Source organism: Arthrobacter sp. NPDC057013 (assembly GCF_042674585.1).
In the GTDB taxonomy this organism is placed as follows: domain Bacteria; phylum Actinomycetota; class Actinomycetes; order Actinomycetales; family Micrococcaceae; genus Arthrobacter.
Genome location: NZ_JBHUSE010000005.1, coordinates 1 through 97,046 on the forward strand (window position 1 = coordinate 1; position 97,046 = coordinate 97,046).

At 66.9% G+C, this 97,046-nt stretch carries 76 protein-coding genes; 49 read left to right on the forward strand and 27 right to left on the reverse strand.

Annotated features, from left to right (window positions below; genetic code table 11):
- Both ACFTSA_RS08785 and hrpB read left to right on the forward strand, forming a co-directional pair.
- A partial coding sequence (locus ACFTSA_RS08785) for an HNH endonuclease signature motif containing protein (protein WP_377950899.1) occupies nt 1-445 on the forward strand: 445 nt, incomplete at its 5' end.
- Between the two features lie 52 nt (nt 446-497).
- Nucleotides 498-3,215 carry an ATP-dependent helicase HrpB gene (gene hrpB / locus ACFTSA_RS08790; RefSeq protein WP_377950900.1) on the forward strand — a complete coding sequence of 906 codons (2,718 nt, stop codon included), beginning with the start codon at nt 498-500 and terminating at the stop codon, nt 3,213-3,215.
- A gap of 41 nt (nt 3,216-3,256) precedes the next feature.
- Here the strand turns inward: hrpB and ACFTSA_RS08795 are convergent, their stop codons facing one another.
- Together ACFTSA_RS08795 and ACFTSA_RS08800 are read right to left on the reverse strand one after the other, a co-directional pair.
- Complete coding sequence (locus ACFTSA_RS08795; protein WP_377950901.1) at nt 3,257-4,288, reverse strand: glycosyltransferase family 4 protein; 1,032 nt, start codon at nt 4,286-4,288, stop codon at nt 3,257-3,259.
- A gap of 100 nt (nt 4,289-4,388) precedes the next feature.
- Nucleotides 4,389-6,518, reverse strand: coding sequence for a glycogen debranching N-terminal domain-containing protein (locus ACFTSA_RS08800; protein ID WP_377950902.1), 2,130 nt, complete (start codon nt 6,516-6,518; stop codon nt 4,389-4,391).
- Between the two features lie 249 nt (nt 6,519-6,767).
- Here ACFTSA_RS08800 and ACFTSA_RS08805 point away from each other — a divergent pair, with 249 nt between their 5' ends.
- Nucleotides 6,768-8,948, forward strand: a complete 2,181-nt coding sequence (locus tag ACFTSA_RS08805) for an elongation factor G-like protein EF-G2 (protein ID WP_377950903.1) — start codon at nt 6,768-6,770, stop codon at nt 8,946-8,948.
- A 46-nt stretch (nt 8,949-8,994) separates the two neighbouring features.
- Here ACFTSA_RS08805 and ACFTSA_RS08810 read toward each other — a convergent pair whose 3' ends face one another.
- Entirely contained in the window at nt 8,995-9,678 is a 684-nt protein-coding gene (locus ACFTSA_RS08810) for an alpha/beta fold hydrolase (protein WP_377950904.1), read from the reverse strand.
- Nucleotides 9,679-9,862: 184 nt separating this feature from the next.
- Nucleotides 9,863-11,803, reverse strand: coding sequence for an alpha-amylase family protein (locus tag ACFTSA_RS08815; protein ID WP_377950905.1), 1,941 nt, complete (start codon nt 11,801-11,803; stop codon nt 9,863-9,865).
- Between the two features lie 211 nt (nt 11,804-12,014).
- On the opposite strand from ACFTSA_RS08815, the gene ligD reads away from it, so the two are divergent.
- Nucleotides 12,015-13,037: a non-homologous end-joining DNA ligase gene (gene ligD / locus ACFTSA_RS08820; RefSeq protein WP_377950906.1), complete on the forward strand. Its 1,023-nt coding sequence runs from the start codon at nt 12,015-12,017 to the stop codon at nt 13,035-13,037.
- Between the two features lie 50 nt (nt 13,038-13,087).
- On the opposite strand, the gene ACFTSA_RS08825 is transcribed toward ligD, so the two are convergent.
- Together ACFTSA_RS08825 and ACFTSA_RS08830 are read right to left on the reverse strand one after the other, a co-directional pair.
- Nucleotides 13,088-13,708, reverse strand: coding sequence for an L-threonylcarbamoyladenylate synthase (locus ACFTSA_RS08825; protein ID WP_377950907.1), 621 nt, complete (start codon nt 13,706-13,708; stop codon nt 13,088-13,090).
- 70 nt (nt 13,709-13,778) lie between these two features.
- On the reverse strand, nt 13,779-15,755 hold the full coding sequence (locus ACFTSA_RS08830) for an amino acid transporter (RefSeq protein ID WP_377950908.1): 1,977 nt from the start codon (nt 15,753-15,755) through the stop codon (nt 13,779-13,781).
- 211 nt (nt 15,756-15,966) lie between these two features.
- Here ACFTSA_RS08830 and ACFTSA_RS08835 point away from each other — a divergent pair, with 211 nt between their 5' ends.
- The 3 genes from ACFTSA_RS08835 to ACFTSA_RS08845 all read left to right on the forward strand — a co-directional run bounded on the left by ACFTSA_RS08835 (nt 15,967) and on the right by ACFTSA_RS08845 (nt 19,244).
- Nucleotides 15,967-18,015: a DUF4118 domain-containing protein gene (locus ACFTSA_RS08835; RefSeq protein ID WP_377950909.1), complete on the forward strand. Its 2,049-nt coding sequence runs from the start codon at nt 15,967-15,969 to the stop codon at nt 18,013-18,015.
- Nucleotides 18,012-18,686, forward strand: a complete 675-nt coding sequence (locus tag ACFTSA_RS08840; RefSeq protein WP_377950910.1) for a response regulator — start codon at nt 18,012-18,014, stop codon at nt 18,684-18,686. The genes ACFTSA_RS08835 and ACFTSA_RS08840 overlap by 4 nt, the downstream gene beginning before the upstream one ends.
- A 126-nt stretch (nt 18,687-18,812) precedes the next feature.
- On the forward strand, nt 18,813-19,244 hold the full coding sequence (locus ACFTSA_RS08845; RefSeq protein ID WP_377950911.1) for a VOC family protein: 432 nt from the start codon (nt 18,813-18,815) through the stop codon (nt 19,242-19,244).
- Between the two features lie 9 nt (nt 19,245-19,253).
- Here the strand turns inward: ACFTSA_RS08845 and ACFTSA_RS08850 are convergent, their stop codons facing one another.
- From ACFTSA_RS08850 to ACFTSA_RS08870, 5 genes are all read right to left on the reverse strand, one after another.
- Nucleotides 19,254-21,659: a phosphoketolase gene (locus ACFTSA_RS08850; RefSeq protein ID WP_377950912.1), complete on the reverse strand. Its 2,406-nt coding sequence runs from the start codon at nt 21,657-21,659 to the stop codon at nt 19,254-19,256.
- 69 nt (nt 21,660-21,728) lie between these two features.
- Nucleotides 21,729-22,481, reverse strand: coding sequence for a maleylpyruvate isomerase family mycothiol-dependent enzyme (locus ACFTSA_RS08855; protein ID WP_377950913.1), 753 nt, complete (start codon nt 22,479-22,481; stop codon nt 21,729-21,731).
- Entirely contained in the window at nt 22,481-23,305 is an 825-nt protein-coding gene (locus ACFTSA_RS08860) for a fumarylacetoacetate hydrolase family protein (RefSeq protein WP_377950914.1), read from the reverse strand. The genes ACFTSA_RS08855 and ACFTSA_RS08860 overlap by 1 nt, the downstream gene beginning before the upstream one ends.
- Nucleotides 23,302-24,435, reverse strand: a complete 1,134-nt coding sequence (locus tag ACFTSA_RS08865; protein WP_377950915.1) for a cupin domain-containing protein — start codon at nt 24,433-24,435, stop codon at nt 23,302-23,304. The genes ACFTSA_RS08860 and ACFTSA_RS08865 overlap by 4 nt, the downstream gene beginning before the upstream one ends.
- 123 nt (nt 24,436-24,558) lie before the next feature.
- The gene (locus tag ACFTSA_RS08870) at nt 24,559-25,356 is read right to left on the reverse strand and encodes an IclR family transcriptional regulator (RefSeq protein WP_377950916.1); all 798 of its coding nucleotides are present in this window, start codon (nt 25,354-25,356) and stop codon (nt 24,559-24,561) included.
- 49 nt (nt 25,357-25,405) lie between these two features.
- Between ACFTSA_RS08870 and ACFTSA_RS08875 the strand changes: the two genes are divergently transcribed.
- From ACFTSA_RS08875 to ACFTSA_RS08900, 6 genes are all read left to right on the forward strand, one after another.
- Nucleotides 25,406-26,734, forward strand: a complete 1,329-nt coding sequence (locus ACFTSA_RS08875) for an MFS transporter (protein ID WP_377950917.1) — start codon at nt 25,406-25,408, stop codon at nt 26,732-26,734.
- Nucleotides 26,727-27,977 carry an FAD-dependent oxidoreductase gene (locus ACFTSA_RS08880; protein ID WP_377950918.1) on the forward strand — a complete coding sequence of 417 codons (1,251 nt, stop codon included), beginning with the start codon at nt 26,727-26,729 and terminating at the stop codon, nt 27,975-27,977. Before ACFTSA_RS08875 ends, ACFTSA_RS08880 begins: the two co-directional genes overlap by 8 nt.
- A gap of 72 nt (nt 27,978-28,049) precedes the next feature.
- Nucleotides 28,050-28,568: an HAD domain-containing protein gene (locus ACFTSA_RS08885; protein WP_377950919.1), complete on the forward strand. Its 519-nt coding sequence runs from the start codon at nt 28,050-28,052 to the stop codon at nt 28,566-28,568.
- Between the two features lie 188 nt (nt 28,569-28,756).
- Complete coding sequence (locus ACFTSA_RS08890; protein ID WP_377950920.1) at nt 28,757-29,986, forward strand: anion permease; 1,230 nt, start codon at nt 28,757-28,759, stop codon at nt 29,984-29,986.
- Nucleotides 29,983-30,204, forward strand: coding sequence for a hypothetical protein (locus ACFTSA_RS08895; RefSeq protein ID WP_331571387.1), 222 nt, complete (start codon nt 29,983-29,985; stop codon nt 30,202-30,204). The genes ACFTSA_RS08890 and ACFTSA_RS08895 overlap by 4 nt, the downstream gene beginning before the upstream one ends.
- Before the next feature lie 79 nt (nt 30,205-30,283).
- Complete coding sequence (locus ACFTSA_RS08900; RefSeq protein ID WP_377950921.1) at nt 30,284-30,838, forward strand: dihydrofolate reductase family protein; 555 nt, start codon at nt 30,284-30,286, stop codon at nt 30,836-30,838.
- A 22-nt stretch (nt 30,839-30,860) separates the two neighbouring features.
- On the opposite strand, the gene ACFTSA_RS08905 is transcribed toward ACFTSA_RS08900, so the two are convergent.
- On the reverse strand, nt 30,861-31,373 hold the full coding sequence (locus ACFTSA_RS08905) for a hotdog fold thioesterase (protein WP_377950922.1): 513 nt from the start codon (nt 31,371-31,373) through the stop codon (nt 30,861-30,863).
- Nucleotides 31,374-31,551: 178 nt separating this feature from the next.
- On the opposite strand from ACFTSA_RS08905, the gene polA reads away from it, so the two are divergent.
- The 3 genes from polA to rpsA all read left to right on the forward strand — a co-directional run bounded on the left by polA (nt 31,552) and on the right by rpsA (nt 37,264).
- A complete protein-coding gene (gene polA, locus ACFTSA_RS08910; RefSeq protein ID WP_377951128.1) occupies nt 31,552-34,188 on the forward strand; it encodes a DNA polymerase I in 2,637 nt (878 codons plus the stop codon).
- A 105-nt stretch (nt 34,189-34,293) separates the two neighbouring features.
- The gene (locus ACFTSA_RS08915; protein ID WP_377951129.1) at nt 34,294-35,595 is read left to right on the forward strand and encodes a GNAT family N-acetyltransferase; all 1,302 of its coding nucleotides are present in this window, start codon (nt 34,294-34,296) and stop codon (nt 35,593-35,595) included.
- A gap of 193 nt (nt 35,596-35,788) precedes the next feature.
- The gene (gene rpsA, locus ACFTSA_RS08920) at nt 35,789-37,264 is read left to right on the forward strand and encodes a 30S ribosomal protein S1 (RefSeq protein WP_377950923.1); all 1,476 of its coding nucleotides are present in this window, start codon (nt 35,789-35,791) and stop codon (nt 37,262-37,264) included.
- Between the two features lie 120 nt (nt 37,265-37,384).
- On the opposite strand, the gene ACFTSA_RS08925 is transcribed toward rpsA, so the two are convergent.
- Together ACFTSA_RS08925 and ACFTSA_RS08930 are read right to left on the reverse strand one after the other, a co-directional pair.
- Nucleotides 37,385-37,951 (reverse strand): type 1 glutamine amidotransferase domain-containing protein, encoded by a 567-nt coding sequence (locus tag ACFTSA_RS08925; RefSeq protein ID WP_377950924.1) that lies wholly within the window; start codon nt 37,949-37,951, stop codon nt 37,385-37,387.
- Nucleotides 37,952-38,037: 86 nt separating this feature from the next.
- The gene (locus ACFTSA_RS08930; RefSeq protein ID WP_377950925.1) at nt 38,038-38,724 is read right to left on the reverse strand and encodes an IMPACT family protein; all 687 of its coding nucleotides are present in this window, start codon (nt 38,722-38,724) and stop codon (nt 38,038-38,040) included.
- A gap of 89 nt (nt 38,725-38,813) precedes the next feature.
- Between ACFTSA_RS08930 and coaE the strand changes: the two genes are divergently transcribed.
- From coaE to ACFTSA_RS08945, 3 genes are all read left to right on the forward strand, one after another.
- Nucleotides 38,814-40,049, forward strand: a complete 1,236-nt coding sequence (coaE, locus tag ACFTSA_RS08935) for a dephospho-CoA kinase (RefSeq protein WP_377950926.1) — start codon at nt 38,814-38,816, stop codon at nt 40,047-40,049.
- Nucleotides 40,050-40,108: 59 nt separating this feature from the next.
- On the forward strand, nt 40,109-42,229 hold the full coding sequence (gene uvrB / locus ACFTSA_RS08940; protein ID WP_377950927.1) for an excinuclease ABC subunit UvrB: 2,121 nt from the start codon (nt 40,109-40,111) through the stop codon (nt 42,227-42,229).
- Nucleotides 42,230-42,470: 241 nt separating this feature from the next.
- Nucleotides 42,471-43,496, forward strand: a complete 1,026-nt coding sequence (locus tag ACFTSA_RS08945) for a TerC family protein (RefSeq protein ID WP_377950928.1) — start codon at nt 42,471-42,473, stop codon at nt 43,494-43,496.
- Between the two features lie 183 nt (nt 43,497-43,679).
- Here the strand turns inward: ACFTSA_RS08945 and ACFTSA_RS08950 are convergent, their stop codons facing one another.
- Entirely contained in the window at nt 43,680-45,035 is a 1,356-nt protein-coding gene (locus ACFTSA_RS08950; RefSeq protein ID WP_377950929.1) for an alpha/beta fold hydrolase, read from the reverse strand.
- The gene (locus ACFTSA_RS08955) at nt 45,028-45,528 is read right to left on the reverse strand and encodes a GNAT family N-acetyltransferase (protein ID WP_377950930.1); all 501 of its coding nucleotides are present in this window, start codon (nt 45,526-45,528) and stop codon (nt 45,028-45,030) included. Before ACFTSA_RS08955 ends, ACFTSA_RS08950 begins: the two co-directional genes overlap by 8 nt.
- 99 nt (nt 45,529-45,627) lie before the next feature.
- Between ACFTSA_RS08955 and ACFTSA_RS08960 the strand changes: the two genes are divergently transcribed.
- On the forward strand, nt 45,628-46,440 hold the full coding sequence (locus ACFTSA_RS08960; protein WP_377950931.1) for a 4'-phosphopantetheinyl transferase family protein: 813 nt from the start codon (nt 45,628-45,630) through the stop codon (nt 46,438-46,440).
- A 53-nt stretch (nt 46,441-46,493) separates the two neighbouring features.
- On the opposite strand, the gene ACFTSA_RS08965 is transcribed toward ACFTSA_RS08960, so the two are convergent.
- A complete protein-coding gene (locus ACFTSA_RS08965; RefSeq protein WP_377950932.1) occupies nt 46,494-47,441 on the reverse strand; it encodes a M20/M25/M40 family metallo-hydrolase in 948 nt (315 codons plus the stop codon).
- A gap of 532 nt (nt 47,442-47,973) precedes the next feature.
- On the opposite strand from ACFTSA_RS08965, the gene ectB reads away from it, so the two are divergent.
- From ectB to ACFTSA_RS08990, 5 genes are all read left to right on the forward strand, one after another.
- Nucleotides 47,974-49,251, forward strand: a complete 1,278-nt coding sequence (ectB, locus tag ACFTSA_RS08970) for a diaminobutyrate--2-oxoglutarate transaminase (protein ID WP_377951130.1) — start codon at nt 47,974-47,976, stop codon at nt 49,249-49,251.
- Between the two features lie 76 nt (nt 49,252-49,327).
- Nucleotides 49,328-50,839, forward strand: coding sequence for an aspartate kinase (locus ACFTSA_RS08975; RefSeq protein ID WP_377950933.1), 1,512 nt, complete (start codon nt 49,328-49,330; stop codon nt 50,837-50,839).
- A gap of 43 nt (nt 50,840-50,882) precedes the next feature.
- Entirely contained in the window at nt 50,883-55,232 is a 4,350-nt protein-coding gene (locus ACFTSA_RS08980) for a Pls/PosA family non-ribosomal peptide synthetase (protein WP_377950934.1), read from the forward strand.
- Between the two features lie 109 nt (nt 55,233-55,341).
- Nucleotides 55,342-55,896: a hypothetical protein gene (locus ACFTSA_RS08985; RefSeq protein WP_377950936.1), complete on the forward strand. Its 555-nt coding sequence runs from the start codon at nt 55,342-55,344 to the stop codon at nt 55,894-55,896.
- An 80-nt stretch (nt 55,897-55,976) separates the two neighbouring features.
- Nucleotides 55,977-56,216, forward strand: coding sequence for a hypothetical protein (locus ACFTSA_RS08990; protein ID WP_377950937.1), 240 nt, complete (start codon nt 55,977-55,979; stop codon nt 56,214-56,216).
- A 43-nt stretch (nt 56,217-56,259) separates the two neighbouring features.
- Here ACFTSA_RS08990 and ACFTSA_RS08995 read toward each other — a convergent pair whose 3' ends face one another.
- Nucleotides 56,260-58,806: a DEAD/DEAH box helicase gene (locus ACFTSA_RS08995; RefSeq protein WP_377950938.1), complete on the reverse strand. Its 2,547-nt coding sequence runs from the start codon at nt 58,804-58,806 to the stop codon at nt 56,260-56,262.
- Between the two features lie 103 nt (nt 58,807-58,909).
- Here ACFTSA_RS08995 and ACFTSA_RS09000 point away from each other — a divergent pair, with 103 nt between their 5' ends.
- From ACFTSA_RS09000 to ACFTSA_RS09080, 17 genes are all read left to right on the forward strand, one after another.
- Nucleotides 58,910-59,683, forward strand: a complete 774-nt coding sequence (locus ACFTSA_RS09000; protein ID WP_377950939.1) for a trans-aconitate 2-methyltransferase — start codon at nt 58,910-58,912, stop codon at nt 59,681-59,683.
- 122 nt (nt 59,684-59,805) lie between these two features.
- On the forward strand, nt 59,806-61,599 hold the full coding sequence (locus ACFTSA_RS09005) for an ABC transporter ATP-binding protein (protein WP_377950940.1): 1,794 nt from the start codon (nt 59,806-59,808) through the stop codon (nt 61,597-61,599).
- Nucleotides 61,600-61,612: 13 nt separating this feature from the next.
- Complete coding sequence (locus tag ACFTSA_RS09010; protein ID WP_377950941.1) at nt 61,613-63,472, forward strand: ABC transporter ATP-binding protein; 1,860 nt, start codon at nt 61,613-61,615, stop codon at nt 63,470-63,472.
- Nucleotides 63,469-63,849, forward strand: a complete 381-nt coding sequence (locus ACFTSA_RS09015) for a GntR family transcriptional regulator (RefSeq protein ID WP_377950942.1) — start codon at nt 63,469-63,471, stop codon at nt 63,847-63,849. The genes ACFTSA_RS09010 and ACFTSA_RS09015 overlap by 4 nt, the downstream gene beginning before the upstream one ends.
- Nucleotides 63,850-63,909: 60 nt before the next feature.
- Complete coding sequence (uvrA, locus tag ACFTSA_RS09020; protein WP_377950943.1) at nt 63,910-66,834, forward strand: excinuclease ABC subunit UvrA; 2,925 nt, start codon at nt 63,910-63,912, stop codon at nt 66,832-66,834.
- Nucleotides 66,835-67,071: 237 nt separating this feature from the next.
- A complete protein-coding gene (locus tag ACFTSA_RS09025) occupies nt 67,072-67,788 on the forward strand; it encodes an HAD hydrolase-like protein (RefSeq protein WP_377950944.1) in 717 nt (238 codons plus the stop codon).
- Nucleotides 67,775-68,443, forward strand: a complete 669-nt coding sequence (locus tag ACFTSA_RS09030) for a lysophospholipid acyltransferase family protein (protein ID WP_331571340.1) — start codon at nt 67,775-67,777, stop codon at nt 68,441-68,443. The genes ACFTSA_RS09025 and ACFTSA_RS09030 overlap by 14 nt, the downstream gene beginning before the upstream one ends.
- A gap of 105 nt (nt 68,444-68,548) precedes the next feature.
- A complete protein-coding gene (gene uvrC / locus ACFTSA_RS09035; protein ID WP_377950945.1) occupies nt 68,549-70,654 on the forward strand; it encodes an excinuclease ABC subunit UvrC in 2,106 nt (701 codons plus the stop codon).
- 122 nt (nt 70,655-70,776) lie between these two features.
- Nucleotides 70,777-71,700, forward strand: coding sequence for an RNase adapter RapZ (gene rapZ, locus ACFTSA_RS09040; RefSeq protein WP_377950946.1), 924 nt, complete (start codon nt 70,777-70,779; stop codon nt 71,698-71,700).
- On the forward strand, nt 71,700-72,713 hold the full coding sequence (gene yvcK, locus ACFTSA_RS09045; RefSeq protein WP_377950947.1) for a uridine diphosphate-N-acetylglucosamine-binding protein YvcK: 1,014 nt from the start codon (nt 71,700-71,702) through the stop codon (nt 72,711-72,713). Before rapZ ends, yvcK begins: the two co-directional genes overlap by 1 nt.
- 10 nt (nt 72,714-72,723) lie before the next feature.
- The gene (whiA, locus tag ACFTSA_RS09050; RefSeq protein ID WP_003805560.1) at nt 72,724-73,704 is read left to right on the forward strand and encodes a DNA-binding protein WhiA; all 981 of its coding nucleotides are present in this window, start codon (nt 72,724-72,726) and stop codon (nt 73,702-73,704) included.
- A 133-nt stretch (nt 73,705-73,837) separates the two neighbouring features.
- A complete protein-coding gene (locus tag ACFTSA_RS09055; RefSeq protein WP_003805561.1) occupies nt 73,838-74,461 on the forward strand; it encodes a superoxide dismutase in 624 nt (207 codons plus the stop codon).
- Nucleotides 74,462-74,722: 261 nt separating this feature from the next.
- Nucleotides 74,723-75,733 carry a type I glyceraldehyde-3-phosphate dehydrogenase gene (gene gap / locus ACFTSA_RS09060; protein ID WP_003805562.1) on the forward strand — a complete coding sequence of 337 codons (1,011 nt, stop codon included), beginning with the start codon at nt 74,723-74,725 and terminating at the stop codon, nt 75,731-75,733.
- A gap of 10 nt (nt 75,734-75,743) precedes the next feature.
- The gene (locus tag ACFTSA_RS09065; protein ID WP_377950948.1) at nt 75,744-76,970 is read left to right on the forward strand and encodes a phosphoglycerate kinase; all 1,227 of its coding nucleotides are present in this window, start codon (nt 75,744-75,746) and stop codon (nt 76,968-76,970) included.
- Between the two features lie 113 nt (nt 76,971-77,083).
- Nucleotides 77,084-77,899 (forward strand): triose-phosphate isomerase, encoded by an 816-nt coding sequence (gene tpiA, locus ACFTSA_RS09070; RefSeq protein WP_377950950.1) that lies wholly within the window; start codon nt 77,084-77,086, stop codon nt 77,897-77,899.
- A gap of 46 nt (nt 77,900-77,945) precedes the next feature.
- The gene (gene secG / locus ACFTSA_RS09075) at nt 77,946-78,203 is read left to right on the forward strand and encodes a preprotein translocase subunit SecG (RefSeq protein ID WP_306923517.1); all 258 of its coding nucleotides are present in this window, start codon (nt 77,946-77,948) and stop codon (nt 78,201-78,203) included.
- 152 nt (nt 78,204-78,355) lie between these two features.
- Entirely contained in the window at nt 78,356-78,733 is a 378-nt protein-coding gene (locus tag ACFTSA_RS09080) for an RNA polymerase-binding protein RbpA (RefSeq protein WP_377950951.1), read from the forward strand.
- Here the strand turns inward: ACFTSA_RS09080 and pgl are convergent.
- Genes pgl through tkt form a run of 6 tightly spaced genes read right to left on the reverse strand, consistent with a single transcriptional unit; the run spans nt 78,704 to nt 86,932 of the window.
- A complete protein-coding gene (gene pgl, locus ACFTSA_RS09085) occupies nt 78,704-79,522 on the reverse strand; it encodes a 6-phosphogluconolactonase (protein WP_377950952.1) in 819 nt (272 codons plus the stop codon). The genes ACFTSA_RS09080 and pgl overlap by 30 nt on opposite strands.
- Nucleotides 79,512-80,453 (reverse strand): glucose-6-phosphate dehydrogenase assembly protein OpcA, encoded by a 942-nt coding sequence (locus ACFTSA_RS09090; protein WP_307102693.1) that lies wholly within the window; start codon nt 80,451-80,453, stop codon nt 79,512-79,514. The genes pgl and ACFTSA_RS09090 overlap by 11 nt, the downstream gene beginning before the upstream one ends.
- Nucleotides 80,450-82,009: a glucose-6-phosphate dehydrogenase gene (zwf, locus tag ACFTSA_RS09095; RefSeq protein ID WP_377950953.1), complete on the reverse strand. Its 1,560-nt coding sequence runs from the start codon at nt 82,007-82,009 to the stop codon at nt 80,450-80,452. Before zwf ends, ACFTSA_RS09090 begins: the two co-directional genes overlap by 4 nt.
- A 15-nt stretch (nt 82,010-82,024) precedes the next feature.
- Complete coding sequence (locus ACFTSA_RS09100; RefSeq protein ID WP_377950954.1) at nt 82,025-83,659, reverse strand: glucose-6-phosphate isomerase; 1,635 nt, start codon at nt 83,657-83,659, stop codon at nt 82,025-82,027.
- 6 nt (nt 83,660-83,665) lie between these two features.
- Complete coding sequence (gene tal, locus ACFTSA_RS09105; protein ID WP_377950955.1) at nt 83,666-84,784, reverse strand: transaldolase; 1,119 nt, start codon at nt 84,782-84,784, stop codon at nt 83,666-83,668.
- Nucleotides 84,785-84,814: 30 nt separating this feature from the next.
- Nucleotides 84,815-86,932: a transketolase gene (gene tkt / locus ACFTSA_RS09110; RefSeq protein ID WP_377951131.1), complete on the reverse strand. Its 2,118-nt coding sequence runs from the start codon at nt 86,930-86,932 to the stop codon at nt 84,815-84,817.
- Nucleotides 86,933-87,449: 517 nt separating this feature from the next.
- Here tkt and ACFTSA_RS09115 point away from each other — a divergent pair.
- On the forward strand, nt 87,450-88,397 hold the full coding sequence (locus ACFTSA_RS09115; RefSeq protein ID WP_377950956.1) for a heme o synthase: 948 nt from the start codon (nt 87,450-87,452) through the stop codon (nt 88,395-88,397).
- A 504-nt stretch (nt 88,398-88,901) separates the two neighbouring features.
- Here ACFTSA_RS09115 and ACFTSA_RS09120 read toward each other — a convergent pair.
- The 3 genes from ACFTSA_RS09120 to ACFTSA_RS09130 are packed head-to-tail and all read right to left on the reverse strand — an operon-like array spanning nt 88,902 to nt 91,577.
- Nucleotides 88,902-89,846 (reverse strand): heme A synthase, encoded by a 945-nt coding sequence (locus tag ACFTSA_RS09120; RefSeq protein WP_377950957.1) that lies wholly within the window; start codon nt 89,844-89,846, stop codon nt 88,902-88,904.
- A 7-nt stretch (nt 89,847-89,853) separates the two neighbouring features.
- Complete coding sequence (locus ACFTSA_RS09125; RefSeq protein WP_377950958.1) at nt 89,854-90,612, reverse strand: ABC transporter permease; 759 nt, start codon at nt 90,610-90,612, stop codon at nt 89,854-89,856.
- Nucleotides 90,609-91,577, reverse strand: coding sequence for an ABC transporter ATP-binding protein (locus tag ACFTSA_RS09130; protein WP_377950959.1), 969 nt, complete (start codon nt 91,575-91,577; stop codon nt 90,609-90,611). The genes ACFTSA_RS09125 and ACFTSA_RS09130 overlap by 4 nt, the downstream gene beginning before the upstream one ends.
- Before the next feature lie 119 nt (nt 91,578-91,696).
- Between ACFTSA_RS09130 and ACFTSA_RS09135 the strand changes: the two genes are divergently transcribed.
- The 6 genes from ACFTSA_RS09135 (at nt 91,697) to ACFTSA_RS09160 (ending at nt 96,902) form a co-directional block, all read left to right on the forward strand.
- Nucleotides 91,697-92,548 (forward strand): helix-turn-helix transcriptional regulator, encoded by an 852-nt coding sequence (locus ACFTSA_RS09135; RefSeq protein ID WP_377950960.1) that lies wholly within the window; start codon nt 91,697-91,699, stop codon nt 92,546-92,548.
- Nucleotides 92,548-94,011 carry a Fe-S cluster assembly protein SufB gene (sufB, locus tag ACFTSA_RS09140; RefSeq protein ID WP_377950961.1) on the forward strand — a complete coding sequence of 488 codons (1,464 nt, stop codon included), beginning with the start codon at nt 92,548-92,550 and terminating at the stop codon, nt 94,009-94,011. Before ACFTSA_RS09135 ends, sufB begins: the two co-directional genes overlap by 1 nt.
- On the forward strand, nt 94,011-95,252 hold the full coding sequence (sufD, locus tag ACFTSA_RS09145; protein ID WP_377950962.1) for a Fe-S cluster assembly protein SufD: 1,242 nt from the start codon (nt 94,011-94,013) through the stop codon (nt 95,250-95,252). The genes sufB and sufD overlap by 1 nt, the downstream gene beginning before the upstream one ends.
- Nucleotides 95,253-95,307: 55 nt before the next feature.
- On the forward strand, nt 95,308-95,667 hold the full coding sequence (locus ACFTSA_RS09150; RefSeq protein WP_377950963.1) for a non-heme iron oxygenase ferredoxin subunit: 360 nt from the start codon (nt 95,308-95,310) through the stop codon (nt 95,665-95,667).
- A 97-nt stretch (nt 95,668-95,764) separates the two neighbouring features.
- Nucleotides 95,765-96,553, forward strand: coding sequence for a Fe-S cluster assembly ATPase SufC (gene sufC / locus ACFTSA_RS09155; RefSeq protein ID WP_377950964.1), 789 nt, complete (start codon nt 95,765-95,767; stop codon nt 96,551-96,553).
- Nucleotides 96,554-96,569: 16 nt separating this feature from the next.
- Nucleotides 96,570-96,902, forward strand: a complete 333-nt coding sequence (locus ACFTSA_RS09160; protein ID WP_003798940.1) for a metal-sulfur cluster assembly factor — start codon at nt 96,570-96,572, stop codon at nt 96,900-96,902.
- Nucleotides 96,903-97,046 lie beyond the last annotated feature (144 nt).

Genomic DNA, 97,046 nt, shown 5'->3' on the forward strand with positions numbered 1-97,046 from the left:
CTCCCTGGACAACGACGCCGACCACATCCTCGCCTGGGCCGACGGCGGCGGCACCGGCGTCGCCAACCTCGGCCAACCCTGCCCCAAACACCACAGACTCAAACACTGTACGGCTTGGCAACCAGTCGGCGCCACCCGCGCCACCCCACCGGGCTGGACCTCACCCATGGGACGGATCTACAAGGCCGAGTACCAGGACTGGGAACCACCCACCTGGCCAGAACTGCTGAACGGCCAAGACCGGCGGGAACCGCCACCCGGTCAGGGTTGGCAGGATTTGCCCGGACCTCCACTCAACGACGACTGCCCCATGCCACCGAACCGGCCCGACGCATCGGAACCTCCGGACGACCTTGACGATGTTGAGAGCCCGATGGATATCGCCGGCGTTGACCCACCGCTACCTGCGGATCCATGGCCTTATTGGTCATCCATAGCCGCCTAGGAAGACGTGCACGCGTGCGAGGTCCTGCCGCCGCCACCGGCACAATGGGAGAGTGACTTCCGCACCCCTACCGCAAGACGCCCCACTAGGCGCCCTGGCCCAGCCCGCGCCGTTCAACCTCAAAGCTATCGGCTCCGGGCTGGTCTTTGCGGACTCGCTGGCGGAGCTGGCCAGTGTGCTGGCAAGGCAGGGCGACGGCGGAACTGCGGTGGTCCAGGCCCCGCCGGGCACCGGAAAAACAACCTTGGTCCCGCCATTGGTCGCCAACCTTGCACAGGCTGCCGCAAACGGCGGCGGGCCGCGCATCGTGGTGACGCAGCCGCGCCGGGTCGCCGCCCGCTCCGCCGCGCGGCGCCTCGCAGCCTTGGACGGGACGAAGCTGGGGGAAAGGGTGGGCTACACCGTCCGCGGCGAACGGCAGGCCGGCCCGGCCACCCTGATTGAGTTCGTGACTCCGGGCATCCTGCTGCGCCGCCTGCTGGCCGATCCCGGCCTCGAAGGCACCGACGCCGTCATTCTCGATGAGGTGCACGAACGCGGCCTGGAAACCGATCTCCTGCTGGGCCTGCTTGCGGAGGTGCGCCAGCTGCGCGGCGACCTTATGCTCGTCGCCATGTCCGCAACCCTGGACGCGCCGCGGTTCGCGGCGCTGCTTGGTTCGGACCCTGGCCCCCACCCGGACCCCGACGGGGCGCAAAGCGAGGACGACGGAGGCGGCCCGGCTCCCGTCGTCGACTGCCCTTCCGCTCTTCACCCGCTGGAAACAGCCTGGGCGCCTGCGCCCGTTGCGCGGATCGACGCTCGCGGCGTGACCCGCGCTTTCCTCGACCATGTGGCGGACACTGCCGCGGCGTCCTACGCGGCAGCCCTTGCCGCAGATCCCGGCACCGACGCCCTGGTGTTCCTGCCGGGCGCCTGGGAGGTGTCCCACGTGGCGGGACGGCTGCGCACCCGGGTGGCTCCCGGCGTCGAAATCCTTGAACTGCACGGCCAGGTCAGTCCGGCAGCCCAGGACCGGGCCGTGTCCGGTCGGAAGCCAGGGGAACCCGCCCGGATCATCGTGTCCACCGGCCTCGCCGAATCCTCCCTGACGGTGCCTGGCGTCCGGCTGGTGGTCGACGCGGGGCTGTCCCGCGAGCCGCGCCGCGACGCCGGCCGCGGCATGACCGGCCTGGTCACCGTCTCCTGCTCGCGGGCCTCAGCGGAACAGCGCGCCGGACGGGCTGCGCGGCTGGGGCCGGGGAAGGTGGTCCGCTGCTACGACCAGAAGACCCTCGGTGCAGCGCCTGCACACCAGACGCCCGAGATCGCCGTGTCCGAACTGGCGGCTGCCGCCTTGATCCTCGCGTGCTGGGGTTCACCGGGCGGCCGCGGGCTGGCCCTGCCCGACGCCCCGCCGCAGGCAGCGATGGGCGACGCCGAAGAGGTGCTGCGGGAGCTCGGTGCGGTGGGGGAGGACGGCCTGGCCACGGACTTGGGAAAAGCCCTGGCGCGCATCCCCGCCGACCCCCGGCTGGGACGTGCCCTGCTCGTCGGGTCTGCGCTGCTGGGGCACAGGTTGGCAGCAGAGGTTGTCGCCGCCGTCGCAGGGGACCAGCGCGCTACTGGTGCCGACCTGCCGCGGCTGGTGTCCGCACTCCGCTCCGGCAAGGATCCCGCCTCCAGGCGCTGGGCCGAGGAGGCACGGCGCTTGGACACCCTGGCACGCCAGGCGCCGCCCGGCGTCGGACTTCCCTCTGTGGAGGTCCCAGTGCTCGACGTGCCGGCGGGAACAGCCGAACAGATCGGCCTGGTGGTGGCGCTGGCGTTCCCGGACCGGGTGGCCCGCCGGGTCCCCGGCGACGGGCCCGAGCGCTACCTGCTGACCTCCGGCACGCGGGCCGGCCTTCCCATCGGCAGCCCGCTCGCCGGACACGAATGGCTGGCCGTAGCCGAGGTGGCGCGCGCAGAAGGCCGGGACGCCGCCGGGACCGGCGCCGTGATCCGCTCCGCCGCACCGCTGACGGCGGAGACAGCCGAGGCCGCCGCGGCGCACCTGCTGCTCGACTCAGTGGAAGCAACATTTGGCGAGGGTCGGGTGACAGCCCGCCGGGAGCGGCGATTGGGTGCCATCCAGCTCTCCTCCACGCCGGTCCGGGCGTCGGCAGGTGATGGCCGCGCCGCCGTCGCCCGGGCTTTGGCGGACCAGGGGCTGGGAGCCATCGGATGGTCGACGGCGGCAGATGCGCTGCGCCGCCGGCTCGCCCTGCTCCACCGGGAACTTGGCCTGCCCTGGCCGGACATGTCCGAACAGGCGCTGCTGGACCGGCTCGACGACTGGCTGGGGCCGGAGCTGGAGGCGCTGGCCGGTGGCGCCGCAACCTCCGGCATTGACCTCACCGACCCGCTGCGGCGGCTCCTGCCGTGGCCCGACGCCGCGCGGCTCGGCGAGCTCGCGCCCGAATTCCTTGAGGTGCCCAGCGGCTCCCGCGTGCGGATCGACTATCCGGACGCGGGGGACGACGGCGGCAGGCCGGTAGTCGCCGTCAAGCTCCAGGAATGCTTTGGTTGGGACCGGACGCCTATGCTGGCCGGCGGAAGGGTGGCGGTGCAGTTCCATCTGCTGTCGCCGGCCCGGCGGCCGCTGGCCGTCACGGACGACCTCGCCTCGTTCTGGTCCGGGCCTTACGCGCAGGTACGCGCCGAGATGCGGGGCCGCTACCCGAAGCACCCCTGGCCCGAGGACCCCTGGACCGCGACGGCGACCGCCCGGACCAAAGCGCGGAAATGACGCGGAAGTGATCGACCTGCTGCACTACGGCGCCAAAATGACTAGCGCGCCGACGTCACGCCGGTCAGCCGCGCGTACAGTGCCAGATGGGCATCCACCATGCGCTCGGTGCTGAAACGGTCTTCGGCCTGGACCCGGACGGCCCCGCGGTCCAGGTCCGCCGCGCGCTGCAGAAGGCCGGCCAGGTCTTCCGGCGAGGAAGCCAGGTAGCCGCTCACGCCGTTGTCAACGATCTCGGGGGCTGAACCCATCGGGGTGGCGACGACGGGTGTGCCGGTGGCCATCGCCTCGATCATCACCAGCCCGAACGGCTCCATCCACTGGATGGGATTGAGCAGGGCGATGGCTTCTCCTAGCAGTTCATACTTCTCTGCGCCGCCCACCTCGCCCAGGAACTCCACGCCGGGACCCTGCAGCGGCTTCACGACATCGTGGTAGTACTGCACCTCGGCGGGTTCCCGCATCTTCGCCGCTATCCGCAGCGGAATCCCCGCCAGCTGGGCCACCCTGATGGCCTCCATCACGCCTTTGTCGGGGCACATCCGGCCAAGGAAACACGCGTAGCCGCCCCGCCCGTGCCCCATCGGAACAGCGGCCACCTCCATGCCATGCGGGATGATGGCCGCGACGCGGTCCGCCAGCACGCTGCTGACCTGGCTTTTGGAGATGGCGATCAGCGTTGTGTCCCGGGCGGCTGCGCCATACACGGCGGCGAATGAGGGGGACAGGTCGCTGTGAATGGTTGTCACGACCGGCAGTCCCTCCGGGCGCCCCCGGTAGAGCGGGCCGGCCAGGGTGTGGTCATGGACCAGGTCCACCATGCCGTCCATGCCGGCATACGCGTTGATGACGTGGCTGAGCTCCGAGGAAGTGAAGCCAACGAAGTCGGGTTCGGAGGAACGCATTCCGGGAAGCCGTTCCACCGGGCAGGTGCTGTCCGAGGCGGCGGCGAGCAGCACCTCGTGGCCCGCCCTGGAAAATCCCCTCGCCAAGGCGTCGACCACCAGTTCGATGCCTCCGTAACCGGCCGGGGGAATCGGGTACCAAGGCCCCGCAATTAAACCGATACGCATCCGCAACTCCCTTGTCGTCCGGATCTACTGAGACCGATTAACTACTGAGACCATTCAGTTGTGGTTGGGACCGTCAGCCGGCGCTACTGCGCCATGATTGTCACGGCGCCATCAGCCGCTCCAGCGGCGGCCGGGGCTGGTTGAGCACGGTCAGGCCCGGCGGCAGGCCCTCAATGGAACCCTCCCTACCGGTGGCGGTCAGGGTAATCCGGGAATGATCCATCTGCACGTTATCGGCGCGGAAGCTGCCGAACCCGGAGGGCAGAACCGGGGCCAGGCAGACCTCCTCGCGGGGAAGCAGGGGATCGAAGCGCAGAAGCGTCCGCATCAGGTGCACCGGTGCCGCCGAGGCCCAGGCCTGCGGAGAGCAGGACGTGGGGAAGGGCACGGGATCGGGGAAATCGTCCCGGGAGAATCCGCAGAAGAGTTCCGGCAGCCGTCCGTCGAACTGTTCCGCCGCGTCAAACAGGCCCGTGGCAATGCGCGTCGCCTCCTCGACGAACCCATAGCGCATGAGCCCGGCTGCCACCAGGGCTGTGTCGTGCGGCCACACCGAACCGTTGTGGTAGCTGACCGGGTTGTAGGCGCCCATGTCCGAGGCGAGCGTCCGGATTCCCCATCCCGTGAACATCTCCGGCGACATCAGCCGCTTGGCCACCTGGGGCGCCTTGTCCGCGTCGACGATGCCCACCCAGAGGCAGTGGCCCATGTTGGACGCACAGGCATCCACCGGGCGTTTGTCCTTGTCCAGGGCAACGGCAAAGTAGCCCCGCTCCGGGAGCCAGAACTTCTCGTTGAACTCGGCCTTGATATCAGCGGCGCGGCGGTTCCACCTGGCCGCGGTCTCCTCGTCGCCCAGCTGCTGGGCAAGCAGCGCGCGTCCCAAGTAGGCGCTGTAGACATAGCCCTGCACCTCACACAGTGCGATCGGAGGCTCCGCCATCCGGCCGTCTGCGAAGTTGATGCCGTCCCAGGAGTCCTTCCAGCCCTGGTTCAGCAGCCCGTGCTCGTTGGCGCGCTGGTACTCCACGAAGCCGTCGCCGTCGCGGTCGCCGTAGTGCTCCACCCAATCCAGCGCCCGGTCGGCGTGTGGCAGGAGCGAGTCCAGCAGGTCGGCCGCCAGCCCCCAGCGTCCCAGCTCCCCCAGCAGCAACACGAACAGGGGCGTCGCATCCGCGGTTCCGTAGTACGCCTGGCTGCCGCCGAGTGCGAGTCCGGCGGTGACGCCCAGCCGCACCTCGTGCAGGATCCTCCCTGGCTCCTCCTCGGTGTCCGGGTCGACCTTCTCGCCCTGCAGTGATGCCAGCGTCTGGAGGGTGCCCGTGGCCAGCTTCGGATCCACGGGCAGCGCCATGTAGGAGGACAGGATGGAGTCCCTGCCGAAGAGTGCCATGAACCACGGGGCGCCGGCGGCCACTGCTGCCCGCTCCGGGTGGTCGGGATCGAAGATCCGGAGGGCACCCAGATCCTCCTGGCTGCGGGTAAGGACCTTCTCCACGTTCTTGTCCGTCACGGTCAGCCGGGGAACATGTTCCTCCCATGCGGCGTAGCGCTGGGCGCCCACGTGCGGAGCCGACTCATGCGTGAACGGCTGCTCCGGTCCCGTGCCGTCAATCAGGGGTGTGGTGAGCACGGTGGCGGTCCACAAGCCGCGGGGGGCCAGTTCGGCGTCGAACGTCAGGGCATCCTCGGAGACCGCGGCGCCCGCGGCGCTGATGACCACGCCGCGGTGGACTCCGTTGCGTATGGCGTCAATCTGCAGGGCGTCGGTCCGAACCTTGCGGCTGTGCTCGGCGGACGGCACCACCTTTCCGCCTTTGACGTCGAACAGGTCGCTCAGGTCTGCATCCACCCTGATCTGGATCCGGCAGGTCCGCGGCTGTTCCGAGTAATTGTGGATCTTGATGTCGTCACGCAGGCCGGGCCCGACCTGCCGGCTGTGTTCCACCACCAGCGGGCTCTCCACCGCACCGTTGGCCCCGCGGGGCCTGCCGACGAAGACCGCCCGGTAGGGCTCACGGGTCTGGCCGGACAGCGGCTCGAGAGGAACGCCGTCGACCGTTAACTGCCAGCGGGACAGAATCCGGGTGTCCTGGTAAAAGGCGCCCTGCGGCTGGCCGGGAAGCACGTCCCCGCTCTCGGCCGAGATGCAGAAGGAGGAGCCTTCCACCACTGTTACTGCTGTCAGACCGGATGATCCTGCACCGATATTTTCATTCCACGCACTCATCGACTGCTCCCTGGCGACTAGTCGGATGGCATGGGCCGGCCCGTGCGGCCACGTTATCCATCGTCCCCCTACCGTGAGGACGCCGCAACGGTTATTCCCTGCCGGACCGGCCGGGGGCCGGGAGCGGCCCCGGCGCACCGTCGGACTCCGGTAAGGCGTCCTGACCCCTTGCTGAACAGCAGCTTTAGGTGTCGAATCTTCTTACTAAGGCCGCTTGGCGGCTTACGACTAGCACGCCGGGAGATGGTCATGTCGGCAAGAGGTACTAATGGCCGGGGCAAGGGCCCCGGCCGCGGCAGTTCCGATCTCCGGCGGACGGACGCGTCCGCCGGAGCACCGGTAGACAGGCCGGAGGGCATCCGCAACGTCGCGCTGGTGGGGCACTCCGGGGCCGGCAAGACGATGCTCCTCGAGGCGCTGCTCGCCGCCACCGGAACCATACCGCGGATGGGTTCCATTGTTGACGGCAACACGGTCAGCGACGCGGAACCGTCCGAGATCCACCAGCAGCGCTCCGTGGTCCTTTCCGTGGCGCCGCTGATTTACGACGGCGTGAAGGTGAACCTGCTGGACACGCCGGGCTACGGGGACTTCACCGGCGAGCTGCGGGCCGGGTTGCGTGCCGCAGACGCGGCACTGTTCGTGGTGTCGGCCGTGGACGGCATCGATGCCGCCACCACCGCGCTGTGGGCAGAGTGCGCACAGCTGGATACGCCGCGGGCCGTGGTGGTCAGCCGGCTTGACCACCCGCGGGCGAATTTCGACGCCGCCCTGGCCGCCTGCCAGAGCGCGTTCGGCCCGTCGGTGGTGCCCGCCTACCTGCCGGTGAGCCGGAACGGTGGCGTGACGGGACTGCTGGGGCTACTTTCAGGTCAGGTCTCGGAGTACGGCGGCGAATCCCCGGAACCAGCGGTCCGGGAAGCCAGCGCCGATGAGCTCGCCGCCGCCGAGTCCGAGCGCGGCACGCTGATCGAGGGCATCATTTCCGAGAGCGAGGATGAGTCCCTGATGGACCGTTACCTTGGCGGGGAGGACATCGACGTCGATGTCCTGGTGGGTGACCTCGAGACGGCTGTGGCGCGCGGATCGTTCTTCCCCGTCCTGCCTACCTCGGCGGAAACGGGCCTTGGGATCACCGAGCTGCTGGACATGCTGACCCGGGCTTTCCCGACCCCCTTGGAGCGTGCCGTCCCGGACGTAACGGACCTCTCCGGGGAACCGGCCGGGCCGTTGTCCTGCGATCCCGACGGGCCGCTGGCCGGTGAGGTGGTTCGCACCACCATGGACCCGTTCCTGGGACGGGTCTGCCTGGTGCGCGTCTTCTCCGGCACGCTGCGCGAGGATTCGGCCGTGCACGTCAGCGGCCGCGGCCTGGCCGAACGCGGCCATGAGGACCACGACAGCGACGAGCGCCTTACCCACCTCTACTCCCCAATGGGAGCAAGCCTGAAGCCCGTTCCGTTCAGCGTGGCCGGCGACATCTGCGCCATCACCAAGCTGGGCAGCGCCGAGACGGGCGATACCGTGTCAGCGAAGGACGCCCCGCTGCTGATTACCGCGTGGGACATGCCAGAGCCGCTCATGCCGGTCGCCGTCGAGGCCGCCACCCGCAGCGACGAGGACGCCCTGGCCAAGAGCCTGGGCAAGGTGGCCGCCGGCGACCCGACCCTCCGGGTGGAACGGAACTCGGAAACCCACCAGCTGATCCTGTGGTGCATGGGTGAAGCCCACGGCGAAGTGGTGCTGGACCGGCTGCGGGACCAGGGCGTGAAGCTGCAGACCGTGCCCGTGGTGACGCCGCTGCGCGAGACCTTCGCCGCGCCGGCCGCCGGGCACGGGCGCTACGTCAAGCAGTCAGGCGGCCACGGCCAGTACGCGATCTGCGACATCGAGGTGGAGGCGCTCGACCGGGGCGCGGGCTTCGAGTTTGTGGACAAGACCGTGGGCGGTGTGGTGCCGAACCAGTTCATTGGCTCGGTGGAGAAGGGCGTGCGGGCGCAGATGCAGAAGGGCGTTTCCGCCGGCTTCCCGGTCGTGGACATCCGGGTGACCCTGGTGGGCGGCAAGGCCCACAGCGTTGACTCCTCGGACGCCGCGTTCCAGTCCGCCGGCGCGCTTGCCCTGCGCGAGGCCGCAGCCGCCGGCCGCATCCAGCTGCTGGAGCCGGTCTCTTCCGTCACCATCAGCATCCCGGACGAATACGTGGGGGCCGTCATGAGCGACCTGTCGTCCCGCCGTGGCCGCCTCACGGGCACGACGTCGTCCGGCGGGGATTTCACGGAGGTCACCGCCGAGGTCCCGGACGGAGAGCTTCTCCGGTATGCGGTCCAATTGCGGGCGCTGACCGCCGGCACTGGGCGGTTCCGCCGCAGCTACCTGCGGCACGAACCCGTCCCGGGCAACGTGGCACCGGCAGCGGCGAACGCCTGACGTGCCTGGCCGGCGGGGCCGGCCGGGAAGCAACGGGCGCCGGGCGTCAGGCGGGCCCGTTGGTCCGCATGAACGCAGCGACCGGCGCCGCCAGCGAGGCACCGATGTCCTCGGCCGTGCGCTTGTTTCCGGCAACGGCGAACGAGTGGTCGCCGCCCTCGCACCACTGCAGCGCAGCGGTCGGTCCGATCCGGGACACCACGCCCTCCAGCAGCTCGCGGGTGGCGAACGTGTCGCGCGTCCCCTGCAGGAAAAGCATCGGATTTTTTAGTCCGTAGAGGTGCTCGTCGCGCAGCTTCTCCGGCTTGCCTGGCGGGTGCAGCGGATAGCCGAGATAGATCAGGCCGGCGGCCTGCATTCCCTCGGCCACCGCCATGGACGCCATCCGGCCGCCGAACGACTTCCCGGCCGCCCACACCGGCTCAGTGCCCCCGGCGGATTCTGCCCGGGCGGCTGACTCGGCCATCGCAGCCCGCCAAGCGGCGATCGCGGCCGGCGGACGGTCTGGGAATTTCCGCCCCGCCTCGCGGTAGGGGAAGTTGAAGCGCAGGGTGGCGACGCCGTCGTCGTTCAGTGCACCGGTGAACCCGCGCATGAACGGATGGTCCATGCCGGCGCCGGCGCCGTGGGCCAGAACGAGCGTTGCGAACGGACTGGCCGGCCGCGCATAGGCGCCGGAGACGTGGCCGTCGCCGACGGCAATGGTGATGGGCGAGTCAGCGGTGGGCATGACTCCATCATGCCCGATCCGACATGGCAGGTCAGGACGGTCAGGTCTGGACGGTCGGGACCGGACGCACAGCGGGACACCAGCGTCGTGCACAGCGGTCGGGATGTACAGCTGTTCAGGACGCACAGCCCGGGCGCAGACAGGCGAAAGTCTCCAGCGGATGCCCTGGGCGCAAGTAGGTCGGTTAGCGGGCCGGGACCACCCGGAGCCAGGTGTAGTCCTGTGGCAGCAGCACCAGCCCCTCGTCGATCCGCACCGGCTCTTCCGAAAACAGGTCCATGGCTTCGGCCGCGAACCCGGACAGCGTTTCTGCGGCCACCACCTGCGGCCCGTCACTGAAGTTGGCCAGGGCCAGGACCACCGTGCCCTCGCCGGGCCGCTGGTATCCCAGCACGGCGGGGTTGTTCGTGGTGAACGGAACGAGGCGGGTGCCGGCCAGTTCGGGGGTGGCCGCGCGGACCTCTGTCAGCCGCCGGAGCCCCGCATACACCGCGCCCTCCGGTGTGGCCGGGTCGAGGCGCCTCGCGTATTTTTCGGCCGGGAATTGCGGGCGGTGCACCCATCGGCTGTCCGTCTCGTGGCCTTCCTCCTGCGCATAGCCATAATCGTTGAGCTGCCCCACCTCGTCGCCCAGGTACAGCAGCGGGATGCCGCCGGTGCTGAAGGCCACCGAATGGGTGAGCAAGACGCGGCGGATGGCCTCGGCCGACCCGTCCTCCAGGCCGCACAGCGACGCCGTGGTGCCGGAGATGCGGCAGTCGCCGGTCCGCGGGTTGTCCTGGAACGGGACACCGTGGGCGAAGCTGCCGGGGAAACGGTTGACGTAGAAAGAGTTCAGGAACCTGCGGTGGTCGAAGCCGTTGATGCCGACCTCGGCCGCGTCCTCATCGGCGAACGTCCAGCCGATGTCATCGTGGCTCCGCACGTAGTTCACCCAGGAAGTGCCTGCTGCAATGTTGTGACGCCGCTCCAGGGCTTGGGCCAGCAGCGACACGTTGCGCGTGGCCAGGGCTTCCCAGGTCAGCGCCATTTGCAGCGGGTTGTAGGAGAGCTGGCATTCTGCCGGATCGATGTACAGTGCCACTTCGTCCGGGTGCACGATCGCCTCCGACTTGAACAGCAGTGACGGCGCGGCCAGCCGGCACACGGCGTTGAATGCCTGCAACAGGGTGTGCGCCTCGGGACGGCTTTCGCATGACGTGCCCAGCTGCTTCCAGATGAAGGCCACCGCGTCCATCCGCAGGATGTCCACGCCCAGGTTGGCCAAGAACAGCATTTCCCCCGCCATGGCACGGAACACCTCGGGGTTGGAATAGTTCAGGTCCCACTGGAAGGTGTGGAACGTGGCCCAGACCCACCGGCCGTCCGGCAGCTGCACAAAGGAGCCGGGATGGTCCTCCGGGAAGATCTCACGCACGTTCTGTTCGAACGCGTCGGGCATGGCCCGGTCCGGGAAGATCCAGTAGTAGTCGCTGTAGCGCGGGTCCCCCTCCGCGGCCCGCTGCGCCCACTCGTGTTCGTTGGAGGTGTGGTTGAAGATGAAGTCCACCACCAGGCTGATGCCATTGGCCCGCAGCTCGGCGGCGAGCGCCCGCAGCTGGTCCATGCTGCCGAGCTTTGGGTTGACTTCGCGGTAGCTGGACACGGCATAGCCGCCGTCAGACAGCGGCTCCGGGGCCAGGAACAGCGGCATCAGGTGCAGGTAGGTGAGGCCAAGTTCCTTGAAATAGGGGATGCGGGCGCGTACGCCGTCCAGGTCGGCAGCGTACCGGTCCACGTAGCAGACGCCGCCGAGCATCCGGTTGGACTGGAACCATTCGGTATTGCCCTCACGGCCGGCGTCGAGCTCCTTCAGCTCTGCGGGACGCTCCTGCCAGGAACGCGCGATCTCCAGCGCCAGGGCGGCCAGTTGCTCCTCAACGTCCGGCCGCGATCCGTACAGCGAACGGAACAGCCGGGACAGGTCGGGGAAATGGCGGTCGAAGCGCTGCTCCAGTTCTTCCCAGTCCCGGCCGCCGGGCGCCAGGCCCGCCTGCCCGGCAACCGTGCTGAACGACTGGGATTCACCGGATCCCTGAGCGGAGGATGGTCCTTGGGCTGCGTCCAGACTCGGGGATTCAACCATGGAACGGGTCTCCTTCTAGGTTGTTCTGCGCCTGCCGGCGCCCGGTGTTTTCATCCTTACAGATGGCCCCGCCCGCTGCCCAGAGCGCAGGCAGAAGTTTCTTACGGCCCGACGGCGGGACCACCTGAGCGGTCCGCCGGCCATGGGCGGCGGCACGAATCGCGGCGCGGGTACTGCTGACGGCGCGGGCCTCGCGGGGTAGGTTGTCCCCATGGCCAGTGAACAGACCACCATCAGTGTCGACGGGCCCGACGGCCCCCGGGAAATGCGCGTCTCCAGTCCGAGCCGGGTGCTGTGGCCCGAACTGGGACTGACCAAGCTGGACCTGGCGCGCTACTTCGTGGATGTGGGGGAGGCCTTCATCCGGGCCAACGGCGACCGGCCGGTGGCGCTGCAGCGGTTTTCAGACACTGTGGACGGCGATCAGTTCTTCTCCAAGAACCCGCCGAAAGGAACGCCGGACTTCATCCGCACAGTCAAGGTCACCTTCCCGAGCGCGCGCTCGCATCCCATGCTGGTCCTGGACGAGCCCGCTGCGGCGGTCTGGGCAGCGCAGATGAACACGGTGGTTTTTCATCCGTGGCCGTCCCACGCGGACAACTCGGACAACCCGGACCAGCTGCGGATCGACCTGGACCCCCAGCCCGGCACCGACTACGACGATGCCATCCCCGCCGCGCTCGAGCTGCGGAAGGTGCTCGCCGAGGCAGGGCTGGACGCCTTCCTCAAAACCTCAGGAAACCGCGGCCTGCACGTCTATGCCCCCATTGAGCCGACGCGCGAGTTCCTCGACGTCCGCCACGCCGTGATCGCCGCCGCAAGGGAGCTCGAGCGGCGCATGCCGGACAAGGTCACCACCAACTGGTGGAAGGAGGAACGCGGGGAGCGCATCTTCGTCGACTTCAACCAGGCCAACCGTGACCGCACCATCGCCGGCGCCTACAGCCCGCGTGCCCTGCCCCATGCGTCCGTGTCCTGCCCCATCACCTGGGACGAACTGGCGGATGTCAGGCCCAAGGACTTCACCATCCTCACCGTTCCGGACCGGCTGAAAACGGTGGGGGACCCGTGGGCGGATATGCATGCAAGCGCTGGCACCATCGACACGCTGCTGGAATGGTGGGAGCGCGATATCGAGAACGGGCTGGGGGAGCTGCCGTTCCCGCCCGATTATCCGAAGATGCCCGGTGAGCCGCCCCGCGTCCAGCCCAGCCGGGCGAAGAAGCCGGAGTAACCGGCGGGGCAACGCCTGTCCGGGGTCGAGCGGGCCGCTGAACCGAATCCCTACTCGAACCGGGACGGGTCGCCGGTGCCGCGGCGCACCACTTCTGCGGTGCCGCCGGAGAAGTCGACGACGGTAGTTGGCTCGGCGCCCGTGTCGCCGGACTCTATGACGGCGTCCACCACGTGGTCCAGGCGCTCCTTGATCTCCCAGCCCTGGGTCAGCGGTTCCTCCTCGTCCGGCAGCAGCAGCGTGCTGGACAGCAGCGGTTCGCCAAGTTCGGCCAGCAGCGCCTGCACGAAGTTGTGCCGAGGGATGCGCACACCCACGGTCTTCTTCTTGGGGTGCAGCAGCCGGCGCGGAACCTCCTTGGTGGCAGGCAGGATGAACGTGTAGCTGCCCGGCGTGACGGACTTGATGCTGCGGAACACGTCGTTGCCGATGTTCACGAACTGCCCCAGCTGGGCGAAGTCCCGGCAGACCAGCGTGAAGTGGTGCTTGTCGTCCAGGTGGCGGATGGTCCGGATTCTGTCCAGCGCCTCCTTGTTGCCCAGCTGCGCTCCGAGGGCGTAGCAGGAGTCCGTGGGGTAGGCGATCAGCCCGCCCGATCGAAGGAGCTGCACGATCTGCGAGATCGCGCGGGGCTGGGGGTCCTCGGGGTGGACATCAAAGAATTTCGCCATGCGTTGAGCCTACGGCCCGGCGGCCCTCGGCGCACGCACGCCAACGCCCGCACGGGATCCACTCCAGCACTCACCCGACGTGCACCCACGGACGCTTGGTGACATCCGGCTCGGCTTCCCGCAGCACCTCCCGGGTGACGGGCGCAATCTCGCCCTCCCCAAGGAACAGGAAACGCAGCAGGTTCACCACCGGATTGCCCTCGGTCCAGCGGAAATAGATGTGCGGCATGAGCCCGGTAACGTCCCGGATATGCAGGAGCACAGACGCGATGGTGTTCGGCACCACCGGCCCGTGAACCTCGAGTACCCGGTAGCCGTGCCGCACCACGCCGTGCACCTGCAGTTCGGTTTCGAAGTCCGAGGAGTCATCGACGATCACCTCCAGGAACAGCGCCTGGTAGTGGACCGGCAGGTGGCTGACCTCGATGGCTGACGTCAGCTTGTCCCGGTACGCCTCCGCGGTCAGCCGGCGCGGCTCGTGCGCAATGATGCCGATGGGGCCGCTCTCGTCCGCGGCGACGAACTCCAGGGCCGTCCGGTCGAGGCGGACGTGTGTGGCGTGCAGTTCGAAAGACCTCCCGATCCTGGACAGCAGCGAAATGACGATGATGCCCGCGATGAAGAATGCGGCGATGCGGATGCCCTCGGGCCGCTCAACAATGTTCGCAACGGTCGTGTAGATGAACACCACGGCGACCAGCCCGAAGCCGGCGGTGCGCGCCCGTTGCCGGCGGCGCCGGGCGGACAGCGCCACGGCGACAGCCGCCGAGGTCATTAGCACCAGCACGCCAGTGGCGTAAGCGCCGCCCTGGGCATCGACGTCGGCCTCGAAAAGAATGGTGACCAGGAACGCAATGGAGCCAAACACCAGAACCAGCGGCCGGACTGCCTTGGCCCACTCCGGCGCCATCCCGTACCGCGGCAGGTACCTCGGCACGAGGTTCAGGAGCCCGGCCATGGCGGACGCCCCGGCGAACCAGAGGATGGCGATGGTGCTGAGGTCGTAGACCGTGCCGAACCCGTTCCCCAGGTATTCATGGGCCAGGTAGGCGAGGGCGCGTCCGTTGGCCTGGCCGCCGGGCTGGAATTCGGCGGGCGGAATGAGGATTACGGTGGTGAAGCTGCTGGCGATGAGGAACGCGCTCATGATCAGCGCGGCCGTGGTCAGCATGCGGCGGGTCCCCTCGATGCGGCCGGCCGGGTGCTCCTCCGTGTCCGAATCCCGGCCGCGGACCTGCGGCATGACTGCCACGCCGGTTTCGAAGCCGGACAGGCCCAGCGCCAGCTTCGGGAACACCAGCAGCGCTATGGCGACGGCGAGTACCGGATTGCCGTGGGATGTCCCCAAGGCCTGCCACCAGTCTCCGACGGCGGCCGGGTGGCCCAGGGTTTCGACGGCGGCTCTCGCCACCACCACGACGTTCAGTCCCAGATAAATCGCCACCAGGACGACGGCGATCCCGATCGCCTCCTTGAACCCCCGCAGGAACACGGCGGCCAGCAGTGCGAGGAGGACGAGGGTGACTGTCACCTCCTGCCCCTGCAGCCAGGCCGGGGCAAAGGGGTTCTGGACGAGGTGTTCGGTGGCGTCGGCGGCGGAGAGCGTCATGGTGATCATGAAGTCTGTCGCCGCAAAGCCAAGCAGCACCAGGACAAACAGCTTGCCGCCCCAGCGGGGGAGCAGCCGCTCCAGCATGGCGATGGATCCCTCACCGTGGGAACTCTCCCCTGCCACGCGGCGGTACACCGGCAGTGCGCCGAACAGCGTGACGGCGACCAGAACCAGCGTGGCCAGCGGGGAAATGACGCCTGCCGCGAGCGCGGCGATGGCGGGCTGGTAGCCGAGGGTGGAGAAGTAATCCACGCCGGTCAGGCACATGACCTGCCACCACGCATGCTTCCGCTCATGCGCCGTGGTGCGGCCGCCAGGCCCCTGATGGGATCCCTTGCTGTCCTGAAGGCCCAGCAGCAGCCAGCTGGAAAGCCGCTGCCTGCGGGTATGGTGCAGCTCCGAGGGTTCCGCCGGCGGGCGGCTCATGGTGGTCATGGTGCCTTTCATCTGCGTGGTGCCCCCTCTGCCTATCGGAGCGGGCAAAGCCGAACGTAGCACCGGGCAGGAACGCCGGAACCGCCGGGAGCGGAATCTTGACGGATCCTTAACGCCGGCGTGAGGCACCCCACCACGCGTGCTGCCCGGGCCGGTGGACAGGAAAGAGGCCGTCTGACCGATAGGAGACAGACAGTGAAAGAATGGCTTCATGACAGGGGAACGGATCGTCATTGGCCTGTCGGGAGGCCCTGAAGGGGAGGTCCTGATCCGCCGTGCCGTCAAGGTCCTGGAAGGCGCCGGCGGCGGGGACCTGATCGCCGTGCACATCCGCTCGGCGGAGGGCGCGTCGCGCGAATCAACCAGCGCCCTCGAATCCCAGCGCAGGCTGGTGGTGGACCTGGGCGGCAGCTACCACACCGTCGCCGCGCACGACCCTGTCGAAGCACTCCTCGGGTTCGCGTCGCATGTCGGCGCCACCCGGTTGGTCATCGGCCAGGCACGGGCACACCCGGTGTCGAGGATCCTGACCGGCGCGACGGAGACCCGGATCATCCGCCGCGCCGGTGACCTCGACGTGCAGGTGGTGCCGCATCCGCTGGCCGGGCGCGGCACGGGCCGCAGGCGGCAGCGGGACCTTGGCCGCGCGCGCGTCGCCGTCGGGTTCGTGCTGGCGGTTGCCATTCCCATCCTGATGCAGCTGGCGCTCGCCGTCATCGAGCACAGTGTGGCCACCGCCACCCTGGTCCAGCTCGCCGGGGCCGTGGCCGTGGCGCTCGTGGGCGGCCTTTGGCCGGGTGTGGCGGGTGCGCTCTGGAGCAGCCTGCTGGTCAACTACTTCTCGACGCCGCCGGTGGGTGAGCTGGCCATCAAGGACCCACAGGACCTGCTGGCACTGGGCGTGTTCGTGGGCGTTTCGGTGGCGGTGGCCGGCGTGGTGGACAGGTCTGCCCGGCGTTCCAAGGAAGCCGCCAGGGCGCGCGCCGAGGCGGCAACGCTCGGCGAGCTGGCCCGCGGTGCCACCCGCGCTGAGGACACCGTGGGCAGCCTGCTGGAGCAGGCTTTGGACGTCTTCGGTGTCCGCGGCGCGGCGCTGTACAGCGGCCCCGCTTTTCGGAACGGGTCAGGTTCCCCTGACACGCAGGCTTTCCGCGATGCCCCTGTTTTCCGCGACCGGGCGGCAGGACGCGACGGGGAGACCAGCCCGGAGCGGAAGCTGCTCGCGAGCGCGGGCGAGCTGACCGATTCTGAACGGGAAGGCGCCGACTTCGCAGGGCACCCCGTGGAACCCGAGCACACCGTGGAACCGGTCGACGACGACACCTGGCTGGTACTGTTCGGCAGGACGGTGCCCGCCGCGGACAGCAGCCTGCTGGGCGCCTTCGCCGCCCACGTGCTGGCCCAGCTGGAGCGCCAGCAGCTGGCCGCCAGCCGCCTGGAAGTTCTGCGGCTGGCCGAGGGAAACACCATGCGCACTGCCATTCTGCGGGCCGTCTCGCACGACCTGCGCACACCGCTCGCCGGCATCAAGCTCGCCGTCGGCGGTCTCCTGCAGACCGCCGTCACATACACACCCGAGGAGCAACAGGAGCTGTTGAAAACCATCGACGAATGCTCGGACCGGCTGGATGCCTTGGTGGGGAACCTCCTCGACATGTCCAGGATCACGGCCGACTCGGTACGCCCCCTGCTGAAGCCCGTCCGCTGGCTCGACGTTGTTCCGGCAGCGCTGCGCGGCCTGCCGCAGGGCAGCGTGCGGGTAGTGCTGCCGCCGAACCTGCCCGCCGTCGATGCCGACGCCGTCCTGCTGGAGCGCGTCATCGCCAACATCGCGGAAAACGCCGTGAAATACGCACCGGCATCCGACGTCACCGTGACGTCGGCGTCAGGCGGGCTCAGCGGCGCCGTCCTCAACGGCCACCCGGCCGGTGAACTGCGGATCATCGACCACGGACACGGCGTGCCGGACCGCAACGTGCCGGCGATGTTCCGCCCCTTCCAGCGACTGGACGATCTTTCCCAGTCAACCGGCGTCGGCCTGGGACTCGCCGTGGCCAGGGGATTCGTCTCGGCCATGGGCGGCAGCCTGGCGGCAGAGGAGACGCCCGGCGGGGGACTCACCATGGTCATCCGGCTTCCACTATCGACGGGGCATAGGTCAACAGAGGTTGGCGCAGCGGGCCCTGACGGGCTCAACGGCCGGTCAGCCGCCGTTGCTGCAGCCCAACCTGGCGTTTCGCCGCAGGAGACTGCCCAGTGACCGGCGTCCTGGTGGTCGATGATGACCAGCATCTGCTGAAGGCCCTGCGGATCACGCTGCAGGCGCACGGCTACACGGTGGAAACGGCCGCGGACGGTGAGGCCGCCCTGATTGCTGCCTCACGCAACCCGCCGGGGATTGTTGTCCTGGACCTCGGACTGCCGGACATGGACGGCGCGGCGGTACTCCGGGAGCTCCGCCGCTGGAGCACCGCCCCGGTGCTGGTGCTCTCGGCCCGTCACGGCTCATCGGACAAGGTGGACGCTCTCGACGCCGGTGCCGATGACTACATCACCAAGCCCTTCGGGCTCGAGGAACTTCTCGCCCGGCTTCGCGCACTCCTGCGCCGGGCCCCGGAAGCCACCGAGCCGTCCACGGTGGACACGCCGGAGTTCAGCGTAGACCTGGGCCGGCGGATGGTCACCCGGAACGGCGAGCCTGTAAGGCTCACTCCCACGGAGTGGAGCATTCTCGAGCTGCTGGTGCGGAACCCCGGGAAGCTCATCACCCAGCAGCAGATCCTGGCCAGCGTGTGGGGCCCCGCCTACGAGAAGGAGGCCAACTACCTGCGGGTCTACATGGCCCAGCTGCGGCGCAAGCTGGAGGCGGACACAGGTAATCCGCGCCATCTGTTGACCGAGGCCGGCGTCGGCTACCGTTTCCGTCCCTGACCTGCACTTATGAACGGCCGGTGAACTTCCGTGAACCCCTATGAAGGGGCGCCGGATTCGGGCAACATGTGTAGTGCCGGGCGCCGCACACCGGGCGCCGTACGTACAGCCGAAGGAGAACCGACCGTGTCCACCCTGCTCAACCCGTACCTCAGCTTCCGTGACAACGCCCGCGACGCCATGACCTTCTACCAGTCGGTGTTCGGCGGCGAGCTGGCGCTCAGCACCTTCGGGGAGTTCCAGGCCAGTGAGGATCCAGCGGAGGCGGACAAGATCATGCACGGAATGCTGACCTCGGAGAAGGGGCTCGTGCTCATGGGGGCCGACACCCCCAACTCCATGGACTATTCGCCGGGGAGCAGCATCTCCGTGTCACTCAGCGGCGACGATGAGGCCGAATTGCGCGGCTACTTCGACAAATTGTCCGGCGACGGTGGTTCCGTCACCGTCCCGATGGAGAAGGCTCCCTGGGGCGACATCTTTGGCATGTGCACCGACAAGTTCGGCATCGCGTGGCTGGTGAACGTCAGCGGAGCTGCAGCGGCTCCTGCTTCGTAGCGACGAAATCTACGGGCGCGGCGGCGACCAGACCCAGTCGCGGATGTCGGGCAGGTCCTCGAAATGCTCCCGGATGTATTCGGCGTGGGCGTCCAGCTGCCGGTTGCAGTGATCGGCCAGCCCCTCGGCGCCGTCAAACTGCCGAGGCAGCCGGCGGAGTGCCTCCAGCGCCAGGTGGTAGCGGCTCATCCGGTTGAGTACCACCATGTCGAACGGCGTAGTCGTGGTGCCCTGCTGGCTGTAACCGCGGACGTGGAACCTTTCCGGGTTGGGCCGTCCGTGCAGGAGCTGGTGGAAGGAGCGGGCGTAGCCGTGCCATGCCACCACCACCTCGCAGGTGTCCGTAAATAGTGCCGTGAACGTTGCATCGTCGAGCCCGTGCGGGTGCACGTCCCGCGGCGGAAGAACCATGGCGTCCATGACGTTCACCACGCGCACGGTGGCATCCGCAACGTGGCGCTGCAGCAGCCAGGCCGCCGCCAGTGCCTCCTCGGTGGGGATGTCGCCGGCGGAGGCGATAATAACGTCGGGTTCAGTGCCGCCGTCCTCGTTGCCGGCCCACTCCCACCGGGACGCTCCCGCCTCGGCGTGCGCGCGGGCTTCCGCCAGCGTCAGGTACTGGGGATGGGACTGCTTGTCCACGACCACCAGGTTCACGTAGTCCTTGCTGCGCAGGGCGTGCTCTGCCGCTGCCAGCAGTGTGTTCGTGTCCGGCGGCAGGTAGATCCGCGTCACCTCGCCGGACAGGGACAGCACCGTGTCGATCAGGCCCGGTCCCTGGTGGCTGAACCCGTTGTGGTCGTTGCGCCAGCACGTGGAGGTCAGCAGGATGTTCAGGCTCGGCACGGGTGAGCGCCATTCCAGCTCGCGGGCGTGCTGCAGCCATTTGGCGTGCTGGACGGTCATGGAGGCGCTGACCATGGCGAACGCCTCGTAGCTGGCGAAGAACCCGTGCCGGCCGGTCAGCAGGTAGCCTTCCAGCCAGCCCTGGCACAGGTGCTCGGAGAGCACCTCCATCACGCGGCCGTCCGCCGAAACGTGGTCATCGCCGCCCCCGTCCTGCCCGGGCAGCAGGAGGCAGCGGTCGGTGGCCTCGAAGACGGCGCCCAGCCTGTTGCTGTTGGTTTCGTCAGGGCAGAACAGCCGGAACCTGGGGTTGTCCGCCGTCCCGGTGTAGAGGTCGCGGAACAGCTCGCCCAGCGGCTTGGTGGTTTCGATACTGGTGGAACCCGGCTGGCCGGGGTCGACGGCATACTGAGCGAGGTCCGGAATCTCCAGAGGCACGGACGGCTGGCCGTTGGCCCAGGGCGCCGCCCCCATCCGGAGCCTGCCTTCGGGAGCAAGTGCTGCCAGCTCGGGAGCAAGCCGACCGTCGTCGTCGAACAGCGATTCCGGCTGGTAGGAGCGCATCCACTGCTCCAACAGCGCCAGATGCTCCGGGTCGGCCTTGACGCCTGACAGGGGAACCTGGTGGGCGCGGAACGTGCCCTCCACCGGGCTGCCGTCCACGGTTTCGGGACCCGTCCAGCCCTTGGGCGTGCGCAGGATGATCGCCGGCCAGCGGGCCGCCGTCGTGCTCTCACTAGTGCCGGGGCCGCCGTCCCGTGCTTCCTGCTGGATATCCCGGATGCTGGCATAAGCGTCATCCACGGCGGCGGCCAGGGCCCGATGGACCTTCTCGGGCTGGTCGCCGGACACGGTCACCGGCTCCCAGCCGTTGGCGTGCAGCAGCGCCTCAACATCGCCGTCCGAGCGGCGTCCCAGGACGGTAGGTCCGGAAATCTTGGCCCCGTTGAGGTGCAGGATGGGCAGGACCGCGCCGTCCCGCGAGGGGTTGAGAAAGAACGGCGCCGTCCAGGAAGCGGCGAGCGGGCCGGTCTCGGCTTCACCGTCACCCACCACGCAGGCGGCGATGAGATCCGGATTGTCCAGCACCGCGCCGGTGGCGTGCATCAGTGAATAGCCCAGCTCGCCGCCCTCGTGGATCGATCCAGGGGTGGCCGGGCCCACGTGGCTGCCCACACCGCCCGGCGTCGAGAACTGCCGGGCGAGCCGCCGCAGGCCGGCGGCGTCGCGGCTGATGTCCGGGTAGATCTCGGAGTAGGTGCCTTCGAGGTAGACGTTCGCCACCACGGACGGTCCGCCGTGGCCCGGTCCGGCGATGAACAGGACCTCGGCCGAGGTGTTCCTGATCAGCCGGTTCAGGTGCGCGTAAATCAGCGACAGCCCTGGTCCCGTGCCCCAGTGGCCCAGCAGCCGCGGCTTGATGTGCTCCGGCCGCAGCGGCTCCCGCAGCAGTGCATTGTCCTGAAGGTAGATCTGGGCCACCGTCAGGTAGTTCGCTGCACTCCAGTAGCGGTGCAGGAGGCCCAGTTCTTCGTCCGAAATCGTTCCGCTTGCCCCGGCCATGCCCATGGATTGCCTTCCGTCGGATCCGCTCCAGCGCTGACCGGCACAGTCTACCGCGGTGTTTTTGGCTTGCCCTCAGATCCACTTGGGGGCGGCGGGCACCTCAGGCAGCACGTCCGCGCCGCGGGCCGCGGTGACGCCGCCGGTGCCCCGGCCCGTTGCCCATTCGACGACGGCGGGCAGCGGTCCGGTGATGACCGTCGGGTCAGCGGCGCCGGTGTCGCCGAACACCAGGTCAGCGCCCGTCACGCTGATGAGCAGCCCCGCATCGGTGCCACGCGCAGCCCAGGCACCGGTGATGTCGCGCAGGAGCCGTTCGAGGACGGGTTCCGGGATGTCGGCGAAGGAGGCGCCGTTGCCGAGGTCGACGGCGTGGATCCAGACTTCGCGGGTGCGCATCCACACGGTTTCGGTCGCCGGGACAGTGCGGCCCTGGATGGTCTTGACTTCGTTGGCCCAGTCCCGGTCCGGCAGGTCGCGCCATTCGACGGACAGGTGCACGGCGGAGTGGTCGAACAGGTTCCGCAAGGCGATCGGCGACAGGGTGGCCCCGAAGTCGATCTCATGGTCGCGCACCTCCAGCGAGGGGTACATGGGTGTCTCCACCCCGGTCGCGGCCCATTCCACCAGCCGGGCGATGGCCCGTGCGTTGTAGCCGACGTGTGCCACGACGTGCCGGCGCGTCCAGCCGGGCAGGAGGGAGCCGCCGTCGAGCTCTGCGTCGGTGAGCTCGTTGAGCTTGCGGGCGAAGAATGCGGTGCCCCGCCGGGCCTGCAGGAGTCCTTCCTGCAGGCCCGGGTCGGTGGCGAGATCGTACCGGGCGGCCATCAGGCCTCCTTGACCACGCGGTTGGTCAGCTGGCCCAGGCCCTCGATGGTGGTGACCAGGACCTGGCCTTCCTGCAGGTACCGCTTGGGGTCCTGCGCGTGGCCCACGCCGCCGGGAGTCCCGGTGGCGATCACATCACCGGGGTTCAGCGTGATGATCGTGGAGATGTACGAGACCAGGAATTCCGGGGTGAAGACCAGGTCCCCGGTGGGGGTGCTCTGCTGGATCTCGCCGTCCACGGCAGACGTCATCAGCGGCCCCGCGCTGAACTCATCCTTGGTGACCAGGGCGGGTCCGAACGGGGTGGAGTTTTCCCAGGTCTTGCCCTGCAGCCACTGGACGGTGCGGAACTGGTAGTCGCGCATGCTGATGTCGTTCAGCACGGAGTAGCCGGCGATGTGGTCAGCGGCGCCGGCCTCGCTGATCCGGCGGCCCTTCTTGCCAATCACGACGGCGAGCTCGGCCTCCCAGTCCACGGCGTCGGATTCCTGCGGGAGGGCCAGGTCATCGTTCGGGCCGATAAGCGATTCCTGGTACTTGGCGAACAGGGTGGGGTGCTCCGGGATCTCCCGGCCCATCTCCTTGATGTGGTTCCGGTAGTTGTGGCCCACGCAGATGATCTTGCCCGGGAAAGGCACGACGGCGGCCAGGTCGGCGCCGTCGAGCGCGTGCGTTGCACCGTTGGCCGCCGCAGCGGTGGCCTCCCAGGCGGGATCCTGAAGCAGGGCTCCGACGTCGGCGAAGCCGTCGATCTCGGTGAGCGTGCTGCCGTCCTGGCGGACGGCTGTGGTTCCTTCAGAAGTACGGAGGGTGAGGAGTCTCATGCGTTCTTGCGTCCTTCGGTGTAGGTGCGGTTGAAGTTCAGGCGTTCAAAGATGGGGGCGTCACTGAAACGGAACAGATCAAAGTCAGATTCCGCGTCAAGGGACCATTCGGCCCAAGACGGCACCACGAAGAGGTCACCCTTGGCGAGGTCCCTGCGTTCGCCGTTGAGCAGGACACTGCCGGTGCCTTCAAAGACCTGCCAGACGCTCGAGCCGACCTCGCGCAGAGGCTCGGTGGCAGCGCCGGCGCGGAGCCGGTGGAATTCGGCCCGGATGGTGGGCATGACGTCCCCGCCGGTGGTGGGGTTGGTGTAGCGGACTGCCGCGTGGCCCTGGGAGACGGTGGCCGGGTGGCCCTCGTCCTCGAGCAGCAGCTGCTCGCGCAGGGCGGCGTCGGTGTGTTCCCACCGGTACGCGGCGATCGGGGAGTTGGTGGTGTTCTCCAGGCCGGAGAGCGGGCGCAGCCCAGGGTGGGCCCAGAGCCGCTCGGACCGGGAGATGGCCGGGGTCGCCTCGTCGGTGACGCGCTCGGTCCCGAACTCGAAGAAACCGGCATCGGCGTAGTGCACGAACGGGATGTCCAGGCCGTCGATCCACGCCATCGGCTCGTCGGTGTCGTTGTGATGGCCGTGGAAGTTCCAGCCCGGCGTCAGCAGGAAGTCGCCGCGGCGCATCGCCACCGGATCCCCGTTCACCACTGTCCACACGCCTTCGCCCTCAACGACAAACCGGAAGGCATTCTGGGAGTGGCGGTGTTCGGGCGCGGTCTCACGGGCACCCAGATACTGGATGGCCGCCCACAGCGTCGGCGTCGCATACGGCGTGCCACCCAGCCCCGGGTTGGCCAGGGCAATAGCCCGGCGTTCCCCGCCCCGACCCACCGGAACCAGGTCACCGGCGCGGGCAGCGAGCGGGTACAGGTCGTTCCAGCGCCAGACATGCGGCACGGCCTTGGGCGAGGGGACCATCGGCATCAGGTCACCGATCTCGGTCCACAGCGGGATCAGGTTCTCCTGCTCGAAGTCGCGGTACAGCTGCTTCAGCTGCACCGCCTCCTCCGGCGTGGGCTCCGGGGCCACCTGGGCGGCGGCAACAGATTCATGGGTCGTGGTCTCGGCGCTGGTGGACACGGCGGCCTCCTCGGTGGGTACGGATGATGATGTCTTCGCGTACTACCGAGATTAGGGAGACGGCAGCTGTGAACCACAGCATATTCTGGCAGGCAGAATTTTCCGGCTCGCACCTGCCTGCCCTCAACCGGGTTCGGCCGGATTCGCCGCGATGTCGATTTCCAGCTGCCGGCGGGTTTCGAGCATGACCGGCACCAGCCCTGCGTCGAACACCGTGCGGAACCTGGTCACCGGGGTGGCGACGCTGAAGGCGCCCACCACCTCGCCCTTTCCGTTGTGCAGGGCCATGCCCAGCGCGCTGATGCCCTCCTCGGTGCCCTCGAAATTCGCCGCGAAGCCGTTGCTGCGGACCGTTTCCAGCTCCCGCAGGAACGCCGCGTACTGGGCGTCGGGAATGCTGTCGCCGCCGATTTCCGCATTGGCGCTCCGGAACAGCTGCTCAATCAGCGCCGGATCCAGCTCTGCCAACATCGCCTTACCGCCCGAAGCCCTGTTGGCCGGCAGGACTGTGCCCTGCCTGTCACCCACGCGCAGGGCGCTGGTGCCCTCCACCGTTTCCAGGAACCGGACCTTGGTGCCCACCCGGATCATGAGGTTCACGGTCTCGTTGAGCCGCGCGCTCAGCAGCTCCATGTGCGGCCGGGCAATGTTCCGCAGCAGCCGGGTCCAAGTGACGCCGGCCGGACCGGCCCCCATCGCGGGCCCGGGGACGTAGCGCCGGGTTTCGTCCTGCACGGCAAAACCCCGATAAACCAGCATCGCCAGCAGACGGTGCGCGGTGGAGGGGGCCACCCCCAGTTCAGTGGCCGCGTCCTTGAGCCGCAGGCTGCCCCCGTCCCGGAGAAGCTGCAGGAGCTGCAGCGCGTTGTCCACCGCCTCGATCGAATACGTGGGCTTCTTCCGGTACGGCAAGTTCTGCATAACAGAATTCTATTGGAGGGCCAGTGCCTCAGCCATGAGAGTGGGTGGCATGAATCACACACCTTCCGCCGCCGCGATGGAGCGGCCCGCGCCCGGACCAGCCCTTCCGCCGGCAGCGCCCCGGTTTTCCAAACAGTCCGCCCTGGCCGTGCTCGTCTGCTGGCTGCTGGTGGTCTTCGACGGCTACGACCTCATCGTCTACGGGACCGTCCAGTCGGCCCTCATCAATGACACCGGCTGGGGACTGACGAAGGCCACGGCCGGGACGGTAGGGTCCATGGCGTTCGTGGGCATGATGACCGGCGCCGTCCTCGCGGGCCGGATGGCCGACACCTGGGGCCGCCGCCGCACCATCCTCGGCTGCGCCGTGCTGTTCTCCGTCTTCACCATCCTCTGCGCCTTCGCCCCTAACGCCTATATTTTCGGCGCGCTGCGGCTGCTGGCCGGCATCGGACTCGGTGGACTGGTGCCCTCGGCCAACGCCCTCGTGGCGGAACTCGTGCCGGCGAAATGGCGATCCACCATCGCCACCCTGATGATGTCCGGCGTGCCGATCGGCGGATCACTGGCCGCGCTGGCCGGAATCCCGCTGATCCCGGCCTTCGGCTGGCCCGTGATGTTCCTCGTGGCGGTGGTTGCCCTGGCGGTCGTCATCCCCCTGGGTGTGCGCTACCTGCCGGAGACCCTGCCGCCGGCAGGCGTCAAAGGGACCGGCCCCTCACAGTCGCCGGCCGGACCCGCAGCCGCGGAAAACCGGCGCGCAGGCTTCGGTTCCCTGCTGCGGGCACCCTACCTGGGCGTGAGCGTCCTATATGCCGTGGCCACCCTGGTGACCCTCTTTGCCTGGTACGGCCTCGGCACCTGGCTGCCCAACCTGATGCAGCTGGCCGGCTACAACCTCGGTTCCGCACTCACCTTCGCGCTGGCCCTGAACCTCGGCGCCGTCGTCGGTTCCGCGGCCACGGCCTGGGCCGGCACCCGCTTCGGTCCCGTTCCGACGGCGGTCGCGGCGGCGGCGGTAGCCGCGGCCGCCCTCCTGGTTCTCGTCACCGGTCCGCCCGTCACCGTTGTGTACCTGATGCTGGTCCTCGCCGGCGTCGGTACACACGGGACACAATGCCTGGTGATCGCCGCCGTCGCCAGCCATTACCCCGCCCACCTGCGGGGGACGGCCCTGGGCTGGGCCCTTGGCGTGGGCAGGATCGGCGCGGTGGCCGCCCCGCAGGCCGGAGGCCTGCTGCTGGCTGCCGGGCTGGGCGTCAACTCCAACTTCCTGGCATTCGCCGGGGCAGCCGCCGTCGCAGCAGTCCTGCTGATCGCCGTCGGCGCCAAAACTACCCGCACAAACTCAACCCCCGTAGGAGTCAATAATGTCTAACCCGAATCCGTCCACCGACGTCCTGGTGATCGGCGGCGGAATGGCCGGCCTTGCCGGCGCCCTCGCCCTGCGCGAGAACGGCGCCGAGGTCACCCTGCTGGAACGGGCGCCGGAGTTCGGCGAGGTCGGGGCGGGCCTGCAGATGGCACCCAACGCCTCCCGCGTGCTCAAGCGCTGGGGTTTGCTGGAGAAGGCGCTCGAGATCGGTGTCCGGCCCAGGCACCTGGTCTTCAGGGACGCCCTGACGGGCGAGGAACTCACCCGGCAGTCGCTCGGTGACAGCTTCGAGGAGCGCTACGGCGCCCCCTACGTCGTCATCCACCGCAGCGACCTGCACCGCATCCTCCTCGACGCCTGCCGGGACGCCGGTGTCCGACTGGTCAACGACGTCCTGATCGAAACCGTCCGGACCGCGAACGGCCGCGCCACCGCACAGGCGGCGGACGGGACCACCTACGAGGCGGACGTCGTCCTCGGGGCGGACGGACTCAAGTCCACGCTCCGCCGTGAGGTGGCGCAGGACGGCCCGGTGTCGTCGTCGTACGTTGCCTACCGCGGAACAGTTCCCATCACGGCGGACACGCCCCGGGGTGACCTCGAGGACGTGATCGTCTATCTCGGCCCGGACTGCCACCTGGTCCAGTACCCGCTGCGGAAGGGCGAGCTGCTCAACACGGTGGCCGTCTTCAAATCGGCATCCTTCGAACGCGGCGAGGAACAGTACGGGGGAGTGGACGAGCTCGAGGCCGCCTACCGGAACTGTGTGCCGGCGGTCCGTGACGCATTGAAGAACCTGGCCACCGGCATCCGCTGGCCCATGTACGACCGCGATCCCATCGAAAACTGGGTGGCCGGCAGGATGGTCCTGATGGGCGACGCCGCGCACCCCATGCTGCAGTACCTCGCCCAGGGCGCCTGCCAGGCACTGGAGGACGCCGCCGTGCTGCAGGAGGCCAGCCTCGGGACCGTCTTCACGGCGGACGGCGCCGACGCCGGCGGCTGGGACGCCGCGATCCGGAACTTCAACGCGACCCGTGCCACACGCACGGCCCGGGTGCAGCGCACCGCCCGCGTGTGGGGCGAGTCCTGGCACGTCTCCGGGTTGGCCCGCACACTGCGGAACCTGCTCTTCAAGAGCCGCAAGGACGGCGACTACCAGTACAACGACTGGCTGTACGGCCAGGACGGCGACGGCGTTCCCTCCGCAGCGGCGCCGGCTGCCCGGGAGAAGGTTTCCGGCTAGCGGGACCCCTTGCCCGTCCCGTCCCGCTGTTTGTAGCGTTGGCCGCAGAGCCGCGGGCAGTGAGGGAACCGGGTGGAGAATACAGTCACGCTGTACCTGGACGTCGACGGCGTCGTGTGCCCGTTCGGCCCCACGGGCACCACGCCGTGGGGCTCGGCCTGGCACTACGCCTACGCCGGGATGCTGGAAGTGGCCTACGCGGCGGAGCTGGTGGCTGACCTGAACAGGCTGGCGCTGCGGCCCGGGGTCCGGTTCGTCTGGCTGACGAGCTGGGAGGAACTTGCGCCCGCCGTGCTCTGCCCGGTCACCGGGCTGGACGGAACCTCATGGCCGGTGCTGACCTCAGACGGGGCCGGTAGCGGCGCACAGTGGTGGAAGCTCGAGGCCATCCAGGCTGATGTGGGCAGGAACACGCCGGAGCGGATCATCTGGGTGGACGACCAGCTCGCCTTCGAGGGCCGCGCGCAGGCGTGGGCACGGATCCTTGGCCGCCGCGCCCTGCTGGTCTCACCGGATCCCCGGACCGGCCTGTCCCCGGGCGACCTGGAAGCCATCCGTGCCTTCGCCGGCCGCCAGGACCGGCAGGTGTGACAGTGCCGACGCGTTGCAGGTTGGACCTCGCCTGCAGGGCGCGTACCATCGATAAGGTTTCAAGCCCGCCCTGCAGCTCCGCTACCCCCACCTCCAGACGTTTTCTTAAACATCGGGTGAACTATGCTGTGCAGTGCAGGCAGGGGAAGTGGAACTGCTGTACGTAGACTCTGCAGATTGGGCAACAGGTGGACATCACCTTCATGGTGGCGCTGGTCATTGCGCTGGCGTTATTTTTCGACTTCACTAACGGTTTCCATGACACCGCGAACGCTATGGCGACCCCCATTGCCACCGGTGCCATCAAGCCGAAGACTGCCGTTGCCCTCGCGGCGGCGCTCAACCTCGTCGGGGCGTTCCTGTCCACGGAAGTCGCCAAAACCGTTTCAGGCGGCATCATCCGGGAGGGGTCCGGCGGGGTCCAGATCACCCCGGACATCATTTTCGCCGGTCTGATGGGCGCCATTCTGTGGAACATGATCACCTGGCTCAAGGGGCTGCCCTCCAGTTCGTCCCACGCGCTGTTCGGGGGGCTCATCGGCGCCGCGATCGTTGGCATCGGTTTCCACTCCGTCAACCTTGAGACGTTGCTCCAGAAGGTCATCCTGCCCGCCGTTTTCGCCCCGGTCATCGCCGGGCTTGTGGCCTACGTCTGCACCCGCATCGCTTACGCGCTCACGTCCCGGCACGATCCGGAGACGGGCAGCAAGCTCACGCAGAAGCGCGGCGGCTTCCGGACCGGCCAGATCTTCACCTCCAGCCTGGTGGCACTGGCCCACGGTACCAACGACGCCCAGAAGACGATGGGCATCATCACCCTGGTGCTCATCTCGGCTGGAACGCAACAGCCCGGCTCGGGCCCGCAGCTGTGGGTCATCACCGCATGCGCCCTCGCCATCGCCGTCGGAACGTACGCCGGCGGCTGGCGGATCATCAGGACCATGGGCGCCGGCCTCACCGAAGTGAAACCCGCCCAGGGCTTCGCGGCCGAGTCGAGCACCGCGTCAGCAATCCTGGCCTCCTCACACCTTGGCTTTGCCCTGTCCACCACGCAGGTGGCCTCCGGATCCGTGATCGGTTCCGGCATGGGCCGACGGGGCACCACGGTGCGTTGGGGGATGGTGGGCCGGATCGCCCTCGGCTGGCTCTTCACGCTGCCGGCGGCAGGCATCGTCGGTGCCCTGACTGCGCTGCTGGTCAAGACCGGGGTTGTCGGTATTGTGATTGCGGCCGTGGCCGGCATCGGCGCCGTCATGTATATGTTCCTGGTGTCGCGCAAGTCCCAGGTGGGCCACCACAACGCCGTTGAGGTCGAAGAAGCCGGCCAGGCCGTCCGCTTCGCGAAGAAAAAGGCCCTCGCCAGGGCACGCGCCGCCGAGCGCGCGAAGAACAACAACCCGAAGGGCCCGCAGCGATGAAGTGGCTGGAACTCCTCACCGTGGCCGGCGCCACCCTGATCGCCGCCGTGACCGTAGTGGTCCTCTATTCCCTCGGCGTCCGGCTGACCGCCATCGCCGGTGACCGCCAGGTCGTCGCCCCGGCGTGGGTCAGGTACCTCTCGTACGCCTGCTTCGGGCTTTGCGGCATCGCCGTGCTGTTCGGTCTCTACCTGATCATCCCGTACTTCAGCAGCTAGCCGGCCGGGTCCGGCGCTGACGCCCCCGGGAACTTCGCCGCCTCTGGGAAGAGGGAACCTGAGTGGCTAGGCTGGGCCCATGCCCAGAGTCCAGTATTACGTTGCGTCCTCCCTCGACGGCTTCATCGCCACCGCGGACGACGATCTCGCCTGGCTGCTGCAGTTCGACGGCTTCGAAGGCGGCAAGGAAAGCTACGAAACCTTCATGGCCGGCGTCGGCTGCATGGTCATGGGCGGGACCACCTACGAGTGGCTGATGGAGCATGAACCTGGCAACTGGCCCTACCCCGGCACGCCCACCTGGATCTTCACCCACCACGAGTTCAGCACCCCGCCCGGAGCCGACATCACGTTCGTGAGCGGCGAGGTGACCGAATTCATCGACGACGTCCGGCGTGACGCCGGCGGCAAAAACATCTGGATGGTGGGCGGCGGCGAGCTCGCCGCCCAGTTCGCCGGCGCCGGCCTGCTGGACGAACTGATCGTCTCGGTCATCCCGGTGGTGCTCGGCGGGGGAAAACGGCTGCTTCCCCTCGCCCAGGGCCCGACGGCGCCACTTGAGCTGCAGGAGGCGCGTCCCCAGGGGCGGGGGATCGTAGAGCTCCGGTACCGCTGGCCCGAACGCCAGGCTTAGCGGCGCTGCCCCCGGACGGCCGTTACCGGCCGATGTCCCGGATGAGGTTGGTGATGCGAGCCGTGGACAGCCGGCGTCCCTGCTCGTCGGTCATCACGATTTCGTGGGTAGCCAGCGTGCGGCCCAGGTGGATGGCCGTGCAGGTTCCGGTCACCGTGCCGGCGGACACGGCCCGGTGGTGCGTGGCGCCAACCTCGATGCCCAGCGCCTGGCGGCCGGGACCGGCATGCATCCCGGCGGCAAACGACCCCAGCGTTTCGGCCAGCACAACGTGCGCACCGCCGTGCAGGATGCCCGCCACCTGCGTGTTCCCCTCCACCGGCATCGTGGCCACGCACCGTTCCGGACTCATCTCCAGGAACCGGATCCCCATCTTCACCACGAGGGCGCCGATGCCATACCCGGCAAGCCAGTCGTGGAGGTGCTCCGGAACGCCAGCGGCAAACAGCTCTTCCCTGAAGTCGGCTTTGGCTGCAGCCTCCATGCCTGTGGGGCTGGCCTCACCGGCAGGGCCGGGCGTGAAATTGTCCATCATGGCAACTAGGCTGGCACCTGTGAGTGAAACAACCAAACCGGCCCCAATTCCGTCCACAACCCAGACCCTCGAGGACATCGCCGTGTCCCCGACCGACGCCCCGTCGGTGTCGGCCACCGAGGCGCCCGTCGTCCCCCTGACGGAGCAGCCCCGGCTTCTGGTGCTGGACGGCCACTCCATGGCCTTCCGGGCCTTCTTTGCCCTTCCGGCCGACAAATTCTCCACCGCCCGGGGCCAGCACACCAACGCGATCCACGGCTTCACATCCATGCTCATCAACCTGATCAAGGAACAAAAGCCCACCCACATCGCGGTCGCGTTCGACGTCTCCGATGACACCACTCACCGCAAGGCCGAGTACAGCGAGTACAAGGGCGGCCGCAACGAGACGCCCCGGGAGATGAGCGGCCAGATCGACCTCATCGACCAGGTCATGGGCGCGTGGGGCATCAAGACCATCAAGATGCCCGGCTACGAGGCGGATGACATCCTGGCGACGCTCGCGGCCATGGGCGAAAAGGCCGGTTACGAGGTCCTGCTTGTCTCCGGCGACCGTGACGCCTTCCAGCTCATCACCGACAACGTCTTCGTGCTGTATCCGAAGAAGGGCGTCAGCGACATCCCGCGCATGGACGCCACCGCCGTCGAGGAAAAGTACTTCGTCAGCCCCTCCCGGTACTCCGACCTCGCCGCCCTGGTGGGCGAGACCGCTGACAACCTGCCCGGCGTTCCCGGCGTCGGGCCCAAGACGGCGGCCAAGTGGATCAACCTCTACGGCGGCCTGGAGGGCGTGCTGGAACACCTTGATGCCATCGGCGGAAAGGTGGGGGACGCGCTGCGCGCCAACGTGGACGCCGTCAAGCGCAACCGCAAGCTGAACCAGCTCCACACCGACCTTGACCTCCCGGTGACGCTGGATGAACTGGCTGATCCGCGGCCGGACCAGCAGGCGCTCGAGGAGCTCTTCGACGAGCTTGAATTCAAGACCATCCGAACCCGGCTCTTCGACCTGTACGCCAGCGAGGCGCCTGTCCCCGAGCGTGAGCCCCTGGAATCCCGGGACTTCGCCGCGCTGACCGACGCGGACGGGCTCCGGGCGTTCCTTGAAGCCGGTGCCGGGCAGCGTTCTGCCCTGGCCGTGGACGTGCTGCCCGGCCGGATCGGCGAGGACGCGGACGCCGTCGCGATCGTGCGGGACGATGCCGCTGCGTACGTGGACCTCACAACGCTTGACGCCGAGGCGGAAAACATCCTGGCGCAGTGGCTCCGGGACGCGGAATCCCCGAAGGTGATGCACGGGTACAAGGCGGCGCTGAAAGCGCTGGGCAACCGCGGCTTCGGCCTGGGAGGCGTGGTGGACGACACCTCCATCTCCGGCTACCTCATCCAGCCCGACCGCCGCACCTACGAACTGGGCGAACTGGCCCAGTTCCACCTGAACATCCACATCACGCCCGAGGCCGCCAAGGCGGGCCAGCTGGAGCTGTCGTTCGACGACGACGCCGCGGCGTCCGGCGCCCTGGTCCAGGTGGCCGCCGTCGTCCATAAACTGAGCCGCTACTTCGAATCGGAACTGAAGGAGCGCAAAGCCGAGGACCTGCTGGCCACGCTGGAACTGCCGGTGAGCCGGGTGCTCGCGGACATGGAGTCCACCGGCATTGCCGTCTCCATGGAGCTGATGGACGAACAGCTGGCGGATCTGGCCAGGGTGATCGACGACGCCCAGGAACGGGCGTTCGCCGCGATCGGCCACGAGGTGAACCTCGGTTCGCCGAAGCAGCTGCAGACCGTCCTCTTCGAGGAGCTGCAGCTGCCCAAGACCAAGAAGATCAAGTCCGGCTACACCACGGACGCCGCATCCCTGAAGAACCTGCTGGAGAAGACCGGGCACGAATTCCTGGTCCAGCTCATGGCCCACCGTGAGTCGGCCAAGCTGCGGCAGATGGTGGAGACGCTGAAGAAGTCGGTGGCGGAGGACGGGCGTATCCACACCACCTACGCCCAGAACGTGGCCGCCACCGGGCGCATCTCCTCAAACAACCCCAACCTGCAGAACATCCCGATCCGCAGTGAGGAAGGCCGCCGTGTCCGCGGCATCTTCGTGGTCAGCGACGGCTACGAGTGCCTGCTGTCCGCGGATTACTCCCAGATCGAAATGCGCATCATGGCGCACCTGTCCGGCGACGCCGGCCTGATCGAGGCCTACCGCCAGGGGGAGGACCTGCACCGCTTCGTCGGCTCGTCCATCTTCCACGTGCCGCCGGCCGAGGTCACCAGCGCGATGCGTTCCAAGGTCAAGGCCATGTCCTACGGCCTGGCCTACGGGCTGACGTCCTTCGGCCTGTCCAAGCAGCTTGAGATCTCCGTGGACGAGGCCAGGAACCTCATGAAGGACTACTTCGACCGTTTCGGCGCCGTGCGCGACTACCTGCGCGGCGTGGTGGACCAGGCCAGGGTGGACGGCTTCACTGCCACGATCGAAGGACGGCGGCGCTACCTGCCGGACCTCACCAGCACGGACCGGCAGCTGCGGGAGAACGCCGAACGCATCGCACTCAACTCGCCGATACAGGGATCGGCCGCGGACATCATCAAGCGCGCCATGCTGGGCGTGCATTCGGAACTGGCCGCGCAGGGACTCAAGTCGCGCATGCTCCTTCAGGTCCACGACGAACTCGTCCTGGAAGTTGCCAGGGGCGAACGTGAGGCCGTTGAAAAGCTCGTCACGGAGCAGATGGCTGCCGCGGCGGAACTCACCGTTCCGCTGGAGGTGCAGATCGGCGTGGGCACCAGCTGGTACGACGCAGGCCACTAGCCTCACCGGGTTGAGCCGCCCGGGGTTCGGCCGCCGCCACAGTCACTTCAGCGTGCCTGTGGCGGGCCGGCGGGTCCATTGGCTAGGCTCGGGGTTGTGTCGAATCTGAGCGTGGACTATGAAATCCGCCGGTTCCAAGCGGCGGCCAAGGACGATCCTGCCTACGCGGACTCGGTTGCGTGGATGCGAGCGGTAGCCTTCGGCTTCCACGAAGCCCGGCGCAGCGACGAGCGCGTGGACAAGAGCATCGAGCTGCAGCGCACCGACGGGCGCATCATGACCGGTGTTTACCAGACTGGGACTGTTGCCGAGCATTCACTCGGCGCCGGTGTTCCCGTGGCCACCTTCGGGACCATGACCAAGACTTTGAACATCGGATTTGGCCGGCTGCTGGATACCCGGCTGGTGACCGCCGTGACCGTCCGGACCTCGCACCGGCGCCGCGGGCTCCTGCGCCGCATGATGGGGGAGGACCTCGCTCTGGCCAAGGCGGAGGGCCTCGCCATGGCAGCCCTCACCGCCTCCGAGGCCTCGATCTACGGCCGGTTCGGGTTCGGCGTGGCAACGTCCGAGCAGGCCGTGAAGGTGGACACCACCGGACGTTTTCTGCTCAACCACGCCCGCGAGGGCAGCGTGGAGGTTGCCGACCCCAAGGTGCTGCTGGAACTGGCTCCGGAAATCTTCGACCGGGTGCACCGCAGCACGCCCGGATCGGTCGGCCGGCATGAGTTCTACCGGCAGTTCGCCTCCGGTTCCGTCAGCCGCGACGGCGGCGAGGACCCGAAGGTCAAGGTGGCGCTGCATTACGGGCCCGGCGGCGACGTGGACGGTTACGTCTCGTACAGGTTCGCCGGCTGGTCCAGCGCCCCGTACACCATGGAGGTCGTGGACCTGGTGGCGGCCAGCGGGGCGGCGTACCTCGAGCTGTGGCAGTACCTGGCCGCCATCGACCTCGTGGAACGCGTCACCTGGGAGGAAGCACCGGTGGATGATCCGCTGCGGTGGGCCCTCGAGGACGCGCGCTGCGTGGAGTCCTCGGCCGCCCGGGACATGCTCTGGCTGCGGATCCTTGACGTGAAGCAGGCACTCGAGGCCCGGCACTACCCGGCCGACGGGCGGCTCGTGCTGAAAGTCGCCGACCCCCTTGGCCTGACCGGCGGCACCTTCACCTTGGACGTCGACGGTGGCACCGCCGTCGTCACAGCCGCGGCGGGCGGCACGCCGGATTCCGCGACTCCCGACCTCGAACTCGGTGTTGCGGCGCTGTCCGCCATCTACCTCGGCGGCGTCAACCCCGTGACGCTGGCAGGGTCCGGGCGTATCGCTGAGTGCACGCCGGGCGCCGCGTTCCGGGCCGCCCGGATGTTCGCCGTCGAACGGGCACCACACTGCCTGACGCATTTCTAGCGCTTTGACCCCGGTTGGCGCTTGCCACTAGAATAAACGGGCGTGTACTACGTGCATGTTTTTTTCTTCAATCCACAAAATCAGGATGACCAGGCACTTCGTTGCGGAGTGCCCACACCTGCGCCTGCGTTCCATAACGCAGGCGCGGCGGTTTGCCTGACCGACTAACTATCCACAACGGAGCCCCTACTACATGACCATCACCTCCACCGAGAAGCCCGGTACCCCCGTAGTCGCGATCAACGACATCGGTACCGCTGAGGACTTCCTCGCAGCTGTCGACGCGACCATCAAGTACTTCAACGACGGAGACCTCGTCGAAGGTACCGTCGTCAAGGTCGACCGCGACGAAGTTCTGCTCGACATCGGTTACAAGACCGAAGGTGTCATTCCCTCCCGCGAGCTTTCCATCAAGCACGATGTTGACCCCGGAGACGTCGTCTCCGTTGGCGATCAGGTCGAAGCCCTGGTGCTCACCAAGGAAGACAAAGAAGGCCGTCTGATCCTCTCCAAGAAGCGCGCTCAGTACGAGCGTGCCTGGGGCGACATCGAGAAGGTCAAGGAAGAAGACGGTGTTGTCACCGGTACCGTCATCGAGGTTGTCAAGGGTGGTCTTATCCTCGACATCGGTCTGCGCGGCTTCCTGCCCGCATCCCTCGTCGAGATGCGCCGTGTGCGCGACCTGGCTCCGTACATCGGTCAGCAGATCGAAGCCAAGATCATCGAGCTGGACAAGAACCGCAACAACGTTGTGCTGTCCCGCCGTGCATGGCTCGAGCAGACCCAGTCCGAGGTCCGCTCCACCTTCCTCAACAAGCTGGAAAAGGGCCAGGTCCGTCCCGGCGTCGTTTCCTCCATCGTCAACTTCGGTGCCTTCGTGGACCTGGGCGGCGTAGACGGCCTGGTTCACGTTTCCGAGCTGTCCTGGAAGCACATCGACCACCCGTCCGAGGTTGTCGAGGTTGGCCAGGAAGTCACCGTCGAGGTCCTCGAAGTGGATCTGGACCGCGAGCGTGTCTCCCTGTCGCTCAAGGCTACCCAGGAAGACCCGTGGCAGACCTTCGCCCGCACCCACGCCCTCGGCCAGGTTGTTCCGGGTAAGGTCACCAAGCTCGTTCCGTTCGGTGCGTTCGTTCGCGTCGAAGACGGCATCGAAGGCCTCGTGCACATCTCCGAGCTGGCTGTCCGCCACGTTGAGCTGGCCGAGCAGGTTGTCTCCGTTGGCGACGAACTGTTCGTCAAGGTCATCGACATCGACCTCGAGCGCCGCCGCATCTCCCTCTCCCTCAAGCAGGCGAACGAGGGCGTTGACGCCGACAGCACCGAGTTCGATCCCGCTCTGTACGGCATGGCCGCAGAGTACGACGAAGAGGGCAACTACAAGTACCCGGAGGGCTTCGACCCCGAGTCCAACGAGTGGCTTGAAGGCTACGAGGCACAGCGCGCAGCCTGGGAGCAGCAGTACGCTGACGCCCAGACCCGCTGGGAAGCACACAAGAAGCAGGTTGCCCAGCACGCTGCCGACGACGCCGCTGCTGCGACGTCCGGCGAGAGCGACTCCGGCACCACCAGCTACTCGTCCGAGCCGGCTGCCACCGATTCCGGCGCAGGCACGCTTGCTTCGGACGAGGCTCTTGCCGCTCTGCGCGAGAAGCTGACCGGCAACTAATTGCCCGGAACTGGCTGAGAGCCAGTAGAGCTGTACAGCAGTAAAAAGGTGGCCGTCCCCGGAAGGGGGCGGCCACCTTTTCAGTCCCCGGCACTTTGCTGTGCCGGTTGAGTAGAGGTGTCAGGCGGTCTGCCCGGCGTGCTCGCCCTCGGCAATCTCCTCCAGCACCTTGTCGTTGAATGCGGGGAGGTCGTCCGGCTTCCTGCTGGTCACGAACCCCTGGTCCACCACGACTTCCTGGTCGCTCCAGTTGGCGCCGGCATTCCGAAGGTCGGTGGCCAGCGTGTGGTAGCTGGTGAGGTTCCGGCCCTTGACGACGCCCGCATCGATCAGTAGCCACGGGCCGTGGCAGATGGCCGCCACCGGCTTGTGCTGTTCGAAGAAGCTGCGGGCAAACGCCTGCGCGTCCTTGTCCACCCTGAGGTGGTCGGCGTTCACCACGCCGCCCGGAATCACCAGGGCGTGGAAGTCCGAGGCGTTGGCGTCCTTCAGGACCAGGTCGACGTCGAAGGTGTCACCCTTCTCCACGCCCTTGAAACCCTGGAGCTTGCCGCTCTTGGGTGCCACCAGGACCGGTTCGCCGCCGGCGTTCTTGACCGCGTCCCACGGGCTGGTCAGTTCAACCTGCTCCACGCCGTCCGTCAGCAGGAAGGCGACCCTCTTACCGGTGATGTCGTGCTCTGACATGCGTCCTCCTTTTCCGTGTGATGCCTTACAGGTCCAACCCTAGGAAAGCCGAAAGTCATAAGCAAGCTGATTATTGTTGCCGGAGGTCAGCGCGGGATGTCGATCCATTCCGTGCCCTCGCGCTGGAGGGCCGCGCTCCCGGCGGTCATTGCAGCCAGCCGGTCCGCGGCCGCCGCCAGGTCATCAGCCGCATCCGGCAGGGCCAGGCGCAGCACCGTGGACTGGGCCTCGTAGCCAGTCCCGGCCATCGCATAGCCTGCGCTCCGAAGGTCGTTCTCCAGGCGCCCGGCCGCGGCGTGCGGTACCCGCACCGCACAGATGCGCAGCCGCCGGCGCTGCACCATCCGAGCCAGCTCCAGCGCCGTCGAGATTGAATCAGAGTAGGCGCGCACCAGTCCGCCGGCGCCCAGCAGGATCCCGCCAAAGTAGCGCACGACGACGGCACTCACGTCGCTGAGGTCCGTCACCCCGGGCGCGGTTTCCCGTCGGAGAAGGGCTTCCAGCATGGGGATCCCGGCGGTGCCGGACGGTTCACCGTCGTCGCTGGAACGCTGGATGTCCCGGTCCGGCCCCAGCACAAAGGCGGAGCAGTGGTGCCGGGCGTCATGGAACTCGCGGCGCAGTTCGGACACCAGGGCGCGGGCCTCCTCTTCGGTGGCCGCGCGGCGCAGCACGGTGATGAACCGGGAGCGCTTGATCTCGATCTCGTGGCGGAAGCCGCCCCCGGGGGCAAGCGTGGTGTACGCGGATGCCCTGCTGTCTTGCTCTTGCACCGCCCAAGTCTAGGACATGGGCCCACGCTGCCGAGGGGCCCCAAGCGAGCTTGCGAGATTGGGGAGGCAGCGGGGATTAGTCTTGGGGAGTGCTGAAGATTGGGTTGACGGGCGGCATCGCCTCGGGGAAGTCGCTGGTGGCAACACGCCTGGCGGAGCTGGGGGCGGTGCTCGTCGACGCCGACGCGATCGCCCGGGAAGTGGTGGAACCGGGCACTCCGGGCTTGGCCGCGGTCGTGGACGCTTTCGGCCCGGAGATCCTCGACGGCGAGGGGCGGCTCGACCGGCCACGGCTCGGGGCCATCGTGTTCCAGCATCCCGAACGGCGGGCGGAGCTCAATGGCATCATCCATCCGCTGGTCCGCGAACGCGCCGCGGCGGTGATCGCGGCCGCACCGGCGGAGGCCGTGGTGGTGCAGGACATCCCGCTCCTGGTGGAAACCGGACAGCAGACGAATTTCCACCTTGTGCTGGTGGTGGATGCGCCCGAGGACGTCCGGCTGCAGCGCATGACCGGGGACCGTGGCATGACGGAAGCGGACGCCCGCTCACGGATGGCCGCGCAGGCATCCAGGCAGGACCGGCTCGCCGCAGCGGACGTGGTCCTCACCAACACCGGCACGCGCGAAGAGCTGCTGGCCGCGGTGGACCGGCTGTGGGACGAACGGCTCGTACCCTTCGCGCGGAATATCAGCCAGGGCGCCGTGGCCGCCCGCAGCGGCGCGCCCGTCCTCGCCGCCCCGGATTCCGACTGGCCGCGCCAGGCTGCCGGCCTGGCCGAACGGCTGAAGGCCGCCGCTCCGGAGGATGTGCTGGCCGTGGATCACATCGGGTCGACGGCGGTTCCCGGCCTGGAGGCGAAGGACGTCATTGACCTGCAGCTCGCGGTTGCCGACCTCGCGACAGCTGACCGGATTGCGCCCCTGCTGGGTGCCGCGGGGTTCCCGCTCTGGCCCGGGATACTGTTGGACAGCCCGCATGGGCGCCCCGGCCCCGCTGCCTGGTCCAAGCGCCTGCACGGCAACGCCGATCCCGCACGCCCGGTGAATCTGCATGTCCGGGTGGCTGGCTCGCCGGGTTGGCGTTTTGCGCTCTGCTTCCGCGACTGGCTCCGCGCCGATCCGGCCGCCCGGTCGGAGTACGCCGCCGAGAAGCGGCGTGTGGCCGCCCTGCATGCTGCGGACGACTCCACCGCAGGCTACGCCGAGGGTAAGGAAGCCTGGTTCAGCGAGGTGGCGGTTCCCCGCATGGAACGGTGGGCCGAAAGCAGCGGCTGGCAGCCGCCGTCGTACGTTTCCACCTCCGCCGACGCCTGCCAACGGTGACGGTACAGCCCAAAGCTGAATCAGAGGTTCCTGTCAGTGGCCAGCGGTAGATTAGACGCATGAGTCTTGCGCAGGAGATCAACCGCGTCGTAGCGCCCTTTGAGGTCATCAGCGAATTCAAGCCGGCAGGTGACCAGCCGGCGGCCATCGCCGAACTCACCGAACGCATCAAGAACGGTGAAAAGGACGTGGTCCTGCTCGGCGCCACGGGTACCGGCAAGAGCGCCACCACCGCCTGGCTGATCGAGCAGGTCCAGCGGCCCACGCTGGTGATGGTGCAGAACAAGACCCTCGCGGCGCAACTGGCCAACGAGTTCCGTGAATTGCTGCCGAACAATGCGGTGGAGTACTTCGTCTCGTACTACGACTACTACCAGCCTGAAGCGTACGTCGCGCAGACGGACACGTTCATCGAGAAGGACTCCTCCATCAATGAGGAAGTGGAGCGGCTCCGGCACTCCGCCACCAACGCGCTCCTCACGCGCCGCGACGTCATCGTGGTGGCCACCGTGTCCTGCATCTACGGCCTGGGCACGCCGGAAGAGTACATCGCCGGCATGGTCACCCTCCGCAAGGGTGATGAGATGAACCGCGATGACCTGCTGCGCAAATTCGTGTCCATGCAGTACGTCCGCAACGACATGGATTTCCACCGCGGCACGTTCCGGGTCCGCGGCGACACCGTGGAAATCATTCCCATGTATGAGGAACTGGCCATCCGGATCGAGTTTTTCGGGGATGAGATTGAGAACATCCATACCCTGCATCCGCTGACCGGCGAAGTGATCCGGGACGAAGAGGAAATGTATGTGTTCCCAGCTTCGCACTATGTGGCCGGACCCGAGAGGATGGCGCGTGCCATTAAGCGGATCGAAGACGAACTTGCCGACCGGCTGAAGGTCCTGGAAAGCCAGAACAAGCTCGTGGAAGCCCAGCGGCTGCGGATGCGCACCACCTACGACCTCGAGATGATGCAGCAGATGGGCTTCTGCAACGGCATCGAGAATTACTCAGTACACATTGATGGCCGTGACCCCGGAACGGCTCCGCACTGCCTCCTTGACTATTTCCCTGACGACTTCCTGCTGGTGATCGATGAATCCCACGTCACCGTCCCGCAGATCGGGGCTATGTACGAGGGTGACATGTCCCGCAAGCGGAACCTTGTGGACTTCGGCTTCCGGCTGCCGTCCGCCATGGATAACCGTCCGTTGAAATGGGACGAGTTCCTGGAGCGCACCGGCCAGACCGTCTACTTGTCCGCCACGCCCGGCAAATACGAGCTCGGCAAGGCGGATGGCTTCGTCCAGCAGATAATCCGGCCCACCGGACTGATCGACCCCGAGGTGGTGGTCAAGCCCACTAAGGGGCAGATCGACGATCTTCTGGGTGAGATCAAGACCCGCACTGACAAGAATGAACGCGTCCTGGTCACCACGCTCACCAAGCGGATGGCGGAGGACCTCACCGACTACCTGCTCGGCCATGGCGTCAAGGTGGAGTACCTGCACTCCGACGTCGACACGCTGCGGCGTGTTGAGCTGCTTCGCGAACTCCGGATGGGCACGTTTGACGTCCTGGTAGGCATCAACCTGCTCCGGGAAGGCCTTGACCTCCCGGAGGTCTCCCTGGTGAGCATCCTCGACGCGGACAAGGAAGGCTTCCTGCGTTCCTCCACGTCGCTGATCCAGACCATCGGCCGTGCCGCGCGCAACGTCTCGGGCCAAGTCCACATGTACGCGGACCGGATCACCGACTCCATGGCGCACGCAATCGATGAAACCAACCGGCGCCGCGCCATCCAGGTGGCCTACAACACCGAAAACGGAATCGACCCGCAACCGCTGCGGAAGAAGATCGCCGACATCACGGACCAGCTGGCCAAGGAAGACGCCGATACCGATGCACTGTTGGGCAGCTTCGACTACGGCAAGGGCAAGCGCGGTATTTCCTCGGCGGCCAAGACCGGCAAGGGGGCCAAGAAGGGCGCGGCCATGGTCCGCGCCGACGGGCTGGCCGCGGCGCCTGCCGAGGACCTGGTGGGGCTGATCGAGCAGCTGACCGAGCAGATGCACGGAGCGGCCGCCGAGCTGCAGTTCGAAGTCGCGGCCCGGATCCGCGACGAGGTTGCCGAGTTGAAGAAGGAACTGCGCCAGATGCAGTCGGCGGGGCACGCCTAGCGCGGGTGCGCCGCCTAAAACCGGGGGAGTCATGTGGCGCAGCGGGCGTCACTTGGCGCGATTACCTGCGCCTCTAGGGTAAAGTTGAGCTCACGTAGGGGAGTATCCCAAGCGCTACGAACGTCAACACGCAGGGCACAGATGCCCTGCCGGGCGTAGCGGGCAGCCACATCAGCACAAAGTGCACAGGTTCGCCGGAGAGACTTACACCGGTTTTCTGTACCCTGCGAAAGGCATTTTTGTGGAACTTCCCGTCTGGTTCGAGGTCGGCTCGTTCGTCGTCCTCGGCATCATCCTCCTCATGGACCTGCTTCTGGTATTGCGCCGTCCGCACGAACCGTCCATGAAGGAAGCCGGCCTCTGGGTGGCCTTCTATGTGGCACTGGCCCTCGTGTTCGCCGGGGCCATGTTCGCGTTCACGGGACCCGAGTACGGCAGCCAGTTCGTGGCCGGCTGGGTGACTGAGTACAGCCTCAGCATCGACAACCTGTTCGTCTTCATCATCATCATGGCCCGCTTCTCCGTGCCCCGTAAGTACCAGCAGGAAGTGCTGATGGTGGGCATCATCATCGCGCTGATCCTGCGCGGCATCTTCATCATGCTCGGCGCCATCGTGATCGAGCAGTTCAGCTGGGTCTTCTACATCTTCGGCGCCTTCCTCCTCTGGACGGCCTGGAAGCAGGCCCAGGACGAGGGCGAGGATGAAGAGGACAAGGAAAACGCCCTCATCGGCAAGCTCCGCAAGGTGATCCCGATGTCCGAGAAGTTCGACGGCGGCAAGCTGCGGACCACCGTGGACGGCCGGAAGGTCTTCACCCCGATGGTGATCGTCTTCATCACGATCGGCATGACGGACCTGTTGTTCGCCGTCGATTCCATCCCCGCCATCTTCGGCCTCACGCAGAGCGCCTTCATCGTCTTCACGGCCAACATCTTCGCCTTGATGGGCCTGCGGCAGCTGTACTTCCTGCTCGGCGGCCTGATGAACCGCCTCATCTACCTGAAGCATGCACTGTCCATCATCCTCGCCTTCATCGGCGTGAAGCTGGTCCTGCACGCCATGCACGTCAACGAACTGCCGTTTATCAACGGCGGCCACCACATCGAGTGGGCACCGGAAATCCCGACGTACGTCTCGCTGGCCGTCATCATCGGCACCATCATCATCGCCGTCATCGCCAGCCTGGTGAGCTCCGGTGCACAGAAGGCCAAGCTGGACGCCCGCCTCGAGGAGGATGCCCGGAAGAGCCTGAGCGACGTCGACTAGGTTCCACCGGCCTGTCTCAGCAGAAAGCAACCCTGGCCACCTGGTGTGGCCGGGGTTGCTTTGTCTGTTTTCGGATCTGTCTGGCGCGTACGAAGCGCGAACTGGCAGGTAATGCCCACAACTCCCCGTTTTGCGGGCATTACCTGCCGGTTCGCGCGGCATAAGTGCCCGTTCGCGCGGGCTTCAGCGGGCGGAGCGGACCATGCCCAGCAGCCGCCCGAAGATGGCTTCGCCGTCGTCGGCAATGCCGTCGTGGTGGAACTCCCCGGTCTCCCAGGTCTTAAGCTTGCGGACGGCGGCGGCGGTCTCCAGGGAGAGCCCGTGATCCACATAGATATCATCGCGGTAGACGGCAGCGGCGGCCGGAACGGTGTTGGCTGCCAGCTGGTGCGTGTCGTACAGCGGCTTCCAGTCGCCCTTGGCCGCCAGCAGTTCCGCCACGTCCTTCAGCGGACTGAGGGCGGGATCCTGCTCGAAGTACCACGGGTAGACCATCTCGCCGGTGAGAAGGATCTCGGCGGCGTCCGGGCTGAACTCGGGGAACTCCTCAAGGACCCGCCAGGCCGCCCAGCCCGTCGCCGGACCCTGGCCGTAGATGGATTCATGCATCAGCGCATACAGCGGGTTGGCTGCGCGCGAAACCAGGCTGCGGACCTGCTCCAGGAACGGGTCGGAGAGCCGGGGACCGCCCGGCGTCTCCACGAAGGCGTCCTCCAGCAGGTTGTGCAGGTTGTCCACCCGCGTGTTCCCGCCGAGGTAGGATCCCACCATTTGGAACCGCTCCACCGTGAGCGGGGAGCCGTCCGGAAGGTACTCCGCGGTGCTGCGGAGGTGACCGGCGATCCGGTTGACGGCGTCCCGGTCCTCGGGGTACCAGCCGAAGTACTCGGCGTTGCGGGCTGCGACCCGCTTGAACGTCTCCCGGTAGACCCGCTCGGGGGAACCGGTCAGGGGGGCGAGCCCGCCGGTGATCAGCACCTCGCGCAGCCCGGCGGGCGCGAACGACAGGTACGTGAGCGCACAGAAGCCGCCATAGCTCTGCCCGTAGACAGTCCACGGACCGGAACCGAGCACTTGGCGGATCAGCTCGGCGTCGGCAACGATCGAGTCCGCCCGGAAATGCTCAAGGTACTTCGCTTGCGCCGCGGCGTCACCGCGCAGCGGCAGGGTGTTGCGGTCAATGGGGGAGGAGAGGCCGGTGCCCCGCTGGTCCAGCATCAGGATGCGGAAGTCCTTTGCGGCCGCCTTGCTCCAGCCGCCCAGCGACGCGAAGCGGTTGCCGCGGCCGCCGGGGCCGCCCTGCAGGTAGAGGAGCCACGGCAGTTCGGCCGCCTCTGCCTCGCTGTGGTCGGTGGACACGTATTCCCGGGCGAAGACCGTGATGGTCTCGTCCGCGTCCTCGTCGCCAGCCCCGGCAAAATGGTCCAGCGGCACCGTGAAGTAGTGTTCTGCCGTGCGCATGCCGCGGAACTTGTGGCGGGCACGGACTGTATGGACAGGGTCCTTCCGAGCAGTGGTGTCCAGCGCGGCCTCAGCCATGGACACCAACCTCGCTGCGGCTGCCGAATTCGGCCAGCGCCGTTCCGGTCAGCCGGAACGTGGACCATTCCTCCATCGGGAACGCGCCGAGCTTCCGGTAGAAGTTGATGGACGGTTCGTTCCAGTCCAGGACGCTCCATTCGACGCGCGCGTAACCGCGTTCGACGGCGGTCGCTGCCAGATGCTGCAACAGCGCCTTTCCGTGGCCCTCGCCGCGTGCCTCCGGGGTGACGTAGAGGTCCTCCAGGTAGATCCCGTGCACGCCCTCCCACGTGGAGTAGTTCAGGAACCAGAGTGCGAAGCCACGCACCTCGCCGTCCTCGTTCTCGGCCATGTTGGCGTACACGCGGGGGTTGCTGCCGAAGAGCGCCTCGGTGAGCATCTCGGGGGTGTTGCGGACAGCGTCCGGCTCCTTTTCGTAGACAGCCAGTTCGTGGATCAGCCGCAGGATGACGGGAACGTCGGCGGGTGTTGCCGGGCGTATTACACTCATGGGTTCGAGCTTACTGGGTCCGGGCTTGCCGGATCAGGCCGGCAGCGCGCGGGAAGGCTGCGCGGCGGCGTGCCACAGAAGTATAGGCTATTGATTCCAATGACTTATCAACCCGGCAGACCCCCTCCCGGCGGGGGCATCGAAAGGCATGCCGAGCCAGATACTGGCCGGATCCTCCTGGCCGCCGTGCAGCTATCCGGCGTGGACCTTCGGCAGGCCGCTACCTTGGACGACGCCGAACGCCAGCGGGCGGCGTCATTCCGTACCGAACTGCAGCAGGACAGGTTCCTGGCCGGACGCATTGCGTTGCGCCGCCATGCCGCAGCCGCTGCCGGAGTCGGTGCCCGGGCACTGCGGGCTGACTACATCTGCCGGGAGTGCACGCGGGACGACCACGTGCACGGGACTCCCCGCTATCAGGCCGGTCCGTCCGGGACCACCGTACTGGCAAGCCTGAGCCGGGCAGAGGACTGGTGCCTGCTGGCCGCAACAACCGATGAGCAGGTACTGGGAGTCGGTGTGGACCTGGAGAGCAGTACCGCGGCAGGCTTCGACGGGTTCGGCGCCGTTGCCCTTTCCGAGCGCGAGCGGGAACACCTTCATAGGGTGGAGCCCGGACTCCGGCCAGGTGTCCAGACAGTCCTGTGGACACGCAAGGAGGCAGTCCTCAAGGCGCTGGGCAGGGCACTGGCCGTCATCGACCCGGGTCTCGTGGACGTGGCGGGCTCAGTTCCACTGCTGCCTGACTTTCTCCAGGCGCCGGCCGGGCCAGTCGTGCGGGGTATGCCTCTGGTGGGGGGCCAGACTGGCGGCCGTGATCGTTGGCTGGTCGACGCCGTGGATCCAGGTTCTGTGGGGCTGCCTGATTCCTTCACTGCGGCAATGGCGGTTCGTCTGAAGCCCCGCACCTAGCCCGCAGCCCCTGCCCTGAAGACGGGGTCCCGCACTCAGCCGGGGTCCCGCACTCAGTCGGGGCGGGTTGTCATTGCGTAGGCAAGAGTGACGTAGCCCAGGGCACCCGCCATTTCGTTAAGCAGCTTCGGATCGATGTTCGTTAGGGTGTCGCAGCTCTTGTGATAGCAGGGATCAAGATCGTCGTCCTCAACCCCGCCGAATACCTCGACCTGGTCTGCCGTCTTCCGGTCAACATCGCCGCTGAACAGGCCGCCGGTGGGGATGCCGGCCCGCAGGAAGGGCTGGTAGTCGGAGCCGCCGTCAAACACCGTGGGCTCGGCGGTCAGTCCGTTCTGCGAGAAGTAGTCCAGGAAGGTACGCTCGATCCCGTCCGATCCGGTGGGACCGGCATGCCCGAAGGTGGACCCGTCTCCGTCGTGGACGAACCGTCCGCCGTTGGGCGAGGCCACCATGTCCAGGTTCAGGTTCAGCATGGTCTGGGAGAGTTCGCTGCTGCTCAGGGAGTCCACGTAGTGCTTGGAACCCAGCAGATCAACCTCTTCGGCGCCCCAGAAAGCGTAGCGCACCCTGTTCTTTGGCCGGACTCCGGTTTCCGCCATCCAGCGGGCCGTTTCGATGATGGCGGCCACGCCGCTTCCGTTGTCGTTGATCCCGGGTCCGCGGCGTACGGAGTCAAGATGGCCGCCCACCACGATGGTATGGGCCGGATCACCCGCAGTGTCCGCGAGGATGTTGAAGGTCTCCACCTCAACATCGTCGTCGCGGTAGGTGAAGACCTGCCGGACGGGCTTGTAACCCGCGGCGCGCAGCTGCTCCTCAACGTACCGGGCAGAGGCCTCGTAGCCAGCGGTGCCCGACGCACGGTTTCCTCCGGTGTCGTCCGCGGCCTTCTGCAGCGCCACAAGGTGCCTCGTCAGGTTCCTGCCGGTGAAAGCTGCAAGTACCTGGCTGGCTTTGGCCTTTGGCGCGGGTGTGGCGGCCTTCGGCACCGTGGGCACCGGTCGGGCTGACTGCGACGACTCTTCCGCCGGAACGGTTACAGCCGGCGGCGCCTGGGCCGGGCCCTGTCCTGCAGGCGACGAACACGCTGTCAACAACACAACGACCACAGCAAACAGGGCTCCTGCTGTGGTCTTTCGCGGTCTACGCATCGAGCGTAACGCGTCCATAACTGAAAGCTACCGCCTGCTGCGGGGCGCCCGGAAGGGCTTTGACAAGAGTCAGGTAGGGCCCGTACAAATAGCCGCGCGTGCGAGTAAGTAGGTACTAACAGTGCCCGGGATGCAGGTACTCAGAGTGGTTGCGGTGGGCCACGGAATCTGCCTACTGTCGAAGCAGCAGGTTTGAAGCCTCAACTGCATTTCGGAGTACTCGCGGTGGGGAAATCCAGGTATTCGCTGCTGGGGAAATAGCGGTGGCCGCAGTATTCACATGTGCCGCTCTGCGCGGCTTTTCTTGAAAAGTGAACTGGGTCTGGACGCCGATGTCCGCCACCCTTCACACACCAGCTGGCAGGATACCCCCCCAATGATGGATATTTTTGAATCCCTGGAATCCGAAGTCCGTTGCTATTGCCGTAACTGGAACACCGTTTTCGAGCGCGCGGCCGGCAGCATGATCTACAGCGAGGATGGCCGCGAGTACGTGGACTTCTTTGCCGGTGCGGGCGCCCTGAATTATGGGCACAACCACCCGGCGCTTCTCCGTCCGCTGGTGGAGTACTTGCTTTCCGGCGCGGTGGTCCACTCCCTTGATATGAAAACCGCAGCGAAGCGGCGGTTCCTGGAGACTTTTTACGAGTTGATCCTGAAGCCGCGGGATCTTGACTACAAGGTGATGTTTCCCGGGCCAACCGGGACAAACTGCGTTGAGGCCGCGCTGAAGCTGGCCAGAAAGGTGACGGGGCGTCCCCACGTCCTCGGCTTCACGAACGCATTTCACGGGATGACCCTCGGTTCGCTCGCCGTGACCGGCAACTCCATGAAGCGGCACGGCGCGGGTGTCCCCCTGACCAACGCATCCAGCATCCCGTACGACGGTTTCCTCGACGGCGGTGCGCCCGACTTCCAATGGCTCCGGATGGCCCTGGACGACCGTGGTTCGGGTCTGGAAAAGCCGGCCGCGATCATTGTTGAAACCGTTCAGGGCGAGGGCGGCCTGAGGGCGGCTCGGGCTGCCTGGCTCCGGGAGCTTTCAGACATCTGCCAACAGCACGGAATCCTGCTCATCGTGGACGACGTTCAGGCAGGCTGCGGGCGGACGGGGACCTTCTTCAGCTTCGAGGAATCAGGCATCGTCCCGGACATCGTGTGTATCTCCAAATCCATTTCAGGTTTCGGGCTGCCGCTTGCCCTCACCCTGTTCAAACGCGAACTGGATATCTGGAAACCGGGGGAGCACAACGGAACCTTCCGCGGGCACAACCTGGCATTTGTCACGGGCACTGCAGCGCTGGAACACTTCTGGCAGGACAGGCATTTCGAGGCCAGGATCGCGGCCCGTGCAGACCAGTTGCACGCCGGACTGGCACGGATCGCGGATGCGGCCGACGGTGCCACCGTCCGGGGACGGGGCCTGCTGGCGGGAATCCACTACACCGATGCCAAGACGGCCGGAAAGATCGCAGCCGAATCGTTTGCCCGCGGCCTCCTGGTGGAGACCTCGGGCCCGGAAGATGAGGTCCTCAAGACCATGCCGGCATTGACCATCAGCGCTGAGGACCTGGGCCGTGGACTGGCGATCCTCGCCGGCGCTGCCGAATCTGTCACCGGTACCGGCCGCAGGACGGTTCTGAAAACTGTGGCCTGACCCAGCGCCAGGGTCATCAGATTGCGCCTGAACAGGAAAACCGCCGTACGACGACGTAAGGATCGCGGGAAATCCAATGAGCATGCCATTTGAACAGCCGGCTGATGACGGGTCCATCGGATCTGCACCGCCTACAAGTGTGCTTCACCCCACAGCCAGGGGGCCGCTCTGGAACGAGTGGACCCACTCCTTTTATGAGGACACCGGTCCGACAGTTCCGAGGGGCTCACTGATCGTGCAGAAGTTCGGCGGCTCGTCTGTGGCCGACGCCGCAGGCATCTGCCGGGCCGCACGCAGGATAGCCAAAACGCGTGAGGCGGGATACCAGGTGGTCGCGGTGGTCTCCGCCATGGGCGACACCACCGACCAGCTCTGCGACCTGGCCGCAGGTGTTTCCCAGAATCCGAACCCAGGTGCGCTGGATGCCCTGCTCAGCATGGGAGAGGCTGTCTCGTCATCACTGCTGGCCATGGCCCTGGTGGACTGTGGCCAGGCGGCCAGGACCTTCACAGGCAGCCAGGCCGGGCTGATCACAGACAGTGTCCACGGCAAGGCACGCATTACCGATGTGCGGCCCGGACGGATCCGGACCTGCCTTGACCACGACACCGTTCCGATTGTGGCGGGCTTCCAGGGCAGGACGCAGAAAGGCCGGCGGGTGACGACGCTTGGCCGGGGCGGATCGGACCTGACAGCCGTGGCACTCGCCGCCGCCCTTGGGGCAGGCATCTGCGAGATCTACACAGACGTGGACGGCGTTTATACCGCGGATCCCCGCATTGTTCCGACCGCGCGGAAGATCGCGGCCCTGTCGAGCGAGGAAATGCTGGAATTTGCTGCCTGCGGCAGCAAGGTCATGCACCTGCGCAGCGTTGAGTACGCCCGCCGCTTCGGTCTTCCTATCCATGTCAGGTCGTCGTTTACCGATGAGATGGGAACCCTGATCCTGCCCGGCCTGGACCGGAGCCCGTTCCAACGGCCAGCGCCCGAGCAGGCCGTCATCACCGAGGTGACCGGCTGCGAGGCACTGGCTGAGATCACGGTTGCCGGGCTGCCCGACGACGCCGCCAGCATTTCGGCGCTCTTCCGCAGCCTTTCCCAGCGGGGGATCAGCGTCCAGTCAATCGTCGAGAAGAAGCCGGGCACGGCCCGGCGTGCGGACGTCGTATTTTCACTGCCGGCCGTCCAGGCTGCCGGTGCCCTGTCCCTGCTCCGTACCCACCAGGCCGATCTCGGCTTCGAAGGGCTGCAGCACAACGGGCTCGCGGGCAAGGTCATGCTGTCCGGGCTCGGCATGCGATCCTCGCCCGCAGTCTTCTCCACATTTTTCAGTGCGCTGTCGAAGGCACGGGTGGACTTGGACCTCATCGAAATTTCAGAGACCGGCCTCGGGGCACTGACCCGGGCCGACCAGCTGGAGCGTGCCCTCCGCGCAGTCCGGTCGGCCTTCGGCCTCAGCACGGACGCCGCCGCGGCTAAGACCTCAGGGGGCACGCGGCTCGCAGCCGCCCGCGGCCCGCGCCCCGGCCTCGCCAGCCATCAGCACCCTTCAAGGAGCACGCCGGCCAAGCTGACACGCCGAACGTAGGGCCGGGCTCCAGAGGATCAATTCCAATGAAGGAATCAGCACAATGACCAAAAACGTGAAAACGCGGGGCCGCGCCGGCCTCCGCCCTGCCGAGCTTCGCGGAATCCTGACAACAGGCAAGAACGGGGCAGGGCCGGTCCTGACGTCGGCCTTTCCCGACCACGTGGTCCGGTGGCGCAGGGGCGAACGGTTGAACCAGTTGTTCGAAGACCGCTGTGACGCGTATGCGGAGCAGGGCCACGCGGATCAGCTCGCGGTTGACGCCGAGGACTCGGTCCTGACCTACACCGAGCTGGACCGGCGGGCCAATCAGCTGGCACGCTACCTGCTCGACTCCGGTGCGCGGCCGGGGGACCGGATAGCACTGCTGTTCGATCAGCCGTCTTTCGCTTACGTCGCGATGCTTGGCGTGCTGAAGATCCACGCTGCCTATGTGCCGCTGGACCCGGGCTTCCCACCGGACCGGCTCAAGTACATTGTCGAAGACGCCGACGTGACGGCTGTCCTTTCCCTCTCCCACCTGCGGGACCTGCTGCCTGAAGTGGCCGCGCTGACGGTCTGCCTGGACGACGTCGCTGACAACGTCGATGCCCAGGATCCTGGCCGCCTCAATGAAGAAACCCTGCCGGGCGGAACGAAGGATGAGCTCGCCTACATTATTTACACGTCAGGATCGACGGGCAGGCCAAAAGGCGTGGCGATCGAACACGCGAGCATCTGCAACTTCGTACGGGTGGCCTCTGCCCTCTACGGGATCGAGCCCACCGACCGCGTGTATCAGGGGATGACCATCGCCTTCGATTTCTCCGTTGAGGAAATCTGGGTTTCGTGGCTCGCCGGAGCCACCCTGGTGCCGAAGCCCGCAGGGTCCACTCTGCTGGGAGCCGATCTTGCCGCTTACCTCGTTGCGAAGCGCATCAGCGCCCTGTGCTGCGTGCCCACCCTGCTGGCCACCATCGACGAGGACCTGCCCGAGCTGCGTTTCCTGCTGGTTTCAGGTGAGGCATGCCCGCGTGACCTGGTGACCCGCTGGCATGTCCCAGGGCGCCGCTTCCTGAATGTCTACGGCCCCACCGAAGCGACCGTCACAGCCACGTGGGCCCTGGTGGACCCGGACAGTCCTGTCTCGCTGGGAGTCCCGCTTCCCACCTACTCCGCCGTCATCCTCGATCCCGTCGAAGGCCGCTCGCTGCCGCAGGGAGAGCAAGGGGAGATCGGACTTGCCGGCGTCGGCCTGGCCCGCGGATACATCAACCGCCCGGACCTGACGGAGAAGGCCTTTGTTCCGGACTTCCTCAACATCGGCAACAACCCATCGGGCAGGATCTACCGCACCGGTGATCTGGGCAGGATCAACAAGGACGGCGAAATCGAGTACCTGGGCCGCATCGATACCCAGGTCAAGATCCGCGGGTACCGCATTGAACTCGCGGAGATCGAGTCCTTCCTTTTGCAGTTCCCTGGAATCGCACATGCCGTAGTCGACACTTTTGAACCGGAGCCCGGGCTGGTGGAACTCGCGGCCTATTTCACGCCGCGCCACGACGCCGGGAGCATCGCGGCACACGACATTTACCAGATGCTCCGCACCAGGCTCCCCGGCTACATGGTGCCCGCCTACTACGAGCAGCTCGACTCCATCCCGACGATGGCCAGCGGCAAGGCTGACCGGAAGCGGCTGCCGCAGCCCTCGGAACGCATCAGCCTCGCCGCAAGCGGAACATATACCGCCCCGGAAACGCCGGCAGAAGCCTCACTGGCCGAGCAGCTGGGCCTGATCCTGGGGCAGGACCGGGTGTCCACGGAGGCACACTTCTTCAACGACCTGGGTGCCAACTCCCTGCTGATGGCGCACTTCTGTGCCCGGGTCAGGAACAACACCGATCTGCTGCCTCCGGCCATGCAGGACGTTTACCAGAACCCCACAGTCCGGCAGCTTGCCAGCGTGCTCAACGCCACGGCACCCGCGGCGGAAAGCACCCCGGAGACCCAGGAGCCGGGGTACCCAACAGCGACAGAACCTGATCCTCCGCTCCCCGGCACGTTCGAGTATGTCCTGTGCGGCGTCATGCAGCTGGCCATCTTCCTCGTCTACATCATGTACGCCTCGTGGCTTTTGGTCATCGGGTTCGGCTGGTCCACCACGGGAACAGGCTTCCTCGACACGTGGCTGCGCTCCGTCGGCCTGGCCGGTGCCATGTTCGTGGTGCTCTCACTGACCCCGGTCATCCTCAAATGGGTCCTGATCGGCCGTTGGAAACCGCGGCAAATCCGGATCTGGAGCCTGGACTACGTCCGGTTCTGGACCGTTAAAACACTGACGCGGGCAAATCCCCTCGTGCTGTTCGCCGGCTCGCCGCTGTACGTGCTGTACCTCCGCCTGCTCGGGGCAAAGATCGGCAAGGGTGTGGTGATTTTCTCCCGGACCGTGCCGGCATGCCCGGACCTGCTCACCGTGGGCGACGACACCGTCATCCACAAGAACTCCTTCTTCCTGTGCTATCGGGCCCGCCCCGGTGTTATCGAGACCGGCCGCGTGACCTTGGGCCGGAACGTCCTGGTTTCGGAGAGCACGATGTTCGATATCTGGACCTCGATGGGGGACGACGCGCAGCTGGGCCATGCCTCATCGCTGCAGACGCCCATGGCTGTGCCCGCCGGAGAGGTCTGGCACGGTTCCCCCGCTGTCCGGGCGAAGGCCAATTACCGCCGTGTTCCCGCCGCGAACTGCACTACCCGCCGAAGGGTCATCTACAGCCTGTTCCAGCTGGCGAGCCGGTTTGTAGTGGTTCTCCCCGTCGGCGTCGCCGGGCTCGGCAATCTGCTGCCCACCTACCTGGACCCGGAAAACATCCATCTGACCGACGCGAACTTCCTGTTCCAGTTCATGGCCGCCACAATGGTGCTGTTTCTTGCCGGCGTCATCGGCGGGATGGTTTTCGTCCTCACCGTTCCGCGCCTGCTCAATCTCTGCCTCAAGCCCGACAAGGTCTACCCGCTCTACGGGGTGCACTTTTCCATCCAGCGGATGATTTCGCGCATTTCCAATGCCTCGCTGTATCTGAACCTGTTCGGCGACAGCTCCTACATCGTGCACTACCTGCGGGCCCTGGGCTACGATCTGTGCAAAGTGGAACAGACGGGATCGAACTTCGGCCCCGCCGTCGGCCACGAATCCCCGTTCCTGAGCACCGTGGGAACCGGAACCATGGTCTCGGACGGCCTCAACATCATGAACGCCGACTTTTCCAGCACGTCGTTCCGGGTTTCCCGGGTCCGGGTGGCCGGCCGCAACTTCCTGGGGAACGACATCACGTTTCCGATCGGCGCGCGCGTGGGGGAGAACTGCCTCCTGGCCACGAAGGTAATGGTGCCGATCGACGGACCGGTGCGGACCGACGTCGGGCTTTTGGGTTCGCCCGCGTTCGAGATTCCCCGGTCCGTCCGGCGCGACGCCGAGTTCGACGAGCTGAAGACCGAGGAAGCCAAGAACAGGCTCCTCCCGGCCAAAAACCGGCACAACATCATCACGATGGTGCTGCTCCTGGCCGAGAACTGGCTCTGGGTGTTTGCCGCAGCACTCAGCACCGCCGTGGCTGCCTCTGCACACGGCCTCCTGGGTGTGCTGGCCGTCGCGCTGTCCATGGTGGGCTTCCTGCTGTTCCGTGTACTGTTTTCGGCGCTGATCGAGCATGCCGTCTTGGGTTTCCGTCCTCTGACACCGCAGTACTGCTCCATCTACGACCGGTACTTCTGGCACCATGAGCGGCTGTGGAAACTGATGACCGCGGCAGGGTTCGGCGGAACCCCGTTCAAACCGCTGGTCTGGCGGCTGCTGGGCGTCAAGGTCGGCAAGCGGCTCTACGACGCCGGGGCCGGCATCCCGGAGAAAACACTGGTGACCATCGGCGACGACTGCGCCCTGAACGAGGGTGCCATCATGCAGGGGCACTCCCTGGAGGATGGAACCTTCAAGTCGGACTACATCGTGCTGGGTGACCGGTGCTTCCTGGGTGTGGGCGCGTTCGTCCACTACGGCGTGACAATGCGCAACGGATCATCAGTCGGCGCCGACGCGTTCCTGATGAAAGGCGCCGAAGTTCCGGAGGATGCCGTGTTCGTTGGTAACCCGGCCCGTGACGTGACCCGGTTGCGGAGGACCGCGGTGCCATTGACGGCCTTGGCCGGCGGGCCCCGGCACAGGGCCGGTGCGGACAGGGCCGGCGTAATCAGGGAGGGGGCAGAGGGCGGGCGTGACGCTGTGGCATCCGTGCATCCCCGCCACCGGGCAACGGCGACCGGGCGGAACGACGCCGTGGCAGCCTTGCGGGACGATGCTCACCGGAGGTCACACGCCGGCTCCCAGCGGCACCGGAGGACGGTGTCACGATGACGGACGCATCCGGCCCATGGCTGCGACGTCGCCAATCGCTGCAACCCGCCCGCGGCTGACCCCAGCCACCGCCAAGCTTCAGGAACCGGTACCGACGGTGGTTAGTCAGATGCACGAGACGACGGCGGGTGGCCGCATGCCGCCCGCGGTGCAGGCCGGCCCGGGAACAGGCCCGCTGGCGGCCCAAGCGGAAGGGCTGCAGGCGGGCGTGACCGTCTACTTCCCGGACGGCGGGCGGGACCTGCTCTACGTCGAGGTCGCCGGCCGGTGGGTTGAGTACGTAAAGTCCGCCCCGCCCGGACGCGGGATCCCATCCGGCCAGGAGATTCAGCCCGGCCCCAGCACCCATGCAGGCCCTCACACAGAGGCCGACCCTGTCCACTGGGCCGGCTACACCTGCCACAGCCCCGACGAAATTTCCCGCGATCGCAAGCGCCGGGTCTACTACGACCCCGCTACCAGGCCTGACCTGTTGATCACGGGGAACGGTACGGCGCCCGCCCTGCCCCTGCCGGTCCTGGAGCTTGCCGGGCCCTTGGAGGACCCGGAGCCATGGCTCGATCCTGACACCGGAGAACGGTTCTCGTCCGTCCAGGCCAGTACGGTCATGAAATTGCTGAGGTACGCCCCACAAAAGCCGTTTACGGACCCGGCTGTTTGGTAATACACTGCTCGTTCACACGGAGGTTTCAGATTGGCGAAATAGCCTGAACAGGTCAGCCAGCCTCAGCTTAGGAGAACGCAATGGCCGATGACACAAGCACTATGGAGTTCGTCGGGCGCGTGGCCATGAAGTGGCTCGAAGACTTTGCGGACAATCCCAAACACGGCAGCTATATGGAAGCCGTGGCCGACCTGACCGCGCTGATCCTGGGCGGCGCCATCGACGCCGCTGGACTGTTGGCCGAGGAGGGCGCCGGAGTCGTCGGCGCCGGAATCATCGGCCGCCAGGACGCCCTCGACGACGAGGCCCAGGCCGGCTAACGGCTCCCGGCTGGGCCCAGCCTGCTCCGCGCGGGCCTGTCCGCTACAGCCTGTTCGCCCCGGTCACCCGGACCACGGCCGTGCCGGTCTCGTCCGAGGCGGCCAGATCCACCTCCGCGGATATCCCCCAGTCGTGGTTGCCGGCCGGGTCGTCGAAGATCTGCCGGACTTTCCAGACGCCGGGCTCCTCGGTGATGATGAGCAGCCCGGGCCCGCGGGCGTCAGGGCCGGTGCCGATGTCGTCGTGCTCGTCGAAGTAGTCGTCCAGGACGTCTTCCCAGCGGGCCGCATCCCAGCCGGCGTCGCCGTCGAGTTCGCCCAGCGCTGTGGCGTCCTCGTCGGCAAAAAGCTCGACGCGCCGGAACATCTCGTTCCGTACCATGACCCGGAACGCCCGGATGTTGGACGTGAGCGACGGCGGCGGGGGAGGGGGCGCGTCGTGCGGCGTCGGGGCGGCCCCGGAGGTCAGTTCCTCCCACTCGTCCAGCAGGCTGGAGTCCACCTGCCGGACCAGTTCGCCGAGCCACGCGATCAGGTCCTCGAGGTCCTCCCGCAGCGCATCCTGCGGCACCGTCTGCCTGAGCGCCTTAAAGCCGTCCGCCAGGTACCGCAGCACGATGCCCTCAGAACGGGCAAGCCCGTAAAACTGCACAAACTCACCGAAGTTCATCGCGCGCTCATACATGTCCCGGATCACCGACTTGGGTGCCAGTTCAAAGTCGCCCACCCACGGCGCCGCCTTGCGGTACATCTCGAACGCCTCGCCCAGGATTTCCGCGAGCGGCTGGGGATAAGTGACCTCGTCAAGCATGGCCATCCGCTGCTCATACTCGATGCCGTCGGCCTTCATGGCGGCCACGGCCTCGCCGCGCGCCTTCTTCTGCTGCGCAGACAGGATCTGCCGTGGCTTCTCCAGCGTGGCCTCAATGACGGAGACCACGTCTGCGGCGTAGGACGGCGATTCCGGATCCATCAGGTCCAGCGCGGCCAGGGCGAACGGGGACAGCGGCTGGTTCAGGGCGAAGTTCGGCTGCAGGTGGACCGTCAGGCGCACCGTGCGGCCGTCCGCCCCCTGCTCCGCCGCCGGGATGCGTTCCACGACCTCGGCCGCGAGCAGCTCCCGGTAGATCCCCAGCGCCTTCTTCATGAGCCGCAGCTGGGAAGGGCGGCTTTCGTGGTTCTCCGTGAGGAGGCGCCGGGCCGCGGCGAACGGGTCGCCCGGACGCTCCATCAGGTTCATGAGCATCGCGTGGGTCACGGTGAAGCTGGAGCTCAGCGGCTCCGGCACGGATTCCACCAGGCGGTTGTACGTGGGCTCACCCCAGGACACGAAGCCCTCCGGCGGCTTTTTCTTCACCACCTGGCGCAGCTTCCGCTGGTCGTCGCCGAACTTGGCGGTGGCCTTGGCCATCGCCTTAACGTTCTCCACCACGTGTTCGGGCGCCTGCACCACCACGGTTCCGGCGGTGTCGTACCCGGCCCGGCCGGCCCGCCCGGCAATCTGGTGGAACTCACGGGAGTTGAGCAGCCGGGTGCGTACGCCGTCGTACTTGCTCAGTGCGGTGAGCACGACGGTGCGGATGGGCACGTTGATTCCCACGCCCAGCGTGTCCGTGCCGCAGATGACCTTGAGCAGGCCGGCTTGGGCCAGCTGTTCCACGAGCCGTCGGTATTTGGGCAGCATGCCCGCGTGGTGGACGCCGATGCCGTGCCGGACCAGCCGGTTCAGCGTCTTGCCGAAGCCCGCAGCAAAGCGGAAGTTCGCGATCAGCTCGGCGATTTTGTCCTTCTCTTCGCGCGTGCACACGTTGATGCTCATGAGCGTCTGGGCACGCTCGATCGCTTCCGCCTGGCTGAAATGCACCACGTAGACCGGCACCTCCCTGGTGCCCAGCAGCTCTTCGAGGGTCTCGTGGACCGGCGTCTCGCGGTAGTAGTAGTGCAGCGGAATCGGGCGTTCGGCCGAGCTGACGGTGGTGGTGGGCCGTCCCGTGAGTTCGGTCATTCCGGCTTCGAAGCGGCTGACGTCGCCCAGCGTGGCGGACATCAGGAGGAACTGTGCCTGCGGAAGTTCCAGCAGCGGAACCTGCCACGCCCAGCCGCGCTGCGGGTCGGAGTAGAAATGGAACTCATCCATGATGACGGACCCCAGCTCGGCAGCGGAGCCTTCGCGGAGGGCGGTGTTGGCCAGGATCTCCGCGGTGCAGCAGATGATCGGCGCGTCCTGGTTCACCCCGGAGTCACCGGTGATCATGCCGACATTTTCCGCACCGAAGATCTCGCAGAGGGCAAAGAACTTTTCGGACACCAGGGCCTTGATGGGCGCGGTGTAGTAGCTACGCTCGCCGCGGGCCATCGCCTGGAAGTGCGCCGCGATGGCAACGAGGGATTTGCCGGATCCGGTGGGCGTCGCGAGGATCACGTTGGCGCCGGAAGCCAGTTCCATGATGGCCTCGTCCTGGGCCGGGTAAAGCTGCAGGCCACGGCTTTCGGTCCACTCCACGAAGCGCTCGTACAGCGTGTCCGGGTCCGCGCCGGTTCCGGTGGCGATCCGTGCGGACGGGGCGGGGAGCTGTTCAACGAGTTTCATTGCCTTCCAGCTTAGTGCCAGCGCGTCCCGCAACGTTTTCAGGCCGGCCCGGCGCTAGGCTCGCTCTGCCAGCACAAACCGTCAACAGGCAACCGGAGGCCATGTGTGGGATCCCGCCAGATACGTCCAGTTCGGCGACTACAGGCAGCGTCCGTTTTTTGACCTGACCGGCCGCGTCCTCGCCGACGCCCCGCGGGAGGTGGTGGACCTGGGCTGCGGCCCCGGCAACCTGACCGCCACGCTCGCGGCGCGCTGGCCTGACGCGCGGGTGGTGGGCCTGGACTCCTCCGCCGAGATGCTGGCCACCGCCGAACAGCACCGGCAGTCCGCGCCGGGGCTGGAGTTCAGCCTCGGTGACATCGCCTCCTGGCAGCCGTCTCCGGACACCGATGTGGTGGTGACCAACGCGGCGCTGCAGTGGGTCCCGGGGCACCCCGAACTGCTGGCCGGCTGGCTGGCGGCGCTGAAGCCGGGCGCGTGGTTCGCGCTCCAGGTGCCGGGCAACTTCACTTCCGCGTCCCACACGCTGATGCGCGACGTCGCCGAGTCGCCCAGGTGGGCCGGCAAGCTCGCCGGCGTGCTGCGGCACGACGAGGCGGTTGCCGCGCCTGCACGGTACCTGGAGATCATGCTCGACGCCGGGTGCGCGGCGGATGCGTGGGAAACCACCTACCAGCAGGTGCTTTCCGGAGACAACCCGGTGCTGGACTGGGTGCGCGGCACCGGCCTGCGGCCGGTGCTGGCGGCGCTGGCGTCGGAGGACGCCGCCGAATTCGAGGCCGAATACGGCGCCCGGCTGACCGAGGCCTATCCGGCTACGGCGCACGGGACGGTCTACCCGTTCCGCAGGATCTTCGCGGTGGCACGCAAGCTTTAGGGCCGCTGCACCCGCCGCGAGGGCAATGTCCCGCGCGTCCCGTGTGATCTGGCTTACAATGGCCAAGCGGCTATTGGGGGCCTGCACGGGCTCCCGTACGCCTTGGCAATGGAGGAGGCGCCGTGCTGATTCGCTTAATGCTCCGCCTCCTCGGCGAGCACCGGGCCGAGGTCTGGGCGATCATCGTGCTGCAGGTTCTGCAGACGGCGGGAAACCTGCTGCTGCCCACCCTGAATGCCAGCATCATCGACGACGGCATCCTGGCCAATCAGCCCGGAGTGATCCTGGGGCTTGGCGGTTGGATGCTGATCATCACGGCAGTGCAGGCCGCAGCCGCCCTGGGCGCCGGGTACCTCGGCGCCGGTGTCGCCATGAAGATCGGCCACCGGCTGCGGCGCGAGCTGTTCGACCAGGTGCAGGCGATGTCGTCGCAGGAAATCGGCAGCTTCGGCACCCCCAGCCTCGTCACCCGGGCCACAAACGACGTCCAGCAAATCCAGACCTTTGCCGTCCTGGTCTTCACCATGCTTGCGGCGGCGCCCGTCATGGGCATCGGCGGAATCATCCTGGCCGTCCAGCAGAATGCGGTCCTGTCCTCCGTCGTGATCGTCATCGTCCCGGTGCTGGTCCTCATCATGTACCTGATCGTGCGGCGCCTCATTCCGCTCTACCGGCAGGGGCAGGCGCTCATCGACGGCATCACCCGGATCCTCCGCGAGCAGATCATCGGCGCCAACGTTATCCGCGGCTTCGTCCGGCAGAAGCACGAGGTTGCCCGTTTCGCGGAAGCCAACCGGCTGCTCACCCGAAACAACCTCCAGTCTGCGCTCCTGGTGGCCGGCATGCTGCCGATGATCATGATCGTGGTGAACCTCTCCTCCGTGGCTGTGGTCTGGTTCGGCGGGCACCTGATCAGCAGCGGTGCCATGGAGGTGGGCGCCCTGACCGCCTTCATCGCCTATATCCTGCAGATCCTGCTGGCCATCATGATGGCCATGTACGTATTCAGCACCGCACCTCGCGCGGCCGTCTGCGCGGAACGGATCCAGGACGTGCTGGATGTGACCCCGGCGGTGGCTGGACCTGCTGCAGCAGGGCCTGCCGGAGCGCGCCAGGCCGGGACGGCGCCGGTGAGGATACGGCCTGCAACCGCTGCTTCTGAGACCCGCGACGGCGGGGGAGTGGAGTTCAGCCATGTTTGGTTCGCCTACCCGGGGGCGGAGTCCCCGGTCCTGGCGGACATCTCGTTTTCTGCCCGTCCCGGCACCACCACGGCCATCATCGGGGCCACCGGCAGCGGCAAGACCACGCTGCTGAATCTCCTGCCGCGGTTTCTGAACGCCACCTCCGGTGAGGTCCGGCTCGGCGGAGCCGACGTCCGCGGCCTGCCCGCCGAGCGGCTGAGGCGGCGGATTTCCGTGGTGCCGCAGCACTCCTACCTGTTCTCCGGAACGGTTGCGGGCAATCTGCGGATGGGAGCGCCGGAAGCTACCGAGGACGAACTGTGGCGGGCCCTGCAGCTGGCGCAGGCCGAGGACTTCGTCCGCAAGCTCCCGGACGGGCTGCAGGCGGCCGTCGCCCAGGGCGGCGCCGGGCTTTCCGGCGGGCAGCGGCAGCGCCTCTGCATCGCCCGCGCCATGCTCCGTGCCGCGGACCTGTACCTCTTCGACGACAGTTTTTCTGCCCTGGACTACGCCACCGAGGCTGCAGTCCGGCAGGCGCTGACGCCAGCGCTGGAGGCAGCCACCGTGCTGATGGTGGCCGAACGCATTCCCACCATCATGGATGCGGACCGGATCCTGGTGCTGGAGGAAGGCACGCTGGTGGCGCAGGGAACCCATGCCGAACTGCTGCGGTCGTCTCCCACCTACCGGGAGATCGCCGAATCCCAGCTGGCCCTGGACGAGCAGCCGTGAGCGGCGAACCGTGATGAAGGGCACGCACGCAGCCAAACGCACCACCGGCAGCTTCCTGCCGGCGGCCAGACGCCTGCTGGGCCTGCTGCGTCCGTCCAAGGGCAGGATGGCCCTGGCCGTCGCAGCAACCTGCGGGTTCGCCGCCCTCAACGTGGCCGCTCCCAAGCTCCTCGGTGACGCCACCGACGTCGTCGTCGACGGTTTCATGCACGGCAGGTTCGACGCCGGCAAACTAGCCATGCTGCTCGGTGTGGTCTCGCTGATGTACGTCGGCACTTCCGTCTTCAACTGGGTCCAGGGAGCCCTGACCGCCCAGGCGGTGCAGCGTCTGGTCTTCGGCCTCCGCGCCGCCGTCGAGAACAAACTGCACCGTTTGCCGTCGTCGCACTTCCACGAGCGGGCCCGGGGCGAAGTCCTCAGCCGGGCCACCAACGACGTCGACAACATCTCCCAGGCGCTCAACCAGCTGCTTACGCAGCTGATCATGTCCGTCCTGATGCTGTGCGGCTCACTGGCGATGATGCTGTGGATCTCGCCGCTGCTGGCGGCCATCGCCCTGGTGTCCGTTCCCATCTCCACGCTGATAACCGTCTACATGGCGCGGCAGGCCCAGACCTACTTCGCCGCCCAGTGGGCCTCCACCGGGGAGCTGAACGCCCACATCGAGGAATTCATCACCGGACACGAAGTCATCAAGGCGTTCGGGCAGCAGGACACGGCGTCGGGCATCTTCGGCCGCGGCAACGACCGGCTGGCCCGCACCAGCGCACGCGCCCAGTTCGTTTCCGGAGCGGTGCAGCCGCTGATGGTCTTCGTGGCCAATATCAACTACGTGGCGGTGGCCGTCGTGGGCGCCCTGCAGGTGGCCGCAGGGGCCATGACGATCGGCGGGATCCAGGCGTTCATCCAGTTCAGCCGCCTGTTCACCCAGCCGATGGGGCAGATCGGCGGCATGCTCACCCTGATGCAGTCTTGTGCGGCCTCGGCGGAGCGGGTCTTCGAGCTGCTTGACGAGCCGGAGATCCCCCGCGAGGAGGCGGCCCCTGCCGGCCAGGAAAACCTGCGCGGCCGGATTGACTTCGAGGACGTCACCTTCGCCTACACGCCGGGCTCGCCGGCCGTCAGCGGGCTGTCCTTCTCCGTGCTGCCGGGCCAGACCGTGGCCATCGTCGGCCACACGGGTGCCGGCAAGACCACCGTGGTGAACCTCCTCATGCGCTTCTACGAACTTGATTCGGGCCGCATCACGATTGACGGCACGGACATTGCCACCGTGCCTGTGGACTCGCTGCGGTCCAATTTCGCAGTGGTCATGCAGGACGTCTGGCTGTTCAGCGGAACGGTCCGCGACAACATCGAATACGGCTGGCCGGGCGCCGATGATGACCGGGTCCTGGCAGCCGCCGAGGCCAGCCATGTGGACCACTTTGTGCGGTCGCTGCCCGCCGGCTACGCCACGGTCCTGGGGGACGACGGCGATTCGCTGAGCCAGGGCCAAAGGCAACTGATCACCATCGCCCGCGCCCGGCTCGCCGACCGCAGCGTCCTGATCCTGGACGAGGCAACAAGCTCGGTGGATACCCGGACCGAGGTGCAGATCAAGCTTGCGATGAACCGCCTGAGGCAGGGCAGGACGAGCTTCATCATTGCCCACAGGTTGTCCACCGTGCGAGACGCTGATCTAATTCTCGTCATGGATCACGGACGCATCGTTGAACAGGGGACGCACAGCAGCCTGCTGTCCGTGGACGGGCATTACCGGCACCTCTATGAGGCCCAGTTCCGCGGGGTGGACCGCGAACTCGGCGCCATCCGCCGGCACCACGGCAGGCACGCCGCCGGCCAGCAGCGCTACCGGGAGTCCGGCCTGTGACCGCCGGCGATGCCTTCCCGGGACAGTGGAAGCCAAACACCGGCAGCTCGGTGGCCCTCTTCGAGCAGCTGCGTCTCCACGTGATCGAGCAGGCCGACAAGGGAAAGCTTGCCCCGGGCACGCGGCTGCCTGCGGTGCGGGCCCTCGCCGGAACCCTGGGCGTCGCACCCCACACCGTCGCGAGGGCATACAAGGAGCTCGAGGCCGCGGGCGTCGTCGCCACCAAGGGCCGCAACGGCACGGTGGTCTGCGCCCGGGACGAGCGCTGGGGCGCTTTGTCCGAGGCCGCAGCAGAGTATGCCGCCGCCGCCAAATCGCAGGGCGCAACCTTCGCCCAGGCCGTCCACCTGCTGGCGGCCGCCTACGACGCCGAGTAAGGGCAGTGTCGTAGCACACCCGCGTGGATATTCGAAGAAGTTTTCGACTAGCATTAGTGGGTGCCTAAAGCCGTAGCTGAAGAAACCGCTGTTGCCCACTCCGCCGTCGTCCCCCTGAGCCCCGCCAAACCGGCGCGCCCGGACCTGTCCCGGCTGGTGGTTAAGGGCGCCCGCGAGCACAACCTCCGCAACGTCGACCTCGACCTGCCGCGCGACGCCATGATCGTCTTCACGGGCCTGTCCGGCTCCGGAAAGTCGTCCCTTGCCTTCGACACCATCTTCGCCGAAGGCCAGCGCCGCTACGTCGAATCGCTCTCCGCCTACGCCCGGCAGTTCCTGGGACAGGTGGACAAGCCCGACGTCGACTTCATCGAGGGCCTGTCGCCCGCGGTCTCGATCGACCAGAAGTCCACCAGCAAGAACCCGCGCTCCACCGTGGGCACCATCACCGAAATCTACGACTACATGCGGCTCCTGTGGGCGCGCGTGGGCCGTCCGCACTGTCCCGTCTGCGGCGAACCCGTCATCAAGCAGACGCCGCAGCAGATCGTGGACCAGCTGCTCGAGCTGGAGGACGGCACCCGTTTCCAGATCCTCGCGCCGGTGGTGCGCGGGCGCAAGGGTGAATTCGTGGACCTCTTCAAAGAGCTGACGGCGAAGGGCTATTCCCGCGCCCGGGTGGACGGCGACCTGATCCAGCTGAGCGATCCGCCCAAGCTGGGCAAGCAGTTCAAGCACACCATCGAGGTGGTGGTGGACCGGCTCGTGGTTAAGGAAGGCATCCGGCAGCGGTTGACGGACTCCATCGAGACGGCGCTCGGTCTCGCGGAGGGGCGCGTCCTGGCCGACTTCGTCGACCTTGAGTCCGACGACCCCCACCGCACGCGTGCCTTCTCGGAAAACCTGGCCTGCCCCAACGAGCACCCGCTGGCCATCGACGAGATCGAGCCCCGTTCCTTCTCGTTCAACAACCCGTTCGGTGCCTGCTCGGCCTGCAGCGGCATCGGCACGCGGTTGGAAGTTGATGAGGAACTGATCATTCCCAACCCGGAGCTGGCGCTGGAGGACGGCGCCATCGCGCCGTGGTCCCTCGGCACCGCCACCACGGAGTACTGGAACCGGCTGCTCGGCGGGCTCGCCAAGGAGCTCGGGTTCTCCATGACCACGCCGTGGCAGGACCTTCCGTCAGACGTCCGGCAGACTGTCCTGCACGGCAAGGACCACAAGGTCGTGGTGCAGTACCGCAACCGGTTCGGCCGGGAGCGCAAGTACAGCACCGGCTTCGAAGGTGTGGTGCAGTACGTGCACCGGAAGCACACCGAAACCGAGTCGGACTACGCCCGGGACCGCTATGAGGAATACATGCGGCAGATTCCCTGCCCCGCCTGCAACGGCGCACGGCTGAACCCGGCGTCGCTCTCGGTCCTCATCAACGGCAAGTCCATTGCCGACGTCGCGCGTCTGCCCATGCGGGAATGCGCAGCATTCTTGGACAACCTCGTGCTGACCGGCCGTGAGGCGCAGATCGCCCACCAGGTCCTCAAGGAGATTCAGGCCCGCCTGACCTTCCTGTTGGATGTCGGCCTGGAGTACCTGAACCTGGAACGGCCCTCCGGCACCCTTTCCGGCGGCGAAGCCCAGCGCATCAGGCTGGCCACCCAGATCGGCTCCGGGCTCGTGGGTGTTCTCTATGTCCTGGACGAGCCCTCCATCGGCCTGCACCAGCGGGACAACCGGCGCCTGATCGAGACCCTGACCCGGCTGCGGGACCTGGGCAACACGCTCATCGTGGTCGAACACGACGAGGACACCATCCACGAGGCCGACTGGATCGTGGACATCGGCCCGGGAGCCGGCGAGCACGGCGGGCAGGTGGTCCACTCCGGGTCCTACAAGGAACTCCTGGCGAACACGGAGTCCCTCACCGGCGACTACCTCTCCGGCAGGAGGAGCATCGACGTCCCCAAGAAGCGTCGCAAGTACGACAAGAAGCGCGAGCTGAAGGTGGTCGGCGCCCGCGAGAACAACCTTGTCAACGTTGATGCCGCCTTCCCCCTGGGCCTGTTCACCGCGGTGACCGGCGTCAGCGGCTCGGGCAAGTCCACCCTGGTCAACGAGATCCTCTACAAGGTGCTGGCCAACAAGCTCAACGGAGCCAAACAGGTGGCCGGCCGCCACCGCACCGTCCAGGGCCTCGAACACCTGGACAAGGTGGTGCACGTGGACCAGAGCCCGATCGGCCGAACGCCGCGCTCCAACCCGGCCACATATACGGGCGTTTTCGACCACATCCGGAAGCTCTTCGCCGAGACCACCGAGGCCAAGGTCCGCGGTTACCTCCCCGGACGGTTCTCCTTCAACGTCAAGGGCGGCCGCTGCGAAGCCTGCTCGGGTGACGGCACGCTGAAGATCGAGATGAACTTCCTGCCGGACGTCTACGTGCCGTGCGAGGTCTGCCACGGTGCGCGGTACAACCGCGAGACTCTCGAGGTGCACTACAAGGGCAAGACGATCGCCGACGTGCTGAACATGCCCATCGAGGAGGGTGCCGAGTTCTTCGCCGCTTTCTCCCCGATTGCGCGCCACCTCAAGACACTCGTGGACGTCGGCCTCGGCTACGTCCGGCTCGGGCAGCCCGCCACCACGCTGTCCGGCGGCGAGGCGCAGCGCGTCAAGCTCGCGGCCGAACTCCAGAAGCGGTCCAACGGGCGCAGCGTCTACGTCCTGGACGAGCCCACCACCGGGCTTCACTTTGAGGACATCCGGAAGCTGCTCATGGTGCTGCAGGGACTCGTGGAGAAGGGCAACACCGTCATCACCATCGAGCACAACCTCGACGTCATCAAGAGCGCCGACTGGATCGTGGACCTCGGCCCGGACGGCGGCTCCGGCGGCGGACGCATCGTCGCCACCGGTACCCCCGAGCAGGTCTCCAAGTCCTCGGAAAGCCACACGGCGAAGTTCCTGGCCGAGATCCTCGGTTAGGAACGCCAGCCAGTACGCAACGTCGAACGAACGCCAGGACCACCGACGCAACGGCGGCCCGCCAGACCAACTGGCGGGCCGCCGTCGTCCTCCGCCCCTGGAGTTTTTGTCCAGATAATGGCGGCTAAGCGCCTCTGAAGTCACGATACGTGGATAAAAACTCCACATAAGGGGCGGAAGTATTCCTTGGACGGCATACGAGTTTGAGCAGGCGTGCCATCGTGAGAAACTAAGCCGGTGACTTCAACAACAGTGCCCGTGATCTTCGACCTGGACGGCACTCTTGTCGATCCGGCCGGCGGAATAACGGACGGCATAGCCACCGCCCTTCGGGAACATGGCCTCCCCGTCCCCAGCCAGGACCTCCTCGATGCGATGGTGGGACCCAAGCTGAGTGATTCCCTGCTGAAGGTGGCGGCTGTGCCCCCGGCCATGCTGAAGGCGGTCATCCGCACCTACCGGATGCATTACCTCGACGTCGGCATCGCCCAGAGCCGCCTGTACCCCGGCATTGTCGAACTGCTGGACGAGTACGTGGAGGCGGGGCGGCCCGTGGCGGTTGCGACGCAAAAGCCGGAAGCCCTTGCCCACATCGTTCTTGAGCACCACAAGATCGCCCGCCAGTTCCTCGCCATCAGGGGGTCGGCCGCAGACGAGACCGCGGCTGCCGCCGGTCCGGTGGGCAAGGCCGGCATCATTGCCGCGGCCATGACGGCCCTCGGCACACAGCACGCCATGATGGTGGGCGACCGTGCCCAGGATGTGGCGGGTGCGCTGGCCAACGGTCTCGACTGCATCGGCGTCAGCTGGGGTTTCGCGCCCGACGGCGAGCTGGAAGCGGCCGGAGCCGTGGCCGTGGTGGATGACGCCGACGGCCTGCGCAACAAGGTGGACGAGCTGGAAACCGTCCGTTCCGCAGCCCTGAGCGAGGTGCGCAACGATGGAGCTGTTTGACGGCGTCCGCTGGACCACGCGGACCCTCATCTCCGGCAGCTGCCGGCCGACCGTCATCGGGCTGGAGAATGTGCCCAAGAGCGGGCCGTTCATTGTGGCGCCCAACCACCTCTCCTTTCTGGACAGCGTGATTGTCCAGGCCCTCATGCCCCGGCCCGTCGCCTTCTTCGCCAAGGCTGAATACTTCACGACCAAGGGCTTCAAGGGCCGTGTGATGAAGTCCTTCTTCACCGCCGTGGGCTCCATTCCGGTCGAGCGCGGCGAGCAGGCCGCCAGCGTGCAGGCCCTCAAGACGCTCCTGGACATCCTGGAGGACGGCAGGGGCATCGGCATCTACCCGGAGGGCACCCGCTCCCGCGACGGAATCCTGTACCGCGGCCGGACCGGCGTCGGCTGGCTGGCCCTCACCACCGGCGCTCCGGTGATTCCGGTGGGACTGATCGGCACGGAGAAGCTGCAGCCCGCTGGCCGCAACGCCGTCAAGCCCCAGCATTTCACCATGAAGGTGGGGGAGCCGATCTACTTCGACAAGACCGGCCCGGACCATTCGCTTCCCGCCCGGCGCCAGGTGACCGACAAGATTATGGACGCCATTGCCGAGCTCAGCGGCCAGCAGCGCTCCACCAGCTACAACCAGAGCAAGGTCATCGAGTAGACGGGCTGCCTTCGCCGGGGGCCGGTTGGCCCTCAGTGCAGCTGGGCAGGTCCCTCAGTGCAGCCGGCGGCAATCCACAGCCCCTTAGCTCAGTAGACTGGAAACGTGGCAGATCCATCGAGTTATCGACCCCAGACGGGCGAAATTCCAACCAATCCGGGTGTTTACAGGTTCAGGGATCCCCATGGACGGGTCATCTACGTCGGCAAGGCCAAGAACCTCCGGTCGCGCCTGAACTCGTACTTCGCGAACCCGGCAGGGCTGCTGCCCAAGACCCACGCCATGGTGTACGCGGCCAGCAGCGTGGAGTGGACCGTGGTGGGCAGCGAGCTGGAATCCCTGCAGCTGGAATATACCTGGATCAAGGAATTCAAGCCGCGCTTCAACGTGGTTTTCCGGGACGACAAGACCTACCCGTACCTCGCCGTTACCATGGGCGAGAAGCTGCCCCGCGTGCAGGTCATGCGCGGCGAGCGGCGGAAGGGGACCCGGTACTTCGGGCCCTATACGGCCGGCGCGATCCGGGACACCATGGACACCCTGCTGCGCGTGTTCCCCGTGCGCAGCTGCAGCGCCGGCGTGCTGAAACGTGCCCAGGCCAGCGGCCGGCCCTGCCTGCTGGGCTACATCGACAAGTGCTCGGCGCCCTGCGTCGGCCGCGTCACCCCCGAGGAACACCGCGCCCTCGCCGAGGACTTCTGCGCCTTCATGGGAGGCGAGGCCAAGCGCTTCATTTCGCGGCTCGAAAAGGAGATGGGCGCCGCAGTCGCCGTCCTTGATTACGAACGCGCCGCCCGGCTGCGCGACGACATCACCGCCCTCCGGAAGGTCTTCGAGCGGAACGCCGTGGTGCTCGCCGAGGATACCGACGCCGACGTTTTCGCCCTGCACGAGGATGAGCTGGAAGCGGCCGTCCAGGTGTTCCATGTCCGGGGCGGACGCGTCCGCGGCCAGCGCGGGTGGGTTGTTGAAAAGGTGGAGGACTTCACCACGCCCGACCTCGTCGAGCACCTCCTCCAGCAGGTCTACGGCGAGGACGCCGAGGTCCAGGGCAGGCTTCCCCGTGAGGTCCTCGTTCCTGTCGAGCCGAGCAACGCGCAGGACCTCGCCGTGTGGCTCGCCGGCATCCGTGGGGCCAAGGTGGACATCCGCGTACCGCAGCGCGGCGACAAGGCCGCCCTGATGTCCACGGTCCGCGAGAACGCCGAGCACGCACTCCGGCTGCACAAGACCCGCCGGGCCGGCGACCTGACGGTCCGGTCGCAGGCGCTGCAGGAACTGCAGGAGGCGTTGGAGCTCCCGGTCCCGCTGCTGCGCATCGAATGCTACGACGTCTCCCACGTCCAGGGCACGAATGTGGTGGCCTCCATGGTGGTGGTGGAAGACGGGCTGCCGAAGAAATCGGACTACCGGAAGTTCTCCATCACCGGGGCTGCGGCCACGGACGATACCGCTGCGATGCACGACGTCCTGACCCGCCGCTTCCGCCATTACCTCGTGGACAAGACAGCCCAGGTCGAGGCCGCCGAACTCGTCGCGACGCCGGCGGCCGCCGCCGCCAACGGGACCAACGGGACCGGAACCATCGAGACCAGCGGAACCGGAACCATTGGGACCGGGACCACCGGGGCCAACAAGGCGGCGGTCGCCGCCCTGGATGCCGCACTGTCCGACACCACCACGCCCGCACCGCGGGCGAAATTCGCCTACCCGCCCAACCTCGTGGTGGTGGACGGCGGCAAGCCCCAGGTCAACGCGGCCGCCCGGGCCCTCGAATCGCTGGGCATCGACGACGTCTATGTGGTCGGGCTCGCCAAGCGCCTCGAGGAAGTGTGGTTGCCGGACAGCGACTTCCCGGTCATCCTGCCCCGCTCCTCGCAGGGCCTCTACATGCTGCAGCGCATCCGCGACGAGGCCCACCGTTTCGCCATTTCGTTCCACCGGCAAAAGCGCGGCAAGGCGATGACCGTCTCAGCCCTCGACGGCGTGCCCGGCCTGGGTGATTCGAAGCGGAAGGCGCTGCTCGCCCACTTTGGCTCCGTCAAGAAGATCAAGGCGGCGTCGGCGGAGGAACTGACAGCGGCCAAGGGGGTCGGGCCGGCGCTGGCCGCTGCCATCGTCACGCACTTCAGTCCGGGCGGAGCCGGTGGCGACACGGGGGACGCCGTTCCGGCGATCAACATGACCACGGGTGAAGTGCTCGAAACTTAGCCCGCGCCCGGAAACTTGGTTAGGGTAAGTACGGGAAATCGGCGTGTGCCGCAAACACTAGCAAACGGCTTCCGCGCGGCAATTGCGCGCGCGTAGCAACAGCAGGAATGAGGCTGGAATCAATGGCAGAGTCGACGGCGGAGTCCAGCACGGAAGAGGACGGCCTGACACCGGTCAAGCCCGCCGAAGCGGAACTGCTTATCGTGACCGGAATGTCCGGCGCAGGCCGCAGCACCGCCTCCGATGCGCTGGAGGACCACGGTTGGTACGTCGTCGAGAACCTGCCGCCGCAGATGCTCGGAACGCTCGCCGAACTGGTGTCCCACGCCCCGCAGTCCATCCCCAAGCTTGCTGTGGTGATGGACGTCCGCAGCAAGGCGCTCTTCGCCGACATCCGGGCGGCACTGCGGGCCCTCGAAGCCAGCGGCGTCACCTTCCGGGTGCTGTTCCTGGACGCCAGCGACGACGTCCTGGTCCGCCGCTTCGAACAGGGCCGGCGCCCGCACCCCCTGCAGGGCGGCGGCAGGATCCTGGACGGCATCGCCGCTGAGCGTGAACTCCTCAAGGAACTGCGCGACTCCTCCGACCTCGTCCTGGACACCTCGTCCCTGAACGTGCACGGTCTCGCCACCGCGATCACCGAACTGTTCACCGAGACCGGGCCCATCGCGATCCGCCTGAACATCATGAGCTTCGGCTTCAAGTACGGCCTGCCCGTGGACGCCAACTACGTGGCCGACGTCAGGTTCATCCCGAACCCGCACTGGGTGCCCGCGCTGCGGCCGCACACCGGCCTGGACCAGGATGTCAGCGACTACGTCCTCGGAGCCGAGGGCGTGCCGAACTTCGTGGAGCGCTACGTCCTCGCGCTTGAGCCCGTCCTGGAGGGCTACCGCCGGGAGAACAAGCACTACGCCACCATCGCCGTCGGCTGCACGGGCGGAAAGCACCGATCGGTTGCGGTCGCCATGGAGCTGTCCAAACGGCTTGCGCAGTATCCGCGGGTAACCGTGACCACGACGCACCGGGACCTGGGCCGCGAGTAATGGGTGTTCTCACCGGCCCTCTGCCCCTGATTCCGCCGGCCGGCCTGACCGGTTCCCAGCAGGCCAAGGGGCCCACCGTCGTCGCGCTCGGCGGCGGTCACGGCCTTTCGGCCTCCCTCTCGGCACTGCGCCTGCTGACGTCCGAACTGACAGCGGTGGTCACCGTGGCGGACGACGGCGGGTCCTCCGGCCGTCTCCGGGAGGAGTACGGCGTCCTCCCGCCCGGTGATCTGCGGATGGCGCTGTCCGCGCTTTGCGATGACACCGACTGGGGCCGCACCTGGCGCGATGTCATGCAGCACCGCTTCCGGTCCGCCCGCGGCGGCGCCTCCCTGGATGAGCACGCCATGGGGAACCTGCTGATCGTCACCCTCTGGGAACTGCTCGGCGACGCCGTGGCCGGCCTGAAATGGGCCGGCGCCCTTCTCGGCGCCCGCGGACAGGTGCTGCCTATGTCCACGGTGCCGCTCACCATCGAGGGCGACGTCCGCGTGACCGCCCCGGACGGCAGCAGCACGGTCACCACCATCACGGGCCAGGCCCGCTGCGCGGTCGCGGGTTCACTGGAGAGCGTCCGGCTGCTTCCCGAGCAGGCTCCGGCCTGCGTTGAGGCGCTGACCGCAATCGAGCTTGCCGACTGGGTGGTGCTGGGTCCCGGCTCCTGGTACACGTCCGTTCTCCCGCACCTGCTGCTGCCGGAAATGCGGCAGGCGCTCTGCGATACGCCCGCGAAGCGCTGCCTCACGATGAACCTCGCCATGGACACCAAGGAAACCTCCGGCATGTCCGCCGCCGACCACCTTCACGTCCTGCGCGACTACGCGCCGGAGTTCAGCGCCGACGTCGTGCTCGCGGACCCGGCGTCCGTTTCTGACCTGGCCGAGTTTGAGCGGGCAGCGGGGATGATCGGCGCCGAGGTTGTCTTGGGTAGAGTAGGGGCTTCGGGCCGGCGACCGGTCCATGACCCCTTGCGGCTGGCCACGGCCTACCAGGACATTTTCGGGAACAGTTAGGAAAGGTGCCATGGCACTGACAGCATCAGTCAAGGAAGAACTCTCCCGCCTGGACATTAAGAAATCATCAGTCCGCAAGGCTGAGGTCTCGGCCATGCTCCGCTTCGCCGGAGGACTGCACATCATCTCGGGCCGGATCGTCATCGAGGCCGAGGTGGACCTTGCCTCCACCGCCCGGCGCCTGCGCGCCGCGATCGCCGAGGTCTACGGACACCAGAGCGAGATCATCGTCGTCTCCGGCAGCGGCCTGCGCCGCGGCAGCCGGTACGTGGTCCGCGTCGTCCGCGACGGCGAGGCGCTGGCCCGGCAGACCGGCCTCCTTGACGGCCGCGGGCGGCCCGTACGCGGGTTGCCGTCCGTCGTCGTCAATGGCTCAGCCGCCGACGCCGAAGCGGTGTGGCGCGGCGCCTTCCTGGCCCACGGTTCCCTCACCGAACCCGGCCGGTCCTCGTCCATGGAGGTCACCTGCCCCGGTCCGGAATCGGCCCTCGCGCTGGTCGGCGCGGCACGCCGGCTCGGGATTCAGGCCAAAGCCCGGGAAGTCAGGGGAGTGGACCGCGTGGTGATCCGCGACGGCGATACTATCGCCGCGCTGCTCACCCGCATGGGCGCCCACGACGCCCTCATGGTCTGGGAGGAGCGGCGCATGCGCAAGGAGGTGCGGGCGACGGCGAACCGGCTCGCCAACTTTGACGACGCCAACCTCCGCCGCTCGGCGCAGGCCGCCGTTGCGGCCGGTGCCCGGGTTGACCGGGCCCTGGAGATCCTCGGCGACGACGTCCCGGACCACCTCAAGTACGCCGGTGAACTCCGGGTGGCCCACAAGCAGGCCAGCCTCGACGAACTCGGCCGGCTTGCCGATCCGCCCATGACGAAGGACGCCATCGCCGGGCGCATCCGCCGGCTGCTGGCCATGGCGGACAAACGCGCCTCGGACCTTGGCATCCCAGGCACGGATGCCAATGTGACGCCGGAAATGCTGGACGAGTAAAGGGCGCCCATAGAATCAAGACCAGGTGGCGGCTGTTGCCGCCATCGTAGTTTTCCGGATGACCCGTCGTCCGGGATGCACAATCCGAGAGTTAGCACAACCGGACAAACTGTCCACGACATTGGAGGATTTTGTGACCGAGTACGTTCTGCCCGAACTCAGCTACGACTACGCAGCGCTCGAGCCCCACATCTCTGCACGGATCATGGAGCTGCACCACAGCAAGCACCACGCCGCGTACGTGACGGGCGCCAACAACGCGCTGGCCCAGCTGGCCGAGGCGCGCGAAAAGGGCGACTTCGCCAACATCAACCGGCTTTCCAAGGACCTGGCCTTCCACACCGGCGGCCACATCAACCACTCCGTGTTCTGGAACAACCTCTCCCCGGACGGAGGCGACAAGCCCGAAGGTGAGCTCGCCGCAGCCATCGACGACGCCTTCGGCTCGTTCGACGCCTTCCGTGCCCAGTTCTCCGCAGCCGCCCTCGGCCTGCAGGGTTCGGGCTGGGGCTTCCTGGCCTACGAGCCCATCGGCGGCAACCTCGTCATCGAGCAGCTCTACGACCAGCAGGGCAACGTCGCGCTGGGCACCACCCCGCTGCTGATGCTGGACATGTGGGAGCACGCCTTCTACCTGGACTATGTCAACGTCAAGGCCGACTACGTCAAGGCATTCTGGAACATCGTGAACTGGGCTGACGTGTCCGCACGTTTTGCCGCCGCACGCGCCAACGCGACGGGCCTCATCACCCTCTAGGTGTGATTCGGCGTACACAAAGCAGTAACAAACTTCACATTCGGCGTCTTTAGGGCCGAATTCCGGACGGTCTGCCCCCGCACTTGCGGGGGCAGACCTACTTAAACGTAAGATGGATCACGGAAGGCGGTTAGCCTTCAGCAATGAGGCTGGTCGCCCTCCGATCTGAAAAAATATCTCTGCCCAATGGCGTGCGGGATCTGTTAGTTGGCTTCAACGCCCGCTTACTAGTTGTGCTTCCAAGGCACAAAGGAGACTAAAGTGACGACCCGTATTGGTATCAACGGCTTCGGCCGCATCGGCCGCAACTACTTCCGCGCAGCGCTTGCCCAGGGCGCGGATCTTGAGATCGTAGCCGTCAACGACCTCACCAGCCCCGAGGCGCTGGCCCACCTGCTCAAGTACGATTCCGTGGGCGGACGCCTGGCCGAAACCATTGAGGTCAAGGAAGGCAACCTGGTCGTCAACGGCAACGCCATCAAGGTCCTGGCCGAGCGCGACCCGGCCAACCTCCCCTGGAAGGACCTGGGCGTTGACATCGTCATCGAGTCCACCGGATTCTTCACCAAGGCTGCCGCCGCCAAGAAGCACATCGAAGCCGGCGCCAAGAAGGTCCTGATCTCCGCCCCCGCCTCGGACGAGGACATCACCATCGTGATGGGCGTCAACGACGGCCTGTACGACCCCGAGAACCACCACATCATCTCCAACGCTTCCTGCACCACCAACTGCCTCGGCCCGCTGGCCAAGGTTGTCAACGATGCCTTCGGCATCGAGCGTGGACTGATGACCACCGTGCACGCCTACACCGCAGACCAGAACCTGCAGGACGGCCCGCACAACGACCTCCGCCGTGCCCGCGCCGCCGCCATCAACATGGTTCCCACCTCCACCGGTGCGGCCAAGGCCATCGGCCTGGTCCTGCCGGAGCTCAAGGGCAAGCTGGACGGCTACGCCATCCGCGTTCCGGTCCCCACCGGCTCCGCCACCGACCTCACCGTCACGGTCTCGCGCGAGACCACCGTCGAGGAAGTCAACGCCACGCTCAAGAAGGCCGCAGAGTCCGACGAGTGGCAGGGCATCCTGACCTACACCGACGCCCCGATCGTCTCCTCGGACATCGTCGGCGACCCCGCCTCGTCCATCTTTGACTCCGGCTTGACCAAGGTCATTGGCAACCAGGTCAAGGTTGTTTCCTGGTATGACAACGAATGGGGTTACTCCAACCGCCTCGTGGACCTGACGGAGCTTGTAGCGGCCAAGCTGGGCTAGGGTTAGCTACATGACATCTCACACCCTCAACGAACTGATCGCTGAAGGTGTCCGCGGGCGGTACATTCTGGTTCGAAGTGACCTGAATGTGCCGCTCGACGGCTCTACAGTGACTGACGACGGCCGCATCCGGGCCTCACTGCCAGTACTGGGAAAGCTCACGGACGCCGGTGCCCGCGTGCTGGTAACAGCCCACCTCGGCCGCCCCAAGGGCGCCCCCGAAGACAAGTACTCCCTCAAGCCGGCGGTCGCCCGCCTGGCAGAGCTGGCTTCCTTCCCTGTCTCCCTCGCGGAGGATACGGTGGGGCCCTCGGCCAAGGAGAAGGCAGCTGCGCTGCAGGACGGCCAGGTCCTGGTCCTCGAGAATGTGCGGTTCGACGCACGCGAGACCAGCAAGGACGAGGCCGAACGCGGCGCCTTCGCTGACGAGCTGGTGGGACTCACCGGTGACAACGGTGCCTTCGTGAACGACGCCTTCGGCGCCGTGCACCGCAAGCACGCCAGCGTTTACGACGTCGCCACCCGGCTCCCGTCGTACCTAGGCGACCTTGTGGGCACGGAGGTGGAAGTGCTCCGCAAGCTGACCGCAGACACCCAGCGTCCCTACGTTGTGGTCCTCGGCGGTTCGAAGGTTTCTGACAAGCTCGCGGTCATCGACAACCTGCTCGGCAAGGCTGACACCATCCTGGTGGGTGGCGGCATGCTGTTCACGTTCCTGGCAGCCGAGGGTCACAAGGTGGCCGGCAGCCTGCTGGAAGAGGACCAGATCCCGGTCGTCCAGGACTACCTCAAGCGCGCAGCCGACGCCGGCACGGAGTTCGTGATTCCCACGGACGTCGTGGTGGCAGCCAAGTTCGCCGCCGACGCCGACCATGAGACGGTCAGCGCCGACGCCATCGAAGGCAGCAGCTTCGGGGCGCAGGGCATCGGCCTGGACATCGGACCCGAGTCCGCGCGGGCGTTTGCCGAGCAGATCAAGGGCGCCAAGACGGTGTTCTGGAACGGTCCCATGGGCGTCTTCGAGTTCGAGGCATTCTCCGCAGGCACCCGGGCCATCGCCCAGGCGCTGACGGAGACGGACGCATTCACCGTCGTCGGCGGCGGCGACTCCGCGGCTGCCGTCCGCACACTCGGCTTCGCCGATGACCAGTTCGGACACATTTCCACCGGCGGCGGCGCCAGCCTGGAATACCTTGAAGGCAAGGAACTTCCCGGCCTGAGCGTTCTGGACCGCTAAAGACACACCAGCCGGCAGGGCACCTTCCGCACCGTGCATCACTTGAAGGTACGCGGAGGCGCCCTGCCGGCTGTTCACATGATCAGCAGATGACCGGCATTAATGGAGAACACGTGACTACGTCAACCAACGGCACCTTCGACCGTACGCCTTTGATCGCAGGCAACTGGAAGATGAACATGGACCACGTCCAGGGCATCACCCTCTTGCAGAAGCTGGCCTGGACACTGTCCGACGCCAAGCACGATTACAGCCGCGTGGAAGTCGCCGTCTTCCCGCCCTTCACCGACCTCCGCGGTGTGCAGACCCTCGTCCAGGGCGACGAACTGGACATTGCCTACGGCGGTCAGGACCTGTCGCAGTTCGATTCCGGAGCCTACACCGGGGACATCTCCGGGCAGTTCCTGAACAAGCTCGGCTGCAAGTACGTGCTCGTCGGCCACAGCGAACGCCGGACCGTCCACGCCGAGTCCGACGAAGTCCTTAACGCCAAGGTCAAGGCTGCCTACCGCAACAACGTCATCCCCGTGCTCTGCGTCGGGGAAGGCCTGGAGATCCGCCAAGCGGGCACCCACGTCCAGCACACGCTGGACCAGCTCCGCGCCGACGTCGAAGGCCTCACCTCCGCGCAGGCGGCCGAGCTCGTCGTCGCCTATGAGCCTGTCTGGGCCATCGGCACCGGTGAGGTTGCGGGCCCGGAGGACGCCCAGGAAATGTGCGCCGCGATCCGTGCCGAACTCACCGAGCTGTTCGACGCCGACGTGGCCGCCAAGGTCCGCCTGCTGTACGGCGGTTCGGTCAAGGCCAGCAACGCTGCCGCCATCCTCAAAGAGCGCGACGTCGACGGCGTGCTGGTGGGCGGTGCCAGCCTTGATCCCGCTGAGTTTGCTAATATTGTCAAGTTCGAGAGCCACCTCGTAACGGACTAGTCCGTACTGGCCCGCTCCCGCATCCACCAACTTTGGAAAGGCCGTCGTGGACGTTCTTCATGTGATTCTGCAGATCCTGCTGGGCATTACCAGCCTTCTGCTGACCCTGCTCATCCTGCTCCACAAGGGGCGCGGCGGCGGCCTGTCGGATATGTTCGGCGGCGGCATGAGCTCGGGGCTGGCCTCCTCCGGCGTGGCCGAGCGCAACCTCAACAGGTTCACCATCATTCTCGGCGTCACCTGGGGCGTCGTGATCATCGCGCTCGGCCTGTTGATGCGCTTCACGGGTGTGGCTGACTCCTAAGGCTGGCGCAGCCGTTTAGGACGAAGAGCCCGGCCCGGTCAGGATCCGTTCCTGATTGGGCCGGGCTTTTCCGTGCCGTCAGGGGAAGCACGCACTAAACTGTCGCTATCGGATCTAACGGCAGCGCCGCCATTAGCAGCGAGGGAGTTCCCATGGTGCATACCTCTTCAGGATTCCGCGGCACCCGCGTGGGTGTCATTCAAGGAGCCGGAATGAAGAACCAAGGGGATGATCCTCTCGGGGAGCCCCTGCCGCGTATTTGTGTCTCCTACTGGTGCGCCATGGGACATGAGACGCGGCCCGTTTTTTTGAAGCTGCCGGACGACCAGATTCCGGAGACGTGGGACTGCCGCCGCTGCGGCCGGCCGGCGTCACGCAATCCCGGGGCCGGGTTGCCTGGCGAAGCCCAGGAAGAGGGCTTTAAGACCCACCTCGAATACGTTAAAGAAAGACGCTCCAGCCAAGACGCCGAAGACGTTCTGGCTGGAGCGCTGCAGCGGCTAAGAGCCGGCAGGCGCCTTCCTGACTAGCTGTTCAGGAACGCGTGAGGCTGCGTTTTCATCAATCAGCCACAGCGTCCGGGACCGGCCGGCGGGACCGGCCGCCGGCACCTGCACGGGATTGGCCCCGGCGAGTGCCAGGCCCACAGCACCGGCCTTGTCCTCGCCCGCTACCACCATCCACACCTCAGCGGAGGTGTTGATCGCCGGCAGGGTGAGGGAGATGCGCTCGGGGGGCGGCTTGGGGGAGTTGCGGACCCCCACCACCGTCAGCTGCTTCTCGCGGATGCCGCCCTGCTCCGGGAACAGGGAGGCCACGTGCGCGTCGGGACCCACGCCGAGCAGCACGACGTCGAACCGGGGAAGCCGGCCCGGGGTCTCGGGGCGGTCGTCCGAAGCGTCCGCGGCGTGCTCGGCGGCAGCCGCCTCGCCGAGGCGGCGTGCGTAGTCCTCTGCAGCCTCCTCCGGTGATCCAAAGTCATCCGTCGACCCGGGCACGTGGACGCGCGCGGGATCAACATCGATGTGCTTCAGGAGCGCCTCCTGCGCCTGCACCGCATTGCGGTCCGGGTCCTGGGCGCCGACGAAGCGCTCGTCGCCCCACCAGAAGTTCACCTTTGCCCAGTCCACCGCGGGCGCGGCCGGCGAATCGGCCACGGCCTTCAGCGTTCCGATGCCCACCGTGCCTCCGGTAAGCACCACCGTCGCTTCGCCGAATCGGTCCTGCACGTCCACGAGCTTGGTGATCAGGCGGGCCGCAATGGCGGCCATGAGTACGGAAGAGTCAGGATGGATGCTTACTCTGGGCTCAGCGCTCACTGGGACGGACACTCCTTAGATTGGTACGTGGCAGTCCAATAGTAATCACTTCGCCGAACACTTCGTCGGGGTCCAGGCGGCGGAGCTCCTCCGCAAGGCAGTCACGGAGGCTGCGCCGGGGGAGGGAGATCCGTTGCGCGGGCTGGCCGGGCTGGGTGAGTTCGGCGATGGAGAGTCCGGGGCGGAAGAGCTGCACGTCGCCTCCGGGGCGGGTGAGCCGGACGCGCCGGATGCCGGTGCCTGCGGGGTCGGCGACGATCGTGACCGGGGCGTCCAGGGACAGGGTCAGCCACGCCGCGAGCAGGATGGTGCTGGGCGAGTCCGAGGCGCCTTCGACCGCGACGGCGGTGACAGGTGATGAGTCGGCCTGGTCCAGGACCGCGGCGAGCTGAATGCGCCAGTTGGTCAGCCGGGTCCAGGCGAGGTCGGTGTCGCCGGCCTTGTAGGTGTTCCGGATGTTCTCCAGTGCCACCTGCGGTTCGGCCTCGTTCGCCGAGTCGGTGATCCTGCGGTGCGCGATGCGGCCGATCGACGTCTCGGACGCGTTTTTCGGTGCACCGTGCGGCCACCAGGCCACGATCGGGGCGTCGGGCAGCAGCAGCGCGGCGACGAGGGACTCGCTTTCCTCGGCGAGTTCACCGAAACCGCGCAGCACGATGACCTCGGACGCGCCGGCGTCCCCGCCGACGCGGATCTGCGCGTCGAGCCGGTTCGGCGCGGACGAGCCGGCGTCGGCGAGCACGATGATCCGGCAGGGGTGCTCGCGGCTGGCCTCGTTGGCCGCCTCGATGGCTTCTTCCTCGAGCCCGGACTTGGTGACCACCACGAGGGTAAGGACACGGCCCAGGGCGATCACGCCGCCCTGCTCGCGCAGGGACTGGATCTTCTTGGAGACGTTCGAGGTGGTGGTGTTCGGCAGGTCTACGATCATGGCCTTCTCCAGGTGCGTCCGTCGCGGGCGAGCAGCTCGTCAGCCGAGGCCGGGCCCCAGCTGCCGGGCGCGTACGGCTCGGGCTGTTCGCCCAGGCCGGCCCAGTACTCTTCGAAGGGGTCCAGGATCTTCCAGGACAGCTCCACTTCCTCGTGCCGCGGGAACAGCGGCGGCTCGCCCAGGAGCACGTCCAGGATCAGCCGTTCGTAGGCCTCGGGGCTGGACTCGGTGAACGAGTGGCCGTAGCCGAAGTCCATGGTCACGTCCCGGACTTCCATCTGGGTGCCGGGAACCTTGGACCCGAACCGGATGGTGGCACCCTCGTCGGGCTGGACCCGGATCACGACCGCGTTCTGGCCGAAATCGTCGTCGCCGTGGTCGCGGAAGAGCAGGTTCGGTGCCCGCTTGAACACGACCGCGATCTCCGTGACGCGGCGTCCGAGCCGCTTGCCGGCGCGCAGGTAGAACGGCACCCCGTTCCAGCGCCGGGTGTTGATGTCCACCCGGATCGCGGCGTAGGTTTCGGTGGTGGAGTCGGCCGGGATGCCTTCTTCCTCCAGGTAGCCCTGGACCTGTTCGCCGCCCTGCCAGCCGCCGGCGAACTGCCCGCGTGCAGAATGCGTCGAGAGGTCCTCGGGGAGCCGGACCGCGGCCAGGACCTTTTCCTTCTCCGCGCGCAGGTCATCGGCGTTGAAGGAGATGGGTTCCTCCATCGCGGTCAGTGCCAAGAGCTGGAGCAGGTGGTTCTGGATCACGTCGCGGGCCGCGCCCACGCCGTCGTAATACCCGGCGCGGCCGCCGGTGCCGATGTCCTCGGCCATGGTGATCTGGACGTGGTCCACGTAGTTGGCGTTCCAGAGCGGTTCGAACAGCTGGTTCGCGAACCGCAGAGCCAGGATGTTCTGGACCGTCTCCTTGCCCAGGTAATGGTCGATCCGGAACACCGCGTCCTGCGGGAAAACCGACTCGACGATGTCGTTGAGCTGCCGGGCCGACTCCAGGTCGTGTCCGAACGGCTTCTCGATCACCACGCGCCGCCACTTCTCGCCCTCGGCCTGCGCCAGGCCGTGCTTGGAGAGCTGGCGGCAGACCTGCTCGAAGGCCTTCGGCGGGATCGAGAGGTAGAACGCGTGGTTGCCGCGGGTACCGCGGTTCTCGTCGAGTTCCTTGATGGTCTCGCCGAGCCGCTCAAACGCGGCGTCGTCGTCGAACGCGCCCTGCACGAACCGGATGCCCTCGGAGAGCTGGTTCCAGACCGCCTCATCAAACGGGGTCCGGGCGTACGACTTCACGGCGTCCTTCACCTCGGAGGCGAAGTCCTCGTTGTCCCAGTCCCGGCGGCCGAAACCCACCAGCGCGAAGCTGGGCGGCAGCAGGCCACGGTTGGCGAGGTCATACACGGCAGGCATGAGCTTCTTGCGGGCAAGGTCCCCGGTGACTCCGAAGAGCACAAGCGAGGAAGGTCCGGCAATCCGGTTCAGCCGCCGGTCCCGCGGATCCCGCAAGGGGTTCCCGGACCGGCTGGCTGTCCTTTTGCCGTTCAAAGTATCTGGCATGGTGGAATCGGTGCCTTAGCTCTCAGTGGCGGATGCTGCCTTGTTGGCCAGCGACGAAACGATCTCCTGCAGCTGGGCAACGCCCGCTGCCCGGTCGGTGAGGTGCAGGCGCAGCACGGGCCGGCCGTGCTCGCTCAGGACCTGGGCGTCGCCGGCGGCCTGGGCCGCGATCAGCTCGCCGAAGGTGAACGGACGTTCCGGAATGGCGAGGTCCCGGGCGGAAGCCGCTGTGATCTGCAGGAAGACACCGATGGCGGGGCCGCCCTTGTGGAACTGGCCGGTGGAGTGCAGGAAGCGCGGACCCCAGCCGAAGGTGACCGGACGGCCGGACACGGCGGCAAGGTCGTCGCGGACGCCCTCGAGGGGAGCGTAGGCCAGGCGGTCGAAGTAGGCCTGGACGCTCAGGTACCCGTCACTGCCCAGCTGGCCCAGCAGCGCTGAAACTGCGTCGGCTGCGGTGGCGGCACCGCCCAGCCACTCTCCGCCGCGGACCTCGATGGCACCGTCGGTAAAGTTGGCCGGCGTCGGCTCCGGCTGTGCATCCAGTAGACCGCGCGCAGCCACCTTGGCCGCTTCGACGTCGGGCTGGTCAAACGGGTTGATACCCAGCAGACGCCCGGCGACGGCGGTGGCGAATTCCCACACCATCATCTGCGAGGCGAGGCCGCCGGCAATCGCAACCTCGTTCTCACCGAGTTCGACGTCGGCATCCGTGCTCACGAGGCGCACCACCAGGACGTCCTCGGCGCCGGAGGTGACCTCCGGCGCGTCCGGCCCGGCGACCACGGGCAGGATGCCGGTGCCGAGCTTGCCCGTGGATTCGGCGATGAGCTGTTCGGCCCAGTCAGCGAATCCGACGATGCCGGAGCCGTCCTCGGCGATGACCACCTTGTTCCGCAGCGGGCTGGTGCCGCCCAGGGCCGCACCCAGGACCAGCCCGATGTTCTCGGGTGCGTCCTCGTTCAGGATCTCAGCGGCTTCCTCAGCCTCGTCCAGCAGGGCCGCGATGTCCACGCCGGCCAGGCCGGAGGGGACCAGACCGAAGGCTGTCAGCGCCGAGTACCGGCCGCCCACGTTCGGGTCCGCGTTGAAGACGGCACGGTAGCCGGCGTCGCGGGATGCCTTGTCCAGCGGGGACCCGGGATCGGTGACAACGATGATCCGGCTCTTGGCGTCGAGGCCGGCCTCGGTGAAAGCGTGCTCGAAGACCCGCCGCTGCGAATCGGTTTCCAGGGTTGAACCGGACTTCGAGGAGACCACGATCGCGGTTTCCGTCAGACGGTCCGCGAGGGCAGCACCGACCTGTTCGGGGTCGGTGCTGTCCAGCACAGTCAGCTCGACGCCAGCGGTGCCGGCGATCACTTCAGGAGCGAGGGAGGACCCACCCATGCCACACAGGACAATCCGGGTCACCCCCTCGGCCTGCAGGGCATCCCGGAGTTCCAGGATGCCGTCCACCAGGGCCCGGGAAACGGTGGGCGCCTCGACCCAGCCCAGGCGGATGGCCGACTCGGCTTCCGCGTCCGGACCCCACAAGGTGTGGTCCTTGGCGAAGATCCGGGTAGCAACGCGGTCTTCCACGAGGGCGGGCAGGTGCTGCTCAAGAGCCTTCCGGGCGGCACCGGTGGCGTCATAGCTGAGTGTGCTCATGTCGGGTTAGGAAGCCTTCCGTGCGGTGGCGAGGGCGCCTTCAACGTCGGCCAGCAGTTCCTTCCAGCTGGCCACAAACTTGTCCAGGCCTTCGGATTCCAGCAGGGCGACGACCTCGTTGTAGGACACGCCGAGCGCGTCGAGGGCGTTGAGGGTGGCGTTCGCTTCATCGTAGCCGCCGGTGATGGTGTCACCGGTGACCACGCCGTGGTCGAACGTGGCGTCCAGGGTCTTCTCCGGCATGGTGTTCACCACGCCGGGGGCGACGAGCTCCGTGACGTACAGGGTGTCCGGGTAGGCCGGGTCCTTGACGCCGGTGGAGGCCCACAGCGGGCGCTGCGGCAGGGCGCCGGCTTCGGCCAGCACCGCCCAGCGTTCGGTGGAGAAGAGCTCCTCGTAGACCTGGTAGGCGAGGCGGGCGTTGGCGACGCCGGCCTTGCCCTTGAGGGCCTTGGCTTCCTCGGTGCCGATCGCATCCAGGCGCTTGTCGATCTCGGTGTCCACGCGGGAGACGAAGAACGAGGCGACGGAGTGGATCTTGGAGAGGTCGTGGCCGTTGTCCTTGGCCTGCTCCAGACCGCTCTGGAAGGCGTTGATCACTGCGCGGTAGCGCTCGAGGGAGAAGATCAGGGTCACGTTGACGCTGATGCCCTCGGCCAGGGTGGCCGTGATGGCTTCCAGGCCCTCAAGCGTTGCGGGGATCTTGATGTGGACGTTGTCGCGGTTGACCTTCTTGTAGAGGTGCTTGGCTTCGGCGATCGTGCCGGCGGTGTCCCAGGCGAGGCGGGGGTCCACCTCGATGGAGACGCGGCCGTCGACACCCTTGGTTGCCGCCGCGATCGGGGCGAAGAGGTCGCAGGCGTCGGCGACGTCCGTCGTCGTGATTTCGAAGATGGTCTCTTCGATGGAGGCGCCGGCAGCGGCCTGGGCCGCGATGGTGGCGTCGTAGTCGTGCCCGGTGGTGATGGCGGCGTGGAAGATGCTGGGGTTCGTGGTGACACCCACAACGTTCTTCTCTTCGATCAGCTTCTGCAGCGTGCCGGTCTTCAGGCGGCCGCGGGAGAGGTCATCGAGCCAGATGGAAACGCCAGCGTCGGAAAGCTGCTGGGTGGGAGTGCTAGTCATTTCTAATCTCCTTGAACTGTGGGGTGCTTGTCAGGACTGGATTCCGGCGAGGGAATCCTTGGCGGCGGCGGCAACTGCTTCTGCCGTGATGCCGAACTCCTGGAACAGGCGCTTGTAGTCGGCGGATGCGCCGTAGTGCTCGAGGCTGACGGAGCGGCCGGCGTCGCCGACGAATTCCTTCCAGCCCAGGGCAAGTCCGGCCTCAACCGAAACGCGGGCCTTGACTGCTGCGGGCAGGACTGCCTCGCGGTAGGCGGCGTCCTGCTTGTTGAACCACTCGACACACGGCATGGACACCACGCGGGTGGCGATGCCTTCGGCCTGGAGTGCCTCGCGGGCCTCGACGGCGAGCTGGACCTCGGAGCCGGTGGCGATCAGGATGACCTGCGCGTCCACGGTCTTGCCGTCCTTGGACGCCTCGGCCAGCACGTAGCCGCCCTTGGCAACGCCAGCGGTCGAACCGAAGGTGTCACCCTCGGCTGCGCCTTCGCCACGCTCGTAGGTGGGGATGTTCTGGCGGGTCAGGACGATGCCGGCCGGGTTCTCGTGGTTCTGCAGCATGGTCTTCCACGCTGCCGCGACCTCGTTGGCATCGCCCGGACGGACGACGTCGAGGCCGACGATCGCACGCAGCGACGCGAGCTGCTCAACCGGCTGGTGCGTCGGGCCGTCTTCGCCCAGGCCGATGGAGTCGTGCGTCCAGACGTACAAGGACGGCACGCCCATGAGGGCACCGAGGCGGATGGCTGGACGCTGGTAGTCGCTGAAGATCAGGAACGTGCCGGAGAACGCGCGGGTCTTGCCGTGCAGGCTGATGCCGTTCACGATCGATGCTGCGGCGTGCTCACGGATACCGAAGTGCAGGACGCGGCCGTACGGGTTGCCGGACCAGGCGTTGGTCTGCTTGCCCGCGGGAACGAACGACGGCGAGCCCTCGATGGTCGTGTTGTTGGACTCGGCGAGGTCGGCCGAGCCGCCCCAGAGTTCCGGCATGACCGGGCCGATGGCGTTAAGGACCTTGCCGGAGGCGGCGCGGGTGGAGACATCCTTGCCGGCCGGGAAGACCGGCAGGACGCCGTCGAGCTCGGCCGGGAGCTGGCGGGCCTCGACGCGCTCCAGCAGGGCGGCGGCTTCCGGGTTGGCGGACTGCCATGCGGAGAAGGATTCTTCCCATTCCTTGCGTGCGTGGGCACCGCGGTCGACGACGGCACGGGCGTGGGCGAGCACGTCCTCATCCACCTCGAAGGACTTCTCGGGGTCGAAGCCGAGGACGTTCTTCAGTGCTGCCACTTCTTCCGAGCCCAGGGCGGAGCCGTGGATCTTGCCGGTGTTCTGCTTCTTGGGGGCGGGGTAGCCGATGATGGTGCGCAGTGAGACGATGGACGGCTTGGAGGTCTCCGCCTTGGCGGCCAGCAGGGCCGCGTACAGCTCCTGGACGTCTTCCTTGTAGTCGCCGGTCTTGGTCCAGTCAACGCGCTGGGTGTGCCAGCCGTAGGCTTCGTAGCGCTTCAGGACGTCCTCGGTGAAGGCGATGTCGGTGTCGTCCTCGATGGAGATGTGGTTCTCGTCGTAGATGACCACGAGGTTGCCGAGTTCCTGGTGGCCGGCGAGGGAGGACGCCTCGGAGGTCACGCCTTCCTGGAGGTCGCCGTCGGACGCGATGACCCAGATGGTGTGGTCGAACGGGCTGGTGCCCGGGGCGGCGTCGGCGTCGAACAGGCCGCGCTGGCGGCGCTGGGAGTATGCGAAGCCGACCGAGGAGGCGAGGCCCTGGCCCAGCGGGCCGGTGGTGATCTCAACGCCGGCGGTGTGCTTGTACTCCGGGTGGCCGGGGGTCAGCGAGCCCCACGTGCGGAGGGCTTCCAGGTCCTTCAGTTCCAGGCCGTAGCCGGAGAGGAACAGCTGGATGTACAGCGTCAGGGACGTGTGGCCGGGGGAGAGGATGAAGCGGTCGCGGCCGATCCAGTCCGGGTTCGACGGGTCGTGCCGCATCAGCTTCTGGAACAGCAGGTACGCAGCGGGCGCCAGGCTCATCGCGGTGCCGGGGTGGCCGTTGCCCACCTTTTCCACGGCATCGGCGGCCAGGACGCGCACAGTGTCAACGGCACGCTGGTCGAGGTCGGTCCAAGTCAGTTCTTGCTCTTTCAAATGTGCCACGTAACCGGGCCCCTCTCTGTGTTTACGGCAGCGATAAGAACACACAGCGGCAGGGCATAATTGGTGCCCGCTGCATTTTGTGTCTACCAGCCGTTCACCATTGAAACGTTGATCTTCATTCAGTCGCCGGACGGTCCGGAATGCGGTTTCTAGCCCGTCTTCCAGTGTGCGCTGATCTGCAGACAGCTTAGCTCTATTCCACAGTTCGGGCGGCCAAAATCTCACCAGTTGGACGCAATTTCTCTTTTGTGAATCATCCGTGCCGTGAGGCTGCGTTAATGTGATTGAAGCAAGCACGAACGAATCATTTTCAGTGATTTGCCGTCACACGCCGATGCCAACGGTCCATGCGGGACCGCGGTATGATATCGGGAGGCCACCGGCGGACAGGGCGGGTTAACCTGCGCACATGACAGCCCCGCCAGCCGCCGTTGAGGGATCGGTCCGGACCGCGCGTCCAGAGCGGCCGATCAGATAAACAGCCAGACAGAAACAGAGTGACTGCCACGTGAGCACAACAGATACGCCGCTGACCTCTTCCCGGGTCCACGGAAGAGCCGGACTAGCCCGCAAGGCGAAGGCGTACCTTGCACTCACCAAGCCCAGGGTCATTGAACTCCTGCTCGTTAGCACCCTGCCCACTATGATCTACGCGCAGCGCGGCTTCCCCTCGCTGGGCCTCATCATGGCCACCCTGGTGGGCGGCGCGTTCGCGGCCGGCAGCGCCGGTGCCTTCAACTGCTACATCGACCGCGACATCGACAAGCTGATGCACCGCACCGAGAAGCGTCCCCTCGTGACCGGTGAAGTCACGCCGCGCGAGGCCCTCATCTTTGCGTGGCTGCTGGGAGCCGCGGCCATTGCCATCCTTTGGTTCGGCGCGAACCCGCTCTCCGCGTGGCTCGGACTCGGTGCCATCGTTTTCTACGTGGTCATCTATACGATGATCCTCAAGCGCCGCACGGCACAGAACATCGTCTGGGGCGGCGCCGCTGGCTGCTTCCCCGTGCTGATCGCCTGGTCCGCCGTGACCAACACCGTCGAGTGGCCGGCCATCGTCCTCTTCATGGTGATCTTCCTCTGGACCCCGCCGCACTACTGGCCGTTGTCCATGCGCTACGGCGAGGACTACCGCAACGCCAACGTGCCGATGCTCGGTGCCATCGCCGGCGCCAAGGTCGTATCCGTGCAGGTGGTTCTGTACGCCTGGGCCATGGTGGCGTGCTCGCTGCTCATGGTCCCGGCCGGCAGCGCGGGCTGGGTCTACACCGCCGTGGCCGTGCTGGCCGGTGCCTGGTTCCTGTACGAGTCCCACGCGCTCTACAGCCGGGCGCAGGGCGGGGACCTCTCCGACAAGGGCGCCATGAAGGTCTTCCACGGCTCCATCAGCTACCTGACGCTCCTCTTCATCGCGCTGGCCGTCGACCCCTTTGTCGGCGCGCCGATCATGGGCTAACCCGCCAACCCGCCAACGCCCCAAGAGCCCGCCACCCCAGGACGCTCTCCCAGGTTTTGCCGGGACGCTCTATCAGTTGTTGCACGTTTTCCCCGGACGCGTCCTCACCACCTGCAGGTTTTCCAACGACGCGTCCTCACCTCCTGCACCGAATACAGACATGCTCCCTCAAGTTAGGGAGCATTTCTTGTCTATGCGAAGCGGCGAGATTGACGCGGGAGAGCCGGGGTGGATGGCAGGCCCGCGAAGACCTACCAGAAAATGAACAGTCCCCCCGGCCGGCAGCGCCTGCCATCTGGCGACGGGCTGTGAGGAAGCGTCGGGGTGGAAGCGACGAAGAGTGATAGAGCGTCGGCCGAAACACCGCAGGAAGTGATAGAGCGTCGGCCGAAACACCGCAGGAAGTGATAGAGCGTCGGCCGAAACACCGCAGGAAGTGATAGAGCGTCGGCCGAAACGCCCCAGGAAGTGATAGAGCGTCGGGGGAGCTGGCCCGGGAGGAGTTTACTTAACCGGGCTGGAGCGGGCGATGTCGGCGGCGTTGGTTGCCGCGGCCATCAGCAGGGCGGCACCCAGCATGTGCGCCCCCACGAGGAGCGCCGGGATGCCGTTGTAATACTGCGTGAAGCCGATGATGGCCTGCAGCACGGTAACACCGAGCAGCATCAGCACGGCCGTCCCGAACGTGCCGGAGATCCCGCGGCGGAACACGAAGTACACGGCAAGCAGCGTGCCGGCGGTGACGAGGTATGCGGGCACGGCGTGGATGTGCGAAAACAGGTCCCAGTCCAGGTCGTTCCGTGGCGCGTTGGCGTCACCCGCGTGCGGGCCGGCGCCGGTCACCACGACGCCAAGCATGACCGCTATCCATGCAAACACCGCGACGGCGGTCATGGCCGGCCGCAGGACGCCCGGCAGGGCAGCGAGCGGCGAGGTGCGGAACTGGCCGGTCCTGCCGTAGGCCCGGTTCACCAGCAGCGTGGCGAAAACCACCAGGGCCATTGAAACCAGGAAGTGCAGGCCAACCACCCACGGGTTCAGCTGCGTCAGTACGGTGATGCCGCCGATGATGGCCTGCGCCGGGATGCTCGCCAGCAGGCCAAGGGCCAGCAGGAACAGGTCCTTGCGCTCCTTGCGAAGGTTCCACAGGTACACGAGCATGAGTGCGGCGACGGCGGCCAGCGCAAACGTCAGGAGACGGTTGCCGAACTCGATGAAGCCGTGGATGCCCATCTCAGGCGTGTTTACCAGGGAGTTGCTCGTGCACCGCGGCCAGGTGGGGCAGCCCAGGCCCGAGGCGGTCAGCCGGACGGCACCGCCGGTGACCACCAGGACCGTCTGTCCGATCAGGGACAGCACGGCCAGGCGGCGGACGGTCGAATCGACGGTGACGGGCAGCTTGGATGCCAGGCGGCCGACGAATTGGGGGAGGCGCGAAGCCGTGCTCACTTTATTCTCAATTCCATTTGAACCAGCGGATGGCTGCTGCGCCGGCGAGTACCGTCCACATCAGCAGGACAAGGATGGCGTTGCCGTTCACGGCGCCGTGCAGGAACGCGTCCCGCAGGCCTTCGCCGAGGGAGCCGGACGGCAGCAGGTGAACGGTGTTCTGGGCGAGTTCCGGCAGCCGCTGCATGGGGATCACGATGCCGCCCAGGGCGCCGAGCAGGATCCACAGCAGGTTGGTGATGGCCAGTGTTGCCTCGGGGCGGACGGTGCCCGCCACCAGCAGGCCCAGGGCGGTGAACGCGGCCGCGCCCAGGACCAGCAGGCCCATACCGGGCAGAATTCCCAGGGCATTGGGCTGCCAACCCAGAGGAAGGGCGACGGCGGCGACGATCACCACCTGGATCACCAGGACGGCCAGGACCGCGAGGATCTTCCCGGCGATGAGGCCTGCCCGGCCCAGCGGTGTGGTGGACAGGAACCGGAGCACGCCGTAGCGCCGGTCGAAGCCGGTGGCGATGCCCTGCCCGGTGAACGCAGTGGACATGGCGCAGAGCGCCAGGATCCCGGGGACGGCAACGTTGACCCGGCTGTCGCCGATGCCGTCGAGCAGCGGCGTGACCGTCAGTCCGATCAGCGCCAGGAGCGGCAGGACCACCGCCAGGATCAGCTGCTCGCCGTTCCGGAGCATGGTGGTCGCCTCGTATTTGCCCTGCAGCAGGATCCGGCGAAGCAGGGGAGCGGGTGCGCTGCCCGTGGCGGTCGTCATCGGATTTCCCTTCCGGAAATATCAAGGAACACATCTTCGAGGCTCCGGGCCTCCATGCTCAGCGAGCCCGGCATGATGCCGTGGTGCGCCCACCAGGCCGTCAGCGCGGCAAGGTCCTCGGGAGTCAGGGCCCCGGTGGCGGAATAGCTGCCGGACCGCGTCTCGCGGATCTCGATCTCGGCAGGCAGCACGCCGTCGAAATCCAGGCCCGGCACTGCCTCGAAGTGCAGCGTCCGGACATGGTCCCGGTGGGGCGTCTCCGGCATGTTGTGCTGGAGCAGCTGGGCGACGGTGCCCTCCGCAACGTTCCTGCCGGCGTCGATGATGTACACATAATCGGCCAGCCGCTGCGCGTCATCCATGAGGTGGGTGGTGAGGATGATCCCCATCCCGCCGTCCCGGAGTTCGGCGATCAGTTCGAAGACCAGCTGACGGGACTGCGGATCCAGGCCGGCGCTCGGTTCGTCCAGGAACAGGACCTCCGGGTTGCCGATCAGGGCGGCGGCCAGCGCCAGCCGCTGCTTCTGGCCGCCGGATAGGCGCCGGACATTGGTCCTGCTGAACGTGTCGATGCCCAGCCGCTCCACGAGCTCATCCAGCGGCCTGGGATTGCGGTACATGCCGGCAATGTGCCGGAGCAAGGGAATGGGACGGGCCGACGGCGGGAGGCCGCCGTCCTGGAGCATCACACCGACGCGGGCGCGCAGGTCCGCACCGGCGGTGCCGGGATCCGAGCCGAGCAGCGTAATGGACCCGCCCGTCCTCTGCTGCAGCCCCTGGGCGCATTCGATGGTGGTAGTCTTGCCGGCACCATTGGCTCCGAGCAGCGCCGTAACCTCGCCACGGCCGGCGACGAGCGAGACGTCGCTCACCACCCTGAGCATCTTGCCATCGAGGGTGGGGAGCGGACCGACGTCCTTGATGAGCCCGTCGATGGTCAATACGGGGGATTTGGGGGATCGCACCACAATATTCTACGTGAAGTAGTACTCTCACGTTGGAGCAGCGTGCTGGAGCCATGTACAGGGCACAGGTCAGCCTTGCCTTACTGGAACGCCGCAAAAAATTACGACATGATTGTGTTGTGTATTCCATGACCAAGACCACTTCCGCGCCATTGGCCGGACAGGGCGCGCCTGCGGGCGCGCTGCGCGGTGGAAATCGTGCTGCCCTGGCATCCGTGCCTGCCGCGGCCGACTCCGATGAGCGCACGCGCGACCGCGTCCTCAGCGCCGTCCTGGAACACGGACCGGTCAGCGCCGCGGAACTGGGCGACCTCCTCGGGTTCACCCCGGCTGCCGTCCGCCGCCATCTGGACCACCTGTCCCGCGCCGGCGTCATCGAGGTCAAGCGCGTGGCCCGCGCAGGCGCCCGCGCCGGCCGTCCCGCCCGCCGCTACGTCCTCAGCTCCCAGGGCCAGTCCTCACTGGGTGACGACTACCTGAACATCGCCACCCTGGCGCTCAAGCAGCTCGGCGCGGTGGCAGGCGATGAAGCCGTCCGCCAGTTCGCCGTCGAGCGCTTCGCGGAGATGGAACGGCGCTACGCCCCCGAGGTGGAAGCGGCCGGAACGGACATCACCGCCCGCGCGCAGGCACTGTCCGCCGCCCTCTCCCGGGACGGCTTCGTCGCCTCCACTGCCACCATCGAAGCCAAGGCCCCGCTGCCCGCAGCCCTGTCCAGTGTCCAGCTGTGCCAGGGCCACTGCCCCATCCAGCAGCTGGCTACCCAGTTTCCCGTGTTCTGCGACGCGGAGACGGAAATGTTTTCGCGCCTCGTCGGTGTCGATGTCCGCAGGCTTTCCACGCTCGCCCGCGGGGGACACGTCTGCACCACCCACATACCCACAGGCCGTCCGGCCGTGACGGTGGCCCTGGCCACCGACGCACCGGACAACCTGGACGAAGTATCCAACCATCTGCAAGAAAGGCCGTGATGACGGACCAACTATCAGAGAAGAAGGTTGCCGAGCCTGGTGTTATCGCCGAGATTCTGGAGAAGAATCCCGAGCTGCACGGCATCGGAACCTATGAGTACGGCTGGGCCGACAAGAACGACGTCGGCGCCAACGCCCGCCGCGGCCTTAACGAGGACGTGGTCCGCGACATCTCGGCGAAGAAGAGCGAGCCGGAATGGATGCTGGACCTGCGCCTCAAGGGTCTGAAGTACTTCGACCGCAAGCCCATGCCCACCTGGGGTGCCGACCTCTCCGGCATCGACTTCGACAACATCAAGTACTTCGTGCGCTCCACCGAGAAGCAGGCCGCTTCCTGGGAAGACCTGCCCGAGGACATCCGCAACACGTACGAGAAGCTCGGCATCCCGGAAGCCGAGCGCAGCCGTCTGGTCTCCGGTGTGGCAGCCCAGTACGAGTCCGAGGTTGTGTACCACCAGATCCGCGAGGACCTTGAGGCCCAGGGCGTCATCTTCCTGGACACGGACACCGCGCTGCGCGAGCACCCGGAGATCTTCCAGGAGTACTTCGGCACTATCATCCCGGTGGGCGACAACAAGTTCGCCTCGCTCAACACGGCTGTTTGGTCCGGCGGATCCTTCGTGTACGTGCCCAAGGGCGTCCACGTCGACATCCCGCTGCAGGCCTACTTCCGCATCAACACGGAAAACATGGGCCAGTTCGAGCGCACGCTCATCATCGCCGACGAGGATTCCTACGTCCACTACATCGAAGGCTGCACGGCGCCGATCTACACCTCGGACTCGCTGCACTCGGCCGTCGTCGAGATCGTGGTCAAGAAGGGCGCCCGCGTCCGCTACACCACCATCCAGAACTGGTCCAACAACGTGTACAACCTCGTGACCAAGCGCGCCATCTGCGAAGAGGGCGGCACCATGGAGTGGATCGATGGCAACATCGGCTCCAAGGTCACCATGAAGTACCCGGCCGTGTACCTCACGGGCGAGCACGCCAAGGGCGAGACCCTGTCCATCGCGTTCGCCGGCGAAGGCCAGCACCAGGACACGGGTTCCAAGATGGTCCACATCGCGCCGAACACCAAGAGCTCCATCATCTCCAAGTCCGTTGCCCGCGGCGGCGGACGCGCGGCCTACCGCGGCCTGGTCCAGGTCCGCGAGGGTGCCAAGCACTCCGCGAACACGGTGCGCTGTGACGCGCTGCTGGTGGACACCATCAGCCGCTCGGACACCTACCCGTACATCGACATTCGCGAGGATGACGTGCAGCTGGGCCACGAGGCAACCGTCTCGCGCGTTTCCGAGGAGCAGCTCTTCTACCTCATGTCCCGCGGCATGCGCGAAGACGAAGCCATGGCCATGATCGTGCGCGGCTTCATCGAGCCGATCGCCCGCGAGCTGCCGATGGAATACGCCCTCGAGCTGAACCGCCTCATTGAACTCCAGATGGAAGGATCCGTCGGTTAATGACTGCCGAAATTACTACTGAAAAGGCCCGCATCGGAGCTCCTTCCATCGCCGGGTTCACTGAGGAAGGCGAGGCGCTGGTCCCCGCGAAGGTGGACCACAGCCACAACCACGGCGTCACTGTCATGTCCTCGCGCGCCGAACGGCTCACGAGCTTCGACGTCGCCGACTTCGCGCTGCCCACCGGCCGCGAAGAGGAATGGCGCTTCACCCCGGTCCGCGGACTGGCCAACCTGTTCTCCGACGTCGCGACGGACGGCGAGGCAGCCGCGGTCACCGTTGAAGCCCCCGAGGGCTTCGTCCGCGACAGCCTGGCACAGGGCGCCGCCCCGCGCGGCACCGTCCTGACCCCGGCTGACCGGGCCGCCGTCGTCGCCTCCGCCAACACGGACGAGGCACTGCACGTGGTCATCCCGGCCGACGCCGAACCGGCTGAGCCGGTCCGTATCCTGGTCGATGGCGCGGGCGCAGGCCGCCGCTCCAACGCACACTTCGTGCTGGAAGCCGGCGCCAACTCCCGCAGCGTCGTCATCCTCGAGCACACCGGTGCCGCTGATCACAACGGAAACCTGGAAGTCATCGTCGGCGACGGCGCGCAGCTCACCGTCATCTCCGTGCAGCTCTGGGACGACAACGCGCGGCACCTGGGTCAGCACGACGCCCAGGTGGGCAAGGACGCCGTCTACAAGCACATCGCCGTTTCGCTCGGCGGTTCCGTGGTGCGACTGAACTCCAACGTCCGCTTCTCCGGTGAAGGCGCCGAGGCCGAACTCCTGGGCCTCTACTTCGCCGACGCCGGCCAGCACCTGGAACACCGGTCTTTCGTTGACCACAACGTGGCCAACTGCAAGTCCAACGTGCTCTACAAGGGCGCCTTGCAGGGCAAGAACGCGCACACCGTCTGGGTGGGCGACGTGCTGATCCAGAAGCAGGCCCTGGGAACCGACTCGTACGAGAAGAACCAGAACCTGGTGCTCACCGACGGCTGCCGTGCGGACTCCGTGCCCAACCTCGAAATCGAGACGGGCCTCATCGAGGGTGCAGGCCACGCCAGCTCCACCGGACGCTTCGACGACGAGCACCTGTTCTACCTGATGGCCCGCGGCATTCCCGAAGACGTGGCCCGCCGTCTCGTGGTGCGCGGCTTCCTCAACGAGATCATCCAGCAGATCAAGGTTCCGGCACTCGAAGAGCGCCTGACCGAGGAAGTCGAGCGCGAGCTCGCCGCCAACGAGAACTGACCGTACGGAACCAGGCCCGGCCCAACCAGCCGGAAACGACAGCACAGGACAACGGATGACTGAACAGCCAAAGGGCGAGCTCGTCTGCAAAGCAAACGAGATCCAGCCCAAGCAGGCCCTGCGGATCCTGATCGATGACTTTCCCGTCGCGATCGTCAAGGACTCCATGGGAGAAATCCACGCAATCGGCGACACGTGCTCGCACGCCGATATCTCCCTCTCAGAGGGCGAAGTGGAGGGGTGCGCCATCGAGTGCTGGGGGCACGGCTCCCAGTTCGACCTGCGCAGCGGCGAACCTCTGCAGCTGCCAGCCTACGACCCCGTTCCCGTGTTCGCGGTGGAGATCCACGGAGACGATGTCTACGTGGACTTCACCAATGTCCTGAACGGCGCCGAAACGCCGAACTTCAGCTGATCCGGCTACCGGCCGGGCCTGAACCAGAACTTAACAACTTCCAGACCAAAGACCGCACCGCCGACAGAACGGCACGGTGCAGAGGAGAACAAGACACATGTCTACTCTTGAGATCAAGGACCTGCACGTCAGCATCGACACCGAGCAGGGCACCAAGGAGATCCTGAAGGGCGTCAGCCTGACCATCCGCACCGGTGAGACCCACGCCATCATGGGCCCCAACGGCTCCGGCAAGTCCACCCTGGCGTCCACCATCGCCGGCCACCCGCGCTACAACGTCACCCGCGGCACCATCACGCTGGACGGCGAAGACGTGCTGGCCATGAGCGTTGACGAGCGCGCCCGTGCGGGCGTCTTCCTGGCCATGCAGTACCCGGTGGAGGTTCCCGGCGTCACCATGACCAACTTCCTGCGGACCGCCAAGACCGCCATCGACGGTGAAGCCCCCGCCCTGCGCACCTGGACCAAGGACGTCAAGGCCGCCATGCAGCAGCTGCGCATCGACGCCGATTTCGCCCAGCGCAACGTCAACGAAGGCTTCTCCGGCGGCGAGAAGAAGCGCGTGGAGATCCTGCAGCTGGAACTCTTCAAGCCGAAGTTCGCCGTCCTCGACGAGACCGACTCCGGCCTGGACGTCGACGCCCTCAAGGTAGTTTCCGAAGGCGTCAACCGTGCACACGCCACGGGCAACATGGGCACCCTGCTCATCACCCACTACACCCGCATCCTGCGTTACATCAAGCCTGACTTCGTTCACGTCTTCGTGAACGGCCAGGTTGTGGAAGAGGGCGGCCCGGAACTCGCCGACCGTCTCGAAGAAGAAGGCTACGACCGCTACGCCGCGGGTGCCGGATCAGCCGCGGCTGCCGCAGCGGTCCAGGCCTAGTTAGGACTGACCGACCATGACCGAAATCGACGCAGCCCGCACCGGGCTGGAGGATGTCGAAGAGGCACTCAAGGATGTCATCGACCCCGAACTCGGGGTCAACATCGTGGACCTGGGCCTGCTCTACGGGCTCAAGTACTCGGAGGACGACGGCGCCCTGCTGATCGACATGACCCTCACCACCGCGGCCTGTCCGCTTACCGACGTGCTCGAGGAGCAGGTCGGCAAGGCGCTTGACGGCGTCGTGGACGAGTGGCGCCTGAACTGGGTTTGGATGCCGCCATGGGGTCCGGAACGGATCACCGACGACGGCAAGGACCAGATGCGGGCCCTCGGCTTCAATATCTAATCCCCACGCACGACGACGGCCGGGTACCTTCCCAGTGAAGGTAACCGGCCGGCGTCGTTTGCCCCCCCAACCAATTCTCCGTTTCGTCCCGTCTTAACGGGCAAAAAGGCACAAAACAGTATGATATAAAAAAAAGACGCAGCC

Bases quoted from the DNA above. Each gene is read 5' to 3' on its own strand.
- ACFTSA_RS09150 (WP_377950963.1), top strand. From the start codon at position 95,308: ATGACTGAACAGCCAAAGGGCGAGCTCGTCTGCAAAGCAAACGAGATC.
- ACFTSA_RS08830 (WP_377950908.1), bottom strand. From the start codon at position 15,755: ATGACCACCATGAGCCGCCCGCCGGCGGAACCCTCGGAGCTGCACCAT.
- ACFTSA_RS08825 (WP_377950907.1), bottom strand. From the start codon at position 13,708: ATGGCGAAATTCTTTGATGTCCACCCCGAGGACCCCCAGCCCCGCGCG.
- ACFTSA_RS08880 (WP_377950918.1), top strand. From the start codon at position 26,727: ATGTCTAACCCGAATCCGTCCACCGACGTCCTGGTGATCGGCGGCGGA.
- ACFTSA_RS08955 (WP_377950930.1), bottom strand. From the start codon at position 45,528: ATGAGTGTAATACGCCCGGCAACACCCGCCGACGTTCCCGTCATCCTG.
- ACFTSA_RS08800 (WP_377950902.1), bottom strand. From the start codon at position 6,518: ATGAGTGCGTGGAATGAAAATATCGGTGCAGGATCATCCGGTCTGACA.
- sufC (WP_377950964.1), top strand. From the start codon at position 95,765: ATGTCTACTCTTGAGATCAAGGACCTGCACGTCAGCATCGACACCGAG.
- uvrB (WP_377950927.1), top strand. From the start codon at position 40,109: ATGAGTCTTGCGCAGGAGATCAACCGCGTCGTAGCGCCCTTTGAGGTC.
- rpsA (WP_377950923.1), top strand. From the start codon at position 35,789: ATGACCATCACCTCCACCGAGAAGCCCGGTACCCCCGTAGTCGCGATC.
- rapZ (WP_377950946.1), top strand. From the start codon at position 70,777: ATGGCAGAGTCGACGGCGGAGTCCAGCACGGAAGAGGACGGCCTGACA.
- sufD (WP_377950962.1), top strand. From the start codon at position 94,011: ATGACTGCCGAAATTACTACTGAAAAGGCCCGCATCGGAGCTCCTTCC.
- ACFTSA_RS08990 (WP_377950937.1), top strand. From the start codon at position 55,977: ATGGCCGATGACACAAGCACTATGGAGTTCGTCGGGCGCGTGGCCATG.
- ectB (WP_377951130.1), top strand. From the start codon at position 47,974: ATGGATATTTTTGAATCCCTGGAATCCGAAGTCCGTTGCTATTGCCGT.
- ACFTSA_RS08870 (WP_377950916.1), bottom strand. From the start codon at position 25,356: ATGCAGAACTTGCCGTACCGGAAGAAGCCCACGTATTCGATCGAGGCG.
- ACFTSA_RS09160 (WP_003798940.1), top strand. From the start codon at position 96,570: ATGACCGAAATCGACGCAGCCCGCACCGGGCTGGAGGATGTCGAAGAG.
- ACFTSA_RS08995 (WP_377950938.1), bottom strand. From the start codon at position 58,806: ATGAAACTCGTTGAACAGCTCCCCGCCCCGTCCGCACGGATCGCCACC.
- ACFTSA_RS08875 (WP_377950917.1), top strand. From the start codon at position 25,406: ATGAATCACACACCTTCCGCCGCCGCGATGGAGCGGCCCGCGCCCGGA.
- ACFTSA_RS08895 (WP_331571387.1), top strand. From the start codon at position 29,983: ATGAAGTGGCTGGAACTCCTCACCGTGGCCGGCGCCACCCTGATCGCC.
- ACFTSA_RS09030 (WP_331571340.1), top strand. From the start codon at position 67,775: ATGGAGCTGTTTGACGGCGTCCGCTGGACCACGCGGACCCTCATCTCC.
- ACFTSA_RS09010 (WP_377950941.1), top strand. From the start codon at position 61,613: ATGAAGGGCACGCACGCAGCCAAACGCACCACCGGCAGCTTCCTGCCG.
- ACFTSA_RS09125 (WP_377950958.1), bottom strand. From the start codon at position 90,612: ATGACGACCGCCACGGGCAGCGCACCCGCTCCCCTGCTTCGCCGGATC.
- ACFTSA_RS08950 (WP_377950929.1), bottom strand. From the start codon at position 45,035: ATGGCTGAGGCCGCGCTGGACACCACTGCTCGGAAGGACCCTGTCCAT.
- ACFTSA_RS09090 (WP_307102693.1), bottom strand. From the start codon at position 80,453: ATGATCGTAGACCTGCCGAACACCACCACCTCGAACGTCTCCAAGAAG.
- ACFTSA_RS08810 (WP_377950904.1), bottom strand. From the start codon at position 9,678: ATGCCCACCGCTGACTCGCCCATCACCATTGCCGTCGGCGACGGCCAC.
- ACFTSA_RS09065 (WP_377950948.1), top strand. From the start codon at position 75,744: ATGACATCTCACACCCTCAACGAACTGATCGCTGAAGGTGTCCGCGGG.
- ACFTSA_RS08980 (WP_377950934.1), top strand. From the start codon at position 50,883: ATGACCAAAAACGTGAAAACGCGGGGCCGCGCCGGCCTCCGCCCTGCC.
- whiA (WP_003805560.1), top strand. From the start codon at position 72,724: ATGGCACTGACAGCATCAGTCAAGGAAGAACTCTCCCGCCTGGACATT.
- ACFTSA_RS09080 (WP_377950951.1), top strand. From the start codon at position 78,356: ATGGTGCATACCTCTTCAGGATTCCGCGGCACCCGCGTGGGTGTCATT.
- ligD (WP_377950906.1), top strand. From the start codon at position 12,015: ATGGCCAGTGAACAGACCACCATCAGTGTCGACGGGCCCGACGGCCCC.
- tal (WP_377950955.1), bottom strand. From the start codon at position 84,784: ATGACTAGCACTCCCACCCAGCAGCTTTCCGACGCTGGCGTTTCCATC.
- ACFTSA_RS08905 (WP_377950922.1), bottom strand. From the start codon at position 31,373: ATGATGGACAATTTCACGCCCGGCCCTGCCGGTGAGGCCAGCCCCACA.
- ACFTSA_RS08975 (WP_377950933.1), top strand. From the start codon at position 49,328: ATGAGCATGCCATTTGAACAGCCGGCTGATGACGGGTCCATCGGATCT.
- ACFTSA_RS08815 (WP_377950905.1), bottom strand. From the start codon at position 11,803: ATGGTTGAATCCCCGAGTCTGGACGCAGCCCAAGGACCATCCTCCGCT.
- ACFTSA_RS08925 (WP_377950924.1), bottom strand. From the start codon at position 37,951: ATGTCAGAGCACGACATCACCGGTAAGAGGGTCGCCTTCCTGCTGACG.
- ACFTSA_RS08900 (WP_377950921.1), top strand. From the start codon at position 30,284: ATGCCCAGAGTCCAGTATTACGTTGCGTCCTCCCTCGACGGCTTCATC.
- ACFTSA_RS09100 (WP_377950954.1), bottom strand. From the start codon at position 83,659: ATGAGCACACTCAGCTATGACGCCACCGGTGCCGCCCGGAAGGCTCTT.
- yvcK (WP_377950947.1), top strand. From the start codon at position 71,700: ATGGGTGTTCTCACCGGCCCTCTGCCCCTGATTCCGCCGGCCGGCCTG.
- ACFTSA_RS08855 (WP_377950913.1), bottom strand. From the start codon at position 22,481: ATGGCCGCCCGGTACGATCTCGCCACCGACCCGGGCCTGCAGGAAGGA.
- zwf (WP_377950953.1), bottom strand. From the start codon at position 82,009: ATGCCAGATACTTTGAACGGCAAAAGGACAGCCAGCCGGTCCGGGAAC.
- ACFTSA_RS08795 (WP_377950901.1), bottom strand. From the start codon at position 4,288: ATGCGTATCGGTTTAATTGCGGGGCCTTGGTACCCGATTCCCCCGGCC.
- ACFTSA_RS08835 (WP_377950909.1), top strand. From the start codon at position 15,967: ATGACAGGGGAACGGATCGTCATTGGCCTGTCGGGAGGCCCTGAAGGG.
- polA (WP_377951128.1), top strand. From the start codon at position 31,552: ATGGCCTTCCGGGCCTTCTTTGCCCTTCCGGCCGACAAATTCTCCACC.
- ACFTSA_RS08805 (WP_377950903.1), top strand. From the start codon at position 6,768: ATGTCGGCAAGAGGTACTAATGGCCGGGGCAAGGGCCCCGGCCGCGGC.
- sufB (WP_377950961.1), top strand. From the start codon at position 92,548: ATGACGGACCAACTATCAGAGAAGAAGGTTGCCGAGCCTGGTGTTATC.
- ACFTSA_RS08850 (WP_377950912.1), bottom strand. From the start codon at position 21,659: ATGGGCATGGCCGGGGCAAGCGGAACGATTTCGGACGAAGAACTGGGC.
- ACFTSA_RS08860 (WP_377950914.1), bottom strand. From the start codon at position 23,305: ATGAGACTCCTCACCCTCCGTACTTCTGAAGGAACCACAGCCGTCCGC.
- ACFTSA_RS08985 (WP_377950936.1), top strand. From the start codon at position 55,342: ATGCACGAGACGACGGCGGGTGGCCGCATGCCGCCCGCGGTGCAGGCC.
- ACFTSA_RS08960 (WP_377950931.1), top strand. From the start codon at position 45,628: ATGACTTATCAACCCGGCAGACCCCCTCCCGGCGGGGGCATCGAAAGG.